The organism is Arthrobacter agilis (genome assembly GCF_006494655.1).
GTDB classification, from domain to species: Bacteria; Actinomycetota; Actinomycetes; order Actinomycetales; family Micrococcaceae; genus Arthrobacter_D; species Arthrobacter_D agilis.
Genome location: NZ_VHIM01000002.1, coordinates 55548 through 169656, shown reverse-complemented (window position 1 = coordinate 169656; position 114109 = coordinate 55548). Strand labels below are relative to the sequence as shown.

The window sequence follows — 114109 nt, the reverse complement described above, 5'->3', positions numbered from 1 at the left end:
GTTCGGGGTCGACGGCGTGACGGTGGCGCGCCCGCTGGACCGGTCGAGGACCATGGCTGCAGTGGCGGTGACATCGTCGCGATAATCCTAACCAGAGGAACCCGACTCGTGGTGAGTATTTTCCGGGGGAGCCCGGGAGCGTGACACGCCCGGTTAGGATGAGTCCAGCGGGTCGCCGGCAACGTGCGATCGTGGTCCAGCAGAGGGCCCGTGGCGCCAGGATCAAGCCTGGCATGACGTTCGAGGCAACTGATGGATCCTTCCCCCCTCTCCAGCGAACTGGGCACGACCCTCGGCCGCATCCGCGGGCTGGTGCTCACTCAGGAGACCGCCCAGCACGCCGTGGACCTCCTGGCCCAGGTGGCGCAGGACACCACGCCCAACGCCTCCGGCGCCGGCGTCTCGCTCATCCACGGGGGCCACCGGGTGAGTGTCGGTGCCACCGACGACCTCGTCCGCAGTGCCGACGACCTCCAGTACACGCTGGGTGAAGGACCGTGCCTTGCCGCCTGGTCCACCCGCGAGGCCGTCATGCTCGAGGACACATCCTCCGACCAGCGCTTTCCCGCATGGAGCAGCGCCGCGTCCGCGGAGGGCGTCAGATCCTGTTTCAGCGTGCCCCTCCTGCGGGGACGCGACGCGATCGGTGCCATGAAGGTCTACTCTGCTGTTCCTGCCGCCTTCGACGAAGCCGACAAGACCCGGCTCCGCAGCCTTTCGGTGGCAGCCTCCGCGCTCCTCGGCCATGTGCAGACGAGCGCCACCTCGACACGCATCAGCAGCGAACTCCGCGCGTCCCTGCGCTCCCGCGATCTCGTCGGCATGGCTAAGGGGATCCTGATGCAGCGCGAGGGCCTGACCGAGGCCGAGGCGCTGGCCGACCTGACCGCCAGGGCGCGCAGCAGCGGCGTCCCGTTCCGGCAGCTCACCGCGGACATCGTCAACGGCTTCGGTGCCTCGGAGGAGAAGGAGACGCGGTGACGCCTTTTCCCTATGCGGAGGAGCAGCGGTCACTGATCGATGCGGCAGTCGTCGAGTCCGGCCTGTCCGTCGGCGACGTGTGGCTGCGCTACTTCTCCCTCAGCGGTGACGTCGACGAGTACGAGGTCGAGGCCTACCTCACCGGCATCATGCCGCTGCCCCCGCTCGAGTGTGATCTGCTCGCACTCGCCGTGAACGAGCTCATCGACGACCTTCCACCGAGAAAGCGTGCTCCCTTCAGCGACGACCTCGCCCGGGCACGCGCCGGATCCGGGGACACGACGCAGCAGTAGCTCCGCCGCATCGGGCTCCGGGTTACTACGCGTCACTACTGCAGGTGATGACGACGCGTACGCTGTCGGTCGCGCGTCGTACCCTCGTCGCATGGCTGAACGACCGGGATGGCACGGCATCCCACCCAGTGCTGACAGATACATTCCTCCGCTCCAGCTCGACGCTCCGAGGGAAGCCATCACCGCGCCGGAGAAGTCCCCGGCCCTGTGGATCGACCTTGACTACGCGGACGGCTCCGCGCGCACGGTGCGCGGCTTCGCCATGGCGTGGACCGGGACCGCCGTCCTCGCCCAGTGGATCGAGTTCTCGCGCGCGCGGGAGGCGTGGGTCGAGGCGGCCCGCTGCCGTCGGCGGTCGAGGGTCCCGCGGTCCGGCTGAGCCATCTACCCCTCCGGCCTCCCCCGCCCCCTCGTAGAGTGGTGGCATGGACAGGACGACGTCGAGCACCGCGCCCCCGCCGTTTCCCGTGCCGGCGCGCGCCGGGTGCGGTGCGGCGGAGCGCGTACATCATGCCTGACGCTGCAGGGTGGCACGGGCTGCCCCCGACGACGCATCAGTACCTGCCGCCCGTCCAGCTCGACGCTCCGACCGAGGGCATCACGGAGTCCGTCTCCCCCGCACCTGCCCTGTGGGTGGACCTCGAGTACCCGAACGGATCGGTCCAGACCGTCCGCGGCTTCGCGATGGCCTGGACGCCGTCCGCGGTCCTGGCCCAATGGGTCGAATTCTCGATCGCACGGGAGGCGTGGGTCCGGCCCGATCAGTGCACGCGCCGCCGGATCCCGCAGCGGTCCGACGCGGAACAGTAGGCGGGCACCTCACGATATTGCCCCCGACTTCTTCTTCCCTTACACTCGCGGTAAGCGTTTTCCGAAGCGCCAGAATCGCACGCCACGGCCGGGAACAAGGAGCAACAATGTCAACGAGGACAATCGGGATCATCATGAACGGCGTCTCCGGACGCATGGGGTACCGCCAGCATCTGGTGCGCTCCATCCTCGCGATCCGCGACCAGGGCGGAGTCCTGCTGTCGGACGGCACGCGCGTGCAGGTGGAGCCGATCCTCGTGGGCCGCAATGAAGCGAAGCTCGCCGAGCTGGCGGCGAAGCACGGCATCGAGCACTACTCCACGGATCTCGACAGTGTCCTGGCAGACCCCACCTGGGAGATCTACGCCGACTTCCTCGTCACCAAGGCGCGCTCCGCGGCCATCCGCAAGGCCATCGCCGCCGGCAAGGCCATCTACACGGAGAAGCCGACGGCGGAGACGGCCGAGGATGCCCTCGAACTCGCCAACCTCGCCGAAGCCGCCGGGATCAAGAACGGCGTCGTGCACGACAAGCTGTACCTGCCCGGCATGCAGAAACTGAAGCGCCTGATCGACTCCGGTTTCTTCGGCCGCATCCTCTCCGTGCGCGGGGAGTTCGGCTACTGGGTGTTCGAGGGCGACTGGCAGGACGCCCAGCGGCCCAGCTGGAACTACCGCGCCGAGGACGGCGGCGGGATCGTGGTCGACATGTTCCCGCACTGGAGCTACGTCCTGGAGAACCTCTTCGGCAAGGTGGAGTCCGTCTACGCCCGCGCCGTGACGCACATCGGCGAGCGCGTCGACGAGCAGGGCCATCCCTACCCGGCCACGGCCGACGACGCCGCATACGCGGTGTTCGAGCTCGAGGGTGGCATCATCGCCCAGCTCAACTCGAGCTGGGCCGTTCGGGTGGACCGCGACGAGCTGGTGCAGTTCCAGGTGGACGGCACCCACGGCTCCGCCGTCGTCGGGCTCTTCGGCTGCAAGATCCAGCCACGCAACGCCAGCCCGAAGCCCGTGTGGAACCCGGATCTTGAGGACAGTCACGACTACGACGCCGACTGGATGGGTGTGCCCACCAACGAGGTCTTCGAGAACGGCTTCAAGACGCAGTGGGAGGACTTCCTCCGTCACGTCCTCGAGGATGCGCCGCATCCCTACGACTTCCTCGCCGGAGCACGCGGGATGTACCTCGCGGAGCAGGGCCTCGAGAGTTCGCGGTCGGGGCGCCGCCTCGACATGGAGGACGTGCGCACCACATCGCTCCCCCGCGAAGACGCGGTCGCGTCGGCATGATCACCCTCGTCGACGCGACGGGAGCCACTTCCGTCACCGAGCTGAACCCCTCCCCCTCCTTCTCGAAGCCGACGGCACCACTCACCAGCCGCACGGTGTATGCGGCCGCGCACGTGGTGCCACGGACGACGGCGGACAACGTGCCGGGTGCTCCCGCGGATCTCGACTGGGACGCGACCCTCGCCTTCCGCCATCACCTGTGGTCCTGGGGGCTGGGTGTCGCGGATGCCATGGACACCGCGCAGCGGAACATGGGGCTCGATGCTGCCGCCACGCGGGAGCTCATCACACGCAGCGCCGCGGAGGCACGCTCGGTCGGCGGCGCACTGGTCGTCGGGGTGAACACCGATCACATCGAGGACAGGGTCATCTCCCTCGAGGCGGTGATCGACGCGTACAAGCACCAGCTGCATCTCACCGAGGACGCCGGCGCTTCCGTGGTGCTGATGGCGAGCCGTCACCTCGCGCGGGCTGCGCAGTCGGCGGAGGACTACGAGCGCGTGTACTCCGAGGTGCTGGCCGCCGCGGGCGCACCCGTGATCCTGCACTGGCTCGGCAGCGCCTTCGACCCCGAACTCGGTTCCTACTTCGGCTCGTCCGCGACGGACGCGGCGTCGTCGACCCTGCTCAAGATCATCGCGAATACGCCGGACAGGGTGGCGGGCGTGAAGATGAGCCTGTTGGACGCCGCCGCCGAGCGGGCGGTCAGGGCCCAGCTGAACGAGCCCGCGCGCATGTTCACCGGTGACGACTTCAACTACGTCTCCCTGATGGGCGGGGACTCCTCGGGGTACTCCGACGCCCTCCTCGGTGCGTTCGCGGCGCTCGGCCCGCACGCGTCGGCAGCCGTGCAGGCGCTCGACGCCGGCGACACCGCCGCCTACCAGAGCATCCTCGGCCCCACCGAGGCGCTGTCCCGCCAGATCTTCGCGGCTCCGACCTTCTACTACAAGACGGGCGTGGCGTTCCTCAGCTGGCTCAACGGGCACCAGCCCGGCGTGGGAATGGTGGGCGGGCTGCATGCCGCCCGCAGCCTCCCGCACCTCTCGGAGATCGTCCGGCTCGCGAACGACTGCGGTGCACTCGAGCAGCCGGAGCTCGCGCGTGAGCGCTGGCACGCCCTCCTGGCCGTCAGCGGGGTTCCGGCATGAGCACCGCACCCCACGACCGGCTGTCCATCAACCAGGCCACCATCAAGTACGCGCCGCTCGCCGAGGCGCTGGCGGTGACCGCGGACGCCGGGATCGGCAGTATCGGGCTCTGGCGGGACTCCGTCCAGGCCGTCTCGCTGCCGGAGGCCGCCCGGCTGCTCACCCGCTCGGGGCTCCGGTTCTCGAGCCTCTGCCGTGGGGGCTTCTTCACGGTGCCGGAGGGTCCGGCCAGGCGGTCGGCGATGGAGGACAACCGCAGGGCCATCGAGGAGACAGCCCGGCTTGCCGACGCGGGAGCCCCGGGTTCGGCCGCCGTCCTCGTCATGGTCGCGGGAGGCCTGCCGCAGGGTTCCCGGGACATCGCCGGCGCGCGATCGATGGTCGAGGATGCCCTCGCCGAGCTCGCGCCGGTCGCCGCGGCCGCCGGCGTGCGACTGGCGCTCGAGCCGCTGCACCCCATGTACGCGGCGGATCGCGCCGTCATCTCGACCCTGGGCCAGGCACTCGACCTCGCGGCACCGTTCGACCCGGCCGTGGTGGGCGTCGTCGTGGACACCTTCCACGTGTGGTGGGACCCGGACCTCGATGCGCAGATCGCGAGGGCGGGGCGTGAGGACCGCATCGCGAGCTATCAGGTCTGCGACTGGCGGACGCCCCTGGAGGCGGATGTGTTGCTCTCCCGCCACTATCCCGGCGCCGGCATCGTCGATTTCGCCTCGATCACCACCGCGGTGGAGCGCGTGGGCTACCGCGGCGACGTCGAAGTGGAGATCTTCAACCAGGAGATCTGGGACACCGCCCCTGCCACTGCCGTCGCGCGGACGATCGACGGGTTCCAGTCGGCCGTCGCCCCCCACCTGGCCGCGCGATACGCGGGTGCGCGCCGGTAGCATCGGCCTATGGAATCTACCGAGGTTGTCCGGCAGTACTGGTCGTCCGTCTGGAGCAGGGACTGGCACGCGGTGGGCCTGACCCTGGCGGAGGACGTGGAGGTCTTCTGGCCCGTGACGCGGGAGATCATCCGCGGCCGCGAGAACATGGTCGCCGTGAACCGGGAGCACCCGAACGGCTGGAGCATCGACGTGCTCAATGTGTACGACGCAGGTGATGTCGTGGTCTCGGAGGTCCAGGTACCCCAGGAGGACGTCGGCATCTTCCGCGTGGTCTCCTTCTGGACCGTCGCCGGGGGCGTCATCACCTCCGGCCGCGAGTACTGGACCAGGTACGGCGGGGAGGAGGGCCGTGACTGGCGCCTCAAGTACGCGTCCGTCGGGGATCTCGCGCCGTGAACAGGTGCTGGCACGTACAGAGCACCATCCCATAAGCTAAGCATGCTGATGAATTGGTCAGCGACCGTATGCAGAGCCAGGGAGGCATGATGAGCACGAAGGTCGAAGAAACTGTTGTAGTGAATCTTCCGGTGACAACCGTGTACAACCAGTGGACCCAGTTCGAGGAGTTCCCGCACTTCATGGGCGGCGTCAAGCAGATCACGCAGCTCGGCGACGACCGCATGGAGTGGGTTGCCGAGATCGGTGGGGTCCGGCGCCAGTGGGAGGCCCGCATCGTCGAACAGGTGCCTGACCGGAAGGTCTCCTGGGCTGCGACGGAAGGCGCCACCAACGCGGGGTCCGTGTCCTTCGACGACCTCGGCGGGACCACGCGCGTCAACCTCGTCCTCGAGTACGAGCCCGAGGGCCTCGTGGAGAAGGTGGGCGACAAGCTGAACGTCGTCGAGAACCAGGCGAAGAAGGATCTCGAGAACTTCAAGGAGTTCATCGAATCGGAGACCTACGCCACCGGCGCATGGCGCGGGTCCGTGCCCGGCGTCGGAGGAACCCCGACCGTCGAGGACGCCGCGGGCACCCAGGGCGACAGCGGCAAGGCCGGCGTGTCCGGGAAGGTCGCCGCCGGAGTGGGCATCGCGGCTGCTGCTGCCGTGGCCGGGGCCGCCGCAGCGGCCGCGGGCAAGAAGGAGGACGAGGACGACGTCGTGGTGGAAGCCGTACCTGCGACGGACTCGACACCCACGGCGCCCGAGACCACTCCGGTGGTCGCGGACGACGACGTCCTCGACGCCGAGCCCGTGCCCGCCGTGGACGGCGTGCCGGGCACCGGGGTTCCCTCGGAAGCCGTGGGCTCCCGGGACGAGGCGTTCCTCGCGGGTGACACGACGGACCGCAGGGGCACGCTCTAGGAACCCTCTTGCGACGAGAGCGGACCGGAACCCTCGGGGATCCGGTCCGCTCTCGTCGTCACCCGCCGAGGAGTACGCGGTACTGCGGGTTCCCGGCGAGGAAGGCCTGCACCTCGCTGCAGTACGGAAGGGCGGACAGGCGCCGCTTGTGGGCGTTCAGCAGGACGCTGCGGATCAGCACCTGCTCCAGGCCGGCCCCCTCGAAGGCCGCTGCGATCACCGTGCGGTGCAGCCTGACCGTGCCCGCGCGCATCGAGTAGGAGACGTAGCCGGCGAGCACGCCGTCCCGGAACAGCTCGAACCGGTGGTTCATCGGATTGTCGCGGAACGTCCCGCGGGGTGCCGCGCCCCCAGATTCGCGCGCCTCCCCCTCACGCCGCTCCAGCTCGTCTATCACGCGCTCGAAGTCGTCCGCCGCGCCGTAGGGAGGCGCCTCGGTGTCGAGCGCACGATAGAGCTGGTTGCTCCACCGCCGAAGCTGCCGGTTGGTGGCATCGGCGAGGGACCAGGGCAGGGCCGCCGGCTCGTCGTCCGACGGCACGACCTCCAGCTCGCCGAACGATGTCAGGCCGGGCAAGCCCCGGGCGGCGTCGTCGCCGTACGTGAGGGTCGAGGGGAGCTCGGCGTCCGCGGTGGAGCGGGCAGGGGCGGAGAAAGGGACAGTTACGGTCATGACGTCACCAGGGGTAAAAGGGGGCAGGCCGTCTTCTTGACCTGGTTCCCAACCTAGCTGTTACTTCGGTTTCTGTACAGCTAGTTTGCCTAGCTTTATGCCGGCTGACGGTCCGTCGGCCTCTCGCGCCGCATCAGGAGCGGGGCAGTGCGATGGTCGTGACGGGAAGCGACGGATCGGTGCCGAAGGCGATGCCACTGGGCTGCGCACCGCGCATAACGATCTGCGCACCGAGGGCGGCGACCATGGCTCCGTTGTCAGTGCACAATGCCGGCGCGGGGACGGTCAGGGTGATGCCGGCCGCAGCACACCGCTCGGCCGTCAGCTCGCGCAACCGCCGGTTGGCCGCGACCCCTCCCCCGAGCAGGAGATTCGTGATGCCGTGCTCGCGGCAGGCGAGGACCGCTTTCGAGGTGATGATGTCCACCACGGCCTCCTGGAAGGACGCGGCGATGTCGGCGACGGGAAGCTCGAGCCCGGCGGTCTCGTACTGCTCCACGCTCCGGGCGACGGCGGTCTTGAGTCCGCTGAAGGACCAGTCGTAGCGGTGCGGGCCTGGCGCCTCGGCAGTTCCCATGTACTTGGGTTGCGACAGTCCGCGCGGAAACCGGATGGCCGTGGGGTCGCCGTCGCGCGCCAGCCGGTCGATCGCGGGACCACCCGGATAGCCGAGCCCGAGGATGCGCGCCGTCTTGTCGTACGCCTCGCCGGCGGCGTCGTCGATCGTGGACCCGAGCAGTTCGACGTCGTGCGCGAGGTCTCCGACACGCAGGATCTCCGTGTGCCCGCCGGAGACGAGGAGGGCGCCGAGATTCGATGGCAGGCCGTCGGGGAACGTCCCGCCGAGGATGCCCACACCGACGTGCGCGACGAGATGGTTGATCGCGTACAGCGGCGTGCCCGTGGCGACGGCGAGCGCCTTCGCGGCGGACACGCCGACCATGAGGGCGCCGGAGAGACCGGGCCCGGCCGTGACCGCGATGGCGTCGAGGTCCGCGAGGGTCACGCCGGCGTCGTCGAGCGCGGCCTGCAACGTGGGCACGAAGGCCTCGAGGTGCGCCCGCGAGGCGATCTCCGGGATGACGCCGCCGAAGCGCACGTGCTCGTCCATGGAGGAGGACACCGTGTTGGTCAGCAATTCGGTGCCCCGGACGATCCCGACGCCGGTCTCGTCGCAGGAGGACTCGATGCCGAGGACGAGTGGTTGCGTGATCACGGGGTGGTCCCTTCCGTGGCAGGCAGGACGAGCTGCATGACCCAGGCGTCCACGCCGTCCCTGTAGTACTTCTTCCGCGTGTGGATCCGCGCGAACCCGAAGCGCGTGTAGAGGTGCTGGGCGCGGGGATTGTCCGCGCGGACCTCGAGCATCACCGTGTCGGCGCCACGTCGGCGGGCCTCGCCGAGCAGTTCGGTGAGCATGGCCCTGCCTATCCCCTGACCTTCAACGCGGGGCAGCACGCCGATGGTCTGGATGTCCGCCGTCGTGTCGATGACCATGACCCCGGCGTAGCCCACGGGAACGCCGTCCGCCTCCGCCACGATGTAGCGCCGCGTGTCCGGCTGGAAGAATTCCGTGTAGAACATCTCGAGCGGCCAGGCGTCGGTGGGGAACAGCTCGTTCTCCAGCCGGCCGATGGCCTCGATGTCCTCGAAGGCGAGGTCGCGCAGGGTGAAGTTCACGCCGTCGCCCGCTTCCGGGGTCCCGGCACCCTGGCGTCGGACTCGCGCAGGTAGAGCGGCGTGGTGTCCAGCAGCGGCTGACGTGCGACGAGGCGGGCGTGGGCGGCGCGGCCGAGCGAGACAGCATCGGGGTCCGCCGTGGCGAAGGCCGGGACGGCGACGACGTCGGCCGGATAGAGACTCGCGGCACGCCCGACGAGGGGCAGCCCCCGCGGAAGGGTGCCGGCCGCGCCGACGTGCGGCCCCTCCAGCAGCTCCGGAACGGCAGCCCCCGATGACCGGTAGGAGGCCCAGTACACCTCGCCCCGGCGGGCGTCCGTGCCGACGAGGAAATCCGTCCCGCCGACCGCCCCGGCGGCGACGGCCTCGAAGGCCAGCGCGTCGAGACTCATGACACCGTGCAGCGGCACGCCCCACACGAAGCTCAGCGTGCGCGCCGTGACCAGTCCGGCCCGCAGACCGGTGAACGGCCCCGGTCCCACCCCGGCGATGACGGCGTCGAGGTCCGATCCGGACACGTCGGCGTCGGCGAGCACCCGTTGCACGGCAGGTGCGAGCACCTCGGCATGGGAGCGCGTGTCGCCGCTGCCGAACCGGCCGACGACGTCGTCGTCGAGGAGGAGAGCGACGGTCGCCGCGGCGGAGGTATCGAGGGCGAGGAGAAGCACCCGACCAGCCTAGTCGAGCGTCAGCGCGGGCGGCCCTGCCCGCCACCGTGGACCGAAGCCCGCAAGGGTGATGCTGCGCACCTCGTCCTCGGCGTCGTCGTCGAACCTGGTGGCCGGGGCGGCCGGCGGGCCACCGGGAGCACCGGGATCACCGCCCGGTTCCCCGCCTCCACGCGGGCGGATGATGTCGATGTGCAGCCGGCTGTCGCTGAGATGCTCCACGCGGCCCGCTCCCCACTCGATCACCGTGACGTTGCGGGCGAGAGTGGCCTCGAGGTCGAGGTCGTCGATGGCGGCAGCGCTCTCGAGGCGGTAGGCGTCGACGTGGATCAGGCCGGGTCCGGCCGTCGTCGAGCCGTGCTCACGCACGAGCACGAAGGTGGGCGAGATGATGCGGTCCTCGACCGCGAGCCCGCGCCCCAGGCCCTGGGTGAAGGTGGTCTTCCCGGCACCCAGCTCCCCGGACAGGACCAGCAGATCTCCGGGCGCCAGGTGCTCGGCAAGCCGCTCGGCCAGGCCCTGCAGCTCGCCCGCCGAGCCGACGTCGAACGCCAGCTGCCAGTCAGGCTCCGCCATGGTTCTCCTGCACCACGTTCAGGTAGACGCGTTCCACGCGGTCGCTGATGCGCGTGACGACCTCGTAGTTGATGGTCTGCGCCGCCGCCGCCCAGTCCTCGACGGCGGGCGCGCCCACTCCCCCGAACAGCACGGCACGTGCGCCGAGCGGGCTGTCCGGAGAATCAGCGAGGCCCGTGGTGCCGAAGTCGATAACGAGCTGATCCATCGCGATCCGCCCGATCACGGGGTACATCCGGCCGTTGACGAGGACGGGCGCGCCGGTGGCGATGCGGGGCACGCCGTCTCCGTAGCCCACCGGGATCAGCCCGAGCGTCGTCGGCTTGGCTGTGCGGTGGGTGTAGCCGTAGGAGACGCCGTGCCCGGCGGGCACCTCCTTGCAGGAGGAGACGATCGTGCTGAGAGTCATGACGGGCTTCAGCCCGAGATCGGCCGAGCCCTGGTCGGAGAACGGCGACAGCCCGTAGATGCCGAGCCCCACCCGCACCAGGTCGAAGTGGCAGTCCGGCCGGGAGAAGGTGGCGGGGGTATTGGCGAGGTGCCGCACCTCGACGTCGATCCCCGCGTTCTCGGCCGCTGCCACCGCCTCGCGGAACGCCTGCACCTGTGCGTCCGTTTCGGGCCGCGCCGGCTCGTCGGCCACCGCGAGGTGCGAGAAGATCCCGACGACACGGATGAGGCCCTCTTCCTGGTACTCGACGGCGCGGCTCAGCAGGGCCTCCCACTTGTCCGGTGGGCAGCCGTTCCGCCCCAGGCCTGTATCGATCTTGAGGTGCACGATGGCCGGGCGTTCCAGCTCACGTGCGGAGGCCACCACGTGGTCGAGCTCCCAGCCCGAGATGCCGAGATCCAGGCCGTGTTCCACGCCCGCCGTGAAATCCGTGCCGGCGGTGTGGAGCCACGCGAGAATCGGCGCTTCGATGCCGGCCTTCCTCAACGCCACGCCCTCGCTGACGTGGGCGACGCCGAGCCAGGCGGCGCCGGCTTCGAGGGCCGCCCGCGCGACGGGAAGGGCACCGTGGCCGTAGGCGTCCGCCTTGACGACGGCCATGATGCGGGCGGGATGCGCGACGTCGCGCACCTGCCGTACGTTGTGCCGCAGTGCGTCGAGATCGATCTCTGCGGCACGCTCGGGGAAAGTCACGCGCCCTATTCTGCCAGCTTGCGGACCTGCTCCGCCGATGATCTCCGGCACTGGTGTGCCGAGCGCGCGGCTTGCCGTTCGCCGCGTCTGCCTCATCCCTTCCCACCCCCCGGCTCCGGGGTTGCGTGGCGGGAGGCGAGCCGGAAGGATCGAAGGTGTGTTCGAATCACCCTCCTGCTGCGTGCTACCCGTCGACGATGCCCACCCCTGCGGTGCTGCCGTGGGCGACGCACCCTTCCCCCTGTGCCCGGCACACGTGGCCCTGGTTGCCGAATGGTCGAGTACCGAGTGGGGCAGCCAGGACCTGCTACCGGAGGCATGCCGCGCCTGCGGCTCCCGGCTCGGGGTGCGGTATCCGTCCGGCTGGATCTGCGCGGCGTGCGAGTGGCGCGTGGGCGACGTCCTCGATGACGGTCTTCCGCCGCCGCGGGTCGACGTCGTCTACTACCTCCGCTTCCGCGACCGCATCAAGATCGGTACGACGGCGAACCCTCGCCAGCGCCTCGGCAGGATCCGGCATGACGAACTCCTGGCGTTCGAACGCGGTGACCGTCTCATCGAACACCGCCGGCACGAGCAGTTCGCGGATCTGCGGCGGGGCCGGTCCGAGTGGTTCACGGCGGCGGACGAGCTCGAGGCGCACGTGCGCGGGCTGTCCGCCGGCGTCGTCGACCCGTGGTCCCTCTACGCGCGGTGGCTCGGTGAGGCAGCGGCGCTGCGTGGGTGAGCAGCAGGGCGATCCGCTCCCTGCAGCGTTCGGGTCGTCACCATGACGCGGGAGTTTCAGGCTCCGAGGTGCTATCGGTCATGATGGTGGCAGCCTTTCCTGTCGGTGCTCGACCTCGTGGTCGTGGAGAGGGCGTGCCTGACGTCGCCGGTGGTTTCGGACCCCTGAGCCACACCATCCAGAGCAGCTGAGAGACCTGCCTCCGTGACGCTGCAGCTTCCCCCGGATTCCTTGTCCGGAAGGGTGCTAATGGCAGGAACGATGGAAAGGAACCAGCATCATGACCAGTGATCGTATCCACACCACCCACGCCGGGTCGCTGCCTCGCACCCCGGAGCTGATCGCTGCCAATGCGGCGAGGACATTCGCTCCGGACGGCTTCACGCTGGAGCGCACACCGGAGTTCGAGGGTCTCCTCACCGATGCGGTGGTGGACCTCGTACAACGGCAGAAAACCCTCGGGATCACGATCCCCGGGGATGGGGAGTACGGGAAGGCCATGTCCAACGCCGTGGACTACGGAGCGTGGTGGACCTACAGCTTCCAGCGCACCTCGGGGCTCGAGCTCACGGAGTACAATCCCATCCTCGCCGAACCGGTGCGCAGCGAGCCCGGGCGGGTGAGGCTCACCTCGTTCGCGGATCGGCGGGACTGGACCCGTTTCGCCACCGCTTACCAGGACCCCGAGGGTGGGATCCAGCTGGGCAGGAACGCGACCGGGTTCCCGTCAGCGACGGGCCCGATGTCCTACACGGGTCACACGGCTCTCGCCTCCGACATCGCCAACCTGAAGGCAGGCCTCGGTGCCGCGGACGTGCCGAGCGGCTTCATCACGGCCCTTTCCCCCGGGTCGGCCAGCCGTATCGGGAACGACTACTACGGCAGTGAAGAGGAGTTCATCTACGCGTGGGCCGACGTCCTCCGGGAGGAGTACACGGCGATCGTCGACGCCGGGTTGATCGTGCAGATCGACGATCCCTCGATCGCGGAGAACTGGGACCAGATCAATCCTGAACCGAGCATCGAGGACTACCAGGCCTTCACCCGGATCCGTGTCGATGCCCTGAACTACGCGTTGCGTGGATTGCCGGAGGAGCAGGTCAGGGTGCACGTGTGCTGGGGATCCTGGCACGGACCGCACACCACCGACATCGAGTTCCGGCACATCGTGGAGCTCGTGCTGGGCATCAATGCGGGCTCGTACTCGTTCGAGGCCGCCAACGCACGCCACGAGCACGAGTGGGCGCTGTGGCAGGACACGCGGCTCCCGGACGGCAAGGTCCTGGTCCCGGGTGTGGTGTCCCACGCGACGAACGTCGTCGAGCACCCCGAGCTGGTGGCACAGCGTATCGAGCGCTTCGCTGCGTTGGTGGGACGGGAGAACGTCGTCGCGTCGACCGACTGCGGGCTGGGCGGCCGCCTGCACCCCCAGATCGCCGGTGCGAAACTCGACGCCCTCGCACGCGGCGCGCAGCTCGCCTCGGACAGGCTGTTCGCCCGATCGGCCACGCTGATCTGACTCCTCGGACTCCGCCATGCTGCATGGCGGGGTCCGGGACGTCGGGGTCCCGCAGCCGTCAGCCGAGGTCCCCCAGCCCGCTCCGCTTCACCTCGGAATCCCACGACGACGGCGAGGCGTCCGAGTGTCGCGCGATGGTCGCCGTCGCCCGGCGTACCGCTTCCGTGGGGACATCCGACACGAGATCCTCGAGGAAGGCGTAGCGCCGCAGCCACTGCTTCCGCACGCCGTCACGCCCGGCGTTGACCCGGTGCCACCAGTCGGCGATGTCCCCCCACCCCGGTGCGGCGAGCGATCCCCCGACGTGCTGGACCGAGAGGGATGCGCAGAGATTGGCGAAGCTGAGCCGGTCCGCGAGCGGGAATCCCGCGAGGTCACCCATGACGAAGGCCGCTCCGAAGCAGTCCCCCGCGCCCGTCGGATCATAGGCCGAGACAGGGAGTGCCGGAATCCATTCCTCCTCGCCCGTGAGTGAATCGATGGCCATGGCGCCCTGCTGACCCACGGTGACGACGGCAACCGGCACGCGGTCCGCGAGGGCGTACAGGGCCGACCAGGGATCCTCCGTCCGCGTGTAGGCCATGGCCTCGACGGCGTTGGGCATGAACGCGTAGAAGTGCTCGAGCGTTGCGAGCGTCTCCGGAGCCCACTCCCCCGCCGGGTCCCATCCCACGTCGCCGAAGAGCTTGGTACCGCCTGCCGCGGCAGCCTGCGCCCAGGGTTCGACCGTCTGCTCCACCCCGACGACGGCGGCGCGGCAGGTGGGCGGCGTGCCGATCAGTTCGGAGGCACGCAGTGGCGACGGATGGCCGTGCGTGACCATCGAGCGGTCCTGGTGGACGGACAGGGAGACGGTCACGGGCGAGTGCCACTCGCCGAACACGCGTGAGCGGGAGAGGTCCACGTGTTCCTGGTCCTGCAGCACGTCCCAGTTGAACTGGCCGTAGCCATCATCGCCGAAGGCGGCCGCGAGGGTGGTGCGGAGGCCCAGCCTGCTGGCCGCGATGGCCTGGTTCGCGATACCGCCGGGCCCGGACCCCATGCCATCGGTCCACACCTCCGTGCCCGGGGTGGGCAACTGCTCCAGGCCCGTGAAGATGATGTCGAAGAACACCTGCCCGGTGAGCAGGAGATCGAATTCCGGCCCACCCGGACCCCGCGCGGCCGACAGCGGATCGAAGCGGTGCTCTGCAGACATGTACGGCACAATAGCAACACCCGGACCGGGTGCCCGAGGGACTGTGCCGATCATGATCGGCACCGACGACGGAAGCGAGCCTGCTGTGCCATCGACGGGAAACGGCGCCACCCTGGTGATCGTGGGCGGCGGCGGGTTCCGCGTACCCCTGGTCTATCGCGCCCTCGCCGCGGGTCCCTTCGCGGGGCTGGTGTCCGACGTCGTCCTGCTCGACGCGCTGCCTGCGCGGGCGCATGCGATGGCGCGTGTCCTGGCGGCCATGCCGGGAACAGCGAAGCCGTCCCTGCGGGTGGAGTCCCGGCTGGAGGATGCGCTTCCCGGCGCCCACATCGTCTTCGCGGCGGTCCGCAGCGGTGGTGCCGACGGGCGTGTGCTCGACGAACGGGTGGCGCTCGCAGCCGGGCTCCTGGGCCAGGAGACCGTCGGCGCCGGCGGTATCTCCTACGCGCTCCGATCCATCCCGGACATGATGCGCGTGGCCGAGGGGATGCGGGCCCTGGCCCCGGAGGCGTGGCTCATCAACTTCACCAACCCGGCGGGCATGGTCACCGAGGCCGTCTCGGCCGTCCTGGGGCAGCGCGTGATCGGCATCTGCGACTCCGCCTCGGGGCTCGTGACCCGGGCGGCACGCGCCGCAGGGCTCCACCTCGGGGCATCCCTCGAGGGCGTGGACTACGTGGGCCTGAACCACCTGGGCTGGCTCCGTGGACTCCAGGAGCCGGGTGGCGGCCCCGACCACCTCCCCGCCCTGCTCTCCGACCCGCAGCGACTCGGCGCCTTCGAGGAAGGGCGGCTCTTCGGTCCGGATCTCCTGCGCACGCTCGGCGCCCTGCCGAACGAATACCTCTTCTACTACTACTTCCACCGCGAGGCGCTGCGCTCCATCCGGACGGCGGACCGGACGCGCGGCGAGATCCTCCGCGACCAGCAGGGAGACCTGTACCCGCGGCTCACCGCAGCGGCGGATCCGCTGGCCGTGTGGGAGGATGCGCGGCGCGAACGGGAATCGGGATACCTGGCGGAGGCCCGTGCCGCCGACGAGGAGCGCGATGAAGCGGACCTCGCGGGGGGTGGGTACGAGCAGGTGGCGCTCCGCGTGATGCGGGCGCTCCTCACCGGGGTGCGGGCCGAGCTCATCCTGAACGTCCGTAATGGCACAACCCTCCCCGGCCTGCCGGAGGACGCTGTGGTCGAGGTCCCGGCCGGCGTCGATCAGCAGGGCGCGGTTCCCCTGCCTGCCCGGCCGCTGGCCGAACACCAGCTGGGCCTCATGGCTGCTGTGAAGGCCGTGGAGCAGGACACCATCCGCGCGGCCGTCCACCGGGACCGCGATGCAGCCCTCCGGGCCTTCGCCGGGCATCCCCTGATCGACTCGTTCCACGCGGCCTCGGCCGTCCTGAAGGGCTACGAGGCGGTGTTCCCCTCGCTCGGCTCGACCTGGTCCCGCTGACCCTGCCGGAGCAGGCCCCGCAGGGCCCCGATGCCGAGCGGCAGCAGTGCGGTGTCGGTGGTGGAGGCGATCCAGTGGAATCCGGCGCGGGCGAGGACTGCTGCGCGCTCGGGCGTGCCTGCGTAGGCACCGGACCGGATTCCTGCCGCGCTGCAGGCCCTGGTGATCCTTCGCAGTGGGGCGTCATCGTCCTCGGACGCCAGCAACTCCTCCACCTGCACACCCAGCGCCAGCGAGAGGTCGAAGGGCCCGACGAAGATCATGTCGACTCCCGGCACAGCGGCGATCGCCTCCACGGCCTCCAGCCCGGCAGCGGTCTCGATCATCACCGCGCAGAGCGGTATGGGATGGGCTCCGGCATCGGTGCCGGGCGCGTGTGCGGGGCGGCTGCCGTGCAGCGGCCCCCAGCTCCGCGCTCCGAGGGGCGGGTAGTGGCTGGCCGCGACCGCCGCCTCGGCATCGGCCACGGTGTCCACCAGCGGCACGACGACGCCGTCCGCCCCGGCGTCGAGCGCGCGTCCGATCAGCGTGGCGTCCTTCCCCGCGACCCGCACGAGCATCGGCGCCGAGCCGGTGGGGCGGTGAGCGAGGGCATCGCGCAACGCGCGGTCGTCGAAATGCCCGTGCTGCGCGTCCAGCCCCACCCATCCCGGGCCCGACGTCCCGAGTTCGCGCGTGAGGCGTGGCTCCCCGAGCGTGGCCCAGACACCGAGCAGCGGGTCGTGGATGGTCGCGTCGTCAGTCATGACTCCATTGTTGCCCGGAGGCGCCCCCGCAGTCGCCGGGAGGATCAGGAGACCGGGTCGAGGAAGCGGTGCATGATGTGAAGTCCCGTGGCACCCAGTGCGGGGTGGCGGAAGGCGCCCGGCACGGTGCCGACGATCGCGAACCCCAGCGAGGACCACAGTGCAACGGCCCTGGTGTTCGTCTCGACCACGGCGTTGAACTGCATCGCGGTGTAGCCGGAGCGAACGGCCTCCCCGAGTACATGGCCGGCCAGTGCACGGCCCACACCCCTGCCCGCTGCCTCGTCCGCCACGAGGAAGGAGGCATTGGCCACATGCGCGCCGTTGCCGCCGCGATTGGCGTGCAGCTGAGCCGTGCCGAGGATGGCGCCCGTCGAGGGATCGGCGGCCACGAAGACCACGAGGGTGGGGTCGGCGCCTGTGGCACCGGGCAGCCACTCCGCACGCGCGGATGGCTCGTCCATGCCCGTGTCCCAGCAGTAGGTCTCGCCGCCCCGCACCACGGGCTCCATGATCGACCAGATGGCCGTCCAGTCGTCCGGTCCCGCAGTGCGGAAGGACAGCATCAGCCCTGCTGCCCCTCGGTCCAGGTGGAGATGTCGGAGGTGGCTGCGAATTCGTCGATCGCGTGCAGCTCCTCGGCCGTGAAGGCGAGGTTCTGCACAGCCGCGAGGCTGTCCTCGAGCTGCCGGACACTCGAGGCGCCGATGAGCGCCGAGGTGACCGGCGTCCCCCTGGTCTGCGGACGGAGGAGCCAGGCGATCGCCATCTGCGCGAGGCTCTGCCCGCGACCCTCGGCGATACCGTTGAGGCCCCTGATGCGGCGCAGGTTCTCCTCCGACAGGGAATCCTCGGACAGCGACGTGTGCGCCGCAGCCCGGGAGTCCTCGGGCACGCCGTGCAGGTAGCGGTCGGTGAGCAGGCCCTGTGCGAGGGGGGAGAACGCGATGGAACCCGCGCCCGTCTGCTCGAGCGCCTCGGGGAGGTTCGGCGTCCCGTTCTCCACCCAGCGGTTGAGCATCGAGTAGGAGGGCTGATGGATGAGCAGCGGCGTGCCGAGATCCGCCAGGATCGCCGCAGCTTCCACCGTGCGCTGCGGCGAGTACGAGCTGATTCCCGCATACAGGGCCCGCCCGGAACGGACCGCGGTATCGAGCGCACCCATCGTCTCCTCCAGCGGCGTCCCAGGATCCGGCCGGTGACTGTAGAAGATGTCCACATAATCCAGGCCCATCCGCTCCAGCGACTGATCAAGACTCGCCAGCAGATACTTGCGGGACCCGAAATTCCCGTACGGACCCGGCCACATGTCGTACCCGGCCTTGCTGGAAATCACGAGCTCGTCACGGAACGGCCGGAAATCATCCCGCAGATGCCGACCGAAATTCGTCTCCGCACTCCCGTACGGCGGACCGTAATTATTCGCCAGATCAAAGTGCGTGACACCGAGATCGAACGCACGACGCAGGATCTCCCGCTGCACACCGAAGGATTTATCATCCCCGAAGTTGTGCCACAGACCCAGCGACACAGCAGGCAACAGCAAACCACTCCTGCCCACCCGGCGATAAGGCATCGAGTCATAACGGTCTTCTGCAGGGTGGAAGGTCATGGTGTCATCCTAGTCAGCAGCGCGGCGCACCAGTGCCCCGGGTGTGCGCCCTACTGGCTGCCGAGCCGACCGGCTTCCCGTGCTTCCGCAGCGACGGCTTCCGTGCTGCGGTCGATGCGCGGAGCCGGCACGGCGCGGTCGCGCCCCCCGGCCTTCGCGGCGTAGAGCGCGCGGTCGGCGGAGGCAATCGCCGCCATCAGATCGTAGTCCGAGGCCTCGATCGCCGTGATCCCGTAACTGACGGTGGGCATCTCGAGGCCTGGTGCGGCCCCGTAGGTGCGGAGGGCCATGCTGATACTCCGTGCGACGTCCTCGCTACGGGACACGGTTGCGCCGGGCAGGAGGAAGATGAACTCCTCGCCGCCGTAGCGGCCCACGATGTCCGTGGAGCGCACGGTCGTGGTCGCCGACTCCGCGAAGGCCTGGAGGACGGCGTCGCCCGCCGCGTGGCCGTAGGTGTCGTTCACGGCCTTGAAGAAGTCGAGGTCGGCGAGGATCAGCGTTCCCGGATGCTCCGCCCGCGCGAGCCGGTCCGTCTGCAGCCGCGCGACGTCGAGGAAACCGGACCGGTTGAGCAGGCCCGTGAGGGCGTCGCGATCGGCGCGGATCCGAAGGGCCGAGGCGACCTGTTCGGCGCTGAGTGCCGCGGCGCTGAACGCGACCACCACCAGCAGCAGCATGGTCACGAGGGTGCTGGTGGCGGAGCCGAAGTAGGTGGTGAAGACGTAGCCGTCCTGGCCGACCGCCAGGAAGACGATGCAGCGGGCGAGATAGAGGAGCGCCAGCAACCCGGATGCGACGGCGAGGGGCGCCTGCACCCGCCGGTAGCTCGCAGGCAGGTGCCACAGCTCCCAGGAGGCCAGGCCGATCGTGAGGGCCATCATCCCGAGGAAGACCGGCCCACCCGACCAGGTGTTGGTGGCTGGATCGTCCACCGCGGAGGCCAGCAGGGTGAGCAGGGGTGCCGCGGCGAGCTGGACCACCGCGGGTCTGGTGGTCCTCAACGTCCGGGCACCCGCCCAGACACTCACCGTACCGGCGACGAGGACGGCGTTGGCGAGCGGGTTCGCCCAGACCTGCTGGGGGGTCCCGTCCAGCAGGTAGCCGATCGTCCCGACGAAGATGAAGGCGATGGCCGCACACCACCACCCGCTGTAGGCGGATCGTGTCTGGCGGTAGGACACGAGGTAGAACAGGACGAAGAGTGTGACGGCGACGGCTCCGAAGGTTACTCGGAGCGTCGTGATGTCCAGGCCCACTGCGTGTCTCCCGCCTCGATCCGGAGGCGCCCAGCGCACCGTGGCGCAGTGGTCACCGGCCTCCCGTCCGGGGAGGCGTTCTCCCGCCCAGTATGCGGGACCCGGACGCCGTCCGGGTCCCGCTTGAGGAGTCCTGCCCGAACCCTTCGGAAGTCTTGAACTAGCGGGGCGCCAGACCCAGGACGAGCGACGCGTGCGCGGGCAGCTGGACGGACTCCGCGAGCAGCCCCACGCCGTCGACCGTGGACAGGAGGACCTCCGCGTCCGCGCCGCGCACGGGGACGGTGACCTGCCGCTCACCGAGATTCAGAAGTACCGCTGTCCTGCCACGGTGCAGCACGATCCAGCGGCCGTCCTCGTCGAAGTCCACGGAGATACCGGCGAAGTCGGCGTCGCGCAGCTCCGGCCGGTCCCGCCGGAGACGGATGAGATCGCGGTAGGTGGTCAGCAGTTCCGCGTGATGGCCCTGCTGCGCCTCCTCCCAGTCCAGCTTCGCGGAGGCGAAGGTGGCGGGGTCCTGCGGGTTCGGCACGTCCTCCGGACGCCACCCCATGCGCTCGAACTCCTTGAGCCGCCCCTCCGCCGTGGCTTTGCCCAACTCCGGCTCCGGGTGGGAGGTGAAGAACGGCCAGGGCGTCGACGCTCCGTACTCCTCGCCCATGAACAGCATGGGCGTGAACGGGCCGAGGATGTTCAGGACGGCCGCCTGGGCGAGTTGCGCCGGGTTCAGTGTGGCGCTGAGCCGGTCCCCCGCCGCGCGGTTGCCGATCTGATCATGGTTCTGTGTGCAGACCACGAGTTGCAGGGGCGAGACGAGTGCCGGATCGATCTCGCGACCGTGGTGCCGCTCGCGGAAGGACGAGTAGGACCCGTTGTGGTAGAACCCCTTCTCCAGGACCTTGGCCAGTGCTCCCACGGAGTCGAAGTCGAGGTAGTACCCCTCGGTCTCGCGGGTGAGGTTGACGTGGACCGCGTGGTGGAAGTCGTCGCTCCACTGACCGGCGAGCCCGTAGCCTCCGACCTCGCGAGGCTGGATGAGGCGCGGGTTGTTGAGGTCGGATTCGGCGATGAGGAACAGCGGCTTGCCGAGCTCCTCGGCGCACGCATCCGTGCGGCGGCCGAATTCCTCGAGGATGTGCACGGCCCGCTCGTCGTGCAGGGCGTGCACGGCATCGAGCCGCAGGCCGTCCACGTGGTAGTCCGTGAACCACATCAGGAGGTTCTCCACCACGTAGTCCCGCACCTCGTCCGACTGCGGCCCGTCGAGGTTCAGCGAATCGCCCCAGGTGTTGGACATCCCCTCGGTCAGGTAGGGGCCGAAGAGTCCGAGGTAGTTGCCGCTGGGCCCGAGGTGGTTGTACACCACGTCCTGGATGACGCCGAGGCCGCGCTGGTGCGCGGCGTCCACGAAACGCTGGTAGGCCGCCGGCCCCCCGTAGGTCTCCTGGACGGCATACCAGAGCACGCCGTCATAGCCCCAGTTGTGGGTCCCGTTGAAGGCGTTGACCGGTAACAGTTCCACGTACTGGACGCCGAGGTCCACGAGGTGGTCCAGCTTCCCGATGGCGGCGTCGAGCGTTCCCTCGGGCGTGAACGTCCCGAGGTGCATCTCGTAGATGACACCGCCGTTCATCCCGGGCGACTGCCAGGCCGAATCCTGCCACGCGTGCGCCGTCGGGTCGAAGGTGCGCGAGAGCTCGTGCACACCCTCGGGCTGCCTCCGGGAGCGGGGATCCGGGACGGGCGTCTCGGAGTCGTCTACGAGGTAACCGTAGGAGACGTCGTCGGCCGACGCCGGCGTCCCGGCGGGCTGCCACCAGCCGCCGTCGCCCTGTGTCATGGGAAACTGCTCACCCTCGACGACGAGGGTGAGGGTCGTGGCGCGCGGCGCCCAGACGTCGAAGGTGTTCATGCTGCGTCCTCCTGGACCAGTAGGGCTGCGGGGAAGGTGGAGAAGAGGTCTGCCGCGCGCACGGTCCCGCCGGAGACCGATGCCCCGGTGAGCGCGCAGGTGAAGCGCCCGGCCGGAAGCTCCACCGTGGTCTCGCCCCATCCCCCACGCTGGGACAGTCCGTGGGGCAGTCGCGTGATGATGGTGATCGCCCCGCCCCTGTCGAACCCGAACACGTGGTCGGCGGCCTCGCCCGAGGGCACGACGGCGGTGTAGCCCGTGTACAGCTCGGGGCGGTCCCTGCGCAGCTTGAGCGCACGGGAGACGACGAGCAGCTTGGCGTGGGCGTCCTCCCCGAGCTGCGGCAGCGCACCGAAGTTGAGGTCGGTCAGCACCTGCCGCCGCGCGTCGTAGTCGACCTCGCGACGGTTGTCCGGGTCCACGAGTGAGGTGTCCCAGAACTCTGTGCCCTGGTACACGTCCGGCACGCCCGGCATGGTCAGCTGGAGCAGCTTCAGCCCGATCGAGTTGGACCAGCCGGCCTGCCGGATCCGTTCCACGAAGGCAGTCAGGAGGGCGGAGACGGATGCGTCGTCGAACGCGGCGTCGACGGCGGCATGCAGACCACGTTCGAACTCCTCGTCGGGCGCTGTCCAGTGTGTGCTGAGATCCGCTTCGCGGGAGGCCTTCTCTGCGTAGGCGTGTGCCCGTTCTCGGGTCAGCGGCCACGCTCCGATGAGGGACTGCCAGAGCAGCGGGGCGAAGGTGGGGTCCTTGATCGGTGCCAGGTCCTCGAGCTGGGCGAGGACGCCGGCCCATTCCTCCGCGACCTCGGAGATGACCGAGATGCGCGTCCGGGTGTCCTCGCTGCGCTTGGTGTCGTGCGTGCTGAGGGTCGTCATGGCGAGCGGGGCGTCCGTCTGGCGCTCGAGCAGCCGGCGGTGCAGTTCGAGCGGATCGATCGCGAAGATCGAGGGGTCCGCCCCGACCTCGTTGAGCGACACCAGACGCGAATAGCGGTAGAACGCGGTGTCCTCCACGCCCTTCGCCATGACCATGCCCGAGGTCTGCTGGAAGCGCTGGGCGAGTTCGGTCCACTCGCCGTCGCCCTCGAGGAACGGGTTGAGCAGCGGGTGCAGGGCGGCGATGGTGTCCTCGAGATCCGGCCGCCGGACCTGGGCGTCGCGGACGGCGTCGGCGAGGTACTCGGCACCACCGGGCAGGTAGCTGCGGTAGACCGGGAAGCAGGTGAGCAGTTCGGCGATCGCGTCGGCGGCCGCTCCGGCGTCGAGCCCTGCCTCGGTCGGGACGAGCCGCGCGAGCCGCAGGACCTCGGATCGGAGGATCCCATCGGCGATACCGCGCTTGGTGCCGTGGATCATCTCGTGGAAGGGGTCCACGGGCACGGTGGCCGTGAGGGCGTACTCGCCGGCCGGGTCCGTGAAGAGCCGGTCGATGTCCGCCAGGGCGTCGTACCCGGTGGTTCCCTCGGTGGCCCAGTCGGTCGGCAGCTTCTCGCCCGGTTCGAGGATCTTCTCCACGAGGACGTACGCGCCACCGGTCAGGGACCGGAGGTCGTCGAGGTACCCCTTCGGGTCGGCGAGGCCGTCCGGGTGGTCGATGCGCAGTCCGTCCACGAGTCCCTCGTCGAACCATCGCTTCACCTCGCTGTGGCTCTCCTGGAAGACCCACGGCACCTCCACACGGAGGCCCGCAAGGCTGTTGACGCCGAAGAAGCGCCGGTAGTTCAGTTCGCTGTCCGCCCGGCGCCAGTTCACGAGCTCGTAGTGCTGGCGCTCGTGCACCTCCGCGCCGGTATCGCCCGGGTGGGCGGTGCCGTCGGCGATCGGATAGCGGTTGTCGTAGTAGTGCAGCTCGCCGTCCACGACGCTGAGCTGGTCGAGCTCGCCGGCGCCGTCGCCGAGGACCGGCACGCGGATGCGGCCGTCGTTGGCCTCCCAGTCGACGTCGAACGCCTCCGCCATGCGCGAGGTGCGGCCCTCCTTCAGGAGCTGCCACCACCAGGCGTTGTCGGTGGGGGTCTCGATCCCCATGTGGTTGGGCACGATGTCGACGAGGACACCCATACCTGCCGCCCGCGCGGCCTCGCTGAGGGCTGCGAGGCCGGCGGGCCCGCCGCGATCCGGATCGACGGCGGTGGGGTCGGTCACGTCGTAGCCGTGGCCCGATCCCTTCTCCGCCGTCAGGATGGGCGACAGGTAGACCCAGTCCACCCCCAGGTCGTGCAGGTAGGGCACCAGGGCCGCTGCCCGCTGCAGGTCGAACTCGCTCCGGATCTGCAGCCGGTAGGTCGATGTCGGTGTCAGCACGGTGGGGGTCCTCCTGGACGGGCGGTGGAGCGCTTGGAACGAGCGGGGCGGGTGCACCCGGCTGGATATCGCCCGGGTGCACCCGGTGGTGCTGGTGGTGCAGGTGCTGCTAGGGAGTGCCGGTCTTCGCAGTGACCTCGTTGGCCAGGATGGCCAGCGACGCCGCGACCGAGTGGTCGAGGTCCTCGACCTCGGTGTGTGCGCGGAGCACGACCATGGACTTGCCCTCCACCGAGATGGTCTTGCCCGCGGGGATCGCCTCACTGTCGGCGTACTTGCCGGCGGTGTCGATCACCTCGTCCCACGACGTGCCGTACTCGTCGGACGGGATGGTGAAGTCCACGGCCTCGTCGTGCGCGTTGAAGTACAGCAGGAAGTTGGCGTCGACGATCCGCTGGCCGCGGGCGTCGCGTCCCTGGATGCCCTGGCCGTTGAGGAACACCCCGATGGACCGGCCGAACCCGCTGTTCCAGTCCTCCGGAGCCATGAGCTCACCGGCGGTGTCGAGCCAGACGATGTCCGGCAGGACCTCGCCCTCGCCCCGACGTACGGGACGTCCGTCGAAGAACCGGCGACGCCGGAAGGTGGGGTGCTCCGAGCGGAGTCGGTTGACCGCTGCGGTGAATTCGAGGAGCGGCTGGTCCATCTTGTCCCAGTGCACCCAGCTCAGTTCGGAGTCCTGGCAGTAGGTGTTGTTGTTGCCGTCCTGCGTGCGGCCGAGCTCGTCGCCGTGCAGCAGCATCGGGACGCCCTGCGAGAGCAGGAGCGTCGCGATGAAGTTGCGCTGCTGCCGGACGCGGATCGCCAGCACCTCAGGATCATCCGTGGGGCCCTCGGCCCCGCCGTTCCAGGAGCGGTTGTGCGATTCGCCGTCGTTGTTGTCCTCGCCGTTGGCCTCGTTGTGCTTCTCGTTGTAGGAGACGAGGTCCCGCAGGGTGAAGCCATCGTGCGCGGTGACGAAGTTGATGGACGCCACGGGCCGGCGCATCGAGTGCTCGTAGAGATCCGCCGAACCGGTGAGGCGCGAGGCGAATTCGCCGATGCTGGAGTGCTCCCCACGCCAGAAGTCCCGGACCGTGTCCCGGTACTTGCCGTTCCACTCCGTCCACTGCGGCGGGAAGTTGCCCACCTGGTAGCCGCCGGGTCCCACATCCCACGGCTCGGCTATCAGCTTCACCTGCGAGACGATCGGATCCTGCTGCACGAGTTCGAAGAACGCCGAGAGGCGATCGACCTCGTAGAACTCGCGGGCCAGGGCCGAGGCGAGGTCGAAGCGGAAACCGTCGACATGCATCTCGGTGACCCAGTAGCGCAGCGAGTCCATGAGCAGCTGCAGGGAGTGCGGGTTACCGACGTTGAGGGAGTTACCCGTTCCCGTGGTGTCCATGTAGTACTGCTTGTCGTCCTCCACCAGGCGGTAGTAGGACGCATTGTCGATTCCGCGCATCGAGATGGTGGGGCCCATGTGGTTGCCCTCGGCCGTGTGGTTGTACACCACGTCGAGGATCACCTCGATGCCGGCGAGGTGCAGTTCGCGCACCATGGCCTTGAACTCCTGGACCTGCTCGCCCTGGTCGCCCGAGGAGTTGTACTTGTTGTGCGGCGCGAAGAAGCCGATCGTGTTGTAGCCCCAGTAGTTGGAGAGGCCCTTCTCCTGCAGCGTGCTGTCGTTGACGAACTGGTGCACGGGCATGAGCTCGATCGCCGTCACGCCGAGCTTCTGCAGGTGCGCGATGACGGACGGGTGGGCGATACCGGCGTAGGTGCCGCGCTGCTCCTCAGGAACGTCCGGGTGCAGCTGCGTGAGGCCCTTGACGTGCGCCTCGTAGATGACCGACTGGTGGTAGGGGGTCCGCGGCATGCGGTCCCCGTCCCAGTTGAAGAACGGGTTGACGACGACGCCGAGCATCATGTGCGCCGCGGAGTCCTCGTTGTTGACCGAGTCCGGGTCGCCGAAGTTGTAGCCGAACAGCGCCTGGTCCCAGTCGAGGTCGCCGGAGATGGCTTTCGCGTAGGGGTCCAGCAGGAGCTTGTTGGGGTTGCAGCGCTGCCCCTCGGCCGGGTTGTGGGGACCGTGTACCCGGTACCCGTACTTCTGTCCGGGGGTCACGTTCGGCAGGTAGCCGTGCCACACGTAGCCGTCGACCTCCTTCAGCTCGACACAGGTCTCCGTGCCGTCCTCATCGAAGAGGCAGAGCACCACGAGGTCCGCGACCTCGCTGTAGAGCGCGAAGTTCGTCCCCGTGCCGTCGTAGGTCGCTCCCAGGGGATACGCATCGCCGGGCCATAATTCCATCAGTTCTCCTTGGTGTTCTGTTCCGGGACGCCCCTCGGGCCGTCCCGGTGTTGCTCACAGGCTGCGGGGTCCTGGTGCCCCGGCCCTGTGCTCCATACATAGCGCATTCATCTGTCGACGCGGTTAACGGCGTCGAGCATCTCCTACATCGCGGCGGCTAGGCGACGCTCCTCGTAGAGGTCGGCCATGACGGCACGAATATCGGTCGGCAGGTCCGAGATCAGGATCGGCCCGCGGAGTGCGGCGCGCCGTCCTGCCCGTCCGTGGATGGCGGCGCCCGCTGCCGCGATGGCGGCCCAGATATCCTCGTCGGCCACACCGATCCTGCGCGCCGCCCCGGTGTCCTCCGCCAGGCTCGCGGCGAGTGCTCCGAGGATGCCCGAGAGCGTGTCGCCGGACCCGGCGGTGGACAACCAGGGGCTCGCGTCGGTCTGCGCGAAGAGCGTGCCCGAGGGTGCCGCGACGACGGTGGTGAAGCCCTTGAGCAGCACGGTGGCACCGGTCATCTCGGCGGCCCGGAGCGCGAAGTGCGCGGGCTCGGCCTCGATGGCGGACCGGTCGACGTCGACACCGCGCGCTGTGAGGAACTGGCTCAGCTCGCCGGCGTGCGGCGTCAGGATCACCTGTGGCCCCACGCGGTCGGGCACCTCGGGGAGTGCACCGGCATCGACGACGACGGGGAGCCCTGAGCCGATGGCGTCCGAGGCACGTCCGCGCTGGTCGTCGTCGTCCACCGCCCCCGGCCCCACCACCCACGCCTGCGAGCGCGCATCGGCGACGGAGCCGTTGGACGCCACGGCCTCGGGATTGCGCTGGTGGACGAGGGACGCGACGGTGTCGGGGCCGAGATAGCGCACCATGCCGAGTCCCGTGGCGAGCGCGGCACCGACGGCCAGCGCCGCCGCTCCGGGGTACCGGGAGGAACCGGCGGCGATCCCGAGCACCCCGCGGGAGTACTTCTGGTCCTGGGCTGTGGGAGCCCGCACCAGGGCGGCGACGTCGGCGTGGAGAAGTGTCCGCACGGCGGGCGTGGAGGCAGTCAGGTCGAGGCCGATGTCGACGACGTTCACCTCGCCGGAGGCCAGTGCACCCGCACCGAGGAGGAGCCCGGGCTTCGCGGATCCGAAGGTGACGGTGGCGTCCGCCGCGAGGACGGGCCCGTCGACCTGTCCGGTCTCGACGTCGATCCCGCTCGGGAGATCGCAGGCGACCACGAGGGCTGACCGCGTGGCGCGGGCTCCGGCGGCAGTGTTGAAGGCGTCGACGAAGGCGCGGGCGGTGCCGCGGAGGCCTCCCTGGGCCCCCGTGCCGACGATCCCGTCGATCACGACGTCGGCGTGGCCTGCGTGGAGGGCGAGCTCGCCCGGGTCGGTGCCGTCGGCGAGGGTCACACTCGTACCGCCCGCCCGGCGGAACGCCTCGAGCGACGCGGCGTGGACGTGGTCGGACAGGAGGACGGCCGTCGCTCCGGCACCACGGCGGAGGAGCCGCTCGCCGGCGTAGAGCGCATCAGCACCGTTGTTGCCGCTGCCGGCGAGTACGACGACGGTGGCGCCGTAGGCGGTGAGTCCTGCCTCCCGCAGCAGGCCGAGGACGACGCCGAACAGCCCGTGGGCCGCCCGCTGCAGCAGGGCGTCACCCTGCCCGGATTCGATGAGGGGAGCCTCCGCGGCGCGGACGTCTCCCCCGGAGAAAGCAACAAGCATATGGTCGAGCTTAGCGGTAAGCCGGGCGGTAATCAGTACGGTTACTAATCGGTTGCGGACGAGGTCCGGCCTTCCGCGACGACCATTGCCGTGGCAAGGCCCCCGTCGTGGCTGATCGACAGGTGCCAGGTCTCGACGCCGCGGGCGCGCGCGGCCTCGGCCACGGTGCCGTCGACCACCACGGAGGGCGCTCCGGCGGCGTCGACGTCGATGGTGCAGTGCTGCCAGTTCATGCCGACCGGCGCGCCGAGCGCCTTGGCGATGGCCTCCTTGGCGGCGAAGCGTGCAGCGAGCGACCGCGTGTTGAGCCCGCGTTCCGACGGCACGAAGAGCCGCTCCACGAGGGCGGGGGTGCGCTCGAGCTGCTTCCGGAAGCGCTCGATGTCCACCACGTCCACGCCGATACCGACGATCATCAGGGCGCTCCGCGATCTGCCGCCACGGTCATCCGTGGCGGCAGCCGGGTGGCTCTACTCAACCGTGACCGACTTCGCCAGGTTGCGGGGCTGGTCCACGTCGTAGCCCTTGGCACTGGCGAGGGCCAGGGCGAAGATCTGCAGCGGGACGGTGGTGAGCAGCGGCGCCAGCAGCGTCGGGGAGGCGGGGACGTAGAAGACGTGCTCCGAGTAGGCCTCCACCGAGGTGTCCCCCTCTTCCGCGATGACGATCGTCACGGCTCCGCGTGCCCTGATCTCCTGGACGTTCGAGACCACCTTGGCGTGCAGGGAATCCCGCGCGCTCGAGGAGGGCATCACGACGACGACGGGCTGGCCCTGTTCGATCAGCGCGATCGGACCGTGCTTGAGCTCCCCGGCGGCGAAGCCCTCGGCATGGATGTAGGCGAGCTCCTTGAGCTTGAGCGCGCCCTCCATGGCGACCGGGAAGCCGACGTGGCGGCCGAGGAACAGCACGGACTTCGCGTTCGCCATGTCCGCGCCGAGCTGCTTGATCTTGTCGGCGTCGTCGAGGATCGCCTGGATCTTCGCGGGGATCTCGGAGAGGTCCTTCATGACGTCGGCGATCTCGTCGCGGTACTTGTTGCCGCGCAGCTGCGCCAGGTACAGGCCCAGCAGGTACGCGGCGGTGATCTGCGCGAGGAACGCCTTGGTGGACGCGACGGCGATCTCCGGACCGGCGTGCGTGTAGAGGACGGCGTCGGATTCACGCGGGATGGTGGAGCCGTTGGTGTTGCAGATGGCCACGACCTTGGCGCCCTGCTCGCGGGCGTACCGGACGGCCATGAGCGTGTCCATGGTCTCCCCGGACTGCGAGATGGCGACCACGAGGGTCTTCTCGTTCACGATCGGGTCGCGGTACCGGAACTCGTGGGAGAGCTCCACTTCGGTCGGGATGCGGCACCAGTGCTCGATGGCGTACTTGGCCACCTGTCCTGCATAGGCGGACGTGCCGCAGGCGAGCACCACGATCTTGTCGACGGAGCGCAGGATCGACTCGTCGATGCGCAGCTCATCGAGGACCAGGTTGCCCGAGACGTCGGAGCGGCCCAGGAGGGTCTGCCCCACGGCGTCCGGCTGGTCGTGGATCTCCTTCTCCATGAAGGACGCGAATCCGCCCTTCTCCGCGGCAGCAGCGTCCCAGCTGACGTGGAACTCGGTGCCCTCGGCGGGCGCTCCGAAGAAGTCGGTGATGGTGACGTCCTCGGGCGTGATCGTGACGATCTGGTCCTGTCCGAGTTCGACGGCACGCCGGGTGAAGTCGATGAACCCCGAGACGTCGGAGCCCAGGAAGTTCTCGCCGTCGCCCAGTCCCACGACGAGGGGCGAGTTGCGGCGGCCGGCCACGACGACGCCGGGCTGGTCCTCGTGGATGGCAAGGAGCGTGAAGGCGCCCTCGAGACGCTGGCAGGCCTGCTGGAGCGCGATGGTCAGGCGGTCGCCGTCGACGCCGCTCTCGACGAGACCGCGGTAGATGGAGCCGACGAGCCCGGCGGCCACCTCGGTGTCCGTGTCGGAGAGGAAGGTCAAGCCCCCACGCGTGAGTTCCGCCTTCAGCTCGGCGTAGTTCTCGATGATGCCGTTGTGGATGAGCGCCAGCCGGCCGTCGTCGGCCAGGTGCGGGTGCGCATTCTGGTCGGTCGGTCCGCCGTGGGTCGCCCAGCGCGTGTGCCCGATCCCCGTCAGCGAGCGCGGCAGGGGGTCCGATGCCAGCTCCTCGACCAGGTTGGTGAGCTTCCCGGCCTTCTTCCGGGACTCGATCCCGGCCGGCGTGATGACCGCGACACCCGCGGAATCGTAGCCGCGGTACTCGAGGCGCCGGAGCCCCTCCATGACGACGTCGAGGGCGCCGTGCTGCGCGTCGACTGGTTCCTGACCGAACGCCGGGGCTACCGCATCGAGCGTCGTCGTTCCCTGGCCGTGGTCCCGGCCCACATATCCCACAATTCCACACATGCCCCCAAGCCTACCGGGGGCCGTGTTGGTTAATGCGCAGGCCACCGGGCAGAATCGTCGGGTGAGTGAGAGAAGCACGGGCACGCAGCAGGCCACGAGTGCCGAATCCTTCACCCCCTTCGTCGAGCTGGACCGCCAGATGTGGTCGCGGCTCTCGCACGAGATCGAGAGCCCCCTGAACGTGGAGGACGTGCAGCGTCTGCGCGGGCTCGGCGACGCGCTCAACCTCGACGAGGTGCGGGAGGTCTACCTGCCGCTCTCCCGCCTGCTGAACCTGTACACCGCCGCGGCCGGCCGGCTGCACACGGCCACCAACACGTTCCTCGGCGAGACCACCACACGGACCCCCTTCGTGATCGGCGTCGCCGGGTCGGTGGCGGTGGGCAAGTCCACGACGGCGAGGGTGCTCCGGGAACTCCTGCGGCGCTGGCCGGACACCCCCAACGTGGAGCTCATCACCACGGACGGCTTCCTCTACCCCAATGCCGAACTGGAACGGCGCGGCCTCATGCAGCGCAAGGGCTTCCCGGAGTCCTACGACCGGCGCCGGCTGCTGCGCTTCGTCAGCGAGGTCAAGAGCGGTGCCGCCGAGGTGACGGCACCCTGGTACTCGCATCTCACGTACGACATCGTCCCGGAGCGGGAGATCGTCGTGCGCCGGCCGGACGTGCTGATCGTCGAGGGCCTGAACGTCCTCGCCCCGGCGCGGCCGCGTCCCGACGGCATCACCGGACTCGCGCTGAGCGACTTCTTCGACTTCTCCATCTACGTGGACGCGAAGACCGCGAACATCAGGCAGTGGTACATCCACCGTTTCCAGTCCCTGCGCTCGAGCGCGTTCGCGGATCCCGAATCCTATTTCCACCGCTATGCGAACCTCAGCGACGAGGAGGCACGGGAGACGGCGTCCGGGATCTGGGAGCGCATCAACGAGCCGAACCTGCTGGCCAACGTGCTGCCCACCCGGGGCCGCGCGCAACTGGTCCTGACCAAGGACGCCGACCACTCCGTCCGACGCATGCTGCTCCGGAAGACCTGAGGTGCGCGTCCCGCCGTCGCTCCTTCCCGCTCTCCTGCTGGCGTCCCTCACGGTGACCTCGCTCGCAGCGTGCTCCTCTCCCGACACCCCGGCCGGCGCGACCCCGGCGGGGGACACGGCGCCGGCATCACCCGCGCCGTCGGCGGCACCCCCGGCCGCTGATCTTCCGGCCCCTGCCGGAGTGCTGCCCGCACCCCAGCAGCGGGAGCCCTCCCCCACGGCACCCCCGACGGCATCGTCGGCCGGCGCTGCGGCAGGTCCGTCACCCGCACCTCCCGACGCGAATTCTGCGGGCCGGCACCGCGATCCGGGCGCCGTCGACGTCGTCGTGAACAAGCAGCGGCCGCTCGCGCCCCTGGATTTCGCTCCTGCAGGGCTGCGCCTGCCCGATGTCGCCATCGCGACCGACAACGCCCTGCTCCGCCAGGACACGGCGGCTGCCGTGGAAGCCATGTTCGCGGCCGCGGCACAGGACGGCGTCCAGCTGGTCCTCGTGAGCGGCTACCGGTCCTTCTCGAACCAGGAGTCCACCTACGCCTACTGGGTGAACCAGTACGGGGACGCCGCGGGAGCAGACACCGTCTCCGCGAGGCCGGGCTATTCGGAGCACCAGACAGGCCTGGCATTCGACATCGGGCAGGCCGACGGCGCCTGCACCCTCGTGTCCTGCTTCGCCGAGACCGCCGCGGCCCGGTGGGCGGCCGAGCACGCGGCGGAGTACGGGATCATCCTGCGGTACCCCCTGGGCGCCAACGGTGTCACGGGGTTCTCCGCCGAGCCCTGGCACTTCCGCTTCGTGGGCCGGGAGGTCTCGCTGGCCATGGACGCCGCAGGCACCGCCACCCTCGAGGAGCACTTCGGCCTCCCGCCTGCGTCGTCCTACTGACCCTGCGCAACACGCCACGCACGGGCCGAAAGTTCTCACGGTGCGGGTCCCCGCCTGATAGGTGAACGTCACCGAGCGTTTACGCAACGCGCCAGGACCGGAAACGCGGCCTCACTAACCTCAGGGAAACGCTGGAACACCATCCCTGGAGGACTCCGTGAGCATCGACGAAGCAGCATCCCCCACCCTCGCCCCGCCGGCGAGCGCCGGACCCCTCGTCCACCGCCCCGGCCGCTGGATCGACAACTGGGACGCCGAGGACACCACGCAGTGGACGAGCGTCGGCAGGACCATCGCCAAGCGCAACCTGCAGTGGTCCATCGCCTGCGAGTTCCTCGGTTTCGTGGTCTGGCAGCTCTGGTCGATCGTCGTCGTGTATCTCCCCGCGGCAGGGTTCACGTTCAGCACGTCGCAGATCTTCTGGCTGATCTCCATGCCGTCCCTCGTGGGCGCGACACTCCGCATCCCCTACACCTTCATGGTGCCGAGGCTGGGCGGCCGCAACTGGACCATCATCTCGGCGCTGCTCCTGCTCATCCCGTCCGTGGGACTCGCCCTCTGCGTCTCGAACCCGGACACCCCGTTCGGCGTCCTGCTGGCCGTCGCGGCCCTCGCCGGCTTCGGCGGTGGCAACTTCGCCAGTTCGATGGCGAACATCACGTTCTTCTACCCGGCCCGCGAGAAGGGGTGGGCCCTCGGCCTGAACGCCGCCGGCGGCAACCTCGGTGCCGCCGTCGCCCAGTTCGTGGTCCCCGTCGCCGTCGCTCTCGGCGCCGCAGCCACCCTGAACCTCCCACTCGCCGGGTGGATCTGGGTGCCGCTGATCCTGGTCGCCGCCTTCGGCGCCTGGAAGTACATGGACAACCTGTCCAACGCGAAGAGCGACCTCGCCGGCTCCCTCGCCGCCGTCCGCGAGCCGCACCTGTGGATCATGGCCCTCCTCTACATCGGTACGTTCGGCTCGTTCATCGGCTTCGCCGGTGTGTTCCCCAAGCTCATCGTCGATTCGTTCCCCGCGTTCTCCACCTTCGCCATGGGCCCGGCCACGCTGTCCCTCGCCTTCCTCGGCCCGCTCGTCGGCTCCCTCGCCCGGCCCTTCGGCGGCCGCCTCGCCGATCGCTTCGGCGGGGCGATGATCACCGTGATCGCGTTCGCGGTCATGGCAGCCATCGCCCTCTCGGTGGTGTGGACGCTCCCGCTGTCCAACTTCTGGCTGTTCCTCGGCCTCTTCCTGATCCTGTTCGCGGCGGCCGGTGCCGGCAACGGCGCCACCTACCGTATGATCCCCGTCATCTTCGCCCGGCGGGGTGCAGCCGCAGGGACCGCCGATCTCCGCGAATCGGTGAGCACCGCCCGCATGTCCGCCGCGGCCCTCGGCCTCATCTCCGCCGTCGGCGCCTACGGCGGCTTCCTGATCCCCCAGGTGCTCAATGCCTCGAAGGGCGCGTCCGGCAGCTACGACGGCGCCTTCTACGGCTTCGTGGCCGGCTATGTCCTGATGCTCGCCGTCACCTGGTTCTTCTACCTCCGCCGCTCCTCGACGCTCGGCAAGGTCTGAGCCGTGCGGCAGCAGGCGGGAACCGCGACGCACTGCCCGTACTGCGCGCTCCAGTGCGCCATGACGGTGACACCGCTCGCGGGCCAGGACCAGGGCCACGGTGAGGGCCGGCTCCACGAGGTCACCGCACCGCACGACGGCGGCGCCACGGTCACCGGCCGTGACTTCCCGACGAACCGCGGCGGGCTCTGCCGGAAGGGGTGGTCGGCCGCCGAACTCCTCCGCCACCCGGACCGGCTGACCGCGCCGCTGCTGCGCGACCCCGACGGGATCCTCCGCGAGTCGACGTGGAGCGCGGTACTCCCACTGATCAGCGATCGCGTCCGGGGCATCCAGTCCGAGCACGGTCAGGACGCCGTCGCGGTCTTCGGCGGAGGCGGCCTCACCAATGAGAAGGCCTACACCCTCGGCAAATTCGCGCGCCTGGCCCTGCGCACCTCACGCATCGACTACAACGGCCGGTTCTGCATGTCGTCGGCGGCAGCCGCCGGGAACCGCGCCTTCGGGATGGACCGTGGCCTCCCCTTCCCGCTGGCCGATCTCGGGAACGCGTCCGTGGTCCTGCTGCTCGGCTCCAACGCCGCGGACACCATGCCACCGTTCGTCCAGCACCTCCGGGCGGCGCAGGCGGCAGGTGGGCTGATCGTCGTCGACCCCCGGCGTTCGGCGACCGCCCGCATCACCGAGCAGGGCAGGGGCATCCACCTCCAGCCCACCCCCGGCACCGACCTCGCGCTCCTGCTCGGGCTGGCGCACGTGGTGGTCGCCGAGGGCCTCGAGGACCGGGCGTTCCTGGCGTCCCGCACCCGCGGGTACGACGACGTCGCCCGGGGGCTGGCACGCTGGTGGCCCGAGCGCGTGCAGGGCATCACCGGCGTACCGGCCACGGCGATCCGGGCGACGGCGCGGCTGCTCGCCCGGGGTGCCCGGAGCGCGGCGGAGGGCGGACCGGGTGCGTACATCCTCACCGGCCGCGGAGTGGAGCAGCACGCCGACGGCACCGACACCACCACGGCGGCGATCAATCTGGCCCTGCTCCTCGGCCTGCCCGGCACGACGGCGAGCGGGTACGGCACCCTCACGGGCCAGGGCAACGGGCAGGGGGGCCGTGAGCACGGGCAGAAGGCGGACCAGCTGCCCGGCTACCGCAGGATCACCGATCCTGCCGCACGCGCCCATGTCGCAGCGGTCCGGGGCGTCCCGGAGTCCCTCATTCCCGGCCCGGGCCTCCCCGCCGTCGAGCTTCTCGCCTCACTGGGCAGGGCCGGGGGCACCCGCTGCCTCTTCGTCCACGGCGCGAATCCCGCCGTGTCGGCACCCGACGCCTCGGCGGTCATCGACGGGCTCAGGTCCCTCGACCTCCTCGTCGTCTCCGACTTCTTCCTCTCCGAGACCGCGGCCCTCGCCGACGTCGTCCTGCCCGTCCTGCAGTGGGCGGAGGAGGAGGGCACGGTGACCAACCTGGAGGGGCGCGTCCTCCGGCGCCGGCCCGCCGTCGTCCCGCCCCCGGGTGCGCGCAGTGAGCTGTGGGTCATGCGGGAACTCGCACGCCTGCTCGAGGCCCCCTCCCTGTTCAGCGACGACCCCGGGACGATGTTCGACGAACTCGCCCGCGCCAGCGCCGGCGGCCTCGCCGACTACTCGGGGCTCGATTACGCGGTGCTCGACGGCGGGCCCCCCGCCTACTGGCCGTACCCGAGCGGCAGCGCCGGCACGCCGCGCCTCTTCCTCGATGCCTTCGCCCACGCCGATGGCCGGGCCGTCCTCGTGCCGGTCTCCCCCCGGGCCGACGCTGCCGCGTCCCGGACCCCGGCACCCCTGCTGCTGGCGACGGGCCGCCTCCTCGAGCACTACCAGTCGGGGGCGCAGACGCGGCGCGTGCCGGAACTGCTCGCCGCCCGACCGGGGCCCCGCCTGCAGGTGCATCCCGCGACCGCGCAGGCCCTGGGGATCCGCCAGGACGACGCCGTCGTCATCACCAGCACGCATGGAGAGGCGCGCGCCACGGCGGACCTCAGCGGCGACATCCGTCCGGACACCGTCTTCCTCGCCTTCCACTTCGCCGGTGCGGGCACCGCGAATCTCCTGACGGGCGGTTCCACGGACCCGGTGTCGGGCATGCCGGAGTTCAAGACCACCCCGGTGCGCGTGACGACGAGCGCCGCCCGCGAGCACCGGCCCGTCGGGGAAGAGCGGGTGGCCGTCGCATGAGAGATTCTTCCGCCGCCGGGCCGGAGCGCATCGTGATCGTGGGGTTCGGGCCCGTCGCGGCCCGCCTGCTCGAGCATCTGGAACCGCTCGTCACCGCAGGCTCGGCCGCGGTGACCGTGCTTGGCCAGGAACCCGAGCCGGCGTACAACCGCGTCCTGGTCGCGGACGTCGCCGTGGGTCGCACGCCCGTCACCGCCGTCCGGCTGGCCGACGCCGCAGCGCTGGCTGCTCGGGGCATCGACGTCAGGCTCGGGGCCCGTGTCGCGCGGGTGGACAGACCGTTCCGGCGCGTCCTGCTCGACGACGGCCGGGCCGTCGACTACGACCGCCTCGTCCTCGCCACCGGATCGCGCCCCGTGCTGCCCCGTCTCACGGGCCTCGGCGCCGGCTCCCTCCCCGCGGGCGTCACGTTCCTCCGGGACCTCGCGGACGCTCGGGCCCTCTCCGCCGCGATGGCAGCGGAGCAGCACATCGTGGTGCTGGGCGGCGGCATCCTCGGCATCGAGGCCGCCCTCGCCGCCGCCGAGGAGGGCGCGCGGGTGACCCTCGTCCATACCGGCCGCGCTCCTCTGGAACGCATCCTCGGGGACGGCGCCCGAGTACTCGGAGCCGCACTCGCCCGCACCGGCATCACCGTGGTCGGAGGCGTCTCCACCGGCGTCACCCTGACGCGGGGTCGCTTCTCGGGTCTCTCCCTCGAGGGCGGCACGACCATCGAGGGCGGAGCGCTGGTCCTCGCCTGCGGTGTGCGTCCGCGCACCGAACTCGCCGACGCCTGCGACCTGAACACCGCCGCGGGGATCCTCGTGGACCACGACCTCCGGGCGCTCGACACCCTCGACATCTGGGCGATCGGCGACTGCGCCGAGGTGCGCTGCTGGGAGCCCTCCTGTGACGCCTGCGCCGGGAACACCGCGCCCCAGGGGCTGATCGGCCCGGGATGGCAGCAGGCGGACCAGCTCGGTCTGGCCTTCGCCGCCGAGCTGACCAACGAGCCCGTCTCCGCCGCCTGCCCTCCTGACCGGCGCGAGGCCCTCCTGCTCCTCAAGGCCCGCGGCGTCGATGCCGTCACCGCAGGTGAGACCGACGCGGACCCGTGGTCGGTGGAACCGGGTCTCGCTGTGGCCGTCTGGACTGATCCGGGTCACGGGCGCTACGCGAAGATGGTGACGCGCGACGGCGTCCTCACCGGCCTGGTCTGCGTGGGAATGCCGCGGACCGGCGCGGAACTGGTGCTGCTGTTCGAGCGCGGCGACGAGCTGCCGGCCGATCGCTCGAGTCTCCTCCGCCTCGACAGCGTCGACGGCGGGGCCCCGGCCGTGCCACCGGGACCCGACACCACCCTTTGCCGGTGCGCCGGCATCACCCGGGGGACGGTGGAGGACGCCGTCCATGCGGGGTGTGCGAGCGTGCGGGAGGTGTCCGCGGCGACGCGCGCCGGCACCGGGTGCGGTGGCTGCCACGACGAGGTCCGCGCGCTGATCGAGCAGCACTACGCCGTGGCGGCGGCGTCGTGAACGGAGGGCCCGCCGTACCGGCCGGATCGGTGGCTAGACGTGCAACCGGTACCCGCGCTTGACGACGGTCTCGACGAGCTGCGGATCCGGCAGGGATTTCCGCAACCGGTTCACGTTCATGTCGAGGGCATGGCCCGCCCCCGTGTGCGCGAGCAGAGAGGTCAGGGCGTCGCGGCTCAGCACGGCACCGCGGGCGGAGAGCAGGGCCTTGAACAGCACCAGCTGCGCGGGCGCGAGGTCCACCTGCACCTCGTCGACGCGCACCGACCGGCCGCGCACCTCCACGTACCCGGCACGCGTGCGCAGCTGCTCCACGTGGTGTTCGGCCAGGTGATCGCACACCAGGCGGATCAGCGCGCCCATGCGGAAGCGGTCGGGGACGATCGGCCGGATCCCTGCATCGATCAGGGGCTGGGCGGTCACGGGGCCGACGGCGGCGGCGAGCACGCTGCGCTGGAAACGCCGGACCAGTTCGTCCTGGAGCCCCTGCTCCGCGGCCGTGCTGAACAGGGCGTCGACGGCGGGCGCGCTCGTGAACGTCACGCAGTCGAGCTGTCCGGCGCAGACGGCGTCGATGAGGCGTGGCAGCCGCTCCGCCCCCTCGGGCTTGATCCACCGGTAGGGCGTGACGGTCAGGAGGGTGGCACCCGCCGCGCGCAACCGCTCCAGCTGGTGGGCGTCAGCGTAGGCGTGCAGCTGAACGCCGATGGTCAGGCCCGCCAGGTCCTGCTGCAGCAGCTGGTCCACGAGCGTCGCCGTGGTCTCGTCGGAACTGATGCCGACGTCGTCGAGCCCGGCCGCTCTCACCGCGCCCCGCGCCTTCGGGCCGCGCACGTAGATGCGGCCACTGCCCATGATCTCGAGGAGGTCGTCCCCGAGGCCGGCGGCATCCGCGGCCTCGAACCACCGCCGCATCCCGTAGGCCGTGGTGATGACGAAGAGGTCGGGCCGCGCCCCGACCATCGCAGCGGTGTCGGAGAGCAGGTCCACGTCCTCCGCGATGGGGGCGATCTTCAGCGCGGGCGCGTGGAACACCGAGGCTCCCCTGCGCTCCAGCGCGTCGATGAGGTCGCCGGAGCGCCGGTCCGAGGTGACACCGATCCGGAAGCCGGCGAGCTGGCCGTTCGCGGAGTCCAGGCGGAGGGTCTCGGTCATGACGCGAGCGATTCGGTCAGGCGCGCGAGGTGCATGGCGCCGCCCTGGAGCTCGAGGCCCACGCGCACCACCTCGCCGATCACCAGGACCGCCGGCGACTGGCAGCGTGCTGCACCGGCGGCGGTCACGATCGTGGCGAGCGTGCCTGCGGTCGTGCGCTGCGACGCGCTGTAGCCGCGCTCGACGACCGCGACCGGCATGTCCGGCCGCATCCCGGCGCGTCCCAGGCCTGCGACCAGGTGCGGGAGTGTCGAGACGCCCATGAGGACCACGATGGTCCCGCCGAGCCCCGCGAGGTGGAGGTGTTCCTCGTCCGTGAGCGGGGCATGCCCGGAGACCACCGTGAAGAGATGGCTGACGCCGCGATGCGTGACGGGGATGCCCGCGGCAGCCGGTACGGAGATCGCGGAACTCACCCCGGGGACCACCCGGCAGGGAACCCCCTCCGCGAGGCAGGCGGCGAGTTCCTCGCTGCCCCGCCCGAACACGAAGGGGTCGCCGCCCTTCAGCCGGACCACGTGCCGTCCCGCGAGCGCGTGCTGCACGAGCAGGTCGTTGATGCCGGACTGCGGGACCCGATGGTGTCCCGGCAGTTTGCCGACGTCGACCAGCTCCGCTGCGGGGGCGAGGGCTGCGAGGTCCCGGGTGGGCGCCAGCCTGTCGTACAGCACGACGTCGGCGTCCTGCAGTGCTGCCGCGGCGTCGAGCGTCAGGAGTCCGAGGGCGCCCGGGCCACCGCCGACCAGCGTCACCTGGCCCGGTCCGACGGCCCCTGCCTCGCGGCTGAACAGGACGCCCTCGCTCCGGCAGCGTTCCTGGAGAGTCTCGCCCGCCTCGATACCGTCATGCCCACCCCCGACGAGGACCACGAGGCGCGTCGCCGCCAGGTCCACGGCGTCGATCGATTCCGCCGCCACGCATTCGACATCGGCCCCTGCTGCCCGATACCGCGCCACGACCCTCCGAGAGGCCCGTGCGGCCCCGACGATCACGACGCGTTGCCCTGCCAGGTCGATCTCGAGCTGCATGGTCAGCCTTCCGTCGGTGTGGGGGTACCCGGGGCAGAGCCTGCATCGGAGCGGACGGGGATCGCCGCCCCGAGGGTTGTCCGGCGCGCCTGCGCCTCGATCTCCGCCTCGGTGGCCGGGCGCCGCTGGCCCCGCTCCTCGACGAGCACGATCGACTGGTCCGCGGCGTCGGGGGCGTTGACGAAGGACCGGAAACGGCGGAGGCGGTCCGGGTCCCTGAGCGTCGCGGCCCACTCGTCCTCGTAGTGCTCCACGTGCCGGGCCATCGCGGCTTCGAGCTCGTCCCCGATACCGAGCGAGTCCTCGATGACGACCTCGCGCACGTGCCCGAGACCGCCGTCGAGATCGTCCATCCACCGGGCCGTCCGTTGCATGCGGTCGGCGGTCCGGATGTAGTACATGAGGTAGCGGTCGATGTACCGGATGAGGGTGTCGCCGTCGAGGTCCTGGGCGAGGAGTTGGGCGTGGGCGGGCTGGAATCCGCCGTTGCCCCCCACGTAGAGATTCCAGCCCTGGTCCGTGGCGATCACGCCGACGTCCTTGCTGCGTGCCTCGGCACACTCCCGGGCGCATCCCGAGACGCCCATCTTGAACTTGTGCGGTGCGCGCAGCCCGCGGTACCGCAGCTCGAGGTCGATCGCCATGGCTACCGAGTCCTGCACCCCGAACCGGCACCACGTGGAGCCGACACATGACTTCACGTTGCGCAGGGCCTTGCCGTAGGCCTGCCCGGACTCGAACCCGGCCTCCACGAGAATCTTCCAGATCTCGGGCAGCTGCTCGAGCCGCGCGCCGAAGAGATCGATGCGCAGGGCCCCGGTCAGCTTCACGTACAGCCCGAACTGCTCGGCGACCTGCGCGATGACCGCGAGTTTCTGCGGGGTGATCTCCCCGCCGGGGATGCGCGGCACCACCGAGTAGGTGCCGTTGCGCTGCATGTTCGCGAGCGCCCGGTCGTTGGTGTCCTGCAGGGTGCCGCGGCCGCCGTCGAGCACGTACTCCCCGCGCTGCGTGGCGAGGATCGATCCGATGGCCGGTTTGCAGATGTCGCAGCCGTGGCCCGCCCGCGCCTCGTCCGTGGCGCCGAAGCGCCCGATGATGTCCTGGAACGAAGCGAGGTCGAGCGCCTGGATGGCCTCGAACAGTTCCGGTCGCGACATCCCGAAGTGTTCGCAGATGCCCCGCGAGACGGTTCGGCCCGCCTTGGTGAGTTCGCTGTCGAGCAGCTTCTTCAGCATGGGGACGCAGGATCCGCACTGGGTGCCTGCACGGGAGCAGGCCTTGAGCGACGGCATGTCGAGGGCCGGCTCCACCGCCGACCCGTCCTCGGCGACCCCGTGGACGGCGGAGCGGCAGGCACCTGCCGTGACGTTGTTGCAGGAGCAGAGCACGACGTCGTCGGGCAGCTCGGACGGCGGCGCCTCGCCGCCGCCCGCGGAGGAGAGATAGGCGCCGGGTTCGGCCGGGAGCTCGCGCCCCAGCAGCGGCCGGAGTGCCGAGTAGGGGGCGGCGTCGCCGACGAAGATCCCGCCGAGCAGGGTCTTCGCGTCGTCGGTGACCACGAGCTTCTGGTAGAGCCCGCGCGCGGGGTCGGCGTAGACGATCTCGAGGCTGTCCTCGGACTCGGCGAGCGCATCCCCGAAGCTCGCGACCTCCACGCCCGAGAGCTTGAGCTTGGTCGCCGTGTCGAAGCCGGGGAAGCTCGAGACCCCGCCGAGAATGCCGTCGGCGCAGACCTCGGCCATGGCGTTGGCCGGCGCCACGAGCCCCATGCTGACCCCTCCGTAGCTGGCCGCTTCGCCGATCGCCCAGATGCCGGCCGTCGACGTCGCGCACGAGGCGCTGATCACCACGCCGCCCCTGGGCGCCACATCCAGCCCTGCGTCGCGGGCCAGCTCGTCACGCGGTCTGATGCCGACGGCAAAGACCACGAGGTCGGCGGGCAGCTCGGCGCCGTCGCTGAGGTGGACCGCGGTGACACGGCCGGCGTCGTCCGTGTCGATCGCGGTGGGCGCGCCGCCGCAGTGGAGGCCGAGGCCCTTCGCGGCGATGAGCCGCCCGAGGGCCTGGCCTGCTCCCTGGTCGAGCTGCGCGTTCATGAGCCAGGCGGCGCGGTTGACCACCGTGGCGTCGGCGCCGAGGTGCTGCAGCCCGCCTGCGGCCTCGAGGCCGAGGAGTCCCCCGCCGATCACGACGGCGCGTGGCGAGCGCCCGAGGTCGGCGGCAAGCCGGGCGGTCTCGGTCCGCAGCCAGTGCACGTCGTCGAGGGTGCGGTAGACCGCCGCCTGCTCACCGTTGGCCAGGGGCAGGCGGACGGCGTCGGATCCCGTGGCGAGGACCGCGTCGTCGTACGCGTACGTCTCGCCCGAGGCGCCGACGACACGGCGTGCCGCGACGTCGAGCCGGACCGCCTGCTCGCCGGTGACCAGGCGGATCGCCGGTTCGCGCCACATGAGGGGTTCCCCGAGCGCGAGGTCGACGTCGCCGGTGAGGGCCGTGCTGAGTGCCACGCGATCGTACGGGGCGTGCGCCTCCTCGGTCAGGACGGTGATGTGCAGGCCGTCCAGGCCACGCCCCCACAGCGCTTCGACGAAGCGGTGGGCTGCCGGGCCGCCGCCGACGACGACGATGCGGCGCTCAGTCCCTGCCGTCCCGCCCGCTACCGGCCGTGAAGATCGCGTCTCGCTCATGGGTGCCTTCCGTCCGGACCTGGTGTCCCGTTCATGGCTCCCACAGTACGAACGGGCAATTTCTCCTGTGTGTCGCCGATGTGTCGCAACGTTAACTTCGGGTTCACGGGACCCCGCGGCGTCGGTGAGCCCCTTGTTACCCCGGTGCAACAGCCTCGGGACGCGGGCGACACGTGGGGTGCCTAGCGTGGGACCGACAGCCCGGCCCGTGCCACGACAGGAGACACCCCATGACCGAACTCATCCTGCAGCGTTTCGGCACCGCCGGGGCCGGCTGGCGTCCCGTCTGCCTCCTCGAGGATCTCGAGGAGTGCTGGGGGGAGGCTGCACTGGTGGGCGGCGAGCAGATCGCCCTGTTCCGGCTGCCCGGGAACCGGCTGCACGCGGTCGGGAACATCGATCCGCGCACGCGGGCCGCGGTCATGGCCCGCGGCATCGTGGGGTCGAGTGGCGCCGCGCCGACCATCGCCTCGCCCCTCCACAAGGAGGTGTACGACCTCGGGACAGGTACCTGTCTCTCCGGCGGTGAGGGCCTGCGGGTCTACCCGGTCCGGTGCACCGACGGGATCGTCGAGGTCGGCGGTACCCCCTGATGCCGGGCCCGATGCTTGAATGGCTCCCATGACGCTCGATCAGAACGGCCCGCCGATTCTCGTGGCGTGCTCGCACGGCACCGACAACGCGCAGGGGCGCCGGGAGATCGACGGCGTCCGGGCGGACATCGCCGCACTGCGGCCCGATCTCGATGTGCTCGAGGCCTACGTGGACGTGCAGGAGCCCGATCTGGTGGATGTGATCGCTGCGCTCCCCGACGGCCGGCCGGCCGTGATCGTGCCCCTGCTGCTCTCGGTCGGCTACCACGTGAAGGTGGACATCGCCCGCGCGGCTGCCGGCAGGCCCGGCACGGTCTCGGCCCTGCCCCTCGGCCCGGACCCGCGACTGGCCCACGTCCTGCAGCAGCGGCTCACCGCGTCGGGGGTGGCCGGGGACGACGCCGTCGTCGTCGCAGCGGCCGGATCGTCGGACGCCTGCGCCGCGGAGGACGTCGGGGAGGTGCTGTCCGTCCTCGCCGGGCTCAGGGCGGGGCAGGTGCGGGCAGGGTTCGGGTCGAAGGCGTCACCGTCGGTGCCGGACGCCGTCGCCGCCTCCCGCTCGGACGGGGGGCCGCGCGTGGCGCTCGCGTCCTACCTCCTGGCGCCCGGGTACTTCCACGACCAGCTCGCGAAGGCGGGGGCCGACGTCGTCGCCCCTCCCCTGCTGCCGACTCCGGTGATCGCGGAGATCGCGGTGGCGCGGTACGACGACGCCGTGGCGCGCCTCCTGGAGCCGCGCAGCGCGACGACCGCCTGCGCGCGGCCCTGCCGGGCGCTCGTGTCGACGTGTGTGCGGGGCTGAGCGACCCGGGCGGGAACTGGCAGGAGCCGGCTACGCGACGGGTGCGAGCGAGAGGTGCTCCTGCACCACCGCGGCGAGGTCCTCCGCGATCCGCTGGGCCGTGCCGATGTCCGCGGCCTCGACCATCACGCGCACCACGGGCTCGGTCCCCGAGGGGCGCAGCAGCACGCGGCCGGTCTCACCGAGGACGGCTTCGGCGTCGCGGACGGCCTCCTGGACCCGCTCGTCCGACGTCACCGCCGTACGATCCACATCCTTGACGTTGATGAGGACCTGCGGGAGCTTCGTCATGACAGCGGCGAGTTCCTTGAGGCTCTTGCCCGTTCCTGCCATGCGGGCCGCGATCTGGAGCCCGGTCAGCACGCCGTCGCCCGTGGTCGCGTACTCCGCGAAGATCACGTGGCCGGACTGTTCGCCGCCCAGGGTGTAGCCGCCGTCGCGCATCCCCTCGAGGACATAGCGGTCCCCCACCGCCGTCTCCCTGATGGTGATGCCGCCGTCGCGGAGTGCGAGCTTCAGCCCGAGGTTGCTCATGACGGTCGCCACGAGGGTGTCGTCGCGGAGCTTCCCCGCGTCCTTCATCGCCATCGCCATGACGGCCATGATCTGGTCGCCGTCCACGACCGTCCCCTCGTGATCGACGGCGAGGCAGCGGTCGGCGTCGCCGTCATGGGCGATTCCCAGATCGGCGCCGTGCTCGAGGACAGCGCTCTGCAGCTTCTCCAGGTGCGTGGAGCCGTAGCCGTCGTTGATGTTCACGCCGTCGGGGTCGGCCCCGATGACCACGATGTCCGCGCCGGCGTTCCGGAAGACCTCGGGAGAGCACCCGCTGGCCGCGCCATGCGCGCAATCGAGGACCACCTTCAGGCCCTCGAGGCGGTGCGGGAGCGTCTGCAGGAGGTGCACGATATAGCGATCCTCGGCGTCCGCGAACCGCTGGATACGCCCGACGTCACCGGCGACGGGCCGGCGGCTGTCGCTCGACATCTCCGCCTCGATCGCATCCTCGAGGGCGTCGCTCAGCTTCTTGCCGCCACGGGCGAGGAACTTGATGCCGTTGTCCGGTGCGGGGTTGTGGGAGGCGGAGATCATCACACCGAAGTCGGCGTCGAGGTCCGCGACGAGGAACGCGGCCGCGGGAGTGGGCAGCACGCCGGCGTCGTAGACGTCCACGCCCGAACTCGCGAGGCCGGCTTCGACGGCGGCCGCGATGAACTCACCGCTGATCCGTGGGTCGCGGGCGATGACCGCTGTGGGCCGCCGCCCGCCGTCGACCGCGTTGTGTCCGAGGACCACGGCGGCCGCCTGGGCCAGCTGCAGGGAGAGTTCCGCGGTAATCAGGCCGTTGGCCAGACCGCGCACGCCATCGGTGCCGAATAACTTGCTCATCGTTGATCATCCTAAGTGAAGAACTCGAGACCGCTCAGGTGGGCCTCCAACAGGTTAAAGCACGATGCCCGCCCGGAAGGCCCGGACGGGCATCGAAACGCTGGGCGAGCTTAGCGCTTGGAGTACTGAGGTGCCTTGCGAGCCTTCTTGAGACCGGCCTTCTTGCGCTCGATGACGCGGGCGTCACGGGTCAGGAAGCCTGCCTTCTTGAGGGCGGGGCGGTTGTTCTCGCGGTCGATCTCGTTGAGCGTGCGTGCCACGCCGAGGCGCAGGGCGCCGGCCTGGCCGGACGGGCCACCACCGTGGATACGGGCGATGACGTCGTACGCACCATCGAGCTCGAGGAGCTTGAAGGGATCGTTGACTTCCTGCTGGTGCAGCTTGTTCGGGAAGTAGTCGGCGAGCTCGCGCCCGTTGACGATCCACTTGCCCGTGCCGGGAACGAGGCGCACGCGGGCGACTGCTTCCTTGCGGCGTCCGACGGCTCCGCCGCCGACGGTCAGCGCAGGGCGCTCCTTGACGGCGGTCTCGCTGCCCTCGGTGGACTCTGAGGTGTAGCTCGTGAGCTCCTCAGTCGATTCATTCAGCTCTTCAGTGTTCTGAGCCACGGTTCTCCTTGAAGTGATTTCTTAGTGTTGGTGGCCAGGACTACTGGGCGACCTGGGTGATTTCGTACGTCGTGGGCTGCTGTGCTGCGTGGGGGTGCTCCGCGCCGCGGTAGACCTTCAGCTTGCCGATCTGCTGGGCGGCGAGCGAGTTCTTGGGAAGCATGCCGCGGATGGCCTTCTCGACTGCGCGCTCCGGGTTCTTGTCTAGGAGTTCCACGTAGCTCGTCGACTTCAGACCACCCGGGTAACCCGAGTGGCGGTAGGCGCGCTTCTGCTCGAGCTTGGCGCCGGTGAGGGCTACCTTCTCGGCGTTGATGATGATGACGAAATCGCCCATGTCCATGTGGGGGGCGAACGTCGCCTTGTGCTTTCCGCGCAGCAGGATAGCTGTCTGGCTGGCGAGGCGGCCGAGCACAACGTCGGTTGCATCGATTACGTGCCACTGGCGGGAGATATCGCCTGGCTTCGGGGTGTACGTACGCACGGTTATGGCCTTCGTTTCTATTTCGGTGTCGCCCACATCCACGGAGTGCTCCGTGCCCGAGGGCTCAGCTTATTCATGCGCTACCGGAACTTCAGGTGAGGGCTGAAATACGACCAGTCATCCCGTACAGCTCGGCTCCGCCCCCGGGCCAGGTGGTTCTGCAACTGAACCGCTCCGGAGGGCGCAGACGTATCGAGCAGGGATACGCACAACGACTACCAAGATTAGCGTGCTGCCGCACCCCAGGTCAAAGTGAGGCGAGCGGGCGGGTTTCCAGGGCTGCCTCGCCGTCGAAGCCCACGGCCCCCGCCAACCATGGCGCCACCTCCCCGGGAGGCATCGCTTCGGCCCAGAGGTAGCCCTGCGCCGCGCCGACCTCGAGTTTCTCGAGTTCCGCGAGCTGGTCCGGGGTCTCGACGCCCTCGGCGACGACGTCGAGCCCGAGTGCCGCTGCCATCACCGTGACCGCGGCGACGATCGGTTGCGCGTGGACGTCCGCGCCGCCGAGGCCTTCGACGAACGACCGGTCGATCTTGAGGGTCGTGACGGGGAACCGGCTCAGATAGCTCAGGGACGAATAGCCGGTCCCGAAGTCGTCCACCGACAACCCGACGCCGAGACTGCGGAGCCGCGTCAACGTCGCCATCGATCGATCGACGTCCTTCATGAGGGTGGATTCGGTGATCTCGAGTTCCACGGCAGCCGGGTCGATACCTGCCCGGCCGATGGCATCGGCGACGGTGTCGAAGAGGCCCGCGTCCTGGAGTTGGCGGGCGGAGAGATTCACGGCGATCCGCAGCTCCGAGGCTCCGGAAATCCGGGAACGCCATTCCTGCGCCTGGGCGAGCGCTGTGTCGAGCACCCACTGTCCGAGCGGGACGATCAGCCCGGTCTCCTCCGCGATCGGAATGAAGTGGCACGGCGACACCAGCCCGTACTTGGGATGCTTCCACCGAAGAAGCGCCTCGAAGGCTATCGGCCTGTGGCTGAGGACGTCCACGACGGGCTGGTAGTGGATCTCCATCTCGCCGCGCTCGACGGCGCGGGGCAGCTGGGACCCGAGATCCAGGCGGGTCTCGGCCCGCCGGTGCATGGACTGGTCGAACAGGATGCCCTCGGCGGTTCCGCTCTGCTTCGCCACGTACATCGCGGCGTCCGCCTCGTGGAGGAGGGACTCGGCACTGTCGCTGCCCGAGGAGAGGGCGATCCCGATGCTCACGCTGACGAACAGTTCCTGGCCCAGCAGGTCGAAAGGTGCGCGCACCGCGGTGGCGATGCGTCCCGCCAGCTCGTGGACGTCGTCCGGGCCGATGCTGCCGCAGACGATCACGAATTCGTCGCCGGCGAAGCGCGCGAGCGTATCCGTCGGCCACACGGCGCCGCGCAGCCGCGCAGCGAGCTGGACGAGCAGGCTGTCCCCCGCGGCATGCCCCAGGCCGTCGTTGACCACCTTGAACCGGTTCACGTCGAGAAAGAGGACGCCGACCCGCGTCGCGGCCTGCCCGGCCTCCTCCAGAGCGAGCTCGATGCAGTTCAGCAGGAGGGCCCGGTTCGCGAGCCCCGTCAGCGGGTCCTGGAAGGCGAGACGTTCGAGGGCCTCCTCCGCGAGCTTCCGCTCGGTGATGTCCACCACCGTCTCGAGGAGCCTGACGAGGACGCCGTCGTTGTGCTCGGCGGCCGCCCGGGTGTGCACCCAGCGAACCTCTCCGTTGGGGCGCTGGATCCGGTGCACCAGTTTCAGAGGCGGACCGCCCGCCTCGAGTTCCTGCCAGACCTGCTGGACGCGCTCGCGATCCTCGGGGTGCAGCACGGAGTGCCAGAGCTCTTCGGTCGGGTTCTCGGTGATGGCCAGGCCGTGGATCCGGAAGTACTCATCGGACCACCAGCGGTGGCCGGTGATCATGTTGACCTCCACGGAGCCGACATGGGCGATCTCCTGCGCGAAGGTCAACCGGTCCCGAGCGTGCTCGGCGGCAGCGCGTTGCCGCTGCTCCTCGGTGATGTCGCGTGCGACCGCCGAGGAACCCACGACGTCGCCCGCAGCGTCGAAGACGGGTGAGAGCGTCAGCGACACCTCGATGAGGGAGCCGTTCTTGTGCCGGGCGATCACCCGCTGACCGGCGACACCGGAGCCGCCCGCGAGCGCCTTCGTCATCGACTCGCCCGCACCCGAGGAGTGTGCCGGCGTGAGCATCTCGACGCTGCGGCCGATGGCCTCCTCGGCGCTGTACCCGTAGAGGGCCTCCGCCCCCGCGTTCCAACTGGTGATGATGCCGTCCCGGTCGGCGCCATTGATGGCGTCGGCCGAGGCCTCCACCAGAGAGGCGAGTTGCTGCAGGTACGCAGTGTCCTCAGTCTCCCCGGACTCGCTGGGCTCGCTCGGCTTCGCGGGCTCCTCGGACACCCCGGACACAGCGTGCAGCGCAGGGCTCGGCCGGTCGGGAAGAGTGGGCATGCGCACAGTGTAGGGCGAGCGCCGTCCGTGCCTGCGGGACACGCCACATTCCTGCGGGCGGCAGGTGTGAGGGGCAGTGCCAGCGCAGGTTCTGCGCAGGACGGCTGCAGCGCAGGTGCAGCATTGCGAGGGTTCGCTCAGGATCAGGGCAGAACACGGTTCCTGCCGGCTGGCGGCGCTAGTTTTCAGGCAGTGCTGGCGCTGGGCCAGCCGCACGTCCGTCCCCTCAGGAGTCCCATCATGATCAACTACCTCGCAGCCTCCCTTCACACCCTGGGCCTCACCGTCCAGTCGCGCCTCCGCCGTGAGGAAACCGGCGCGACCGCCGTCGAGTACGGCATCATGGTCGCCCTCATCGCCGTCGTCCTGATCGTCGGCGTCGGGGCTTTCGGCACCTCCCTGAACGGGTTCTTCACCGGCCTGTTCGCCAAGCTGAAGCTCTAGCTGGTCCTAAGACCACGCCGCGTGACTCGCTGGGCGGCGGCACGCATGCCGCCGCCCAGCGCTACTGAGGGAGCAACCATGGCGTCGAAGATGCACGAGCGCGGCGCCGTCGCGGTCGAACTCGCCCTGGTCCTCCCGATCCTGATCCTGCTGATGTTCGGCATCATCGAGGTGGGCCGGGCGTACAACGCGCAGGTGACCCTCACGAGTGCTGCGCGCGAGGGCGTCCGCGTCGTCGCTATCGGGAAGAACGACTCCGCCGCGGTCAACCGGGCGATCATTGCTGCCGAGGTGCTCGATCCCGACCTCAGCCCCTCAAATTTCACCATCGTGCGGTCGGCAGGCGGCGCCGTGAACACCTGCGCTGCCACCAGCACGGTCACGATGACGATCACCTACACCATGACCACCCTGACCGGAATCGCTGCACCCTTCTCCCTGCGAGGCAAAGGAGTCATGCTGTGCGGTGGCTGACGGAGTCGGACAAGCCCGCTCATCGGAGTGAGCGCGGCGCGATCAGCGTCATCGTCGCCCTGGTCATGGTCGTTTTGCTTGGCTTTGCGGCCCTGGCCGTCGACGTGGGCATGATCTACGCCGAACGGGCGCAGTTGCAGAACGGTGCCGATGCCGCCGCCCTGGCAACGGCGCAGGAGTGCGCACTGGGTGTCTCCACGGCCAGCTGTACCGCAGCTCCCGAGCTCGCTCGACGTCTTGCCGATGACAACGCGCTCGATGACCGGAGCAGCATCAAGGACCTCGTGGTCAACAGCTCCGCACGACGGGTCACCGTGGTCGCAGGGGCGTCGGAGGCCGGCCAGACCGCGAACCACGTCTCCCTCCTGTTTGCAAAGGCCCTCGGGTTCTCCTCGACAGAAGTGACGGCAACTTCCACCGCGGAGTGGGGTAGCCCCACCGCAGGACCCGCTCCGTTCCCCATCACGTTCTCCGAGTGCGAACTCCAGGACGGGCCGGGCTGGCAGGTCGTCGAGTACCGGAAGAAGTCGGATGGTATCCCTGCCTGTGCCGGCGGACCTCCCGGTGGATTCGGGAGTCTCGATCAGGTGCCGGGCAAGTGCGAGGCACTCGTCGACATCACGAAGGGGGCCTCGGGCAGCAACACCGGCAACAACGGAGCGCCGCCGAACTGTACGGACCTGTTGGCCGAATGGCGGGCCAAGATCGAAGCCGGAACACCACCCGTCGGCCTGTTCCCGATCTACGACCAGGTCACCGACAGCGGCAGCAACGGCGTGTACCACCTCATCGGTTTCGCGGCCTTCGAGGTCCACGGGTGGAAGTTCAAGCAGGAGGGCAGCTCCGTCTATCCGGACTCGTTCCGTGACAGCTACTACCCGGGCTACACGTGCAACACCGTGAAGTGCATGGGGATCATCGGGCGGTTCGTCAAAATGGTGTCCCTCGACGACGCCTACACCCTCGGCTCCTACAACCCCGCCATGGGCACCGCCGTGGTGCGGATGACCCTCGAGAAAGCAACCCCATGAAATCCCGTCTCCTCGCAGGTGTCGCCGCCGTCGCCCTGGCTCTCATCGGGGCCCTGATGCTGTTCGGTTATGCCCAGGGTGCCGAGGCCCGCGCGGTCGCGAGCCTCGATCCCGTGGAGGTTCTCGTGGTGAACGCCGCGGTCCCCGCTGGCACGCCCGCCGAGGACCTGATGCCGTTCCTCTCCACTGAGACCCTACCGGCCACAGCTGTCGGCACCACGGCGCTCAGTGACCTCGCCTCCTCCGGCGGCAAGATCACGGCGGTCGACCTCGTAGCCGGCGAACAGCTCATGGCCGAACGCCTCGTCGAGCCCGAGAGCGCAGAACTTTCCGGACGCTCACCCGTCCCCGAAGGTCTTCAGGAGGTCTCCTTCGCGCTTGACCCGGGACGAGCCGTCGGCGGCAACATCAGGCCCGAGGACACCGTCGGTGTCTTCATCTCGATGGAGGCCGAGTCGGTCGAGAATGGCCTCGCGGCACGGACGACGCAACTGGTCCTGCACAAGATCCTCGTGACCTCCGTGCAGCGGGCTCCGTTACCGACGGAGGTGGATCCGTCCGCGACGCCTGAAGAGCAGGCGCGCGCACAAGCAGAAGCCCTCCCGTCCGACGCGTTGATGGTGACGGTCGCCGTGACCGAGGAGCAGGCCACCAGGATCGTCTTCGGCAATGAGTTCGGCACGATCTGGCTCAGCAAGGAGACGGAGTCCGCCACGGAAAGTCCGAACCCGATCACCATCAGGACCGAGGAACTGTACCGATGAGTAGATTCGTCCTGATCACCCCGAGCTCGGATTTCGAGCAGAAGGTCCGCCTCGCCGTCGCGGGTGGCCTGCAGGGCCATGTGAAGAGCCTGCCGGCGAGCACCCTGTCCGGGGATTCTGATGCAGTACTCGATCAGCTCGCCCTCGAGCGGCCTGAAGTCCTGATCTTCGGGCCCGGAATCGCCATCGAGGAAGCCCTCCGCCTCGCCATCGTCGTGGACGTGAAGTTCCCGGAGATCAGCGTGGTCCTGGTACACGAGGACCACCCTGACCTCGCTCTCCAGGCCATGCGGGCCGGTGTGCGGGACATCCTCAGCCCGCTCGCCGACATCGCGAGCGTCCGCGCACAGCTCGAGCGCGCATGCCAGGCCTTCGCGACCCGCCGGCGCTCCGACGAGCAGACTCCGCGCGAGCAGCAGAACGGTCTGGTGATCGGTGTCTTCTCCCCGAAAGGCGGTGTGGGCAAGACCACGATCGCCACGAACCTTGCAGTGGGGCTCGGCAAGATCGCTCCGTTGAGCGTCGTCATCGTCGATCTGGACCTGCAGTTCGGTGATGTGGGCACGGGTCTCTATCTGAATCCCGAGTACTCGGTGCTCGACGCTGTCTCGGGTGCCGCGACACAGGACTCGATGGTGCTCAAGGCTTTCCTGACCGCGCACCCGTCGGGTATCTACGCCCTGTGTGGACCACGCAATCCGGCGGATGCCGATCGCATCTCCTCCGAACAGGTGACCCGCCTGATCCAGCAGCTCGCGCTGGAGTTCCGTTATGTCGTCGTGGATACAGGACCCGGACTCACCGAACCGAGTCTCGCGGCCCTCGAACAGTGCACGGACGCCGTCTGGGTCACCGGCATGGATGTGCCCAGTGTGCGCGGCCTGAGAACAGGGCTTGATGTCCTGAATCAGCTCAATCTCTTGCCCGAGACGCGGCATGTGGTGCTGAACTTCGCCGATACGAAGACGGGCCTCTCGGTGCAGGACATCGAGGCGACGCTCGCAGCGCCGGTCGACGTATCGATCCCACGCTCGCGCGCGCTCACACTCGCCACGAATCGCGGAGTCCCCCTGCTCCAGGACAAGATCCGGGACCCCGCGACGAAGAGCCTCACCGATCTCGTGCAGCGCTTCGACCACGCCTGGCGGGCGAAGGCGCAGCGTAAACTCCACCGCCGCGTGGTGGTCCGGTGAGACTGGCCGATCGCATCCAGGCGGCCGGACTCTCCCCGGCACCCGCCGCCGTCGAGACCGCGGCGGTACCTGCGGCGCCGGCTCCTCCGCGTCCGGCGACCCTCGCCCCTGCGACAGCCCGCGACGTGCCCGAGTCACCCGGAACGGCGAAAGTGGATGTCTTTGCCGGCCTGAAGCAGCGTGCCGCCTCAGCCCTCTTCGAGCGCATGGGTGCACGTGCCAGCGACACCTCGATCAGCGAGGACGATCTCAAGACAGTCGCTCGCGACGAGCTCAGCCAGCTCATCGACGCCGAGCAGGTTCCGTTGAGTCCGGACGAGCGCCGCCGCCTCATCCGGGACGTGGCGGATGACGTCCTGGGGTTCGGTCCGCTCCAGCGGCTCCTCGACGACCCGTCCGTCACGGAGATCATGGTCAACCGCATGGACCAGATCTACGTGGAGCAGAATGGCCGGCTGACGCTGAGTGATTCGCGCTTCAGCTCGGAGGAGCACCTGCGGCGCGTCATCGAACGCATCGTGTCGAAGGTGGGCCGACGCATCGACGAGTCCTCGCCCTTCGTGGACGCGCGGCTCGAGGACGGCTCGCGCGTCAATGCTGTCATCCCGCCGCTGGCGGTCAACGGATCCTCCCTGACCATCCGAAAGTTCAGCAAGGTACCCCTCACCGTTCAGAACCTCATCGACTTCGGAACCCTGACGCCCGAGATGGCGGAACTCCTCGATGCCTGCGTCAAGGCGAAGCTCAACATCATCGTCTCCGGCGGAACAGGGACAGGGAAGACGACGCTCCTCAACGTGCTGTCCTCCTTCCTGCCCGGCGACGAGCGCATCGTCACGATCGAGGACGCCGTGGAGCTCCAGATCCAGCAGCAGCATGTGGTGCGCCTCGAAAGCCGCCCCCCCAACACCGAGGGCAAGGGCGCCGTGACCATCCGTGACCTCGTCCGGAACTCGCTGCGCATGCGACCCGACCGCATCGTCATCGGCGAGGTGCGCGGCGGCGAGTCGCTCGACATGCTGCAGGCCATGAACACCGGCCATGACGGCTCGCTGTCGACGGTCCATGCCAACTCCCCGCGGGATGCCGTCGCCCGCTTGGAGACCCTCGTGCTCATGGCCGGGATGGATCTGCCGCTACGCGCCATCCGCGAACAATTGGCGTCCGCCGTCAACCTCGTGGTCCAGATCTCGCGCCTGCGCGACGGAAGCCGGCGCATCACTCACGTCACCGAGGTGCAGGGCATGGAGGGGGATGTCGTCACCCTCCAGGACGCCTTCGTCTTCGACTACTCGGCGGGCGTGGACAGCAAGGGACGTTTTCTCGGGAAGCCTGTGCCCACCGGCATCCGCCCACGCTTCATGGAGCGCTTCGAAGACATGGGCATCACGGTCTCCCCAGCCGTCTTCGGGTCCGCGATGGGGCGCGGCAGGTGACATCATGACAGCCCTTCTCCTTGCGGGCTCCGCGCTGATCGTCGGAGCCGTCGTGCTCGCGATCGTCGCCGCACAGCCGCGTCAGTCATCCGTGCCGTTGGATCGACGACGCCCTGCCGTCTCCCTTCCCGATTCGCAGCTTTCCCGCTTTGCCGGAGCAGCGGGCCGCGCGGTGGACGCCTACCTGCGCCGCAACCCGAAGCGGTTCCTCGACCAGACAGTCCTGGAGACAGCCGGTGTGCGGTTGAGCCAGGCGGAGCTCTACCTGCTGATCCTCCTTGCAGGCATCTCCGGCCTTCTCATCGGGTGGGCGCTGCTGGCGCCCATCGCAGGCGTCCTCTTTCTCCTGCTGTCCCCCGTCGGTGCCTATCAGGCTGTTTCCTTCCGGACCGCACGGCGCAGACGCCGCTTCGACGCACAGCTCGGCGACACCCTCCAGCTACTGACGGGAGGGCTCCGGGCAGGTCACAGCATCCTGCGCGCCATCGATGCAGCGGCGACCGAAGCCGACAGTCCCACATCGGAGGAGATGCGCCGCATCGTCGCCGAGACAGGGCTCGGCAAGGACCTGCTGGCCTCACTGGTCGATACGGCACACCGTATGCAGAGCGAGGATTTCGAATGGATCGCGCAGGCAATCCAGATCAATCGCGAGGTGGGCGGGGACCTTGCAGAGGTCCTCGATCAGGTAGGTCACACCATTCGCGAGCGAGCCGAAATCAAAGGCCAGATCAAGTCCTTGGCGGCAGAGGGCAAGTTCTCGGCCTACATTCTCGGAGCACTACCGCTGGGAATTGCGCTCATCCTCACGGTCATCAGCCCGGGGTACATCAATGCGCTGTTCACCGAACCTCTGGGTTGGGCCATGCTCGGCGTCGCCGCAGTCATGATGGCCATCGGTGGGCTCTGGCTGCGCAAGATCATCGACCTGAAGTTCTGAGGACTGCGCCGTGGACCTGACCCTACTCGCCTCCCTCCTGCTCACCTCGGTACCAATCGCCTACTTCACGTGGTCTGCGCTCACCTCGGATGCGAAGGTTCGCCGGACGGTGCAGCGAAACCTGACCCAGGGCGTGGGCCTCGCCTCCGGGGCCGTCGAGAGACCGAACCGGCTGCTTCACCTCGGGCGGCGGCTCACACCTGAGGCCTACGTGGCGAAACTCGACCACCTGCTGGCTCTGGCCGGACGCCCGGCGGCCCTTCCCCTGGCAAAACTCCTCACGGCCAAGCCGCTCCTCGGAGTTGCGGGAGGCCTCGCCGGGATCCTGCTCCTCCAGACCAACAGCAGCAAGACCTTCGTCCTCCTGGCCGTCTTTGTCACGGTCCTCGGCTACTTCATCCCCGACCTCCTGCTGTACAGCAGGGGGCAGGAACGCCAGAAGGCCATGGCCCTTGAACTGGCAAACACCCTCGACCAGATGCTGATCTCCGTCGAAGCCGGCCTCGGGTTCGAGAGCGCGATGCAGCGGGCCGGACAGACGGGCAAGGGCCCCCTCGCAGACGAACTCGTGCGCACGCTGCAGGACATGCAGGTGGGCCGCAGTAGGCGCGAGGCCTACCTCGCCCTGGCAAACCGCAGCTCCATTCCCGAGCTGCGGAGCTTCGTGAAGGCCATCGTGCAGGCGGATGCCTACGGGATCGCGCTGTCCGGCGTCCTACGCACCCAGGCGAAGGTGATGCGCGTCAAGCGCCGTCAGCGGGCCGAGGAGAAGGCCATGAAGCTGCCGGTGGCAGTGCTCTTCCCGCTGCTCCTGTTCATCTTCCCGGTGCTGTTCATCGTCATCCTGGGGCCCGCGGCGCTCAACGTCATCGACACGTTCGCCGGCCAGTGACGCGTCCTGAGCACGGCACTCGGCAACCCACCCTGGTGGATCTCGGTGTCCTCGCGACCCTGGAGAGCCACCTCGACGATGCCCGCGCTGCGCACGCCTTCGTCCTCGACTACATTGCGGGTTTCGCCGAACGCTTCCTGCGCCTGAACGTGGCGCTCGGGGACCGCGACCTCCCGGCTGCCCACGATGCTGCGCTGAGCCTCCGCAGTTCGTCCAGCATGGCGGGCGCACCGCGGCTCGCGGCCCACGCAGCGCGCCTCGAGGATGCGATCACCCATGGTGACCTCCAGGCGTCGCAGCAGGCCCTGGCATTGATCGGGCCGTGCGGACTCGAGACGGTCAGCGAACTCCGGTCCCTGTACCTGGACCGCGTCCTGCAGGGCTCAGTCTGACGCGGCTGCGCGGACGGGCGTCAACCGATATCCGACACCGCGGACCGTCTGCATCCAGCGGGGGTTCCTCGGATCCTCCTCCAGTTTCCTGCGGAGATTACCCACGTGCACCTCGATAGCGCGTTCGTCGGAGTCGCTGATGTAGGTGTCCTCGTCGTAGTAGTCCCCCCGCACCACGCGCACCAGGTCGGCCTTGGTCCTGACGGCACCGCGGCTCTTGAGCATCTCGTGCAGCAGATCGAACTCGCTCCGGGTCAGGAGCAGGTCACGGCCGTCCACGACGACGGTGCGCGCCGAGGCGTTGACGAGCAGCCCGTTGTGCTCGAGCACACTCGCGGCCTCCGGGGTGGGCACACTGACGATAGCTGGGCGCGCCGGCGCGACACTCGGACTCGCGTCCTCCTCCGAGTCGGAGCGCGGCCGCCGGAGCATGGCCGCGATCCGCGCCCGAAGCTCCCTCGGCCGGAACGGCTTGGTGAGGTAGTCGTCGGCGCCCGACTGCAGGGCCGTCAACGTGTCCAGCTCATCACCGCGCGAGGTCAGCATGACCACGTAGCAGGTGCTGAATGCTCGGATGCGGCGCAGCACCTCGTACCCGTCGATATCCGGCAGTCCGACATCCAGGGTTACCACCGTGGCGGCCTGGGATCGCACGAGGTCGACGCCGGTCTTGCCGTCCGGCGCCACGTGGACCTCGAACCCCGACTGACGCAGGACCGCACCCACCAGATTCCGCACGTCGGCGTCGTCCTCGATGACGACCGCCACTCCTGGATCACTCATTCGATGTCCCCCCAGCCTGATGCATCACGAGCCTTGTCGATCCCGACATAATTCTCCTATTGTGCCCGTCCTTGAGACCGAATTGAGACTGCCTTCGAGTGAATCCGCGGGTCGACGCCCTAATGTTAGTCACTACGTAGGTCTCAGCGTCGAAAGTCTCCCCACAATGCGGTCTTCCATCCTGCCCCGGTCAGTGCATGACTAGCGATACAACTGCTGTCCGCCTGCGCGCCCTCGCCTCCAGGGTCACCCTCGACCGGTCGGTGATCCTCTGCCAGATACCGCTGGCCCTGATCGTCGTCGTGATCGGTGTGACCTCGCCCGTTTTCCGCCCCGGCATGATGGCGAGCACCGTCTTCGACGTGGGCTTCTCGATGACCCTCCTGCTGACGGCGCTGTGCGTCGTCGTGCCGTGGCGCGAGCTCCCGCGCGGCTGCCTGCTGGTGGTGCCCGTCCTGGACTTCGTGGCGATCGCGCTCGTCAGGGCCGGCGCCCTCGAGACCCAGCCGGCGCTGGGGGTCCTCGTGATCTTCCCGGTGGTCTGGCTGATGCGCTCCTCCCTCCCCACCTGGGCGGCCCTCGGCATCACACTCGTGGGCTCCTTCCTCGTGCCTGCCTGGCCCCTGCTGGGGTCCCTCGAACCGGAGCTCCTGCGGACCCAGCTCGGGATCCTGCTGCTGCCCACCGTCATGGGGTGCATCGCCGTCGTGGTGCGCATGATGAGCCTCCTGGCTCGAGCACGGGAGATCGAGATCGAGCAGAAGGACCAGGAACTCAACGAGCTCCTCCGCGCGGCCATCGATCGCGAGCGGGTGCTCACCGCCATCCTGAACACCGTGGACGTGGGCCTCACCGCCGTCGACGCCCACGGCGGGACCACGCTCACCAACCGGCAGCAGGAACTGTTCAACAGGCTCGCCGGCAGGGACGACGACGGCGGAACGGCGCCGCTCGTCTTCGGAGCCGATCGCACCACCCCGCTGCCGGCCGACCGCAGGCCACAGCACCGCGCGCTCACCGGGGAGACGTTCGCCGATCAGCTCATCTGGGTGGGCGACGGCGACGCCCAGCGCGCCCTCTCCACGGCGGCCCGGCCCATCAAGGGCGCCGACGGCTCCATCACCGGCGCCCTGATCGTGTGCAGCGACGTCACCGAGCTCGTGGAGGCCGTGTCCGCGAAGGACGCCTTCATCTCCAACATCTCCCACGAGTTCCACGCCCCCCTCACCTCGGTCCTCGGCTACCTCGAACTCGTGCTGGAGGACGAGCATCCGCTGCCGGAGCACCTTCGCGGGTACGTGGACGTCGCGGGACGTAATGCGCAGCGCGTCCTCGAGCTCGTCGCCGACCTCCTCTCGACCGCCGGGGACCGCGTTCGCGTCCATCCGCGACCCGTGGACCTCGCTGCCCTGATCGAGATGAGCGTGCGCTCCAACCAGCTGCGCGCCCAGCGGAACGGTGTGATGCTGAGGACCACCACCCACACTCCCCTGTGGACGCTCATCGACCCGCTGCGCATCTCGCAGGTCCTCGACAACCTCCTGTCGAATGCCATCAAGTACTCGCCCGGCGGCGGCGTGGTCAGCGTCCGTGCGGCCGAGTCGGAAGCGGCCATCGACCTGTGGGTCGAGGACCACGGCATGGGCATGACGGAGCAGGAGGCAAGCCAGGTCTTCTCCCGGTTCTACCGCACCCCCGGAGCACGGCGGGCCCAGATCGAGGGAGCCGGCCTCGGGCTGTCGATCACCAAGTCGATCGTCGAGAGCCACGGAGGCACCATTCGCTGCACGAGTACGCCGGGCGCTGGCAGCAGGTTCACGGTGACGCTGCCGGCGAATGGCGAGGTCCACCGGGTGGCGCCGGATTCCATCGAGGAGTCCGTCTAGGTGCTCCTGCCCCTCGCCGCCGCCCTCGGTGCGGCCGGCATCGCGCTTGTGGTGTTCGCCCGTGCCCGGAAGGACCCCCGGGACCTGGTGCCGATGGCCTGGCGCTGGCCGCTGGTCCTCGCGGCGGCGCTGCTGACGGGTGTCGGTAGCATCGGCACCCCCGAGTGGTGGAACGCCGCATTGACAGCACTCCTGGCCGCCTTCGGCGTGGTCCTCGGAGCCGTCGACCTGCGGACCAAGCTCCTGCCCAATGCGTTGCTGGGTTGGTGGGCGGCGACGGCGGCCCCGCTGCTCGTGATCGCGGCCGCCGCGAGCGGGTCGTGGGGCGGTCTCATCGGTGCTCTGGCCGGCGGTTCCGTCCTGTTCTCGGTGTACTTCCTGTTGGCCCTCATCTCGCCCGCCGGCATGGGGATGGGCGACGTGAAGCTGGCGGCCGTCCTCGGCCTGTTCGGTGGCTGGGCCGGGTCCGCGGCCTGGCTCGGCACGCTGCTCGGAGGCTTCCTCCTGGGGGGCGTCGCGGGTATCGCCGTCCTGGTCCTGCGGCGGGCCTCGCGCGGGTCTACTTTTCCCTTCGGTCCGGGGATGCTGCTGGCGGCCTTTGCGAGCTTCGTGTTTCTGGGCTAGCCCAGCTGCTCGTTGGACGCGGCCGTCAGGGTACCCCTGAGGATGCTTACGCCGGAGTGGACCGGGTCGCCGTCGAGCGGTTCGTCCGAGATGTCGACGACCGGGAATTCCGCCAGGTCCACGCTGTCCGGGATGGTCAGGGAACCTGTCCCGTTCCACAGGACGCCGAGGCTGTACATGCGGTCGAGGCCGGGCGCGATCAGCCAGACCTCCTCGTACCCGTCCGCGCCGGTGGTCGTAGACCGGACGTCGAGCAGCCGGTTGCCGTCCTCGCCGGACACCACTCTGGCGGTGCCCTCACCCGTGAAGCCATCAAGCGGCTCGAGCACTGTTTCCGCCAGGACGTCCTGCGAGGCGGGAGACGTAAAGGCCTGGACCGCCCAAAGGGCTGCTCCTCCGATGAGCACGCCCGCTGCCGCAGCCGCTACGAGGTACATTCCGGACGGACGTCGGGGACGTGACCGGGGACGAAGGTCCACGACGCCGGGCCCGGGCCGGGTGCCGGCCCCAACCCATCGGTCGACGGGCGGATCGGACCGCGTCAGCGGGTCCTCGAGCTGGGACTGCTGCAGGTCGAGGTCGGCGTGGATCGCCGCCCAGACCTCCGGGCCGGGCGCCTCGAGCAGCCCGGGCGCTCCCCCGCGCGCGGCACCCACCACGTGTTGCAGGGACTGGAGTTCCGTCGTGCAGATGTCGCATGCGGTCAGGTGGGCCTGCCCCGGCTCGTCGAGCTGTTCGCCGATTGCGGCCAGGCTGATGGCTTCCGGATCAAGGTGCTGCATGCCAGGCCTCCAATCGGCTGCGTAGGTGGGTGAGACTTCGACGGATGTGACTCTTGACCGTCCCGAGGGGCATATGGAGCCGCTTGGCTATTTCCTGGTGTGTCAGGTCTTCGTAGAAGGCGAGCTCCAGGATTGATTTCTGCGGTTCGCCGAGCATTCTCAGCTCAGCGTCCAGGACCACGCGATCCGCGAGCGCCTCGATGGCTTCATTGCCGGGCCCTGCCGCTCGGTGGTCGCCCAGCGCGACCGCCAGATGGTCTAGGCGATCCCGTCGGAGTCGCGCCGAGAGAGCGTCCGACACCACGTTGCGGGTGATGCCCAGGAGCCATCCGGGCAGGCTCCCGGCCGCCGGGTCGTACCCTGATCTGAACCGCCACGCGCGGATGAACACCTCCTGCGTCGCATCGGAGGCGGCCTGGCGGTCGTGCAGCGCACGCAGAGCCACGGTGAAGACGAGCGGTGCATAGTTGCGGTAGGCCTGCGCCAGCCCTTCCTCGCCGTCGGTCGAGAACCCGGCATCGGGACGACCGACCAGCCCTCGACCTGGGGAAGCCACGCTGCTCTCCTTCGGGCGGGAACGTCGGACAACGGCTTCCCGCACCGACCCGTCGGTGCCCGTCCTCATCGCGATGGCAGGGCGTTTCAGAGCGGAGATGCCGTGAGGACAACATTATCCTCATAGTCCGCACGGTCCGCGAGCCAGTCGCCACCGCACGTCACGATGACCAGCTGGTGGTCGCCGTCGCGCCGGAAGATCCCCTCCGTGTCCAGGGCCGCCTTCGGCTCGTTCCGCACCTCCGTGACCTCGTAGCGGACCGGCTCGGCACTCTCCCGCCCCACGGTGATGATCGTTCCGAGCTGTACGTCCTTCAACTGCGCGAAAGGCATCTCCTCGGTGCCGATGTCGATGTGTGCTGCCAGGACGGCGTTGCCTGACGATGCACCGGGCGCTGGCCCGTACCGGTACCACCCCGCCTCGTAGAAACTGGTCGGGATCTCCATCTCGTCGTCATCGGCGATCCCGACGTCGATCACGCCCACCTGGATGTCCGTGCCCTCGATGTCGAGCGAGACCGGGGGTGGGACGATCTCCACCTGCGCGGCGGTCGCCGGACGGAGAGCGACGGCGCCGGGCGCGCCATCAGGGGTTTCCGCAGCAGAGCCGGGCGCTTTCGGGGCAGGGACAGGGGCTTCCGCGGCGGGTGCCGGGGCTCCGTCCGCCGGGGCCGGGCTCGGGGGGAGGTTCACGAGGACCCGGGGTTCCGGTGCCGCGCTCGGCTGGGCACACCCGGCCGGGAGCAGGCCGATGGAGAGGCCGAGCAGCAGGACCGCTGCGCGGCGGGGAGTGAGCTTCACGACCATCGCTTTCCGTGGCTGGACGGGAGGTTGGTTGGACAGGACGGGTGGACCGGACAGGGCGGGAGGCTGGAGGGGGCCTCCCGCCCCGTCGGCCGGCTCAGGCGGCCGTGCGGGACCCGCGCAGGCGCGCTGCCACGGCTGCACCGGAGAGGAGCACCAGTCCGACCGCGCCGGCTCCGATGAGCAGGCCCGTGCTGTCCGTGGTGGACGTCGCGGCCTGCGCGCCGGGAACCGCGGCGGGATCGGAGTGGAGGCCCTCGATGACCTGCGTGGCCAGGGCGAGGTTCCCGTCCTCCAGGCTTCCCCAGGCGTACACGATGGTCGCGGTGCCCTCTGCAAGGTTCAGATCGGCCGGGCCGATGACGGGCTCGGTGGTCCCTGTCGCGGCGACCGCGGCCGAGATGGTCCCGGCGTCGGTGGTGAGCGTCGCTTCCTCGGGATTGCTCAGGTTCTCCACCACCGGGGTGCCACCGACCAGGACGTCGACGGCGGGCGCAGCAGCGGTGTGCCGGACCGTCAGCCGTGACTTCCCGGCTTCGACCGTCGAGACGTCGTTGGTGTAGAAGTTCGCAGTCGGGGCGCCCTCTGCATCGAGGTTCGCGGTCGCGGTGTAGTTGCCACCGCCTTCGAGGGTCACGGGCACCGGACCGATGACGGGTGAACTGGCGTCCGCCGCGTCGGAGGCGGTGATCGCCAGCTCGTAGTCGCCCGCGGGGAGTTCGAGCGGCCCGGCGAGGGTTCCCGGCGTGAAGTCGTCGAGGGTCAGGTCGCCGTTGACGTAGACGTCGACGGTGAGATCGGGAACGGCATGAAGGACGGACAGCTGTGCCATCTCGCCGGTTTCGGCGGCAACCGCGGGTGTGGCGACGCCGGCCACACCGAGTGCCGCGACTGCACCGACTGCGTAGAATTTCGAGCGCATTGTGTTTCTCCTCGTTCTGGCCCCGGAGAGCCTCCGATTGATCCTGACACCCCGTACTACCGGCGGACGTCGTCGTTCGGATGCAGGATGACGAGAATTTTTCCGGAGCGGCCTCCGGTGCATGCGCGTCGTCGACCGGTCAGCCGGCCGCGCGGTCCTGGTGAGCGGACGCTTCCGGCCTGAGGTGCCCAGGGTTCCGGCGAGCCCGCGTCAGTTCTGCACGGCCTGCGACGTCGTCATCACCCGGGTAGGCGATCTCCTCGAGTACCAGCGGATGCGGTGCGGCAAGGACCGAGCGGGCATCCTTGATGCGGGCCGCGAGCCGCTCCGCGAGCCAGCCCGGCGGCATCTCACCCGACCCGACACGCAGCGTGGAACCGATGAGCGCCCGCACCATGTTGTGACAGAACGCGTCGGCCTGCACGGTCGCGGTGATCGTGCCGTCCTGCCCGCGGACGAACTCGTAGCGTTGGAGCTCGCGGATGGTCGTGGACCCCTCGCGTGGCTTGCAGAAGGCGGCGAAGTCCTGCATCCCGAGGAAGTGGGACGCACCCTCGTTGAGCAGTGCGACGTCGAGCGGTGCGGGATGCCAGAGCGTCGTGTGCCGGCGCAGGGGGTCCTGACCGGTCGCGGTGTCCGCGATGGCGTACCCGTAGCGCCGCCAGAGCGCCGAGAATCGGGCGTCGAAGCCGACCGGCGCCGGCCTTGCGGACAGCAGGACGACGGCGGGCACCGAGTTCCGCACGGACCGGCCGCGGCCACTGATCCCGTCCGTCAGCTCACGATTGACGGTGCCGGTCAGACGCCTCAGGAACGCGGTGGCGGGATCGACGTCGCGCCCCCTCCCCATGGCGTTCCACTCGGCGGCTGTGAGATCAACGTGGGCTACCTGCCCGCGGGCGTGGACGCCGGCGTCGGTCCGCCCGCCCACGGTGAGCCGGGCCGGTCGTTGCAGGAGGGTGCGGAGTGCTCCCTCGAGGACACCCTGGACACTCGGCAGGCCTGGTTGGAGCGCCCAGCCTGCAAAGGGCGCTCCGTCGTAGGCGATGTCCAGCCGGATACGCAGAAGCCCGCCGTCCCTCTCGGGAGCGGCGGGCTTCTGCAGTGTCATGGCGCGTCAGGCGGGAAGAATTACTTCTTCTCGTCCTCGACGGTGCCCTCGACGACGACGACCTCGTCGGCGGAGCCGGCTTCGGCGTCCACCGTCGTGTCCTCGGCTGCTACCTCGTCGGCAGACGCTGCGGACTCTGCGGAATCGACCGAGTCGACCGAATCTGCGGACTCGGGCGAGTCGACGGACTCGGCGGCCGGTGCTGCGGCAGCTGCGGGAGCCTTGGCCTGCTCGGCCTCGGCGACGACGGACTGCTTCGCCGACATGGGCTCCAGCACCAGTTCGATGACGGCCATGGGGGCGTTGTCGCCCTTGCGGTTGCCGATCTTGGTGATGCGGGTGTAGCCACCCTCGCGGTTGGCGACGGCGGGAGCGATGTCCGTGAACAGCTCGTGGACGATGCTCTTGCTGCTGATGACACCGAGGACGCGACGGCGCGACGCGAGGTCACCCTTCTTCGCGAACGTGATGAGACGCTCGGCGTAGGGGCGAAGGCGCTTGGCCTTGGTCACCGTGGTGGTGATGCGCTTGTGCTCGAACAGTGAGGCGGCCAGGTTGGCGAGCATCAGGCGTTCGTGCGCCGGACCGCCTCCGAGGCGTGGGCCCTTTGTGGGTGTGGGCATGGTGATTTCTCCTCATTAGGTGCCCGTCCCGCCACTACGGTGAGCGGCGGGCGGGCAGATAGCGTTTTAGAGCTCTTCGTCGCCGTAGGCGGCGTCGTCCTCTTCGATGGCGGCAGCGCGGGCGGCGAGGTCGAACCCGGGAGGGGAATCCTTCAGGGACAGACCCAGCTCGACGAGCTTCGCCTTGACCTCGTCGATGGACTTCGCGCCGAAGTTGCGGATGTCCATGAGATCGGCTTCGGAGCGTGCAACGAGTTCACCCACGGAGTGGATGCCCTCACGCTTGAGGCAGTTGTACGAGCGGACCGTCAGTTCGAGGTCCTCGATCGGCAGCGCCATGTCGGCTGCGAGAGCTGCGTCCGTCGGTGACGGGCCGATCTCGATGCCTTCCGCGGCGACATTGAGCTCGCGGGCGAGCCCGAAGAGCTCCACCAGGGTGGTGCCGGCCGATGCGACGGCGTCGCGCGGAGCGATGGCGTCCTTCGTCTCGACGTCGACGATCAGCTTGTCGAAGTCGGTGCGCTGCTCCACACGGGTCGCCTCCACACGGAAGGTGACCTTCAGGACCGGCGAGTAGATGGAGTCGACCGGGATGCGGCCGATCTCCGAGTCGCCGGACTTGTTCTGGGAGGCCGAGACGTACCCGCGTCCACGCTCGATGGTCAGTTCGAGCTCGAACTTGCCCTTCGAGTTGAGGGTCGCGATGTGCAGGTCCGGGTTGTGGAACTCGACACCCGCGGGGGGCGCGATGTCAGCAGCGGTGACCACGCCGGGCCCCTGCTTGCGCAGGTAGGCGACAACGGGCTCGTCGTGCTCCGAGGAGACGGCCAGGTTCTTGATGTTGAGGATGATCTCGGTGACGTCCTCCTTCACCCCGGGAACCGTGGTGAATTCGTGCAGCACGCCGTCGATGCGGATGCTGGTGACCGCTGCGCCCGGGATCGAGGACAGCAGGGTGCGGCGGAGGGAGTTGCCGAGGGTGTAGCCGAAACCGGGCTCGAGCGGCTCGATGACGAACCGTGAGCGGTTGTCGGCGACGACTTCTTCAGTCAGGGTGGGGCGCTGTGCAATGAGCACTTACATTTCCTTTCAGGAAGCATCCGCTATATGACGCTTCTAAATGGGCGGGACTGCTGGTCGACCGGCTGTGAAGCTGCTGAACGGCACCGAACCGCCCTGCCGGAACGTCCGTTCCTGCAGGGCGGCGCGGTCACCGGTGCATCTGGTTAGACGCGGCGGCGCTTCGGCGGGCGGCAGCCGTTGTGTGCGCTCGGGGTGACGTCCTGGATCGATCCGACCTCGAGGCCCGTGGCCTGGAGCGAACGGATGGCGGTCTCGCGTCCGGATCCGGGACCCTTCACGAAGACGTCGACCTTCTTGACGCCGTGCTCCTGCGCGCGCTTCGCGGCAGCCTCGGCGGCCATCTGCGCGGCGAACGGGGTGGACTTGCGCGAACCCTTGAAGCCGACCTCACCGGCGGAGGCCCAGGAGATGACTGCTCCACTGGGGTCCGTGATCGAGACGATGGTGTTGTTGAAGGTGCTCTTGATGTGCGCCTGGCCGAGCGCGATGTTCTTCTTGTCCTTGCGACGCGGCTTACGCACCGCTCCACGAGTCTTGGGGGGCATTACTTCTCCTACGAAGGTATTGGGTAAAGCATTGAGTCGGATCGAGTCCTGCCGGAGGCCGCCGGAACAGGGGCCTCCGCCGGCGAGGGTCCCCTGGCGTGACGAGCGCTAGCGAGTCACGTGAGGGAGCCGGTGGGGATCTAGCGTCCGACCTTCTTCTTGCCTGCGACCGTGCGCTTCGGGCCCTTGCGGGTGCGAGCGTTGGTCTTCGTGCGCTGTCCGCGCACGGGAAGGCCGCGGCGGTGCCGAATGCCTTCGTAGCTGCCGATCTCGACCTTGCGGCGGATGTCGGCTGCAACTTCGCGGCGAAGATCGCCCTCGACCTTGAAGTTGCCCTCGATGTAGTCGCGGAGCTGGACCAGCTCTGCGTCGGAGAGATCCTTGACGCGCGTGTTCGGGGAGATCCCCGTGTCGACGACCGTCTTCTCTGCACGGGTCTTGCCCACGCCGTAGATATAGGTAAGCGCGATGACTACCCGCTTTTCGCGGGGGATGTCTACGCCAGCGAGACGTGCCATGGTGGCGGTGCTCCTTTGGAGTTGCCGGAGGTGTGGAGCAGAACGTTCCCGGAGTCAGGTGCCCCGGTCCCCGGCCTCCGAGCCGGGGGTGTACGCCCCCTGGGGGGCGCTGTTCTGCCGTTGAGTGTACTTCTACGCGTGGGGTGGAACCTCGGAGGAGGTTCTCAGCCCTGGCGCTGCTTGTGGCGCGGGTTCTCGCAGATGACGAGAACGTTGCCCTTGCGGCGAACCACCTGGCACTTCTCGCAGATCCGCTTCACGCTCGGGTTGACCTTCATGGTTTTCCTTCGAGTTGATTCTTATTTGTAGCGGTAGACGATACGGCCCCGGGTGAGGTCGTACGGGCTGAGTTCCACTACAACCCGGTCCTCAGGAAGGATTCGGATGTAGTGCTGGCGCATCTTTCCCGAGATGTGGGCGAGAACAATGTGTCCGTTGGCCAGCTCAACGCGGAACATCGCGTTGGGCAGCGCCTCGTTCACAGTGCCTTCAATCTCAATGACACCGTCTTTCTTGGCCATATCCTCCGCTAACGTCTATGCCCACCACTTGCGTGACGGACGGATTGGGGGTTTTGATCGTCTGAACCGGCGGGAACCGAGGCTCACCATGCGGATCGGCTTCCGATGTCCAATTGGGCATGAGAAGCAGAGACAACCAACAGACAATACTACGCTACGGACCGGGGATCGCTAAATCCCGCAGTTCCGCCCCGCATACGGTTCAGCCCGCGAGGGGTACGGGCGTCACGCCCAGTGGCTCGAGCCGCGATGCGCCGCCGTCGTGCGCGGTGAGCACCCAGATGCCGCCGTCGTGGACCGCGACGCTGTGCTCCCACTGGGAGGCGCGCCGTCCGTCCGTGGTCACCACGGTCCAGTCGTCGTCGAGCACTGATGTGGCGAGCCCGCCCTGGACGAGCATCGGTTCGATGGCGAGGCACAAGCCGGGACGGACCTTGGGCCCGCGGTTCGAACTCCGGTAGTTGAGCACGTCCGGTGCCTGGTGCATCTGCGTGCCGATGCCGTGCCCCACGTAGTCCTCCAGGATTCCCAGGGCCGGCCCCGGCACCGACGAGACGTAGTCGTCGATCGCCGCGCCGATGTCGCCGACGAACCGTGCCGACGCGAGCGCTGCTATCCCCCGCCACATTGCTTCCTCGGTCACCTCGGAGAGCCGGACGTCCTCTTCCCTCGGGGTACCGACGATGACGGTCCGCGCGGAATCGGAGTGCCAGCCCCGGACGACGGCGCCGCCGTCGATCGAGATGATGTCGCCGTCGCGCAGCACGTACTCCCCCGGGATGCCGTGGACGACCTCGTGATTCACCGACGTGCAGATACTCGCCGGGAACCCGTGGTAGCCCAGGAAGTTCGACGTGGCGCCGGCCTCCCGGAGTACCGCGGCGAAGACGTCGTCGAGCTGTGCCGTCGTCACGCCCACCTGGGCGGCCGCGACGGCCTGGTCGAGGGCTCCGGCCAGCACCAGGCCCGCCTCGCGCATGACGAGCATCTGAGGGGTGGTCTTGTACTCGACCTTCGGCTGGCGGAACACGGCCGTCCTAGCTCGCGACCTTGAGTGCCGCCATCACACGCTCGGTGACCTCGTCGATGGAACCGAGCCCGTCGACCTTCGTCACGATCCCCCGCTCGTCGTAGCGGGACACCACGACCTCGGTCTGGTCGTGGTACAGGCCGAGGCGGTGACGGATCACCTGCTCGTTGTCGTCCGACCTCCCGTCCAGCTTCGCCCGGCCGAGAAGGCGCTTCACGAGCTCCTCGTCGTCGGCCGTCAGCTGGAGCACGACGTCGAGGTCGAGATCGTTCTCCCGCAGGATGTCGTCGAGCTCGCTCACCTGGGCCGCGGTGCGCGGGTATCCGTCGAGCAGGAACCCATCGCGCACGTCCTCGCCGGCGAGGCGGTCACGCACCATGCTGTTGGTCACGCTGTCGGGCACGAAGTCCCCCGCGTCCATGAACTTCTTCGCCTCGACGCCGAGAGGGGTCTCGCGCTTCACGTTGTCGCGGAAGATGTCGCCCGTGGAGATGGCCACGACACCGAGGCGCTCGGAGATACGAGCGGCCTGCGTGCCCTTGCCGGAGCCGGGGGGGCCGATGATCAGCATTCTGGTCAACGCAACAACCCTTCGTAGTGACGCTGCTGGAGCTGCGCGTCGATCTGCTTGACGGTCTCCAGGCCCACACCGACCATGATGAGGATCGAGGTGCCACCGAACGGGAAGTTCTGGTTGGCGCCGATGGCCACCAGGGCGATCAGCGGGATCAGCGCCACGAGACCGAGATAGATGGCGCCGGGCAGGGTGATGCGGGACAACACGTACTGGAGGTACTCCGCCGTCGGGCGGCCGGCACGGATGCCCGGGATGAACCCGCCGTACTTCTTCATGTTCTCGGACACCTCGTCCGGGTTGAAGGTGATCGCCACGTAGAAGTACGTGAAGAAGACGATCAGGAGGAAGTACATGGCCATGTAGAGCGGATGGTCACCGCTGGTCAGGTACGTCGTGATCCAGTTGACCCACTCGGGCGGCGGGGTGGTGCCGTCCTGCGGGGTGTTGAACTGGGCGATCAGGCTGGGCAGGTAGAGCATCGAGGACGCGAAGATCACGGGGATGACCCCGGCCATGTTGACCTTGATCGGAATGTACGTGCTGCTCCCGCCGAGCGTGCGGCGTCCCACCATGCGCTTGGCGTACTGGACGGGGATGCGACGCTGCGACTGTTCCACGAAGATCACGAGGGCGACGACGACGACACCCATGAGCAGGACGAAGGCGAAGACGGTGGCGCCCTGGGTGCGGAAGATCTCGCCGAGCGAGCTGGGGAAGCCAGCGGCGATGGCGGTGAAGATGAGGAGCGACATGCCGTTGCCGACGCCGCGCTCGGTGATGAGCTCACCCATCCACATGATGAGGCCCGTTCCGGCCGTCAGCGTGATGATCAGCAGGATGATGGTGATCAGGGAGTCGTCCGGGATGAGCGGGACGGGGCAGTTGCCGAGCAGCGCACCGGACCGCGCAAGGGATACCAGCGTGGTGGCGTTGAGCAGGCCGAGCGCGATGGTCAGGTAGCGCGTGTACTGCGTCAGCTTCGACTGACCCTGCGCGCCTTCCTGGTGCAGCTCCTGGAACCGGGGAATGACCACCCGGAGGAGCTGCGTGATGATGCTCGCCGTGATGTACGGCATGATCCCGAGGGCGAAGATGGAGACCTGGAGAAGGGCACCGCCGCTGAAGAGGTTCACGAACTGGTAGAGACCGCCGTCGGTGTTGCCCAGTGCGAGGCACTGCTGCACGTTCCCGTAGTCGACGCCCGGAGCGGGGATGAAGGCCCCGAGACGGAAGATGGTGATGATTCCCAGCGTGAACAACAGCTTGCGCCGCAAGTCTGGCGTCCGGAATGCCCGGCCAATAGCGCTAAGCAAGCGTCCTCCTGAAGGTCTGTTGGTCCTGTGGCGGACCGTACACAACAACCGAGTCTAACGGTTGGTCATCGGCGCGAGAGACCGCACCGATCCTGGGGTGGCCAGAGCCGAAAAAAGACTCCTGGTGGGCTGATCCAGCCCTGCCCACCAGAAGTCTAGTTCCTAAGTGCTGTCGATCACAGCCGCCCCTCCCCCGGCATCACCGGGGTCGGGGCGGTCAGCGGACTACAGCTCAGTGACGGTACCGCCTGCGGCGACGATCTTCTCGGCAGCGGATGCCGAGAAGGCGTCGGCCGAGACGTTGACGGCCACGGTGATCTCGCCCGTTCCCAGCACCTTGACGGGCTGGTTCTTGCGGACCGCGCCGTTGGCCACGAGATTCTCCACCGTGACGTCACCGCCCGCCGGGTAGAGCTCCGACAGCTTGTCCAGGTTCACGACCTGGAACTCGACGCGGAACGGGTTCTTGAACCCGCGCAGCTTGGGAAGGCGCATGTGCAGCGGCAGCTGACCACCTGCGAAGCCTGCCTTCACCTGGTAGCGGGCAGCCGTTCCCTTGGTGCCTCGACCTGCGGTCTTACCCTTCGAACCCTCACCACGGCCGACACGGGTCTTCGCCGTCTTGGCACCCGGTGCGGGACGCAGGTGGTGGACCTTGAGGGCGTGGACGCGCTCTTCGGTCGCTTCTGTCGCGGCGACGGCCGCGGTGTTCTTCTCTGCCATTAGTTGGCCTCCTCAACCTTCAAGAGGTGCGGAACCGTGTTGACCATGCCGACGGTGACGGCGTCGGCTTCACGGACCACGGTGTGGCCGATCCGCTTGAGGCCGAGCGACCGCAGCGTGTCGCGCTGGTTCTGCTTGCCGCCGATGGCGGACTTGATCTGCGTGATCGAGAGCTTCGTCGAGCTCACGGCCACACGCTTCGGAGTGATCGCAGTCATCACGCACCTGCCTTCTGAGCTGCGATCGCGCGCAGCATCTGGTGGGATGCGACCTCGTCGAGAGGCAGGCCACGGCGTGCCGCGACTGCCTGGGGCTCTTCGAGGCGCTTCAGCGCATCAACGGTCGCGTGGACGATGTTGATGGCGTTGGCGGAACCGAGCGACTTCGAGAGGACGTCGTGGATGCCGACGCACTCGAGGACCGCACGGACCGGGCCGCCGGCGATAACACCGGTACCCGGGGATGCCGGACGCAGGAGCACGACGCCGGCTGCGGCCTCGCCCTGCACCAGGTGCGGGACGGTGCCACCGATGCGCGGAACGCGGAACATGGTCTTCTTGGCTTCCTCGACGGCCTTCTGGATGGCGGAGGGAACTTCCTTCGCCTTTCCGTAGCCGACACCGACCATGCCGTTGCCGTCGCCGACCACCACGAGGGCGGTGAAGCTGAAGCGACGACCACCCTTCACGACCTTCGAGACGCGGTTGATGGTGACGACACGCTCGATGAACTTGTCCTTGTCATCGTTGCGACCGCCGTCACGGCCGCCGCGCCCTCCACGCTCGCCACCGCGTGCGTTGCCGCCGCGCTGGTCGCCACCGCGCGAGTTGCCACGCGCGTTGGAGCGGTTGGTGTCAGCCGAAGCGGTGTCGGTTGCTGCTGCGGCCGGTGCTTCAGCCGCGGGCTGCTCTGTAGCCGTATTCAATGGGGCTTCCTTTGCCTTGTTTTCCTCGGTCACAGTGACAGCCCACCTTCACGTGCGCCGTCTGCGATTGCTGCAACGCGGCCGTGGTACTTGTTGCCACCACGGTCGAACACGACAGCCTCGACGCCTGCAGCCTTGGCACGCTCGGCTACGAGCTCACCGACGCGCTTGGCCTTGGCGGTCTTGTCACCGTCGAACGCGCGAAGATCCGCTTCGAGGGTGGAGGCCGATGCAACGGTCATTCCCTTGGTGTCGTCGACGACCTGCACGAAGACGTGGCGGGCCGAACGGTTGACGACCAGACGGGGACGGACCGCCGTGCCCGAAACGCGCTTGCGTACACGGAGGTGGCGGCGTCCGCGCGAGGCGGACTTGCTCTTCGAGCTGCGCTTCTTGTTGATGCTCAGACCCATGGTTACTTACCAGCCTTTCCGACCTTGCGGCGGATGATCTCGCCTGCGTAGCGGATGCCCTTGCCCTTGTAGGGGTCTGGCTTTCGCAGCTTGCGGATGGTTGCAGCGACCTCGCCGACCTGCTGCTTGTTGATGCCTGCGACCGAGAGCTTGGTGGGGCTGTCGACGGTCAGGGTGATGCCCTCGGGTGCCTTGACGGCAACCGGGTGGCTGTAACCCAGAGCGAATTCCAGGTCGCTGCCCTTGGCCTGGACACGGTAACCCGTACCCACGATCTCAAGGTTCTTCTTGTAGCCCTCGGTGACTCCGACGATCATGTTGGAGATCAGCGTGCGGGTGAGGCCGTGCAGCGAACGCGACTCGCGCTCGTCGTTCGGCCGCGAGACGGTGAGGGTGCCCTCGGAGAGGGAGACCTCGATGGGGCTGGGAACCGAGTGGCTCAGCTCGCCCTTCGCGCCCTTGACGGAGACGGCGTTGCCGTCGACCTTGACCTCGACACCGGCGGGAACGGTGATGGGGAGACGTCCAATACGTGACATGTTCTTTTCCCTTTCCCGTTACCAGACGTAGGCGAGGACTTCCCCACCTACACCCTTCTTGGATGCCTGGCGGTCCGTCAGCAGACCGGAGGACGTGGACAGGATGGCGATGCCGAGGCCGCCGAGCACGTGCGGCAGGTTCGTGGACTTGGCGTACACGCGGAGGCCCGGCTTGGAGATGCGGCGGATGCCGGCGATGGAGCGCTGGCGGTCAGGACCGAACTTGAGATCGATGGTCAGCTTCTTGCCGACCTCCGCTTCCTCTTCCTTCCAGCCGGCGATGTAGCCCTCGGCCTTCAGGATGTCGGCAACGCGTGCCTTCAGCTTGCTGTACGGCATGGACACGGAGTCGTGGTAAGCCGAATTTGCATTGCGCAGACGCGTGAGCATGTCTGCGACAGGATCTGTCATTGTCATGTGGGCTCTTGCCCTTCCTCGAAACGGTTTCCGGGTTCCGACCGGCACACGAGGTGCCGGCTGGAGTGGACCTGCAACGTAGTTAGATTAATCTTCGGATTTGAAGGGGAAGCCAAGCGCCTTGAGGAGCGCGCGGCCCTCGGCGTCGGTCTTGGCGGTGGTGACGACGGTGATGTCCATGCCACGTACGCGGTCGATACGGTCCTGGTCGATCTCATGGAACATGGACTGCTCCGTGAGGCCGAAGGTGTAGTTGCCGTTGCCGTCGAACTGCTTGCCGTTGAGACCGCGGAAGTCGCGGATACGGGGCAGGGCGAGGGAGATCAGGCGGTCCGTGAACTCCCACATGCGGTCGCCACGCAGGGTTGCGTGCGCACCGATGGGCATTCCTTCACGGAGCTTGAACTGCGCGATGGACTTGCGGGCCTTCGTCACCTGGGGCTTCTGGCCGGTGATTGCGGTGAGGTCCTTGACGGCGCCGTCGATCAGCTTCGAGTCCTTGGCGGCGTCACCGACACCCATGTTCACGACGACCTTCACGAGGCGCGGGACCTGGTTGACGTTGGAGTAGTTGAACTGCTCCTGCAGGGTCGCCTTGATCTCGGCCGCGTAGCGGGCCTTGAGACGGGGAAGAACCGTGGCTTCTGTGGTACCTGTGGTTTCGACAGTCATTACAGATCCTTCCCTGATGACTTGGCGATGCGGACGCGGACAACGCGCTCCCGGCCGTCACGCTCGACGGTCTCGGTGCGGTATCCGACGCGCGTCGGCTTCTTGGTCTCGGGATCGACGACGGCGACGTTGCTGATGTGCACCGATGCCTCCACGACCTCGATGCCACCGGTCTTGGTGCCGCGCTGCGACTGCCCGACCTTGGTGTGCTTGGTGATCCGGTTGATGCCTTCCACGAGGACGCGGTTGGTCTCGGGGAACACCTTGAGCACCTTGCCCTGCTTGCCGCGGTCGCCGCCGCGCTCCTGCTTGGCTCCGGTGATGACCTGGACGAGGTCACCCTTCTTGATCTTGAGCTTTGTCTTCTGTGCCATGGACTACAGCACCTCCGGCGCCAGCGAGATGATCTTCATGAAACGCTTGTCGCGGAGCTCGCGACCGACAGGGCCGAAGATACGGGTACCGCGGGGGTCGCCGTCGTTCTTCAGGATCACTGCTGCGTTCTCGTCGAACTTGATGTAGGAACCGTCCGCGCGGCGGCGTTCCTTCTTGGTGCGGACGATGACCGCCTTGACGACGTCGCCCTTCTTGACGTTTCCGCCGGGGATCGCGTCCTTCACGGTGGCGACGATGACGTCGCCGATGCCTGCGTAGCGGCGCCCGGATCCTCCGAGAACACGGATGGTCAAGATTTCCTTGGCCCCCGTGTTGTCGGCGACCTTTAGCCGCGACTCCTGCTGAATCACTGATTACTCCTGTCGTCGCGCCGGTTCTCTCATCGAGCCTTGCGGAACGGATATGGGTGGGCCCCGAGATACTGGTCCTCACCACGCGAACGCCTGGGCGCACGATAATGCAGAATATTTGCCTGGGTGGTGAACAAGATCATCGGGCTTTTGCCTATTTGCCCGGTGTGAAGGTAACCCCGGAGGAAACCTCGTGAGGGCATGCGCCAACCCACCAGACAGACAAGATTCTTATCCTATCGCGAGAATGCCCCGGACACGAAATCGTGTCCGGGGCATTCTCGTGCGAGACCCGGCGTGCCGGTCCCTGGATGGAACGGGTGTTACTTGGCCTTCTCGACGATCTCCACCAGACGCCACCGCTTGGTGGCGGAGAGCGGGCGGGTCTCGCTGATGAGCACCATGTCGCCGATGCCGGCGGTGTTGTTCTCGTCGTGCGCCTTGACCTTGGAGCTGCGGCGAAGCACCTTGCCGTACAGGGGGTGCTTCACGCGGTCCTCGACCTCGACGACGATGGTCTTCTCCATCTTGTCGGAGACGACGTAGCCACGGCGTACCTTGCGGTATCCACGGGAGTTGGCGTCGTGCACGGCCTTCTCGGTCCCTACGGTCGTCTCACTCTGCTGCTCACTCATTTGGCGTCCTCCTCAGAAGCCTCGGTGTCCACGGAAGGTTCGTCCTTCGTGGAGGCCTTCTTGGCTTTCTTGGGCTTCTCCGCCTTCGCGGGCTTGGCTTCCTCGACGGGAGCCACGACCTCGGGGCGAATCCCCAGTTCACGCTCACGCAGCACCGTGTAGATGCGGGCGATGTCGCGCTTCACCGAACGAAGGCGACCGTGGCTTTCCAGCTGGCCGGTGGCCGACTGGAAACGGAGGTTGAACAGCTCCTCCTTGGCCTTGCGCAGTTCTTCCACCAGGCGGTCCTTATCGAAGCCGTCCAGCTGGTCTGTTGCCAGTTCCTTTGAACCCAGAGCCATAACTATTCACCACCCTCACGACGCACGATGCGTGCCTTCAACGGCAGCTTGTGGATCGCGAGGCGCAGGGCTTCGCGGGCTACCTCTTCGGTTACCCCGGACAGTTCGAAGAGAACCCGTCCCGGCTTGACGTTGGCCACCCACCACTCGGGTGAACCCTTACCGGAACCCATGCGGGTCTCGGCGGGCTTCTTGGTCAACGGGCGGTCCGGATAGATGTTGATCCAGACCTTGCCGCCACGCTTGATGTGGCGGGTCATGGCGATACGAGCGGACTCGATCTGCCGGTTGGTGACGTATGCCGGGCTCAGAGCCTGGATACCCCACTCGCCGAAGCTGACCTCGGTGCCGCCGGTAGCGGCGCCGGAGCGGCCCGGGTGGTGCTGCTTACGGAACTTGACTCGACGTGGGATAAGCATTTAAGCCTGTCCTCCTTCAGTCGCAGCGGGGGCTGCGGCGGTCTCGGCGGGTGCTGACGCGCCCTGGCCCTCGGAGCGCTCGGGAGCACGACGACGACGCTCGCCTCCACGGTCGCCACCGCGATCGGCACCGGCGGGGCCACGGCCCGGACGGTCTCCACCACGGCCGCGGGAAGGTGCTGCGGCAGCCTGGGCTGCGAGCTCCTTGGCCGTGACGTCACCCTTGTAGATCCAGACCTTCACGCCGATACGGCCGAAGGTGGTCTTCGCCTCGAAGAAGCCGTAGTCGATGTTCGCGCGCAGGGTGTGCAGGGGAACGCGTCCCTCGCGGTAGAACTCCGAGCGGCTCATCTCGGCGCCGCCCAGACGGCCGGAGCACTGGACACGAATGCCCTTGGCGCCGGCACGCTGTGCGGACTGCATGGCCTTCTTCATCGCGCGGCGGAACGCCACGCGGGAAGAGAGCTGCTCGGCGACACCCTGGGCTACGAGCTGTGCCTCGATCTCGGGGTTCTTGACCTCGAGGATGTTCAGCTGGACCTGCTTGCCGGTGAGCTTCTCGAGCTCGCCGCGGATGCGGTCCGCTTCTGCTCCACGACGGCCGATCACGATACCGGGGCGTGCCGTGTGGATGTCCACGCGGACACGGTCACGGGTGCGCTCGATCTCGACCTTGGCGATGCCGGCGCGGTCCATGCCGGTCGACATCAGCTGACGGATCTTGATGTCTTCGCGGACGAAGTCACGGTAACGCTGGCCCGGCTTGTTGCTGTCGGCGAACCAGTGCGACCTGTGGTCCGTGGTGATGCCGAGTCGGAACCCGTGCGGGTTTACTTTCTGTCCCACTTAGCGGACCTCCACTTTCTCAGGGGTAGCGACGACAACCGTGATGTGGCTGGTCCGCTTGTTGATGCGGAACGCACGGCCCTGGGCGCGCGGCCGGAACCGCTTCATCGTGGGGCCTTCATCAACAAACGCCTCGCTGATGATGAGGTTGTCCTCGTCGAAGGCAACGCCGTCACGGTCCGCGCGGACGCGGGCGTTGGCGACTGCCGACTGGACCACCTTGAAAACCGGCTCTGAAGCAACCTGTGGGGCAAACTTCAGAATAGCCAGAGCCTCATTCGCCTGCTTACCACGAACAAGGTTGACGACGCGCCGGGCCTTCATAGGCGTTACGCGGATATGACGCGCAATAGCCTTGGCTTCCATTGCTTTCCTTCTCTCGTCTTAGCCGTAAGAGCAGCGCCTAGCGGCGCTTGCCCTTGCGGTCGTCCTTAACATGGCCGCGGAAAGTCCGCGTGGGAGCGAATTCGCCGAGCTTGTGCCCGACCATCGACTCGGTGACAAACACCGGGATGTGCTTGCGCCCGTCGTGTACCGCGATCGTGTGCCCGAGCATGTCGGGGACGATCATGGAGCGGCGGGACCACGTCTTGATGACGTTCTTCGTACCCGATTCGTTCTCGCGAGCGACCTTGACGTACAGGTGCTGATCGACGAAGGGGCCTTTCTTCAGGCTGCGTGGCATGTCTCCAGGCTCCTATCGCTTGTTCTTGCCGGAACGACGGCGACGCACGATGAGTGAATCGCTCTCTTTGTTGGGGCGGCGGGTTCGACCCTCACGCTTACCGTTCGGGTTGACCGGGTGGCGTCCACCCGAGGTCTTGCCTTCGCCACCACCGTGCGGGTGGTCGACCGGGTTCATGGCCACACCACGGACGGTCGGGCGGATGCCCTTCCAGCGGTTACGGCCTGCCTTGCCCCAGTTGATGTTCGACTGCTCGGCGTTGCCGACCTCGCCGATGGTCGCGCGGCAGCGGACGTCGACGTTGCGGATCTCGCCCGAGGGCAGTCGCAGCTGGGCGAAGCGCCCTTCCTTGGCGACGAGCTGGACCGATGCACCGGCGGACCGGCCCATCTTCGCGCCGCCACCGGGGCGGAGCTCGACGGCGTGGATGACGGTACCCACGGGGATGTTGCGCAGCGGCAGGTTGTTGCCGGGCTTGATGTCTGCCCCGGCTCCGGCCTCGACGAAGTCGCCCTGCTTGAGCTTGTTCGGCGCGACGATGTAGCGCTTGGTGCCGTCCACATAGTGCAGGAGGGCGATGCGCGCGGTGCGGTTCGGATCGTATTCGATCTCCGCGACGCGGGCGTCGACACCGTCCTTGTCGTGGCGGCGGAAGTCGATCAGTCGGTACTGACGCTTGTGTCCACCGCCCTTGTGGCGGGTCGTGATCTTGCCGGAGTTGTTGCGTCCACCCTTTTTGGGAAGCGGACGGACCAACGACTTCTCCGGCGTCGACCGGGTGATTTCTGCGAAGTCGGCAACGCTCGAGCCGCGACGGCCCGGGGTTGTCGGCTTGTATTTACGGATTCCCATAACTCAATTCCTCGTTAAAGTGGTCTCCGCTCTCAGGAGAGCGGACCGCCGAAGATGTCGATCGAGCCCTCTTTGAGGGACACGATGGCACGCTTGGTGCCCTTGCGCTGGCCCCAGCCGAACTTGGTGCGCTTGCGCTTGCCAACCCGGTTGATGGTGTTGATGGAGTCGACCTTCACGGAGAAGATCTTCTCGACCGCCAGTTTGATTTCTTCCTTGTTCGAGCGGGGGTCGACCAGGAAGGTGTACTTACCCTCGTCGATCAGGCCGTAGCTCTTCTCCGACACGACGGGTGCAATGACGACGTCGCGCGGGTCCTTTGCGATGCTGCCGCTCACTTGGCATCCTCCTCGGTGATGACATCAGCCGAACCGACGAACTGGTCGTAGGCGGCCTTGGTGAAGATCACGTCGTCGGACACCAGCACGTCGTACGTGTTGAGCTGGTCCACATAGAGGACGTGCACCTCGGGGACGTTGCGCACGGAGAGTGCGGCGACGTCGTTGGCGCGCTCGATCACGACGAGCAGGCGGGGCCGCTCGGAGATCGCTCGCAGGGTCTCGATGGCACCCTTGGTGGAGGGCTTGCCGCCCGTGACCAGGGACTCGAGAACGTGGATACGGCCGTTGCGTGCCCGGTCCGAGAGGGCACCGCGGAGGGCGGCGGCCTTCATCTTCTTGGGGGTGCGCTGGCTGTAGTCGCGGGGCGTGGGCCCGTGGACGACGCCACCACCGGTCATGTGGGGGGCGCGGATCGAACCCTGACGGGCACGACCGGTTCCCTTCTGCTTGAACGGCTTGCGGCCTGCGCCACTGACCTCGGCGCGCGTCTTCGTCTTGTGCGTACCCTGGCGGGCCGCAGCAAGCTGAGCGACGACGACCTGGTGCAGCAGCGGCACGTTGGTCTGTGCGTCGAAGATCTCCGCGGGGAGATCGACCTGAACTGTATTCGCAGCCATGTGGCTATGCTCCCTTCACGGCGGTGCGTACGAGGACGACCTGGCCGCGGGCGCCCGGAACGGCGCCCTTGATCAGCAGCAGCGACTTCTCGGCGTCGACTGCGTGAACCTTGAGGTTCAGCGTGGTCTGACGAACGGCACCCATGCGGCCTGCCATTTTCATTCCACGGAAGACGCGGCTGGGTGTGGATGCTCCACCGATGGAACCGGGCTTACGGTGGTTCTTGTGGGCACCGTGCGAGGCGCCGACACCGTGGAAACCGTGGCGCTTCATGACGCCTGCGAAGCCCTTGCCCTTGGTGGTGCCGATGACGTCGACCGTCTGGCCGGCCTCGAACATCTCGACGGAGAGTTCCTGGCCGAGCGAGTAGGAGTCGGCATCGGAGGTCCGCAGTTCGACGACGTGACGGCGGGGCGTGACGCCTGCCTTCTCGAAGTGGCCGGCAAGCGGCTTCGTGACCTTGCGGGGATCGATCTGGCCGAAGCCGATCTGCACGGCCGTGTAGCCGTCCTTCTCCTGCTCGAGGAGCTGCGTGATGACGTTGGAGTCGGCCTGGACGACGGTGACGGGGATGAGGATGTTGTTCTCGTCCCAGACCTGGGTCATGCCGAGCTTGATGCCCAGCAGGCCCTTGACCTGGCGTGTAAGTGAAGTAGACATGTGTATCCGCTCTCCCTTACAGCTTGATTTCGATGTTCACGTCCGCGGGCAGATCGAGACGCATCAGCGAATCGACGGCCTTGGGCGTGGGATCAATGATGTCGATCAGACGCTTGTGAGTACGCATTTCGAAGTGCTCACGGCTGTCCTTGTACTTGTGCGGGGACCGGATGACAACGAAAACGTTCTTCTCCGTGGGCAGGGGCACGGGGCCCACTACCGTTGCGCCTGCGCGCGTCACCGTCTCAACGATCTTCCGCGCTGAAACATCAATGACCTCGTGGTCATATGACTTCAGCCGGATGCGGATTTTTTGTCCCGCCATGGCGTCTCGACTCTCTCTCTACATAACTGCCTGGGCAGTTCCGGTACGTACGTACATTTCCTGCGCCCGTTGTACGGCGCTTCCCGAACAGACTGAATCCGGATGACTCCGGGTTCCTCACCCTGCCGGGACTCCGACCCCCGCGCTCGGGCGTGTCGCATTTCTCAGACACACGCGGCCCGCTGATTTCGGCCGAGCCGAACGGGGTGGACTCTACTTTGGGCTGAACTCCGCGACGGGTCCGGTCCCTGCATCAGGCATTATCCTGACCGGGACGAGACCGCTGATCGCGTGCGTCAGCGCTTGAACAACTTATCTAGTGTCGCAGATCGCCGCGGTGAATGCGAACCGGGCCGCGGTGCGGGTCTGCGCCGGCGCGCGCCCAGGGCCAACCATGCGTGCCGATCCACCTGCCGAACGCAGAGGAGCCCCCGCTGCGGACAGCGGGAGCTCCTTGCTGCTCACCGGCTCACGCCGGTGAAGGGTGCTGCAGGACTACTTGTTGATCTTGGTGACACGTCCCGAACCGACGGTGCGGCCGCCTTCACGGATGGCGAAGCCGAGGCCCTCTTCCATCGCGATCGGCTGGATGAGCTCGACGCTCATTTCCGTGTTGTCGCCGGGCATGACCATCTCAGTGCCCTCGGGGAGGGTGATGACGCCGGTCACGTCGGTGGTGCGGAAGTAGAACTGCGGGCGGTAGTTCGAGTAGAACGGGTTGTGACGCCCGCCCTCGTCCTTCGCCAGGATGTAGACGTTGGCCTCGAAATCGGTGTGCGGGGTGATGGAACCCGGCTTCACGATGACCTGGCCGCGCTCGACATCCTCGCGCTTGATGCCGCGGAGCAGCAGTCCACAGTTCTCGCCGGCCCATGCCTCGTCGAGCTGCTTGTGGAACATCTCGATACCGGTGACCGTGGTCTTCTGGCCCGGACGGATACCGACGATCTCGACCTCGGAGTTGATGGCGAGGGTTCCACGCTCGGCGCGGCCGGTGACGACCGTTCCACGACCCGTGATGGTGAAGACGTCCTCGACGGGCATGAGGAACGGCTTGTCCTTGTCGCGGATGGGGTCCGGGACGTTGTCGTCGACGGCCTCCATGAGGTCCTCGACGGACTTGACCCACTCGGCGTCGCCTTCCAGGGCCTTCAGGCCGGAAACGCGGACGACGGGAGCGTCATCACCATCGAAGCCCTGCGAGCTGAGCAGCTCACGCACCTCCATCTCGACGAGATCGAGGAGTTCCTCGTCGTCGACCATGTCGGACTTGTTCAGCGCGACCAGCAGGTAGGGAACGCCCACCTGGCGGGCGAGCAGGACGTGCTCGCGAGTCTGGGCCATGGGGCCGTCGGTCGCGGCGACCACGAGGATCGCGCCGTCCATCTGCGCTGCACCGGTGATCATGTTCTTGATGTAGTCGGCGTGGCCGGGAGCGTCTACGTGGGCGTAGTGGCGCTTCTCGGTCTGGTACTCGACGTGCGAGATGTTGATCGTGATGCCGCGCTGCTTCTCCTCGGGAGCCGAGTCGATCGACGCGAAGTCACGCTGCTCGTTGAGAGTGGGGTACTTGTCGTACAGCACCTTGGAAATGGCAGCCGTCAACGTGGTCTTTCCATGGTCGACGTGACCGATGGTGCCGATGTTAACGTGCGGCTTAGTCCGCTCGAACTTTGCCTTCGCCACGGGTTCCTCCTAGAACGTTTGAGAAGAATTGCTTCCCAGCCGCGCTTTTCGCGGCTGAAACTCATGCAAGTCTACTGGGGGCTTTTGGTTTTGTTGAAATTGCTGTTCGCCACCGGACCTCGTGGTCCGGCGCCTGGAGGACGGGGTGGCCTGCCCTCGGACAGGCCACCCCTCCCCCTTCGAATCCCGTTTCCGGGAGGGGCTACTCGCCGCGCGTCTTCTGGATGATCTCGTCGGCTACTGCCTTCGGGACCTCGGAGTAGCTGTCGAACTTCATCGAGTACACGGCGCGGCCCTGGGTCTTCGACCGGAGGTCACCGATGTATCCGAACATGCCCGAGAGGGGCACGTGGGCCGTGATGACCTTCACGCCGCTCGCGTCCTCCATCGACTGCATCTGGCCGCGGCGGGAGTTGAGGTCACCGATCACTTCACCCATGTATTCCTCAGGGGTGCGCACCTCGACCTCCATCAGCGGCTCGAGCAGCACGGGCTTGGCCATGCGTGCGGCTTCCTTGAACGCCATGCGACCGGCGATCTTGAAGGCCATCTCCGAGGAGTCGACGTCGTGGTAGGCGCCGTCGAGCAGTGTCGCCTTGATGCCGACCACGGGGTAACCGGCGAGCACGCCGTCGTTGAGGGCATCCTGGATGCCCGCGTCGACGCTGGGGATGTACTCGCGGGGCACGCGGCCGCCTGTCACCTTGTTGTCGAAGGCGTACATGACGCCCTCCTCGACCTCCATGGGCTCGATCGCGATCTGGATCTTCGCGAACTGCCCGGAGCCACCCGTCTGCTTCTTGTGGGTGTAGTCGTGCTTGGCGACCTTGCTGCGGATGGTCTCGCGGTAGGCGACCTGGGGCTTGCCCACGTTGGCCTCGACGCGGAACTCGCGGCGCATGCGATCCACCAGGATGTCCAGGTGGAGCTCGCCCATACCGGCGATGATCGTCTGCCCGGTGTCCTCGTTGAGCGACACCTGGAACGTGGGATCCTCGGCCGAGAGCTTCTGGATGGCCGTGGACAGCTTCTCCTGGTCGCCCTTCGTCTTCGGCTCGATGGCCACCGAGATCACCGGCGCCGGAAAGCTCATCGACTCGAGCACGATCTGGTTCCCCGAATCGGACAGGGTGTCACCGGTGGTGGTGTCCTTCAGGCCGATGGCTGCGTAGATGTGCCCTGCCGAGGCCTCCTCGACGGGGATCTCCTTGTTGGCGTGCATCTGGAAGAGCTTCCCGATGCGCTCCTTCTTGCTCTTGGTCGAGTTCACCAGCTGGGTACCGGCCGTGACGTGACCGGAGTACACGCGGATGAAGGTCAGCTGTCCGAAGAACGGGTGCGTCGCGACCTTGAACGCGAGGGCCGAGAACGGCTCCTCGGTGCTCGGCTTGCGGGTCAGCTCGACCTCTTCGTCCCGGGGATCGTGACCGATCATCGGGGGGACGTCGAGGGGCGAGGGCAGGTAGTCGATGACGGCATCGAGCATCGGCTGCACGCCGCGGTTCTTGAACGCGGAGCCACACAGGATGGGGTAGAGCTCGGAGTTGATCGTCATCTTGCGGATGCCGGCCTTGAGCTCCTCGACGGAGATCTCTTCACCTTCGAGGTATTTGTTCATGAGCTCGTCCGAGGACTCGGCGACGGTCTCGACGAGAGCCGCACGGTACTCCTCGGCCTTCTCCTTGAGATCCTCGGGGATCTCCTGGATCTCGTACTTCGCACCCATCGTCACGTCACCCTTGGAGTCACCGGGCCACACGAGAGCGCGCATGTAGAGCAGGTCGACGACGCCGATGAAGTCGTTCTCCGCTCCGATGGGGAGCTGGAGCACGAGCGGCTTGGCGCCGAGACGGCTGATGATCGTGTCCACCGTGAAGTAGAAGTCGGCGCCCAGCTTGTCCATCTTGTTGACGAAGCAGATGCGGGGCACTTCGTACTTGTCGGCCTGGCGCCAGACGGTCTCAGACTGGGGCTCGACGCCCTCCTTGCCGTCGAACACTGCGACGGCGCCGTCGAGGACGCGCAGCGAGCGCTCCACCTCGACGGTGAAGTCGACGTGCCCGGGGGTGTCGATGATGTTGATCTGGTTGTTCTCCCAGAAGCAGGTCACGGCGGCAGACGTGATGGTGATGCCGCGCTCCTTCTCCTGTTCCATCCAGTCGGTGGTGGAGGCGCCATCGTGCGTCTCACCGATCTTGTGGTTGACACCCGTGTAGAACAGGATGCGCTCGGTAGTAGTGGTCTTGCCGGCATCGATGTGGGCCATGATGCCGATGTTGCGGACCTTGTTGAGGTCGGTAAGCACGTCCTGTGCCACGGTGTCTCCCTTATGACGAAAATGGAGTTCTGCTGGACCGCCGGCCGGTCGGGACCCTGCTGGGTCCGGACCCTGCCGGCAGATCTGCTACCAGCGGTAGTGTGCGAAGGCCTTGTTGGACTCGGCCATCTTGTGCGTGTCCTCGCGGCGCTTGACTGCGGCACCGAGACCGTTGGAGGCGTCGAGGATCTCGTTCTGGAGGCGCTCGGTCATCGTCTTCTCGCGGCGGGCCTTCGAGTATCCGACGAGCCAGCGCAGCGCCAGGGCCGTCGACCGGCCCGGCTTGACCTCGACGGGCACCTGGTAGGTGGCACCGCCGACGCGGCGCGAGCGGACCTCGAGGGTCGGCTTCACGTTGTCCATGGCCTTCTTCAGAGCTGCGACGGGATCGCCACCGGACTTGGCACGTGCACCTTCGAGTGCGCCGTACACGATGCGCTCTGCGGTGGACTTCTTGCCGTCGACGAGCACCTTGTTGATCAGCTGAGTGACCAGGGGTGAACCGTAGACGGGATCTACAACGAGCGGCCGCTTCGGGGCCGGGCCCTTACGTGGCATATTACTTCTTCTCCATCTTTGCGCCGTAGCGGCTACGAGCCTGCTTGCGGTTCTTAACGCCCTGGGTATCCAGTGCGCCACGGACGATCTTGTACCGGACACCGGGAAGGTCCTTCACACGACCGCCGCGCACCAGCACGATGGAGTGTTCCTGAAGGTTGTGACCGACGCCGGGGATGTAGGCGGTGACTTCGATGCCGCCATTGAGGCGGACACGGGCGACCTTGCGGAGAGCCGAGTTCGGCTTCTTCGGGGTGGTCGTGTAGACGCGGGTGCAAACGCCGCGCTTCATGGGGCTGCCCTTCAGTGCGGGAGCCTTGGTCTTGGAGACCTTAGGTGTCCGGCCCTTACGGACCAGCTGGTTAATCGTAGGCACTTTCGTGTTCTCCGTAATGTCTGAAGATGAGATCTCTGTCGCCCTACCCCGCAGTGACGGCGACTTCGAGAAGCCGCACCATCCAGAGGTCGGGATGATCAGTCGTTTGGCGCGACGCCGACCATCAAGCTGCCGCAGAACGACTGTAGGCGTGCAAAAATGTGGCATTCGCTGTACAACTTACGTACAACACGGAGATACGTTTCTCAACGCCGATCCACTGCCACACAAACAATTGCACCCAGTCTACCAGAGATCAGGTAGGGGCCCGCTTCGGCAGTCCCCTCCGCGCTCCTGTGCAGAGCCCGCCCGCAACAGGGAAGGCCCCGGACCGTGTGGTCCGGGGCCTTCCCACCAGGAACCGCCGGCGATGTGCCGACGGTTCTTTGGGCGGCGTCGTCCTAGCGGAAGTCGCTGTTGCCCATGTCGTAGTCGTCCAGCGGGATCGCGTGGAACTCGGGGCTGAGGCCGCCCTCGACACCGGCGTAGTCGAAGTCGCTGAACGCGCTGGGACCGGTGAAGAGATTCGCCTTGGCTTCCTCGGTGGGTTCGACCGTGACCTTCGTGTAGCGGTCCAGGCCGGTACCGGCCGGGATGAGCTTACCGATGATGACGTTCTCCTTGAGACCCAGCAGCGGATCGCTCTTGCCTTCCATGGCGGCCTGCGTGAGGACACGCGTGGTCTCCTGGAAGGAAGCGGCCGACAGCCACGACTCGGTGGCGAGCGACGCCTTGGTGATACCCATGAGCTCCGGACGGCCCGAGGCCGGCTTCTTGCCCTCGGACACCACGCGACGGTTCTCGTCCTCGAAGCGGCGACGCTCGGCAAGCTCACCGGGGAGCAGGTCCGACTCGCCGGACTCGATCACGGTGACGCGGCGCAGCATCTGCCGGACGATGACTTCCACGTGCTTGTCGTGGATGCCCACACCCTGGCTGCGGTACACGCGCTGGACCTCGTCCACCAGGAATTCCTGGGCCTTGCGGGGGCCGAGGATCCGGAGGATCTGCTTCGGGTCGACCGCACCGAAGACGAGCTGCTGCCCGACCTCGACGTGGTCGCCGTCGGACACCAGGAGGCGTGCACGGCGCAGGACCGGGTACGCGATCTCCTCGGACCCGTCGTCGGGCGTGACGACCAGGCGAAGCTGCTTCTCGGCATCCTCGATGGTGACGCGTCCGGCGACCTCGGAGATCGGGGCGACACCCTTCGGTGTACGCGCCTCGAACAGCTCCTGGATACGGGGCAGACCCTGGGTGATGTCCTCCGCCGATGCGACACCACCGGTGTGGAAGGTACGCATGGTCAGCTGCGTGCCGGGCTCACCGATCGACTGCGCGGCGATGATGCCGACGGCCTCTCCGATGTCCACGGTCTTGCCGGTCGCGAGCGAACGGCCGTAGCAGAGGGCACAGGTGCCGACGCTGGACTCACAGGTGAGGACCGAGCGGACCTTGATCTCGGAGATACCCGCCTCGAACAGCTCACCGATGACGACGTCGCCCAGATCGGATCCCGCGGGAGCCAGCACAGCGCCCTTGGAGTCGACGACGTCGGTCGCCAGCGTACGGGCGTACGCCGAGTTCTCGACCTCCTCGTGCAGCACCAGCTCACCGTCGGCGTTCGGCACGGCAATCGTGACCTTGAGGCCACGCTCCGTCCCGCAATCGTCCTCGCGGACGATGACGTCCTGTGAGACGTCGACCAGGCGACGGGTGAGGTAGCCCGAGTTGGCGGTACGCAGCGCGGTGTCGGCAAGACCCTTACGGGCACCGTGGGTCGCGATGAAGTACTCCAGGACCGACAGGCCCTCGCGGTACGAGGACTTGATCGGGCGCGGGATGATCTCGCCCTTCGGGTTGGCCACGAGGCCACGGATACCGGCGATCTGACGGACCTGCAGCCAGTTACCACGGGCACCGGAGGACACCATGCGGTTGATGGTGTTGTCCTTCGGCATCGCGGCACGCATCGAGGCGGCAACCTCGTTGGTGGCCTTGTTCCAGATGTCGATGAGCTCCTGGCGGCGCTCCTCGTCGGCGATGAGGCCCTTGTCGAACTGCGACTGGACCTTGGCGGCCTGCGTCTCGTAGCCCTCCATGATCCCGGCCTTGTTGATCGGCGCGGAGATGTCCGAGATGGCGACGGTGACGCCCGAGCGCGTGGCCCAGTAGAAACCGGCGTCCTTCAGGTTGTCCAGCGTCGCCGCCGTGACGACCTTCGGGTACCGCTCGGCGAGATCGTTGACGATCGTCGAGAGCTGGCCCTTGTCGGCGACCTTCTCCACCCACGGGTAGTCCAGGGGAAGGGTCTCGTTGAACAGGACCTGCCCGAGCGACGTCTCGATGAGCGCAGGTGTCCCCGACTCCCAGCCCTCGGGAGCTGCGATGTCCGCACTCGGCACGAAGTTGTCGACGCGGATCCGGACCACCGAGTTGAGGTGGAGCGAGCCCATGTCGAACGCCATGATGGCCTCGGCGACGCTGGTGAAGACGCGGCCTTCGCCGGCACTTCCCTCACGCTTGGTGGTGAGGTGGTGCAGACCGATGATCATGTCCTGCGAGGGCAGGGTGACCGGACGGCCGTCGGACGGCTTCAGGATGTTGTTCGAGGAGAGCATCAGGATGCGCGCCTCGGCCTGGGCCTCGGGGCTCAGCGGCAGGTGCACTGCCATCTGGTCGCCGTCGAAGTCCGCGTTGAAGGCGCCGCAGACCAGCGGGTGGAGCTGGAGTGCCTTGCCCTCGACGAGCTGCGGCTCGAACGCCTGGATGCCGAGACGGTGCAGGGTGGGTGCACGGTTCAGCAGCACGGGGTGCTCGGTGATGATCTCTTCGAGCACGTCCCACACCTGGGGGCGGTAACGCTCGACCATGCGCTTGGCGCTCTTGATGTTCTGCGCGTGGTTGAGGTCCACCAGGCGCTTCATCACGAACGGCTTGAAGAGCTCCAGCGCCATCTGCTTGGGCAGACCGCACTGGTGCAGCTTCAGCTGCGGGCCGACGACGATGACCGAACGGCCCGAGTAGTCGACACGCTTGCCGAGGAGGTTCTGGCGGAAACGACCCTGCTTGCCCTTCAGCATGTCCGAGAGGGACTTCAGGGGACGGTTGCCCGGTCCGGTGACCGGACGGCCACGACGGCCGTTGTCGAACAGGGAGTCGACCGCTTCCTGCAGCATGCGCTTCTCGTTGTTCACGATGATCTCGGGGGCTCCGAGATCCAGCAGGCGCTTGAGACGGTTGTTCCTGTTGATGACGCGGCGGTACAGGTCGTTGAGGTCGGACGTCGCGAAGCGGCCACCGTCGAGCTGGACCATCGGGCGCAGCTCCGGCGGGATCACCGGAACGGCGTCGAGGACCATGCCCAGGGGGCTGTTCGTCGTCGTCAGGAAGGCGTTGACCACCTTGAGGCGCTTCAGGGCGCGCGTCTTCCGCTGGCCCTTGCCGTTCTGGATGATGTCGCGCAGCATCTCTGCTTCGGCGGGCATGTCGAAGTTCTCGAGGCGCTTCTTGATCGCCTCGGCACCCATGGAGCCCTCGAAGTACAGGCCGTAGCGGTCGCGCAGCTCGCGGTACAGGCCTTCGTCGCCCTCGAGGTCGGCGACCTTGAGGGTCTTGAAGCGCTCCCATACCTGGACGAGACGCTCGATGTCAGCGTCCGCACGCTTGCGGACGTTCGCCATCTGGCGGTCGGCCGAGTCGCGGGCCTTCTTCTTGTCCGCGGCCTTGGCGCCTTCGCCCTCGAGGCGGGCGAGTTCGTCCTCGAGGTCCTTGGCGATCGCGGCGATGTCGGAGTCACGCTGGTCCGTCATCTGCTTCTTCTCGAGGTCGTGCTCGGCCTGGAGGTTCGGCAGTTCGGCGTGGCGGTTCTCCTCGTCCACCGAGGTGATCATGTAGGCGGCGAAGTAGATGACCTTCTCGAGGTCCTTCGGCGCCAGGTCGAGCAGGTAGCCCAGGCGTGAGGGAACGCCCTTGAAGTACCAGATGTGGGTGACGGGAGCGGCGAGCTCGATGTGGCCCATGCGCTCACGGCGCACCTTGGCACGGGTGACCTCGACGCCGCAGCGCTCGCAGATGATGCCCTTGAAGCGCACGCGCTTGTACTTGCCGCAGTAGCACTCCCAGTCTCGGGAAGGGCCGAAGATCTTCTCGCAGAAGAGGCCGTCCTTCTCGGGCTTGAGCGTGCGGTAGTTGATGGTTTCCGGCTTCTTGACCTCGCCGTAGGACCAACCGCGGATTTCGTCCGCGGTGGCAAGGCCGATTCGCATGAGGCCGAAGGAGGATTCGCTGGACATAGGGTCCCTGTTCTCTCTTTGTTCTCTAAATTCTTGAAGTCTTGTGGGGTGCGGCGAGCGTCCAGGCCCTGCACCGGACCGGTGTTCGAGGAAGCGGCCTTTGATATTTCAAGGCCGTCCGCGGCCGCCGAAATTTCGTTGGCCGCGTTCGAACACCGGTTCGGGGCGGAGAACCTAGACTTCTTCGACAGAACTCGGCTCGGCCCGTGAGAGGTCGATGCCCAGTTCCTCCGCGGCCCGGAAGACTTCTTCATCCGAGTCACGCATTTCAATCGTGGTGCCGTCGGTGGAGAGTACTTCCACGTTCAGGCAGAGCGACTGCATTTCCTTGATGAGCACCTTGAAGGACTCGGGGACACCCGGCTCGGGGATGTTCTCGCCCTTGACGATGGCCTCGTACACCTTGACGCGTCCGTGGATGTCGTCCGACTTGATGGTCAGGAGTTCCTGCAGCGTGTAGGCCGCACCGTAAGCCTCGAGGGCCCAGACTTCCATCTCACCGAAGCGCTGGCCACCGAACTGCGCCTTACCACCCAGCGGCTGCTGCGTGATCATGGAGTACGGTCCCGTGGAGCGGGCGTGGATCTTGTCGTCCACCAGGTGGTGGAGCTTCAGGATGTACATGTAGCCCACGGAGATCGGGTCCGGGAACGGCTCGCCGGAGCGGCCATCGAACAGCCGCGCCTTGCCGGACTCGCCTATGAGGCGCTGTCCGTCACGCGTGACGTTCGTGGAGCCTAGCAGGCCGACGATCTCGTCCTCGGTGGCGCCGTCGAGCACGGGGGTCGCGACGGTGGTGGAGGAGATCTCCCGGGGGATGTTCGGGAGGTTCTTCATCCACTCGGGCTCACCCTCGATCTTCCAGCCCTGCTTGGCTGCCCAGCCGAGGTGGATCTCGAGGACCTGGCCCACGTTCATGCGGCCCGGCACACCCAGCGGGTTCAGGACGATGTCGACAGGGGTGCCGTCCTCCATGAACGGCATGTCCTCGATCGGCAGGATCTTGGAGATGACACCTTTGTTGCCGTGGCGTCCGGCGAGCTTGTCGCCGTCCGTGATCTTGCGCTTCTGAGCCACGTAGACGCGGACCAGCTGGTTGACGCCCGGGGGCAGCTCGTCGTCGTTGTCGCGGTCGAAGATGCGCACGCCGATGACCGTGCCCGACTCACCGTGGGGCACCTTCAGCGAGGTGTCGCGGACTTCGCGGCTCTTCTCGCCGAAGATGGCGCGCAGCAGGCGCTCCTCGGGGGTCAGCTCCGTCTCACCCTTCGGCGTGACGCGACCGACGAGGATGTCGCCGGCCTCGACCTCGGCACCGATGTGGATGATGCCGCGCTCGTCGAGTGCTCCGAGTACCTCTTCGGAGACGTTCGGGATGTCACGCGTGATCTCCTCGGCACCGAGCTTGGTGTCGCGGGCATCGACTTCGTGCTCCTCGATGTGGATCGACGTCAGGACATCGTCGGAGACGATGCGCTGCGACAGGATGATCGCGTCCTCGAAGTTGTGACCCTCCCAGGACATGAACGCGACGAGCATGTTCTTGCCCAGCGCGAGCTCACCCTGGTCGGTCGACGGTCCGTCGGCGATGATCGTGTTGTACTCGACGCGGTCACCCTCGGCGACCAGGACGCGCTGGTTGTACGCGTTGCCCTGGTTGGAGCGGGCGAACTTCATGATCGGGTAGTTGGTCTCGGTGCCGTCGTCGTTGAGGATGCTGACCAGATCGGCCGACACCTCCTTGACCACGCCTGCCTTTACAGCGGTGACGGCGTCTCCGGCGTCCACGGCCGCGTTCTTCTCCATGCCGGTGCCCACGAGGGGGCGCTCGGAACGGAGCAGGGGAACAGCCTGGCGCTGCATGTTCGCGCCCATGAGGGCGCGGTTGGCGTCGTCGTGCTCCAGGAACGGGATCATCGCGGTCGCGACGGACACCATCTGGCGCGGGGAGACGTCCATGTACTCGACCTCGTCGGGCGTGACGAGCACGGCCTCGCCGGAACCACCACGCGTACGTACCAGGACCATGTCCTCGGTGAACGTGCTCTTGGCGTCGAGGGGCGCGTTCGCCTGGGCGATGAGGCGCTCAACCTCGTCGTCCGCGGTGAGGTAGTCGATCTGGTCGGTGACGATGCCGTCGACCACCTTGCGGTACGGGGTCTCGATGAACCCGAACGCGTTGATGCGGCCGTAGGAGGCGAGCGAACCGATGAGGCCGATGTTCGGGCCTTCAGGGGTCTCGATGGGGCACATACGTCCGTAGTGCGAGGGGTGGACGTCGCGGACCTCCATGCCGGCACGGTCGCGGGACAGACCACCCGGGCCCAGCGCGGACAGGCGACGCTTGTGCGTCAGGCCGGCGAGGGGGTTGTTCTGGTCCATGAACTGCGACAGCTGGGAGGTCCCGAAGAACTCCTTGATCGCGGCCACGACGGGACGGATGTTGATCAGGGTCTGCGGGGTGATCGCCTCGACGTCCTGGGTCGTCATGCGTTCGCGGACGACACGCTCCATGCGGGACAGGCCGGTGCGGACCTGGTTCTCGATGAGCTCGCCGACGGCGCGGATGCGACGGTTGCCGAAGTGGTCGATGTCGTCGACCTCGACGCGCAGTTCGACGTCGCCGCCGTCGCGCTTGCCGCCAAGGGTCTTGTCACCCGCGTGCAGCGCGACCAGGAACTTGATCATCGCGACGATGTCGTCGATGTTCAGGACCGAGGCGTCGCTGTCCGTGAGGTCCTTGTCGATCCCGAGCTTGCGGTTGATCTTGTACCGGCCGACCTTCGCGAGGTCGTAGCGCTTCGGGTTGAAGTACAGGTTGTCCAGGAGCGTCTGGGCAGCCTCGACCGTGGGGGGCTCGCCCGGGCGCAGCTTGCGGTAGATGTCGAGGAGGGCGTCCTCGCGGGTCTCCGTGGCGTCCTTCTCCATGGTGGCGCGGATGGAGTCGTACTGGCCGAACTCCTCGAGGATCTGGCCTTCGGTCCAGCCGAGCGCCTTGAGCAGCACGGTGACGGACTGCTTGCGCTTGCGGTCGAGGCGGACGCCGACCTGGTCGCGCTTGTCGATCTCGAGCTCGAACCAGGCACCACGCGAGGGGATGATCTTCGCGCTGAAGATGTCCTTGTCGCTGGTCTTGTCGGCGGTGCGCTCGAAGTAGGCGCCCGGCGAACGGACGAGCTGCGACACGACGACGCGCTCGGTGCCGTTGATGACGAAGGTGCCCTTATCGGTCATGAGGGGGAAGTCACCCATGAACACGGTCTGCTGCTTGATCTCGCCCGTGTTGTTGTTCATGAACTCGGCCTTGACGTACAGGGGGGCGGAGTAGGTCGCGTCGCGATCCTTGCACTCGGCCATCGTGTACTTGGGATCGGCGAACTCCGGCTCCGAGAAGCTCAGGGACATGGTGCCCTGGAAGTCCTCGATCGGGGAGATCTCCTCGAAGATATCGGCGAGGCCGGAGCTCGTGGCTATCCCCTGCAGCCCCTTCTCCAGGGCCTCCTCGACACGGGCCTTCCAGCGCTCGTTGCCGACGAGCCAGTCGAAGCTGTCCGTCTGGAGGGCGAGAAGATTGGGAACGTCAAGCGGTTCGTGAATCTTTGCGAATGAGAGCCGGGGTGCGGCGCCGTCGGCGTCGACCTGGCTGGTAGCGGTTGCATTATTTGAGGTGCTCGAGGCGACCAAGAGGGATCCTTCCACAGACCGTCAGGCTTGTCAGCGCCCTCGCCTCGGCACCGCCACCGCAGTCTGCTGCGGGGATCTCAGTGCTCACCGGAGTCTGCCCGCGTCAACCCCAACCATGTGGCCAGGCTAGACGACGAGAGCAGAGCAAAGCCCACCGCTATATGAAGGCTGAGGTTTAGAGGGAAGACGCAAAGACCTACACTACGGCACGCGCAGCGTTAAGTCCACTAGCCCCTCTCCCCCTTCAGCGTCAAGCCCGCCGCGCCCGCCGGTGACCACCGACTGCCGCAGCGATCCGCCGCAACCGTGGCCCCCGCCGCCGGCGCTGCCTGCGCTGCCGGCACTGCCGGCACTGCCGGTGCTGCCGCCATGGCCCTGCCTCTCCTGCTCCGCCTGGCCCCGCCTTGCCTACCTCTATCAGGCAGCGGGTTCCGCGAGGGGACCGGTGCTCGTGTCGCCGCGCAGGCGTTTGACGATCAGTTCGGCGCTGATCAGGCACATCGGGATGCCGATGCCGGGAACCGTGGAGCTGCCCGCGTAGAAGAGATTGGCCACCTTCCCGCTCCGGTTCGACCCGCGGAAGAACGCGCTCTGCTTGAGGATGTGCGCCGGCCCGAGGCTCGTTCCGCGCCAGGCGTTGAGATCGGTGGCGAAGTCCTGCGGACCGTAGCTGCGCCGCACGACGATCCGCTCGTCGAGATCGGGAATGCCCGCCCACTCCGAGATCTGTGCGATCACGGCGTCCGCCAGCTCCTCGACGCGGGCGTCTCCCCCGCGATTCAGCCCGCCCTTGCCGAGGGTCACGTCCGCGGGGATCGGGACGAGCACGAAGACGTTCTCGTGGCCGTCCGGCGCCACCGAGTCGTCGGTCGCGCTGGGCCGGCACACGTAGAGCGACGCCGGCGAGGGGACGGAGGTCTCCTTGCCGAAGATACGGCCGAAGTTGTCCCGCCAGTCCGTGGTGAACAGCAGCGTGTGGTGCTCGAGCTGCGGCAGGCTCCCCCGGACACCCAGGTAGAGGAGCAGGGCGCTCGGCCCCGGGACGCGCTTGTCCCAGTACTTCTCGGGGTAGGTCTGCAGCTGAGTGGGCAGGAGGGTGGTCTCGGTGTGGTGGAGATCAGCAGCGGAGACCACGATGTCGGCGTCGAGCGTCGTCGTCGTACCGGCCGCCCGGTAGGTGACCGATCGCACCGCCGCCGCCCTGCGGTCGAGCGGCGACCGGCCGGGTGTGCGGGCCTCGGTGTCGATCGACTCGACGTCCGCGCCCGTGCGGATCTCGACACCGGCCGCGACGGCCACACGCTGCATGGCCTCCACGAGTGTCGTGAGGCCGCCCATCGGGTAGAGCACGCCGTCATCGAGGTCGAGGTGGCTCATCAGGTGGTACATGCTCGGGGCATCGAACGGCGAGCTGCCGAGGAAGACCGCGGGGTAGCCGAGGATCTGCTGGATGCGGGGATCCTTGAACCGCTTCTCCACGAAGGACTGCAGGGGCTGCAGCAGCAGGGATCCGATCCGCGGCAGGCGCTTCAGGACGTCCGGACGGAAGAACGGCAGGAAGGACTGGAAGGTCGAGTAGAGGAACCGCTTCTTCGCGATCTCGTACGCGTCCTCCGCGGAGTCGAGGTAGGCGGAGAGCTGCTCCCCCGCTCCGGCCTCCATCGACTCGAACAGCTTGGTGACGGCCTCGCGGTCGGCCGGTACGTCCACGGTGTCGAAGCCGTTCTCGAAGACCACGCGGTAGCCGGGGTCGAGGAGGCGCAGGTCGAGCTGCTCCGATGCGCTCGTGCCCATCATCTTGAAGAAGTGGTCGATGACCTCCGGCATGAGGTACCAGGACGGGCCAGTGTCGAAGCGGAAGCCGTCCTGCTCCCAGGTCCCGGCGCGCCCGCCCACCTGGTCCCGCTTCTCGAGCAGCGTGACCCGATGGCCTTCCCGGGCGAGGAGCGCCGACGTCGCGAGCCCGCCGATCCCGCCGCCGATCACGACGACGTCCTGTCCGCCCACACGTACGCGACCGCTCTGCTTGGGTGTCATGCCGTCCTCTCGTGCGCGGCGAGGTCCGGTACCGCGCGACCGGTGAAGGCTTGCGCCATGATGCGGAACTTCACGGGGTTGGGTACCCGGATCCGCGCCCTGAGGAGTTCCTCGGCCGGAGTGCGCCTGAGCCTCACGGCGAGTTCGGTGAACAGACCCTGGGCGAGGGCGACGGCGCGGCGGGGTGTCGGCGGCAGGCCGGGAAGGGCTGCTGCGGAGATGCGCAGGTCCTCGTCGATGTCCTCGAGGAGGCGGAGCTTGTCGGCCTCCGTGAAGTTCCCCGGGCGGACCCCTGGGAAGTAGCTGCGCCCGAGCGTCGAGAAATCCTCCGCCAGGTCGCGCAGGAAGTTGATCTTCTGGAACGCCGCACCGAGGTGGCGTGCGCCGTCCACGAGGACGGCGTCCTCGCCCGGCGTCACGGACCTCCCGACGAGGAAGGCACGCAGGCACATCAACCCGACAACCTCCGCCGACCCGTAGACGTAGAGGTCGAAGGACGCCTGGTCGTGCTCGCTCCGGGTGATGTCGGCACGCATGGAGGCGAAGAAGGGCCGGGTGAGTTCGGTGCCGATGCCGGTGGTCCGCGCCGTCACGGCGAAGGCATGCACCACCAGGTTGGCGCTGTAGCCCGTGACCATGGCCGACTCCGTGTCACGCTCGAGGGCGTCGAGCACGTGTTCCACCTCTTCCGCCGTCAGCCCGGCTCCGGCGGCGGCGCCGTCCACGATCTCGTCGGCGACCCGCACCAGCGCGTACACCGCCTCGATGTGGCTCCGGGTGGTGCGGTCGAGTATCCGCGATGCCATGCCGAACGACGTCGAGTAGCAGCGGATGACCTCGGCGGAGGTTCTGAGGGCTGCCGCGGTGTAGCGGGCCAGCGAATCGTCGACGCCCACTCAGCGGACCCGGTCCACGACGGCCGAGACCACGGGTTCGAGGGCGGCGCGGAGCGCGGCGGGCACGACGTCGGACTCGAGGTGTGTGCGGGCGCGCGAGGCGTAGTCGGCGGCGAGGTCCGCCGAATAGTCCCGGGCACCGCTGTCGACGAGGATGCGGCGCACCTGATCGGCCTCGGCGGCGGACATGCCCGGGCTTCCCACCAGGGAGGAGATGCTGTCCCACTCGGGGCGGGCCGACACGTAGGACATGAGGGCCGTGCGCTTGCCCTCGCGCAGGTCTCCCCAGTTCGTCTTGCCCGTCCGGGTCTCGTTCCCGAAGACTCCGAGCAGGTCGTCCGCTATCTGGTAGGCGATCCCCGCGTCGCGGCCGAACTCGCCGAGCCGGACGACGACCTCTTCCTGCGCGTCCGCGAGCACGGCCCCGGCCTGCAGGGGTCCCTCGAAGGAATACACGGACGTCTTGAGGCGGGCCATGTGCACGATATCCTCGAGCGGGGGCATCGCAGGGTTCAGCGAGGTCTCGATGTCGAGGAACTCGCCGGCCGCGGACGCGAACACGGCCTCGTCCAGGATCTCGCCGAGCCTGCGCCGGACGGCGGCCGAGGCCTCCACGCGCTCCAGCAGCCGGTAGGCGTTGGACAGCGCGAGATCTCCGGCGATGACCCCCGCCGAGAATCCGACGTGGCGGGCGCCCTCGGCGGACATGCCCGCTGCCTCGGCGATACTGCGGTAGCGCCCGGAGACATTCGGTATCCCGCGGCGGATGAAGTCCCGGTCGATCACGTCGTCATGCACGATCAGGGCCGTGTGCAGCAGCTCGAAGGCCGCACCGACCTCGGCGGCGTTCTCGAGGTCGCGACCGCCGAGCATCTGGTAGGCGGACATGACCAGGCGCGGGCGGAAGCGCTTGCCGCCGGCCGTGCACCGCTCGAGCGTCTCCCACAGGCCGTGGTACCCGGGACCGATCTTCGCCGCGCGGACCTTCGACTCCTCGAAGAACCGCCCGAGAGCACCCTCGACCTGCTCGAGCCCGATGGGCTCGACCAGCAGAGTGTCCATGTCCATAGGTAAAGTAAACAACGAGAAGGGCGCCCCTGACGAAACGGCGGGCTGATCCGGCCGGCCCGGGCGCCCCTGAAGGATCCGGCGTCGGTGCCACGCGGCCGGAGAGCAGACGATGCGCCGGTGATCGGCGGACGACCAGCGGAAATGAGAGCCACGATGGCGAGCGGAGCAGGGACGATGGAGCAGCAACCGGCCAACGGGAGCGACGGGGTTCCGGCGACGGAGGTCGTGGTGTTGCTCGCCGAGGACGGCACCGCGATCGGCACGCAGGCGAAGGCCACCGTCCATACCCTCGAGACCCCGTTGCACCTCGCCTTCTCCACCCACGTGTTCGACGACGCCGGGCGGATCCTCGTCACACGGCGCGCCCTCGGCAAGAAGGCCTGGCCGGGCGTCTGGACGAACTCCTTCTGCGGGCATCCCGCGCCCGGCGAGGCCTTCGAGGACGCCGTGTCACGCCGCGCCGCGCAGGAGCTCGGGTTCACGGTGCGGGACATCCGCGCCGCACTCCCCGACTTCCGGTACCGCGCGGTGGACGCATCGGGCATCGTCGAGAACGAGATCTGCCCCGTCTACACGGCGATCGCGGACAGCTCGCCCGCGCCCGTGCCCGAGGAGGTCATGGACGTCCGGTGGGCCGAGCCCGCTGCGCTGGTCCGCGCCGTGACGGAGACCCCCTGGGCCTTCTCCCCCTGGCTCACTCTGCAGCTGCCGCTGCTCTACCCCCAGGGCGCCGACGGAGCGGGGCCCCGCGACGCCTCCTGATCGTCGGAGTCCCCCCTAAGGTTGGAGCGGCACCATTTCAACGACGAAAGAGAGTTTCGCCATGGCGACACCCACGCCAACCCCCGACGACGTCGTCATCGTCGGCGGCGCCCGCACACCCCTCGGACGCCTCAACGGTCAACTCGCATCCTTCACCGCCGTCGAGCTCGGCGCCCTCGCCATCACGTCCGCGCTGGAGCGCTCCGGCGTGGAGCCCGCCTCGGTGGACGCAGTGATCATGGGACACGTGGTTCAGGCAGGATGTGGCCAGAACCCGGCCCGACAGGCTGCGGTCCACGCCGGCATCCCCTGGAACGTCCCCGCCGTGACGCTCAACAAGGTCTGCCTCTCGGGCCTGACCGCCGTCATCGATGCGGCACGGCTCATCCGCAGCGGCGAGGCGGGAGTCGTCGTCGCCGGTGGACAGGAATCCATGACGCGCGGGCCGCACCTCCTCCCGGGCTCCCGCCAGGGGTGGAACTACGGCTCCATCCAGGCGCTCGACTCGGTGGCCCACGACGGCCTGACCGACGCCTTCGACAACGACTCGATGGGCGCCTCGACGGAACGCGGCAACGTCCGCCTCGAGATCGACCGCGCAGCCCAGGACTCCGTGGCCGCCGCATCCCATCGACGCGCCGCGGCTGCGACGGACGGCGGTGTCCTCGCCGAGGAGATCGTTCCGGTGACGGTCCGGCAGCGCAAGGGCGACGACGTCGTCCTCACCACCGACGAGGGCATCAGGCCGTCGACCACCGTCGAGTCGCTGGCGAAGCTGCGGCCCGCGTTCAACCCGGACGGGGCGATCACGGCCGGCAATTCCTCCCCGCTGTCCGACGGCGCCGCGGCCGTCGTCGTCACGACGCGCGCCCACGCGGAGGAGGCGGCACTCACGGTCCTCGCCGTCGTCGGCGCCCCGGGTCAGGTCGCGGGACCCGACAACACCCTGCACTCCCAACCCGCGGCCGCCATCCTGCAGGCTCTCGGACGGGCAGGCTGGACGAGCTCGGACCTGGACTTCATCGAGATCAACGAGGCGTTCGGTTCCGTCGCGGTGCAATCCCTGAAGGACCTCGACTACCCGCTGGACCAGTGCAACATCCATGGGGGCGCCATCGCCCTCGGCCACCCGATCGGGGCCTCGGGGGCACGGCTGGCGCTGCACGCCGCCCTCGAGCTCGCCCGGCGCGGATCGGGCCGCTCGGCCGTGAGCCTCTGCGGTGGCGGCGGCCAGGGCGAGGCCGTCCTCCTCTGGCGCTAGGCCCCCTGAACGACGAAAGAGCCCCGCTTCGGACGAAGCGGGGCTCTTTCGGTCCTGCGGCGGGTCCGGCGGAAGCCGGCCCCGTCGAGCAGGAGGAACTACTTGAGGGTGACGGTGGCGCCGGCAGCCTCGAGGGACTCCTTGGCCTTCTCTGCAGCTTCCTTGGTGGCGCCTTCGAGGACGGCCTTGGGCGCGCTGTCGACGACATCCTTGGCTTCCTTGAGGCCCAGCGAGGTGAGCGCGCGGACTTCCTTGATCACTGCGATCTTCTTGTCGCCTGCAGCTTCGAGGATGACGTCGAAGGCGGTCTGCTCCTCGGCCTCGGCCTCGGCTCCGCCACCGGCGGGGCCTGCAACTGCAACAGCAGCGGCGGTGACATCGAAGGTCTCCTCGAACAGCTTTACGAAGTCCGAGAGTTCAATGATGGACAGTTCCTTGAAAGCTTCAATGAGCTCTTCGTTGGTGAGCTTCGCCATGGTGAGGCGTCCTTCCTTTAGTGGTGCACGGCACCTTCAGTGTGTGGACGAAGGGAAACTAGTTCGCTTCGGTTGCTGCGGCTTCCTCGGCGGGAGCCTCCGCGGCAGCCTCTGCTGGCGCAGCGGCTTCCTCGGCAGCAGAGGAATCGGCATCGGCTGCCGGAGCAGCCCCGCTTCCCTCTTCGAGCTTGACGCGCAGTGCATCGACGGTGCGAGCCAGGGCGGACATCGGTGCCTTGAGGACACCTGCCACCCGGGCGAGCTGGAGTTCACGCGATTCGAGGGCCGCCAGGGCGATGACCTCGGATGCGTCGAGGGCCTTGCCCTCGAAGATTCCGGTCTTGATGACGAGCTTCGGGTTGGCTTTCGCGAAATCCGTGAGGCTCTTGGCGGCAGCTACGGCGTCGCCCTTGATGAAGGCGATCGCGGTGGGTCCGGACAGCTGGCCTTCGAACGCGTCGATGCCTGCTTCCTTTGCCGCGATGCCCGTCAGGGTGTTCTTGACGACCGAGAACTTGGTGTCCGCACCCAGGGCGCGACGCAGTTCCTTGAGCTGAGCAACAGTGAGCCCGCGGTATTCGGTCAGGACAGCGGCGGTGGAATCCTTGAAATCGGTGGTGATCTCATCCACTGCAGAAACCTTTGTTGGCGTTGCCATAACCCTCCTTCCGGGGAATATGCGACGGCTTTCCAGCTCCAATAAAAAACGCCCCGCGCAGATGCACGGGGCTTGGCTCGACACGGACCGAATCCGTGGAGAGGAGCTTCGTTCACCTACGTAGGCCGTCCCTCACGGGAACTTTCGGATCTGCGTCCTTCTTCCCACTGCACACGGATGCGCTGCGAGGAAGCGGAAGGAGATCGACCGACGGTCTTTGGTTCCCCAAGACTACGTGACGCGGACCGGCCGGTCCAAATCGACCGCGGGCGAGACCCGCTGCCAGCCGGCGGTCCGGCCCGACGGGCGGAATCCGAGCGCCTCGTTCACCTCCAGCATGAAGCTGTTCTCCTCGGCGTTCCACGTGTAGATGCGGTCCGCGTTGCCCCAGACGTCGGCAGCGAGCAGGAGATTCGTCGCCTTCAACCACATGCCGAGCCTGTGGCCACGATGGTTGTCGAGCACCAGCGTGTCCTCCTGATAGACGACGGCGGGTCTCGCATCGAAGCGCTGGGATCGTGTGGCCGACAAGCTGCCCGGACGCGCGATGGCGCACCGCCTGAACGAGCGTGGAGGTGCCCGCCGCCAGGGACCGCGCCTCCTCGCGCCGGACGCGGCCTTCGTCCCACAGCTCCTCCTGCTGCACGAACCCCCCGAGGGGAGGGTCCGTACTCATCCGTCGCCGCAGGAGGGAGTAGTCCTCCACGAGACCCTCGGGGCAGCGATCCGCCCACTGGACCAGCTCGTAGGCACCCGCCGCCTTCGCCCGCGCTGCGGACTCCTGCCCGCGGAGGGCTGCCCGCCCACCTCCCGATCGGACCGCCGCCAGGTGGAGGACGCTCTGCCGATCGACCTGCACGAGCTCGAACCCGTGGCCGAGGGCGAACCGCGCCACGGCGTCGGCGGCCGGATATCCACCCGCGCCCGTAGGGGGTACGAGATCCGGGACGCCGCCCACCCCGGCCCCCAGCCCGCCGGCGTCGGCGCGGGCGTCGCTCCACGACATGATGGTCGACCTGGCCCTCGCGCGGAGGTGCCCCTCGACGAACCGCAGCAGTGCCGTCGCGATGCCCCGCCGCCGGTGTTCCGGCAGGACATCGATCTGGAGGTACGCGGTCTCCACGTTGTCGCGCAGCGGCAGACTGGCGCGCGCGGTGGCGACGATCCGGCCTCCGCTCCGCGCCACGGAGAGAAGGTGTTCGCGGTCCGGGGACGGCTGGACCATCACGATGCGCTCCGCCGCTTCCAGAGTGAAGTCCTCATGCCCCCACAGATGCCCCTCGACGGCATTCCCGACCTTCACGCTCTGCTCGAAATCGGAGGCACCGGCGGCGTCCAGGGTCGCAGGGATCGGTAGGAGCTCGACCGTGACATCATCCATGTCCACAGACTAGTCCCAGTGATTGAGATACCTCAACCACTACTCTGTCCAGGACACGAAAGAGCCCCGCAGCACAGGCTGCGGGGCTCTTCGAGGCTCGACCTAGACGGCGAAGACCTTGGTGACGCTCGGGTCCACGGAGATACCGGGGCCGAAGGTCGTGGAGACCGTGGCCTTCTGGATGTAGCGACCCTTGGAAGCGGACGGCTTCAGTCGCAGGATCTCCTCCAGGGCTGCGGCGTAGTTCTCGCCGAGCTTCTGGTCGTCGAAGGACACCTTGCCGATGATGAAGTGGAGGTTGGAGTGCTTGTCCACGCGGAAGTCGATCTTGCCGCCCTTGATGTCGGTGACGGCCTTCGCGACATCCGCGGTGACCGTTCCCGTCTTCGGGTTCGGCATCAGGTTACGCGGGCCGAGGATCTTGCCGAGGCGTCCCACCTTGCCCATGAGGTCGGGCGTGGCGACCGCCGCATCGAAATCGGTCCAACCGCCGGACACCTTCTCGATCATGTCGTCCGAACCGACGAAGTCGGCGCCGGCAGCGATGGCTGCCTCTGCCTTCTCACCCGTCGCGAACACCAGGACGCGGGCGGTCTTGCCCGTGCCGTGGGGAAGGTTCACGGTGCCACGGACCATCTGGTCCGCCTTGCGGGGGTCCACTCCGAGACGGAAGGCGACCTCGACCGTCGCATCGAACGTCGACGGGTTCGTCTCCTTGGCGAGGACTACCGCTTCGAGGGGGGCGTAGTGCTTGTCCGCCTCGATCTTCGCGGCAGCTCCCTTGTATGCTTTGCTGCGCTGTGCCATCTGCTTGTTCTCCTTATGCAGTCGTGGTCGTCGGACCGCGCTGGGCCCTGCCACTCACCGTGCGGCCGCGCTGCGGCCGCTGGTGCTGTGAAATTGGTGGTGTGCTCGCCACGGCAGGGCCGTGGCAGGCGGAGGGGGCTGTCAGCCCTCGACCGTGATGCCCATCGAGCGGGCGGTTCCGGCGATGATCTTCGCGGCAGCCTGGACGTCGTTGGCGTTGAGGTCTTCCATCTTCATGGTGGCGATCTCTTCGACCTGCGCGTTCGTCAGCTTGGCGACCTTGACGGTGTGGGGGGTACCCGAACCCTTGGCGACACCGGCAGCCTTCTTGATCAGCTCGGCGGCCGGAGGTGTCTTGGTGATGAAGGTGAACGAGCGGTCCTCGTACACCGTGATCTCCACAGGGATGACATTTCCACGCTGGGATTCGGTGGCGGCGTTGTACGCCTTGCAGAATTCCATGATGTTGACACCGTGCTGGCCAAGCGCGGGACCGATGGGAGGAGCCGGGTTGGCGGCGCCTGCATTGATCTGCAGCTTGATGAGGCCGGTGACCTTTTTCTTGGGGGCCATGAAAGGGTCCTTCTCTTGCATTGCGTTCCCGCGGGACAGGAGCGTCCTGCGGGGTGGTGGCCATCATGGCGTGATGGCCTGACGGCGAATCCCGGCCAAGCACGCCGGGAAGCGCCGAAGCTTTACTGGATCTTGGTGACCTGGCTGTACGAGAGCGTGACCGGGGTCTCGCGCTCGAAGATCGACACGAGTACCACCAGCTGCTGCGACTCGTGCTTGATCTCGGAGATGGACGCCGGCAGGGTCTCGAAGGGCCCCTCGTTGACGGTGACCGATTCGCCGATCTCGAAGTTGACCGTGGCAGGGGTGAACTGCGGCTGGACGGGCTTGCCCGACTCGGCGTCCGTGTGGACGATGGTGTGCTCGAGCATCGAGAACACCTCGGACAGGCTCAGGGGCACCGGGTTGTGGGCGTTGCCCACGAAGCCCGTGACGCCGGGAGTGTGCCGTACGGCGCCCCACGACTCGTCGGTGAGATCCAAGCGGACCAGCACGTAGCCGGGGATGCGGACGCGGTTGACGATCTTCCGCGTCGTGTTCTTGATCTCCACGACCTCTTCCATCGGCACCTGGATCTCGAAGATGAAATCTTCCATGTCCAGCGTCTGGATGCGGGTCTCGAGGTTCGCCTTCACACGGTTCTCGTACCCGGCGTAGGAGTGGATGACGTACCAGTCACCCTCCTGGCGGCGGAGTTTGGCCTTGAACGCCACGACGGGATCCTCGGCGGGCGCGTCCTCGGCGTCGTCACCGTCTGCTTCACCGTCCGCAGCGTCGTCACCGTCCACGGGATCGTCTGCGGAGCCCTCACTGCCTGAGGTCTCGACGTCATCGGCATCAGCATCGGAGGAGGCTGCGGCGTCGACGGCATCCGTGGCGATCTCCTCGATCTCCTCGGCGTCGTCCGCGAGGAGCCCGTCCTCCGCGGCGACGTCGGTATCCGTCGGATCGGTCTCGGAGCCGTCAGCAGGCGCGTCGGTACCGGAGGTCTCTACCTCGGCCTCCACCCCGTACTCCTCGTTCTCCAGACCATCTTCGGGAGTGATCTGCCGTTCGAGTTCTTGCTCGGACACCTAGCCGCCTGCTTTCTGACATTCTTCACATGGTCTTGCTTGCCTGTACTCAATCCGCCCCGTCGACGGGGTGCGGGACGTGCCTGCCCTCCGGCTGTGGTCAGCTGTCGCCGAACACCCACACCGCACTGCGCCCGAACACGAGGTCCAGGGCCGTGACGAGAAGCATCATGATGATCACGAAGATGAGGACGGTGATGGTGAACCGGACCAGTTCGCGGCGGGTCGGGGTGACGACTTTCCCGAGCTCCGCGAGAACCTGACGGATGAACAGCATGATGCGGCCGAAGAAGCCGCGCTTGGGCGTCTTCTCGGCGGGGCTCCCCTTGGAGCTACTCGCAGCCGTATCGGTCACCGTCAACCTCATCAATCTGTGTGGTGTCCCAGCCGGACCACCAGTGGCGCCCCCAGCTGATCATGTGTACCGCCGCGCGGGACCTGTGCCTGCGCCGGGGCTTCGTGATCTTCTTCTGCCGCGTCCTCGCCGTCATCCGGCGAGGGCCACGCGCAGGGCAGACAGGACTCGAACCTGCAACCTGCGGTTTTGGAGACCGCTGCGCTACCAATTGCGCCACTACCCTTTGGTCTGAACTCTTGCTGCATCCAATCCGACCGTGCCCCGCGAGGGCACGAACCATCATCGTGTTTCAACACCGAGGAACAAGTCTACGCATTACCCGGCGGAACGTCGAACCGGGCCCGCCCCCAGGCGCAGCGCGAGTCCGCGCCCGGTCGGCGTCCGCCTTCCCCGCACCCGGTGCCTGCGCCTGCCGTCGCCCACGGCCTAAGCTGGGAGCCACTGAAACCTCACGGAACGGGACCCGATGAACGCGACGAGCGACGACGACATCCGCGCAGCACTCCCCCGGGTCTCCCGGCGGATCGACTCCATCGCCGAGTCGGCCACGCTGGCCGTCGACGCCAAGGCCAAGGCGCTCAAGGCCGCAGGGCGGCCCGTGATCGGGTTCGGTGCGGGGGAGCCCGACTTCCCGACGCCCGACTACATCGTCGAGGCTGCCATCGCCGCCGCGCGCCAGCCGAGGTTCCACCGGTACTCCCCCGCCGGGGGCCTCCCCGAACTGAAGCAGGCGATCGCCGAGAAGACCCTGCGTGACTCGGGCTACACGGTGGACCCTGCGCAGGTCCTCGTGACCAATGGCGGCAAGCAGGCCGTCTACGAGTCCTTCGCCGCCCTCCTCGATCCCGGGGACGAGGTCCTGGTGCCCACGCCGTTCTGGACCACCTACCCCGAGGCCATCCGGCTCGCCGGGGGCGTGCCGGTCGAGGTGTTCGCCGGCCCTGAGCAGGGCTACCTGGTGACCCTCGACCAGCTCGAGGCCGCGCTGACCCCGCGCACCAAGGTGCTGCTGTTCGTCTCGCCGTCGAACCCCACGGGCGCCGTGTACGGCGCGGACGCCGTGCGCGAGATCGGCGAGTGGGCGGCCGCGCGCGGCCTGTGGGTGGTCACGGACGAGATCTACGAGCACCTGACCTACGACGGCGTGCCGTTCACCTCGATCGCGACCGCCGCTCCGTCCCTCGGAGACAGGGTGGTCATCCTCAACGGCGTCGCGAAGACCTACGCGATGACCGGTTGGCGCGTGGGCTGGATGGTCGGCCCCAAGGACCTCGTCAAGGCCGCGACGAATCTGCAGTCCCACGCGACCTCGAACGTCTCGAACGTGCCGCAGATGGCGGCGCTGGCAGCGGTCTCGGGCCCTCTCACGGCCGTGGAGGAGATGAAGACGGCCTTCGACCGCCGTCGTCGCGCGATGGTGTCGGCCCTGAACGCGATCGACGGCGTGGAATGCCCGACGCCGCACGGCGCGTTCTACGCCTATGCCGACGTGCGCGCACTGCTCGGCCGTTCCTTCGACGGCGTCGCGCCGACCACGTCCGCGGAGCTCGCCGCGCTGATCCTCGAGAAGGTGGAGGTGGCCGTCGTGCCCGGGGAGGCCTTCGGTCCCAGCGGCTACCTGCGGCTCTCCTACGCGCTCGGCGACGACGACCTCGCGGTAGGGGTGGCACGCCTGCAGGAGTTCCTCGGGACCGCTCGCTCGTCCTGACCGGTCCCGGACCGGCTCGCCGGGGTTGCCTCGCTCCCACCCGCTCGTGGTCGGCCGGTGGCGGACTCAGAGGAGCCTGCGCTCCGTGGCCCAGCGTGTGAGCTCGTGGCGGGAGGACAGCTGGAGCTTCCGCAGCACAGCCGAGACATGGGTCTCGATGGTCTTCACCGAGATGAAGAGTTCCTTGGCCGTCTCCTTGTAGCTGTAGCCGCGGGCGATCAGTCGCATCACCTCGAGTTCCCGCGCGGAGAGGCGGTCGAGCTCGTCGTCGACCGCGACGGACGACGTCCCGAAGGCGTCGAGGACGAAGCCGGCGAGCCTCGGCGAGAACACCGCGTCGCCGGACGCGATGCGCTGCACGGCGTCGGTGATCTCCGGACCGGAGATGGTCTTCGTCACGTACCCGCGGGCTCCCGCCCGGATCACGGCGACCACGTCCTCGGCCGAATCGGAGACACTCAGGGCGAGGAATCTGGCGGACGTCCCGTGCCGTACGCAGCGGTGGATGACCTCTGCGCCGCCGCCGCCCGATCCGCCCGGCAGGTGGACGTCGAGGAGCACGACGTCGGGCTGCACCTCGGCGATGACGGCCTCGGCCTCCTCGACCGTGGCCGCCTCCCCGAGAACGCGGATGGCGGGCCCGAGGGCGGCCCGGAGGCCCGAACGGAAGATGCCGTGGTCGTCGACGATCACCACCGATACGGTGGCGGGCTCCGCCACCCCTGTTCCTGCGTCTCCGGTGTCCACGTGTCTCCTTCGCTCGGTCGATGCTGATGGTCCGGCCGATACCGTCCGGGCGGTTCTGCTGTGGGGAGTGACCCCGGCGGTCGTGATGCCGGCATCAGCCCGGGCGTCACGTCTCGCGGTCCTCCGCGGTCCTCGGCAGTCGGAGCCGGACCTCGGTCCCGTCACCGTCGCTGCGCAGCTCCGAGGTGCCGCCGTGCCGCGCCATCCTGCTGTGAATCGATTCCCGGATCCCCGCCCTGTCCGCGGGCACCGCTGCCGGGTCGAAGCCGGCGCCCCGGTCCCGGACGAACACCTCCACAGTCTCGGGCCCGACCTCCAGGTAGACCGAGACGGCGACGCCGGCGTGTTTCGCCGCGTTGAGCATCGCTTCCCGGGCGGCCTGGGCCAGGGCGTCTTCGGCCACCCCGAGCGAGGCGTCCCCGACCGCGACGACGGCGACGGGGTGGCCGTAGCGGTCCTCGATCTCACCGGCCATCAGGCGCAATCGGTCGGCGAGCTTGCCGGGCTCCCGCGCCGGGTCGGCGAAGAGCCACTGGCGCAGTTCGCGCTCCTGCGCCCGGGCGAGGCGCAGCACGTCCTTCTCGGAATCCGCCCTGTTCTGGATGAGCGCGAGGGTCTGCAGGACGCTGTCGTGCAGATGGGCGGCGATCTCGGCGCGCTCCGTCTCCCGCACGCGACCTGCGCGCTCGGACTCCAGGTCGCGCCAGAACTTCAGGGCCCACGGTGCCAGCACGAGACCGACGCCTGCGAGGACGGCAAGCACCGCGACGAGGGTTGCCATGGTGAGGGTCCAGGACCCGCTGCTGGACAGTGCCACGAGGACACCGGCCACGACGAGGACCACTCCGGCCAGCAAGCGCACCGTGCCCCCTGCCCGCCCGACACCGGCCCTGTTCATGACCCTGGCGCGGCGGACCTCGTCGAGCTGCGACCAGGCGAGCGCGGCACCGGTGGCCACGACGGCGATCGGGACGAAGAACCCCCAGTCGATCCGGACCCCGAGCAACTGCACCACGAGCACCGCAGCGGCCAGCAGGAGTGCCGTGCCGAACAGGACCTCCCGTCGGCCGGCGCGCAGGGTGCGCTCGCGCCACACCTCGGTGTCGAACGGGCCGGGGACGGCGGATCGCGCGGTCCCCGCACCATGGTCCGGCAGGGCGGTCGGGGCCGGCGGGACCGGTAGGGGCAGTGTGTAGCGCGGTACCGGCGGCGTCGTGACGCCGTGCGGCGCCCGGGCTGCCCGGTCCCTCGCGGGAGCCACGCCGGGCGCGGAAGTCCCGCCGACGTCGTCCATGAAGGCTGCGGGTCCCGGCTGGCGTCGCACCTCGGCGTCCCGGTCCGCGGCCGTCGGGACGAAGATCCAGAGCCAGGCGTACAGCAGGAGGCCCGCCCCCGATGCGAGCGTGAGCAGGCTCATTCCCACGCGCACCCATGAGCGGTCGATCCCGAGGTGTTCGGCCAACCCGGCGCAGACCCCGGCGATCACGCCGTCGGATCTGCGCAGCAGCGGTGGTCTCATGCCCTCATGAAATCATGCGGTCCGTCTCCCGGGGCAGCTCCCGGACGAGAATCAGGGCGCTCTCAGGGTTCAGTCAGGGTAGGCCCCGATGGTGGGCACTCGCTCCGTTCGGAAGGATGGAGGCATGACCTCAGCATCGACTCCAGGCGGGCCGCCCTGGCAATCCGAACCGGCCGCAGACACGACGGGGCAACCCCCAACCTCCACCTCCTTCTTCCGCTGGGTTCGCGGCCTGGACATCACCAGGACCCCGGATCGCTGGGTCGGCGGTGTCGCCGGCGGAGTCGCCCGGAGGACGGGGCTGGACCTCGCCCTGGTCCGGGGACTCATCGTGGTCCTCGCCGTCTTCGGCGGGATCGGCGTGCTGCTGTACGGCCTGGCGTGGGCCCTCCTGCCCGAGCCGGACGGGCGCATCCACGTGGAGCAGGCCGGCCGCGGCTCCTGGACCTCCGGGCTCACCGGAGCGGCCGCCCTCGTGGCGGTGGGTCTCTGGCGCCCCAACTTCCCCTTCCTCGGCGACGGCGGGGGCGGGGGCCTCCTCTGGACCCTGTTCTGGATCGGCGCCGTGGTCCTCTTCGTGTACTGGATCGTCAATCGGTCGACGCGGGACGGCGGAGAGGGCCGGCCGGGACAGCCCGGCGCCGGACCCCAGGGGCCCGCGAGCGGGCCGGGATTCGGCAGCGGTCCCGCGGATGGGCAGCCGCCCGTGGACCCTCCCGCGACGGACCGGTCGGAGGCCGGCGACCCGGCGCCGGGCACCTCGACGGCTACCGGTACCCCGAGGACGCCGAGCACCCCGGAGGAGGGACGCGGCCTCGCGCCCGACCCGTCCGGTACCGTTGGGGCCGCGCCGACCACCGACGTCGGGAGCGAGACGTCTCGCACCGTGCCCCTGCCCTACCAGCCCGGCGCCACGCTTCCCCTTCCCGGGGCGCGTGCCCTGCCCTACCAGCCCGGCCCGGCGGGCTGGACCGCTGCGTCGGACTGGCCTGCACCCGGACCGTATGGGACGGGGAAGACCTCCGTGACACCGCGCGTGCATCCGAAGCGGCCCTCCGGCGCAACCACGGCACTCGTCCTGGGCGGGGCCACAGTCGTCGCCGCTGCAGTCCTGGCACTCGATCATCTCGGCGTCGTCGCCCTCAGCAGCCCTGGCGTGGTGGCCTTCGCGGGCGCCGCCGTCATCCTGGCCCTCGGCATCATCATCCTCGGCATCCGGGGGCGCTCGTCCGGCCCGATCGGCTTCACAGCCGCGGTCAGCATCGTCGGAGCGCTCATCGCCTCCTTCGGCGTGGTGGGAGGCACGTGGGTCGTGGCCCGGGAGGCGACGGCGAAGCCCGCGTCCCTGGCCACCGCAGCTGAGGGGTACAGCGTCCTGGCCGCGGATACGACGATCGACCTGACGGACCTGCCACCCCTGCGGCAGGAGCTCGTGGTCCCTGTCAGTGTGCTGGCCGGCGACCTCACGGTGATCGTGCCCGACGACGTACCGGTGGAGGTGCGGACACGCATAGCACTCGGTGCTGCGAACGCTGACGACCCCGGGGCAGGGGCGATCGTCGATCTGCAGGCCGACAGCGGCGTCCTCAGCGTGGGCAGCACAAGCCTGAATCCCGACGCGCGTGGACCGGCCCTGCGCCTCGACGTCCGCGGCGCCGTCAGCGACATCACCTTCACCACCCCGACGGGAGACACCCCATGAGCACGTCAGTCACCAGGGCGAAGAACCGTCCACGCATCGTCACGATCGTCTGGGGCGCCACGATCCTCGCCCTCGCGACACTCCTGCTCCTCGGTCAGCTGGTGTCCCTGGCGATCGACCCCGTGGTCGTGGCACTCGGGCTGCTCATCGGCGTCGGACTGTCGCTCGTTGCCGGCGGCCTCCTCTCGCTCCGTTCGCGTCCGACGACGGACGACGCCGGAGGGCCCGACCTCGGGGCAGATCGACGGACATCCGACGATCCCGACGGTCCGACGCGCTTCGATGATCCCGCATACTGAGCGCAGCATCCGCCGCCGCTCGTCCGATCGTTCACAGAAAGGCATCACCATGCAGTCCTTCTACCGCATCCTCCGTTCCTCGCCCATCAAGCGCGCTCCCGGGGGCATTCTCGGAGGAATCGCCTCGGGCATCGCCCGGCAGTACGGCTGGCGCGTCAGCTACGTGCGCATCGCGATGCTGCTGAGCTTCCTCCTCCCGTTCATCGGCCTCCCGCTCTACGGCGTGCTGTGGCTCCTGCTGCCCCTGACGGACGGCACTATCGCCCTGGAGAAGGTACTCGCCCGCTAGCTCCGCCACCTGTACCGCGGCTCGCGACGGGGCATCCACCCTTCCGGTGGATGCCCCGTCGTCGTGTGTGACCTGCGAGGATGGGTGCCGTGCCGAAGACCACCGCTGCCCGCAGCTTCCCCACCCTGCTCGCCGTCGCCTGCGCGTTCCTCTTCGTCTCGGGGTACTTCGTGGTTCGCTTTCCGGACGTCGAGGGCGCCGAGTACGCGTCCTATGGCTTCAATCTCCTGATCGCACTGCCTGCATTCGTGGCCCTGGTGCGCCAGTTCGGGGCCGGTCGCGGCCTCCTCGCCCTGGTCGCGGTCTCGGTGTTCGGCTACCTGATCGAGGGCTTCGGGGTCGCCACGGGGGTGCCGTACGGCGAGTTCTACTACGGGGACGCCATGGGTCCCACTATCCTCGGGCTCGTCCCCTACCTCCTGCCGCTGTCCTACGCCCCCCTCGTGATCGGAGCTGTGGCCATGGTGTCGGGGAGCGGGTCGGCGCTGCGCAGGATCCTGCTCGGGGGTGTGCTCCTCGTGGTGATCGACGGCGTGCTCGACCCCGGCGCGGTGGCACTCGGCTTCTGGATCTGGCCCGGTGGCGGACCGTACTACGGCGTGCCGGTCTCGAACTACGGCGGCTGGCTCATCTCCGGCGTCATCGCGGCCGCCCTCGTGACCCTGATCGGAGGACCTCGTCTCACCCGGCAGCCCCTGCGGCCCGGACTGCTCGACAGCCTGCTCGTCTCGATGTTCCTCTGGCTCGGGGTGTGCCTCTTCTCGGGACTCGCGTTCCCCGCCGTCCTCGCGGCGGTCCTGATCATCGCCCTGGTGCGGCGCCGGCGCCGGTTGGTCCGCACCGCCGCCCTGCCTGCGGAACCCACGGACGCGCTCGAGTCCACGTCCCGCTGACCGGCGACGGATCGGCGACCGCAGCCCTCCAGCCGGCCCGGAGGGGTCGGGGCGCTGCCGGGCGGGTCGACTCAGACGGGTCCCAGGCGCGCGAGGAGCTTCTGCGTGGACATCATGGCCCCGCCGAGCACCGCGGGGAGTCCCCCGCCGGGATGGACGGAGGCGCCCACCCGCCACAGCCAGGGGCGCAACGGGTCCGAATACGGTGGTACGTGGAACGGGCCGCTCATCCATGCCGGATGCACGGCTCCGTACAGGGCCCCGCCGGCGGACCCGCGCTCGCCGAAGTACCCGGGATCGAGGATCGTCGCGGACGCGAAGTACTGACCGATCGGTTCGGGGAGACCGAGCACGCGGGTGGTCCGGTCCAGTTCCCGGCGCACGAACGGATCGGTGAGCGAGTACGTCTTGCCGTTCGCAGGGGCGGTGAGCAGCAGGGCGAGGGTCGCCGAGGCATTCGGGTAGACGCCCTCCGCCGGGTAGTAGTTGGCAAAGGCCATGGTCTGGTCCGGTTCGGTGCCGGCCTCGAGACTCGCGTACAGTGCGGCCGGATCATCCGGCATGACGACCCCGTGCCGCGCCGTGCCCTCGGGCAGGGGCCGGGCGAGTACGGCGTAGATGCCCACCGCGGAGCACGTCAGCTTCCGGGGCGTGCGTGCCCGGCGTCCTGCCAGGAGCCCTGCGAGGCGGTGTGCGTCGAGTCCGCTGACGACGGCGTCGGCCGGGTACGTGCCGGCGGACGTCACCACGCGCCGGCGGCCGATCCGCTCGGCGGCCTCGGAAGTCCGGATCTCGACGCCGGCATCCACCGCGAGCCGCTCGAGGGCGAGGACCAGCTCGTACACGCCGCCGCGGGGGATCCACACACCGTCGTGCGCCATGATGGCGGGCATGCTCGCGTACAGCGCGGGAGTCCGGGTGGGGCTGACGCCGGCATTGAGGGTGTGGATCGCGATGACCTCGCGGAGACCGTCGGGGAGCCAGTCAAGGCTGTCGAGGTAGCTCCGCGTCGTGAGCCGCGGACCGTACAGACCGCCGAGTCTCGCGAGCGCCGGGTAGGAGGCCTTCTCGAGCGGACCCGTGGTGAGCAGCCGGGACACGTCCCCGCCCAGGACTCCGTGGTCGGCGGCGAACCGCTCCCACGCCGCATGCCACGGGTGGCCCTCCGGCACGGGCAGCGTGCTCTCCTGGCCGCGGAAGTAGTAGGTACCCACGTCGGGAAGCCGCTCGAGACGGAGATCGGCGACGCCCGCGGCGGGCTCCCCCTCCGACGGACCGACGGCGTCGAGCAGGGTGAGCAGTTCCTGCCACACGCCGGGAAAGGTGAACAGCGACGGGCCTGTGTCCATGCGCTGGCCGTCCACCTGGATGCGCCGGCTCTTGCCCCCCACCGTGTCCGATGCTTCGAGGAGGGTGACGCTGTGGCCCGCGCGGCCCAGCAGCGCCGCGGCGGTGAGTCCACCGATACCGCCGCCGACGACGACCACCCGGCTCATCGGTACAGGCCCAGTGTGAGTGCGACGACGAGCTGGACGCCCGCGACCGTCCCCGCCACATAGGGGAAGGCGATCGAATAGCGGTAGAGCCGGTGGCCCGTCTCCGGCCGTGGGTCACGCCACAGCCCCCACAGGAGCCACCCGGCGATGAGCGCGTTCACGACGGCGACCGGGATGTTCACGAGGGCGAAGCAGAGGGTGGACAGGGCCCACCAGGCACCGCTCCACGCGACGACACCGCGCGGGCCCAGCCGCACCGCCGTCGTCGTGATCCCCACGCCCCTGTCCTCGTCGATGTCCTGCACGGCGTCATAGGTGTGCTTGGCCGCGCTCCAGGCCATCAGGCCGATCGCCGCAGCCCACACCGGGTCGGCGCCGAGCGCGTAGGGCACGATGACGAGCGGGAAGGCGTACGCCGCGTTGCTGATCGAGTCGAGGTAGGGCCGCGCCTTGAACCGCAGCGGCGGCGCGGAATAGAACACGAAGACGGCGGCATAGGCCGCGATCCAGCCAAGCGCCGCGGGCGGGAGCGTCACCGCGAACCACACGAGGAAGGGGACGTTCGTCAGGAGCACCGAGATCCAGATGGCGCGCACCTCGGACGCCCTGATCCGGGCGCCCTCCAGCGATCCCTTCCGGGGATTGAGGGCGTCGGTGTCCTGGTCGAAGATGTCGTTGACGCCGTAGATGAGCAGGTTGAACGGCAGCGTCAGCCAGAGCAGGAGTGCCAGGGCGTCCCACTGCCAGAAGGCGCCCGTG

Annotated in this window: 116 protein-coding genes, 1 tRNA gene and 1 pseudogene (1 of these 118 running past the window's edge); 37 read left to right on the top strand and 81 right to left on the bottom strand. The window is 68.3% G+C overall.

The window, feature by feature from the left end:
• The first annotated feature begins 252 nt into the window (after positions 1-252).
• The 9 genes from FJV46_RS03635 to FJV46_RS03595 all read left to right on the top strand — a co-directional run bounded on the left by FJV46_RS03635 (position 253) and on the right by FJV46_RS03595 (position 6727).
• A complete protein-coding gene (locus tag FJV46_RS03635) occupies positions 253-981 on the top strand; it encodes a GAF and ANTAR domain-containing protein (RefSeq protein ID WP_087029893.1) in 729 nt (242 codons plus the stop codon).
• Positions 978-1274 (top strand): hypothetical protein, encoded by a 297-nt coding sequence (locus tag FJV46_RS03630; protein WP_087029895.1) that lies wholly within the window; start codon positions 978-980, stop codon positions 1272-1274. Before FJV46_RS03635 ends, FJV46_RS03630 begins: the two co-directional genes overlap by 4 nt.
• Positions 1275-1365: 91 nt before the next feature.
• Positions 1366-1653, top strand: coding sequence for a hypothetical protein (locus FJV46_RS03625; RefSeq protein WP_087029898.1), 288 nt, complete (start codon positions 1366-1368; stop codon positions 1651-1653).
• A gap of 131 nt (positions 1654-1784) precedes the next feature.
• On the top strand, positions 1785-2084 hold the full coding sequence (locus FJV46_RS03620) for a hypothetical protein (protein ID WP_087029901.1): 300 nt from the start codon (positions 1785-1787) through the stop codon (positions 2082-2084).
• A 107-nt stretch (positions 2085-2191) separates the two neighbouring features.
• Entirely contained in the window at positions 2192-3379 is a 1188-nt protein-coding gene (locus tag FJV46_RS03615; protein ID WP_087029904.1) for a Gfo/Idh/MocA family protein, read from the top strand.
• On the top strand, positions 3376-4530 hold the full coding sequence (locus tag FJV46_RS03610) for a dihydrodipicolinate synthase family protein (RefSeq protein ID WP_087029906.1): 1155 nt from the start codon (positions 3376-3378) through the stop codon (positions 4528-4530). Before FJV46_RS03615 ends, FJV46_RS03610 begins: the two co-directional genes overlap by 4 nt.
• The gene (locus FJV46_RS03605) at positions 4527-5420 is read left to right on the top strand and encodes a sugar phosphate isomerase/epimerase family protein (RefSeq protein WP_087029909.1); all 894 of its coding nucleotides are present in this window, start codon (positions 4527-4529) and stop codon (positions 5418-5420) included. Before FJV46_RS03610 ends, FJV46_RS03605 begins: the two co-directional genes overlap by 4 nt.
• Positions 5421-5429: 9 nt before the next feature.
• Positions 5430-5819, top strand: a complete 390-nt coding sequence (locus tag FJV46_RS03600; RefSeq protein ID WP_087029912.1) for a nuclear transport factor 2 family protein — start codon at positions 5430-5432, stop codon at positions 5817-5819.
• A 119-nt stretch (positions 5820-5938) separates the two neighbouring features.
• A complete protein-coding gene (locus FJV46_RS03595) occupies positions 5939-6727 on the top strand; it encodes an SRPBCC family protein (RefSeq protein ID WP_377004414.1) in 789 nt (262 codons plus the stop codon).
• 58 nt (positions 6728-6785) lie between these two features.
• Here FJV46_RS03595 and FJV46_RS03590 read toward each other — a convergent pair whose 3' ends face one another.
• The 6 genes from FJV46_RS03590 to alr all read right to left on the bottom strand — a co-directional run bounded on the left by FJV46_RS03590 (position 6786) and on the right by alr (position 11477).
• Positions 6786-7400, bottom strand: coding sequence for a GNAT family N-acetyltransferase (locus FJV46_RS03590; protein WP_104150516.1), 615 nt, complete (start codon positions 7398-7400; stop codon positions 6786-6788).
• Positions 7401-7533: 133 nt separating this feature from the next.
• A complete protein-coding gene (gene tsaD, locus FJV46_RS03585) occupies positions 7534-8616 on the bottom strand; it encodes a tRNA (adenosine(37)-N6)-threonylcarbamoyltransferase complex transferase subunit TsaD (protein WP_087029915.1) in 1083 nt (360 codons plus the stop codon).
• Positions 8613-9080 (bottom strand): ribosomal protein S18-alanine N-acetyltransferase, encoded by a 468-nt coding sequence (rimI, locus tag FJV46_RS03580; protein WP_087029918.1) that lies wholly within the window; start codon positions 9078-9080, stop codon positions 8613-8615. The genes tsaD and rimI overlap by 4 nt, the downstream gene beginning before the upstream one ends.
• On the bottom strand, positions 9077-9748 hold the full coding sequence (tsaB, locus tag FJV46_RS03575) for a tRNA (adenosine(37)-N6)-threonylcarbamoyltransferase complex dimerization subunit type 1 TsaB (RefSeq protein ID WP_087029921.1): 672 nt from the start codon (positions 9746-9748) through the stop codon (positions 9077-9079). The genes rimI and tsaB overlap by 4 nt, the downstream gene beginning before the upstream one ends.
• A 9-nt stretch (positions 9749-9757) precedes the next feature.
• Positions 9758-10324: a tRNA (adenosine(37)-N6)-threonylcarbamoyltransferase complex ATPase subunit type 1 TsaE gene (gene tsaE, locus FJV46_RS03570; protein ID WP_087029924.1), complete on the bottom strand. Its 567-nt coding sequence runs from the start codon at positions 10322-10324 to the stop codon at positions 9758-9760.
• Entirely contained in the window at positions 10311-11477 is a 1167-nt protein-coding gene (alr, locus tag FJV46_RS03565; protein WP_232008704.1) for an alanine racemase, read from the bottom strand. The genes tsaE and alr overlap by 14 nt, the downstream gene beginning before the upstream one ends.
• 148 nt (positions 11478-11625) lie before the next feature.
• Here alr and FJV46_RS03560 point away from each other — a divergent pair, with 148 nt between their 5' ends.
• Both FJV46_RS03560 and FJV46_RS03555 read left to right on the top strand, forming a co-directional pair.
• A complete protein-coding gene (locus tag FJV46_RS03560; protein ID WP_370684692.1) occupies positions 11626-12195 on the top strand; it encodes a GIY-YIG nuclease family protein in 570 nt (189 codons plus the stop codon).
• A 280-nt stretch (positions 12196-12475) separates the two neighbouring features.
• Complete coding sequence (locus FJV46_RS03555; RefSeq protein ID WP_087029930.1) at positions 12476-13714, top strand: cobalamin-independent methionine synthase II family protein; 1239 nt, start codon at positions 12476-12478, stop codon at positions 13712-13714.
• Between the two features lie 58 nt (positions 13715-13772).
• Here FJV46_RS03555 and FJV46_RS03550 read toward each other — a convergent pair whose 3' ends face one another.
• Positions 13773-14912, bottom strand: coding sequence for a carbohydrate kinase family protein (locus FJV46_RS03550; protein ID WP_087029933.1), 1140 nt, complete (start codon positions 14910-14912; stop codon positions 13773-13775).
• A gap of 52 nt (positions 14913-14964) precedes the next feature.
• Here FJV46_RS03550 and FJV46_RS03545 point away from each other — a divergent pair, with 52 nt between their 5' ends.
• The gene (locus tag FJV46_RS03545) at positions 14965-16362 is read left to right on the top strand and encodes a family 4 glycosyl hydrolase (RefSeq protein ID WP_087030383.1); all 1398 of its coding nucleotides are present in this window, start codon (positions 14965-14967) and stop codon (positions 16360-16362) included.
• Here FJV46_RS03545 and FJV46_RS03540 read toward each other — a convergent pair.
• The 10 genes from FJV46_RS03540 to glmS all read right to left on the bottom strand — a co-directional run bounded on the left by FJV46_RS03540 (position 16317) and on the right by glmS (position 30613).
• Positions 16317-17108, bottom strand: a complete 792-nt coding sequence (locus FJV46_RS03540; protein ID WP_087029936.1) for an HpcH/HpaI aldolase family protein — start codon at positions 17106-17108, stop codon at positions 16317-16319. The genes FJV46_RS03545 and FJV46_RS03540 overlap by 46 nt on opposite strands.
• Positions 17109-17152: 44 nt before the next feature.
• A complete protein-coding gene (locus FJV46_RS03535; protein ID WP_087029940.1) occupies positions 17153-17674 on the bottom strand; it encodes a GNAT family N-acetyltransferase in 522 nt (173 codons plus the stop codon).
• Positions 17674-18720 carry an L-glyceraldehyde 3-phosphate reductase gene (gene mgrA, locus FJV46_RS03530; protein ID WP_087029943.1) on the bottom strand — a complete coding sequence of 349 codons (1047 nt, stop codon included), beginning with the start codon at positions 18718-18720 and terminating at the stop codon, positions 17674-17676. The genes FJV46_RS03535 and mgrA overlap by 1 nt, the downstream gene beginning before the upstream one ends.
• Before the next feature lie 50 nt (positions 18721-18770).
• A complete protein-coding gene (locus FJV46_RS03525; protein WP_087029946.1) occupies positions 18771-19979 on the bottom strand; it encodes a GGDEF domain-containing protein in 1209 nt (402 codons plus the stop codon).
• A 160-nt stretch (positions 19980-20139) separates the two neighbouring features.
• Entirely contained in the window at positions 20140-21891 is a 1752-nt protein-coding gene (gene treZ, locus FJV46_RS03520) for a malto-oligosyltrehalose trehalohydrolase (protein ID WP_087029949.1), read from the bottom strand.
• Positions 21888-24200 carry a malto-oligosyltrehalose synthase gene (treY, locus tag FJV46_RS03515; protein WP_087029951.1) on the bottom strand — a complete coding sequence of 771 codons (2313 nt, stop codon included), beginning with the start codon at positions 24198-24200 and terminating at the stop codon, positions 21888-21890. The genes treZ and treY overlap by 4 nt, the downstream gene beginning before the upstream one ends.
• A gap of 109 nt (positions 24201-24309) precedes the next feature.
• Positions 24310-26496 carry a glycogen debranching protein GlgX gene (glgX, locus tag FJV46_RS03510; protein ID WP_087029954.1) on the bottom strand — a complete coding sequence of 729 codons (2187 nt, stop codon included), beginning with the start codon at positions 26494-26496 and terminating at the stop codon, positions 24310-24312.
• A 143-nt stretch (positions 26497-26639) separates the two neighbouring features.
• Complete coding sequence (locus FJV46_RS03505; RefSeq protein WP_087029957.1) at positions 26640-28202, bottom strand: NAD(P)H-hydrate epimerase; 1563 nt, start codon at positions 28200-28202, stop codon at positions 26640-26642.
• A 44-nt stretch (positions 28203-28246) separates the two neighbouring features.
• Positions 28247-28618: a holo-ACP synthase gene (locus tag FJV46_RS03500; RefSeq protein ID WP_087029960.1), complete on the bottom strand. Its 372-nt coding sequence runs from the start codon at positions 28616-28618 to the stop codon at positions 28247-28249.
• 54 nt (positions 28619-28672) lie between these two features.
• Positions 28673-30613, bottom strand: coding sequence for a glutamine--fructose-6-phosphate transaminase (isomerizing) (gene glmS, locus FJV46_RS03495; protein WP_087029963.1), 1941 nt, complete (start codon positions 30611-30613; stop codon positions 28673-28675).
• A gap of 61 nt (positions 30614-30674) precedes the next feature.
• On the opposite strand from glmS, the gene coaA reads away from it, so the two are divergent.
• From coaA to FJV46_RS03470, 5 genes are all read left to right on the top strand, one after another.
• Positions 30675-31652 carry a type I pantothenate kinase gene (coaA, locus tag FJV46_RS03490; protein ID WP_256940821.1) on the top strand — a complete coding sequence of 326 codons (978 nt, stop codon included), beginning with the start codon at positions 30675-30677 and terminating at the stop codon, positions 31650-31652.
• Between the two features lies 1 nt (position 31653).
• Positions 31654-32538, top strand: a complete 885-nt coding sequence (locus tag FJV46_RS03485; protein ID WP_170212721.1) for a M15 family metallopeptidase — start codon at positions 31654-31656, stop codon at positions 32536-32538.
• A 157-nt stretch (positions 32539-32695) separates the two neighbouring features.
• A complete protein-coding gene (locus tag FJV46_RS03480) occupies positions 32696-34096 on the top strand; it encodes an MFS transporter (protein ID WP_087029968.1) in 1401 nt (466 codons plus the stop codon).
• Positions 34097-34099: 3 nt separating this feature from the next.
• Entirely contained in the window at positions 34100-36307 is a 2208-nt protein-coding gene (locus FJV46_RS03475; protein WP_256940822.1) for a molybdopterin oxidoreductase family protein, read from the top strand.
• Positions 36304-37824 (top strand): FAD-dependent oxidoreductase, encoded by a 1521-nt coding sequence (locus tag FJV46_RS03470; RefSeq protein WP_087029971.1) that lies wholly within the window; start codon positions 36304-36306, stop codon positions 37822-37824. Before FJV46_RS03475 ends, FJV46_RS03470 begins: the two co-directional genes overlap by 4 nt.
• 33 nt (positions 37825-37857) lie before the next feature.
• Here FJV46_RS03470 and FJV46_RS03465 read toward each other — a convergent pair whose 3' ends face one another.
• From FJV46_RS03465 to nirB, 3 genes are read right to left on the bottom strand one after another with little or no spacing between them, the layout of a single operon-like run.
• Positions 37858-38979, bottom strand: a complete 1122-nt coding sequence (locus tag FJV46_RS03465; protein ID WP_087029974.1) for a uroporphyrinogen-III synthase — start codon at positions 38977-38979, stop codon at positions 37858-37860.
• A complete protein-coding gene (cobA, locus tag FJV46_RS03460) occupies positions 38976-40007 on the bottom strand; it encodes a uroporphyrinogen-III C-methyltransferase (RefSeq protein WP_087029978.1) in 1032 nt (343 codons plus the stop codon). Before cobA ends, FJV46_RS03465 begins: the two co-directional genes overlap by 4 nt.
• Before the next feature lie 2 nt (positions 40008-40009).
• Positions 40010-42697: a nitrite reductase large subunit NirB gene (gene nirB / locus FJV46_RS03455; protein ID WP_087029981.1), complete on the bottom strand. Its 2688-nt coding sequence runs from the start codon at positions 42695-42697 to the stop codon at positions 40010-40012.
• A 230-nt stretch (positions 42698-42927) separates the two neighbouring features.
• Here nirB and nirD point away from each other — a divergent pair, with 230 nt between their 5' ends.
• Both nirD and FJV46_RS03445 read left to right on the top strand, forming a co-directional pair.
• Positions 42928-43290 carry a nitrite reductase small subunit NirD gene (nirD, locus tag FJV46_RS03450; RefSeq protein WP_087029984.1) on the top strand — a complete coding sequence of 121 codons (363 nt, stop codon included), beginning with the start codon at positions 42928-42930 and terminating at the stop codon, positions 43288-43290.
• Between the two features lie 19 nt (positions 43291-43309).
• On the top strand, positions 43310-44092 hold the full coding sequence (locus FJV46_RS03445; protein WP_370684693.1) for a sirohydrochlorin chelatase: 783 nt from the start codon (positions 43310-43312) through the stop codon (positions 44090-44092).
• Between the two features lie 30 nt (positions 44093-44122).
• On the opposite strand, the gene glmM is transcribed toward FJV46_RS03445, so the two are convergent.
• From glmM to FJV46_RS03425, 4 genes are all read right to left on the bottom strand, one after another.
• Entirely contained in the window at positions 44123-45481 is a 1359-nt protein-coding gene (gene glmM / locus FJV46_RS03440) for a phosphoglucosamine mutase (protein WP_087029990.1), read from the bottom strand.
• Positions 45482-45591: 110 nt separating this feature from the next.
• A complete protein-coding gene (gene rpsI, locus FJV46_RS03435; protein ID WP_087029993.1) occupies positions 45592-46089 on the bottom strand; it encodes a 30S ribosomal protein S9 in 498 nt (165 codons plus the stop codon).
• Positions 46090-46129: 40 nt separating this feature from the next.
• Positions 46130-46573 carry a 50S ribosomal protein L13 gene (rplM, locus tag FJV46_RS03430; RefSeq protein WP_087029996.1) on the bottom strand — a complete coding sequence of 148 codons (444 nt, stop codon included), beginning with the start codon at positions 46571-46573 and terminating at the stop codon, positions 46130-46132.
• Between the two features lie 247 nt (positions 46574-46820).
• On the bottom strand, positions 46821-49028 hold the full coding sequence (locus tag FJV46_RS03425; RefSeq protein ID WP_126130631.1) for a putative bifunctional diguanylate cyclase/phosphodiesterase: 2208 nt from the start codon (positions 49026-49028) through the stop codon (positions 46821-46823).
• Between the two features lie 240 nt (positions 49029-49268).
• Between FJV46_RS03425 and FJV46_RS03420 the strand changes: the two genes are divergently transcribed.
• The 9 genes from FJV46_RS03420 (at position 49269) to FJV46_RS03380 (ending at position 56594) form a co-directional block, all read left to right on the top strand.
• Entirely contained in the window at positions 49269-49472 is a 204-nt protein-coding gene (locus tag FJV46_RS03420; RefSeq protein ID WP_087030001.1) for a Flp family type IVb pilin, read from the top strand.
• A gap of 78 nt (positions 49473-49550) precedes the next feature.
• Complete coding sequence (locus tag FJV46_RS03415) at positions 49551-49946, top strand: TadE/TadG family type IV pilus assembly protein (protein WP_232008435.1); 396 nt, start codon at positions 49551-49553, stop codon at positions 49944-49946.
• Positions 49934-50977, top strand: a complete 1044-nt coding sequence (locus FJV46_RS03410; protein ID WP_232008437.1) for a TadE/TadG family type IV pilus assembly protein — start codon at positions 49934-49936, stop codon at positions 50975-50977. Before FJV46_RS03415 ends, FJV46_RS03410 begins: the two co-directional genes overlap by 13 nt.
• On the top strand, positions 50974-51741 hold the full coding sequence (gene cpaB, locus FJV46_RS03405; RefSeq protein ID WP_087030004.1) for a Flp pilus assembly protein CpaB: 768 nt from the start codon (positions 50974-50976) through the stop codon (positions 51739-51741). The genes FJV46_RS03410 and cpaB overlap by 4 nt, the downstream gene beginning before the upstream one ends.
• Positions 51738-52934 carry a CpaE/TadZ family protein gene (locus FJV46_RS03400; protein WP_087030007.1) on the top strand — a complete coding sequence of 399 codons (1197 nt, stop codon included), beginning with the start codon at positions 51738-51740 and terminating at the stop codon, positions 52932-52934. The genes cpaB and FJV46_RS03400 overlap by 4 nt, the downstream gene beginning before the upstream one ends.
• On the top strand, positions 52931-54370 hold the full coding sequence (locus FJV46_RS03395; RefSeq protein ID WP_087030010.1) for a TadA family conjugal transfer-associated ATPase: 1440 nt from the start codon (positions 52931-52933) through the stop codon (positions 54368-54370). Before FJV46_RS03400 ends, FJV46_RS03395 begins: the two co-directional genes overlap by 4 nt.
• Positions 54371-54422: 52 nt before the next feature.
• Positions 54423-55310: a type II secretion system F family protein gene (locus FJV46_RS03390; RefSeq protein WP_232008444.1), complete on the top strand. Its 888-nt coding sequence runs from the start codon at positions 54423-54425 to the stop codon at positions 55308-55310.
• 10 nt (positions 55311-55320) lie between these two features.
• Positions 55321-56202 carry a type II secretion system F family protein gene (locus tag FJV46_RS03385; protein WP_087030016.1) on the top strand — a complete coding sequence of 294 codons (882 nt, stop codon included), beginning with the start codon at positions 55321-55323 and terminating at the stop codon, positions 56200-56202.
• A 35-nt stretch (positions 56203-56237) separates the two neighbouring features.
• A complete protein-coding gene (locus FJV46_RS03380; RefSeq protein ID WP_087030020.1) occupies positions 56238-56594 on the top strand; it encodes an Hpt domain-containing protein in 357 nt (118 codons plus the stop codon).
• Here the strand turns inward: FJV46_RS03380 and FJV46_RS03375 are convergent.
• Positions 56586-57377, bottom strand: a complete 792-nt coding sequence (locus FJV46_RS03375) for a response regulator transcription factor (RefSeq protein WP_087030023.1) — start codon at positions 57375-57377, stop codon at positions 56586-56588. The two genes, FJV46_RS03380 and FJV46_RS03375, sit on opposite strands and share 9 nt — an antisense overlap.
• Before the next feature lie 197 nt (positions 57378-57574).
• Here FJV46_RS03375 and FJV46_RS03370 point away from each other — a divergent pair, with 197 nt between their 5' ends.
• Positions 57575-59263 (top strand): sensor histidine kinase, encoded by a 1689-nt coding sequence (locus FJV46_RS03370; protein ID WP_087030027.1) that lies wholly within the window; start codon positions 57575-57577, stop codon positions 59261-59263.
• Positions 59264-59887: a prepilin peptidase gene (locus tag FJV46_RS03365; RefSeq protein WP_087030030.1), complete on the top strand. Its 624-nt coding sequence runs from the start codon at positions 59264-59266 to the stop codon at positions 59885-59887. It abuts the gene before it with no gap.
• Here FJV46_RS03365 and FJV46_RS03360 read toward each other — a convergent pair.
• From FJV46_RS03360 to FJV46_RS03155, 43 genes are all read right to left on the bottom strand, one after another.
• Positions 59884-60669 carry an anti-sigma factor domain-containing protein gene (locus tag FJV46_RS03360; RefSeq protein WP_087030033.1) on the bottom strand — a complete coding sequence of 262 codons (786 nt, stop codon included), beginning with the start codon at positions 60667-60669 and terminating at the stop codon, positions 59884-59886. The two genes, FJV46_RS03365 and FJV46_RS03360, sit on opposite strands and share 4 nt — an antisense overlap.
• Positions 60656-61225, bottom strand: coding sequence for an RNA polymerase sigma factor (locus FJV46_RS03355; protein WP_232008448.1), 570 nt, complete (start codon positions 61223-61225; stop codon positions 60656-60658). Before FJV46_RS03355 ends, FJV46_RS03360 begins: the two co-directional genes overlap by 14 nt.
• An 86-nt stretch (positions 61226-61311) precedes the next feature.
• The gene (locus FJV46_RS03350; protein WP_232008450.1) at positions 61312-62025 is read right to left on the bottom strand and encodes a class F sortase; all 714 of its coding nucleotides are present in this window, start codon (positions 62023-62025) and stop codon (positions 61312-61314) included.
• Between the two features lie 100 nt (positions 62026-62125).
• The gene (locus tag FJV46_RS03345) at positions 62126-62950 is read right to left on the bottom strand and encodes a DUF4397 domain-containing protein (RefSeq protein WP_087030044.1); all 825 of its coding nucleotides are present in this window, start codon (positions 62948-62950) and stop codon (positions 62126-62128) included.
• Positions 62951-63089: 139 nt separating this feature from the next.
• Positions 63090-64061: a tRNA pseudouridine synthase A gene (locus FJV46_RS03340; protein ID WP_087030047.1), complete on the bottom strand. Its 972-nt coding sequence runs from the start codon at positions 64059-64061 to the stop codon at positions 63090-63092.
• Between the two features lie 20 nt (positions 64062-64081).
• Positions 64082-64684, bottom strand: coding sequence for a 50S ribosomal protein L17 (rplQ, locus tag FJV46_RS03335; protein ID WP_087030050.1), 603 nt, complete (start codon positions 64682-64684; stop codon positions 64082-64084).
• 66 nt (positions 64685-64750) lie between these two features.
• Positions 64751-65761: a DNA-directed RNA polymerase subunit alpha gene (locus tag FJV46_RS03330; protein WP_087030053.1), complete on the bottom strand. Its 1011-nt coding sequence runs from the start codon at positions 65759-65761 to the stop codon at positions 64751-64753.
• 149 nt (positions 65762-65910) lie between these two features.
• On the bottom strand, positions 65911-66312 hold the full coding sequence (rpsK, locus tag FJV46_RS03325; protein ID WP_019481517.1) for a 30S ribosomal protein S11: 402 nt from the start codon (positions 66310-66312) through the stop codon (positions 65911-65913).
• 140 nt (positions 66313-66452) lie between these two features.
• Entirely contained in the window at positions 66453-66830 is a 378-nt protein-coding gene (rpsM, locus tag FJV46_RS03320) for a 30S ribosomal protein S13 (protein ID WP_087030056.1), read from the bottom strand.
• Between the two features lie 164 nt (positions 66831-66994).
• A complete protein-coding gene (gene rpmJ, locus FJV46_RS03315) occupies positions 66995-67108 on the bottom strand; it encodes a 50S ribosomal protein L36 (protein WP_043440658.1) in 114 nt (37 codons plus the stop codon).
• Between the two features lie 21 nt (positions 67109-67129).
• Positions 67130-67351, bottom strand: a complete 222-nt coding sequence (gene infA / locus FJV46_RS03310) for a translation initiation factor IF-1 (RefSeq protein ID WP_019481515.1) — start codon at positions 67349-67351, stop codon at positions 67130-67132.
• 202 nt (positions 67352-67553) lie between these two features.
• Positions 67554-68339, bottom strand: a complete 786-nt coding sequence (map, locus tag FJV46_RS03305) for a type I methionyl aminopeptidase (protein WP_087030398.1) — start codon at positions 68337-68339, stop codon at positions 67554-67556.
• A gap of 49 nt (positions 68340-68388) precedes the next feature.
• Entirely contained in the window at positions 68389-68952 is a 564-nt protein-coding gene (locus FJV46_RS03300; RefSeq protein WP_087030059.1) for an adenylate kinase, read from the bottom strand.
• Positions 68953-68957: 5 nt separating this feature from the next.
• Positions 68958-70271: a preprotein translocase subunit SecY gene (gene secY / locus FJV46_RS03295; protein ID WP_087030061.1), complete on the bottom strand. Its 1314-nt coding sequence runs from the start codon at positions 70269-70271 to the stop codon at positions 68958-68960.
• A gap of 225 nt (positions 70272-70496) precedes the next feature.
• On the bottom strand, positions 70497-70994 hold the full coding sequence (gene rplO / locus FJV46_RS03290; protein WP_087030064.1) for a 50S ribosomal protein L15: 498 nt from the start codon (positions 70992-70994) through the stop codon (positions 70497-70499).
• The gene (rpmD, locus tag FJV46_RS03285) at positions 70994-71212 is read right to left on the bottom strand and encodes a 50S ribosomal protein L30 (RefSeq protein ID WP_087030066.1); all 219 of its coding nucleotides are present in this window, start codon (positions 71210-71212) and stop codon (positions 70994-70996) included. The genes rplO and rpmD overlap by 1 nt, the downstream gene beginning before the upstream one ends.
• Positions 71212-71919, bottom strand: a complete 708-nt coding sequence (gene rpsE / locus FJV46_RS03280; RefSeq protein WP_087030069.1) for a 30S ribosomal protein S5 — start codon at positions 71917-71919, stop codon at positions 71212-71214. Before rpsE ends, rpmD begins: the two co-directional genes overlap by 1 nt.
• 29 nt (positions 71920-71948) lie before the next feature.
• Positions 71949-72332, bottom strand: a complete 384-nt coding sequence (rplR, locus tag FJV46_RS03275) for a 50S ribosomal protein L18 (RefSeq protein WP_087030072.1) — start codon at positions 72330-72332, stop codon at positions 71949-71951.
• Between the two features lie 2 nt (positions 72333-72334).
• Positions 72335-72871, bottom strand: coding sequence for a 50S ribosomal protein L6 (gene rplF, locus FJV46_RS03270; protein ID WP_087030075.1), 537 nt, complete (start codon positions 72869-72871; stop codon positions 72335-72337).
• Between the two features lie 18 nt (positions 72872-72889).
• Entirely contained in the window at positions 72890-73288 is a 399-nt protein-coding gene (gene rpsH, locus FJV46_RS03265; RefSeq protein ID WP_043440638.1) for a 30S ribosomal protein S8, read from the bottom strand.
• Positions 73289-73375: 87 nt separating this feature from the next.
• Positions 73376-73960, bottom strand: coding sequence for a 50S ribosomal protein L5 (gene rplE / locus FJV46_RS03260; RefSeq protein WP_087030078.1), 585 nt, complete (start codon positions 73958-73960; stop codon positions 73376-73378).
• The gene (gene rplX / locus FJV46_RS03255; protein ID WP_087030081.1) at positions 73960-74334 is read right to left on the bottom strand and encodes a 50S ribosomal protein L24; all 375 of its coding nucleotides are present in this window, start codon (positions 74332-74334) and stop codon (positions 73960-73962) included. The genes rplE and rplX overlap by 1 nt, the downstream gene beginning before the upstream one ends.
• A 3-nt stretch (positions 74335-74337) precedes the next feature.
• Positions 74338-74706: a 50S ribosomal protein L14 gene (rplN, locus tag FJV46_RS03250; protein ID WP_049829173.1), complete on the bottom strand. Its 369-nt coding sequence runs from the start codon at positions 74704-74706 to the stop codon at positions 74338-74340.
• A 323-nt stretch (positions 74707-75029) separates the two neighbouring features.
• Positions 75030-75341 carry a 30S ribosomal protein S17 gene (gene rpsQ / locus FJV46_RS03245; protein ID WP_087030084.1) on the bottom strand — a complete coding sequence of 104 codons (312 nt, stop codon included), beginning with the start codon at positions 75339-75341 and terminating at the stop codon, positions 75030-75032.
• A complete protein-coding gene (rpmC, locus tag FJV46_RS03240) occupies positions 75338-75682 on the bottom strand; it encodes a 50S ribosomal protein L29 (protein WP_087030087.1) in 345 nt (114 codons plus the stop codon). The genes rpsQ and rpmC overlap by 4 nt, the downstream gene beginning before the upstream one ends.
• A gap of 2 nt (positions 75683-75684) precedes the next feature.
• A complete protein-coding gene (gene rplP, locus FJV46_RS03235) occupies positions 75685-76101 on the bottom strand; it encodes a 50S ribosomal protein L16 (protein WP_087030089.1) in 417 nt (138 codons plus the stop codon).
• Entirely contained in the window at positions 76102-76947 is an 846-nt protein-coding gene (gene rpsC, locus FJV46_RS03230; RefSeq protein ID WP_087030092.1) for a 30S ribosomal protein S3, read from the bottom strand.
• Entirely contained in the window at positions 76948-77313 is a 366-nt protein-coding gene (gene rplV, locus FJV46_RS03225; RefSeq protein WP_087030095.1) for a 50S ribosomal protein L22, read from the bottom strand.
• A 37-nt stretch (positions 77314-77350) separates the two neighbouring features.
• Positions 77351-77632 carry a 30S ribosomal protein S19 gene (rpsS, locus tag FJV46_RS03220; RefSeq protein ID WP_026549122.1) on the bottom strand — a complete coding sequence of 94 codons (282 nt, stop codon included), beginning with the start codon at positions 77630-77632 and terminating at the stop codon, positions 77351-77353.
• Positions 77633-77644: 12 nt separating this feature from the next.
• On the bottom strand, positions 77645-78484 hold the full coding sequence (gene rplB / locus FJV46_RS03215) for a 50S ribosomal protein L2 (protein ID WP_087030099.1): 840 nt from the start codon (positions 78482-78484) through the stop codon (positions 77645-77647).
• 32 nt (positions 78485-78516) lie between these two features.
• Positions 78517-78822 (bottom strand): 50S ribosomal protein L23, encoded by a 306-nt coding sequence (gene rplW, locus FJV46_RS03210; RefSeq protein WP_049829181.1) that lies wholly within the window; start codon positions 78820-78822, stop codon positions 78517-78519.
• Entirely contained in the window at positions 78819-79442 is a 624-nt protein-coding gene (rplD, locus tag FJV46_RS03205) for a 50S ribosomal protein L4 (RefSeq protein WP_087030102.1), read from the bottom strand. Before rplD ends, rplW begins: the two co-directional genes overlap by 4 nt.
• 4 nt (positions 79443-79446) lie before the next feature.
• Entirely contained in the window at positions 79447-80103 is a 657-nt protein-coding gene (gene rplC / locus FJV46_RS03200; RefSeq protein WP_087030104.1) for a 50S ribosomal protein L3, read from the bottom strand.
• A gap of 16 nt (positions 80104-80119) precedes the next feature.
• Positions 80120-80428: a 30S ribosomal protein S10 gene (gene rpsJ, locus FJV46_RS03195; protein WP_026531952.1), complete on the bottom strand. Its 309-nt coding sequence runs from the start codon at positions 80426-80428 to the stop codon at positions 80120-80122.
• A gap of 495 nt (positions 80429-80923) precedes the next feature.
• Positions 80924-82114, bottom strand: a complete 1191-nt coding sequence (gene tuf / locus FJV46_RS03190; RefSeq protein ID WP_087030107.1) for an elongation factor Tu — start codon at positions 82112-82114, stop codon at positions 80924-80926.
• A gap of 202 nt (positions 82115-82316) precedes the next feature.
• Positions 82317-84431, bottom strand: a complete 2115-nt coding sequence (gene fusA / locus FJV46_RS03185; RefSeq protein WP_087030110.1) for an elongation factor G — start codon at positions 84429-84431, stop codon at positions 82317-82319.
• Between the two features lie 87 nt (positions 84432-84518).
• A complete protein-coding gene (rpsG, locus tag FJV46_RS03180; protein ID WP_043440595.1) occupies positions 84519-84989 on the bottom strand; it encodes a 30S ribosomal protein S7 in 471 nt (156 codons plus the stop codon).
• 1 nt (position 84990) lies between these two features.
• Positions 84991-85365: a 30S ribosomal protein S12 gene (gene rpsL, locus FJV46_RS03175; RefSeq protein WP_043440593.1), complete on the bottom strand. Its 375-nt coding sequence runs from the start codon at positions 85363-85365 to the stop codon at positions 84991-84993.
• A 401-nt stretch (positions 85366-85766) separates the two neighbouring features.
• Positions 85767-89660, bottom strand: coding sequence for a DNA-directed RNA polymerase subunit beta' (locus tag FJV46_RS03170; RefSeq protein WP_087030112.1), 3894 nt, complete (start codon positions 89658-89660; stop codon positions 85767-85769).
• Between the two features lie 174 nt (positions 89661-89834).
• On the bottom strand, positions 89835-93344 hold the full coding sequence (gene rpoB, locus FJV46_RS03165) for a DNA-directed RNA polymerase subunit beta (protein ID WP_087030116.1): 3510 nt from the start codon (positions 93342-93344) through the stop codon (positions 89835-89837).
• 417 nt (positions 93345-93761) lie between these two features.
• Positions 93762-95381, bottom strand: coding sequence for a phytoene desaturase family protein (gene crtI / locus FJV46_RS03160; protein ID WP_179195224.1), 1620 nt, complete (start codon positions 95379-95381; stop codon positions 93762-93764).
• Positions 95378-96277 carry a phytoene/squalene synthase family protein gene (locus FJV46_RS15165; protein ID WP_158250107.1) on the bottom strand — a complete coding sequence of 300 codons (900 nt, stop codon included), beginning with the start codon at positions 96275-96277 and terminating at the stop codon, positions 95378-95380. The genes crtI and FJV46_RS15165 overlap by 4 nt, the downstream gene beginning before the upstream one ends.
• Positions 96278-97339 (bottom strand): polyprenyl synthetase family protein, encoded by a 1062-nt coding sequence (locus FJV46_RS03155; protein WP_232008452.1) that lies wholly within the window; start codon positions 97337-97339, stop codon positions 96278-96280. It abuts the gene before it with no gap.
• Positions 97340-97522: 183 nt separating this feature from the next.
• Between FJV46_RS03155 and idi the strand changes: the two genes are divergently transcribed.
• Both idi and FJV46_RS03145 read left to right on the top strand, forming a co-directional pair.
• Positions 97523-98110 (top strand): isopentenyl-diphosphate Delta-isomerase, encoded by a 588-nt coding sequence (gene idi, locus FJV46_RS03150; RefSeq protein WP_087030401.1) that lies wholly within the window; start codon positions 97523-97525, stop codon positions 98108-98110.
• Positions 98111-98171: 61 nt separating this feature from the next.
• Positions 98172-99371 (top strand): acetyl-CoA C-acetyltransferase, encoded by a 1200-nt coding sequence (locus FJV46_RS03145; protein WP_087030121.1) that lies wholly within the window; start codon positions 98172-98174, stop codon positions 99369-99371.
• A 98-nt stretch (positions 99372-99469) separates the two neighbouring features.
• Here the strand turns inward: FJV46_RS03145 and rplL are convergent, their stop codons facing one another.
• The 9 genes and pseudogenes from rplL to FJV46_RS03105 all read right to left on the bottom strand — a co-directional run bounded on the left by rplL (position 99470) and on the right by FJV46_RS03105 (position 104920).
• Positions 99470-99847 carry a 50S ribosomal protein L7/L12 gene (gene rplL / locus FJV46_RS03140; protein ID WP_055768032.1) on the bottom strand — a complete coding sequence of 126 codons (378 nt, stop codon included), beginning with the start codon at positions 99845-99847 and terminating at the stop codon, positions 99470-99472.
• Between the two features lie 58 nt (positions 99848-99905).
• Positions 99906-100505: a 50S ribosomal protein L10 gene (gene rplJ, locus FJV46_RS03135; protein WP_087030124.1), complete on the bottom strand. Its 600-nt coding sequence runs from the start codon at positions 100503-100505 to the stop codon at positions 99906-99908.
• A 231-nt stretch (positions 100506-100736) separates the two neighbouring features.
• Positions 100737-100970, bottom strand: coding sequence for a hypothetical protein (locus FJV46_RS15495; protein WP_232008454.1), 234 nt, complete (start codon positions 100968-100970; stop codon positions 100737-100739).
• A gap of 604 nt (positions 100971-101574) precedes the next feature.
• A pseudogene (locus tag FJV46_RS15760) lies at positions 101575-101730 on the bottom strand (GNAT family N-acetyltransferase); the annotation flags it as partial.
• Positions 101731-101988: 258 nt separating this feature from the next.
• A complete protein-coding gene (rplA, locus tag FJV46_RS03125; RefSeq protein WP_087030129.1) occupies positions 101989-102693 on the bottom strand; it encodes a 50S ribosomal protein L1 in 705 nt (234 codons plus the stop codon).
• 141 nt (positions 102694-102834) lie between these two features.
• Entirely contained in the window at positions 102835-103266 is a 432-nt protein-coding gene (rplK, locus tag FJV46_RS03120; protein WP_087030133.1) for a 50S ribosomal protein L11, read from the bottom strand.
• A 122-nt stretch (positions 103267-103388) separates the two neighbouring features.
• Complete coding sequence (gene nusG / locus FJV46_RS03115; protein ID WP_370684694.1) at positions 103389-104339, bottom strand: transcription termination/antitermination protein NusG; 951 nt, start codon at positions 104337-104339, stop codon at positions 103389-103391.
• A 100-nt stretch (positions 104340-104439) separates the two neighbouring features.
• On the bottom strand, positions 104440-104694 hold the full coding sequence (gene secE / locus FJV46_RS03110; protein ID WP_232008457.1) for a preprotein translocase subunit SecE: 255 nt from the start codon (positions 104692-104694) through the stop codon (positions 104440-104442).
• Positions 104695-104847: 153 nt separating this feature from the next.
• A tRNA-Trp gene (locus tag FJV46_RS03105) sits at positions 104848-104920 on the bottom strand.
• A gap of 243 nt (positions 104921-105163) precedes the next feature.
• On the opposite strand from FJV46_RS03105, the gene FJV46_RS03100 reads away from it, so the two are divergent.
• Positions 105164-106405: a pyridoxal phosphate-dependent aminotransferase gene (locus FJV46_RS03100; RefSeq protein ID WP_087030139.1), complete on the top strand. Its 1242-nt coding sequence runs from the start codon at positions 105164-105166 to the stop codon at positions 106403-106405.
• 66 nt (positions 106406-106471) lie between these two features.
• Here the strand turns inward: FJV46_RS03100 and FJV46_RS03095 are convergent, their stop codons facing one another.
• Complete coding sequence (locus tag FJV46_RS03095; protein WP_087030141.1) at positions 106472-107152, bottom strand: LuxR C-terminal-related transcriptional regulator; 681 nt, start codon at positions 107150-107152, stop codon at positions 106472-106474.
• Positions 107153-107258: 106 nt separating this feature from the next.
• On the bottom strand, positions 107259-108671 hold the full coding sequence (locus tag FJV46_RS03090) for an ATP-binding protein (RefSeq protein WP_087030144.1): 1413 nt from the start codon (positions 108669-108671) through the stop codon (positions 107259-107261).
• A 124-nt stretch (positions 108672-108795) separates the two neighbouring features.
• Between FJV46_RS03090 and FJV46_RS03085 the strand changes: the two genes are divergently transcribed.
• The 4 genes from FJV46_RS03085 (at position 108796) to FJV46_RS03070 (ending at position 111854) form a co-directional block, all read left to right on the top strand.
• Positions 108796-110373, top strand: a complete 1578-nt coding sequence (locus FJV46_RS03085; RefSeq protein WP_232008458.1) for a PspC domain-containing protein — start codon at positions 108796-108798, stop codon at positions 110371-110373.
• A complete protein-coding gene (locus FJV46_RS03080; RefSeq protein ID WP_179195225.1) occupies positions 110370-110672 on the top strand; it encodes a hypothetical protein in 303 nt (100 codons plus the stop codon). The genes FJV46_RS03085 and FJV46_RS03080 overlap by 4 nt, the downstream gene beginning before the upstream one ends.
• A gap of 49 nt (positions 110673-110721) precedes the next feature.
• Positions 110722-110961 carry a PspC domain-containing protein gene (locus FJV46_RS03075; RefSeq protein WP_087030407.1) on the top strand — a complete coding sequence of 80 codons (240 nt, stop codon included), beginning with the start codon at positions 110722-110724 and terminating at the stop codon, positions 110959-110961.
• 89 nt (positions 110962-111050) lie between these two features.
• Complete coding sequence (locus tag FJV46_RS03070; protein WP_158250106.1) at positions 111051-111854, top strand: carotenoid biosynthesis protein; 804 nt, start codon at positions 111051-111053, stop codon at positions 111852-111854.
• Between the two features lie 71 nt (positions 111855-111925).
• On the opposite strand, the gene FJV46_RS03065 is transcribed toward FJV46_RS03070, so the two are convergent.
• Together FJV46_RS03065 and FJV46_RS03060 are read right to left on the bottom strand one after the other, a co-directional pair.
• Positions 111926-113350: a phytoene desaturase family protein gene (locus tag FJV46_RS03065; protein WP_087030149.1), complete on the bottom strand. Its 1425-nt coding sequence runs from the start codon at positions 113348-113350 to the stop codon at positions 111926-111928.
• Positions 113347-114109: the 3' portion of a UbiA family prenyltransferase gene (locus FJV46_RS03060; RefSeq protein ID WP_232008460.1), read on the bottom strand. The gene runs 104 nt beyond the window's last position; only the last 763 of its 867 coding nucleotides appear in the window; its start codon lies off the right edge, out of view; its stop codon occupies positions 113347-113349. The genes FJV46_RS03065 and FJV46_RS03060 overlap by 4 nt, the downstream gene beginning before the upstream one ends.

Bases quoted from the DNA above. Each gene is read 5' to 3' on its own strand.
- FJV46_RS03635 (WP_087029893.1), top strand. From the start codon at position 253: ATGGATCCTTCCCCCCTCTCCAGCGAACTGGGCACGACCCTCGGCCGC.
- FJV46_RS03625 (WP_087029898.1), top strand. From the start codon at position 1,366: ATGGCTGAACGACCGGGATGGCACGGCATCCCACCCAGTGCTGACAGA.
- FJV46_RS03620 (WP_087029901.1), top strand. From the start codon at position 1,785: ATGCCTGACGCTGCAGGGTGGCACGGGCTGCCCCCGACGACGCATCAG.
- FJV46_RS03615 (WP_087029904.1), top strand. From the start codon at position 2,192: ATGTCAACGAGGACAATCGGGATCATCATGAACGGCGTCTCCGGACGC.
- FJV46_RS03610 (WP_087029906.1), top strand. From the start codon at position 3,376: ATGATCACCCTCGTCGACGCGACGGGAGCCACTTCCGTCACCGAGCTG.
- FJV46_RS03605 (WP_087029909.1), top strand. From the start codon at position 4,527: ATGAGCACCGCACCCCACGACCGGCTGTCCATCAACCAGGCCACCATC.
- FJV46_RS03600 (WP_087029912.1), top strand. From the start codon at position 5,430: ATGGAATCTACCGAGGTTGTCCGGCAGTACTGGTCGTCCGTCTGGAGC.
- FJV46_RS03590 (WP_104150516.1), bottom strand. From the start codon at position 7,400: ATGACCGTAACTGTCCCTTTCTCCGCCCCTGCCCGCTCCACCGCGGAC.
- tsaE (WP_087029924.1), bottom strand. From the start codon at position 10,324: ATGGCGGAGCCTGACTGGCAGCTGGCGTTCGACGTCGGCTCGGCGGGC.
- FJV46_RS03555 (WP_087029930.1), top strand. From the start codon at position 12,476: ATGACCAGTGATCGTATCCACACCACCCACGCCGGGTCGCTGCCTCGC.
- FJV46_RS03550 (WP_087029933.1), bottom strand. From the start codon at position 14,912: ATGTCTGCAGAGCACCGCTTCGATCCGCTGTCGGCCGCGCGGGGTCCG.
- FJV46_RS03545 (WP_087030383.1), top strand. From the start codon at position 14,965: ATGATCGGCACCGACGACGGAAGCGAGCCTGCTGTGCCATCGACGGGA.
- FJV46_RS03540 (WP_087029936.1), bottom strand. From the start codon at position 17,108: ATGACTGACGACGCGACCATCCACGACCCGCTGCTCGGTGTCTGGGCC.
- FJV46_RS03535 (WP_087029940.1), bottom strand. From the start codon at position 17,674: ATGCTGTCCTTCCGCACTGCGGGACCGGACGACTGGACGGCCATCTGG.
- mgrA (WP_087029943.1), bottom strand. From the start codon at position 18,720: ATGACCTTCCACCCTGCAGAAGACCGTTATGACTCGATGCCTTATCGC.
- treZ (WP_087029949.1), bottom strand. From the start codon at position 21,891: ATGAACACCTTCGACGTCTGGGCGCCGCGCGCCACGACCCTCACCCTC.
- glgX (WP_087029954.1), bottom strand. From the start codon at position 26,496: ATGGAATTATGGCCCGGCGATGCGTATCCCCTGGGAGCGACCTACGAC.
- FJV46_RS03505 (WP_087029957.1), bottom strand. From the start codon at position 28,202: ATGCTTGTTGCTTTCTCCGGGGGAGACGTCCGCGCCGCGGAGGCTCCC.
- FJV46_RS03500 (WP_087029960.1), bottom strand. From the start codon at position 28,618: ATGATCGTCGGTATCGGCGTGGACGTGGTGGACATCGAGCGCTTCCGG.
- glmS (WP_087029963.1), bottom strand. From the start codon at position 30,613: ATGTGTGGAATTGTGGGATATGTGGGCCGGGACCACGGCCAGGGAACG.
- FJV46_RS03470 (WP_087029971.1), top strand. From the start codon at position 36,304: ATGAGAGATTCTTCCGCCGCCGGGCCGGAGCGCATCGTGATCGTGGGG.
- FJV46_RS03465 (WP_087029974.1), bottom strand. From the start codon at position 38,979: ATGACCGAGACCCTCCGCCTGGACTCCGCGAACGGCCAGCTCGCCGGC.
- cobA (WP_087029978.1), bottom strand. From the start codon at position 40,007: ATGCAGCTCGAGATCGACCTGGCAGGGCAACGCGTCGTGATCGTCGGG.
- nirB (WP_087029981.1), bottom strand. From the start codon at position 42,697: ATGAGCGAGACGCGATCTTCACGGCCGGTAGCGGGCGGGACGGCAGGG.
- nirD (WP_087029984.1), top strand. From the start codon at position 42,928: ATGACCGAACTCATCCTGCAGCGTTTCGGCACCGCCGGGGCCGGCTGG.
- FJV46_RS03445 (WP_370684693.1), top strand. From the start codon at position 43,310: ATGGCTCCCATGACGCTCGATCAGAACGGCCCGCCGATTCTCGTGGCG.
- glmM (WP_087029990.1), bottom strand. From the start codon at position 45,481: ATGAGCAAGTTATTCGGCACCGATGGCGTGCGCGGTCTGGCCAACGGC.
- FJV46_RS03425 (WP_126130631.1), bottom strand. From the start codon at position 49,028: ATGCCCACTCTTCCCGACCGGCCGAGCCCTGCGCTGCACGCTGTGTCC.
- FJV46_RS03420 (WP_087030001.1), top strand. From the start codon at position 49,269: ATGATCAACTACCTCGCAGCCTCCCTTCACACCCTGGGCCTCACCGTC.
- FJV46_RS03415 (WP_232008435.1), top strand. From the start codon at position 49,551: ATGGCGTCGAAGATGCACGAGCGCGGCGCCGTCGCGGTCGAACTCGCC.
- cpaB (WP_087030004.1), top strand. From the start codon at position 50,974: ATGAAATCCCGTCTCCTCGCAGGTGTCGCCGCCGTCGCCCTGGCTCTC.
- FJV46_RS03400 (WP_087030007.1), top strand. From the start codon at position 51,738: ATGAGTAGATTCGTCCTGATCACCCCGAGCTCGGATTTCGAGCAGAAG.
- FJV46_RS03375 (WP_087030023.1), bottom strand. From the start codon at position 57,377: ATGAGTGATCCAGGAGTGGCGGTCGTCATCGAGGACGACGCCGACGTG.
- FJV46_RS03370 (WP_087030027.1), top strand. From the start codon at position 57,575: ATGACTAGCGATACAACTGCTGTCCGCCTGCGCGCCCTCGCCTCCAGG.
- FJV46_RS03360 (WP_087030033.1), bottom strand. From the start codon at position 60,669: ATGCAGCACCTTGATCCGGAAGCCATCAGCCTGGCCGCAATCGGCGAA.
- FJV46_RS03345 (WP_087030044.1), bottom strand. From the start codon at position 62,950: ATGCGCTCGAAATTCTACGCAGTCGGTGCAGTCGCGGCACTCGGTGTG.
- FJV46_RS03340 (WP_087030047.1), bottom strand. From the start codon at position 64,061: ATGACACTGCAGAAGCCCGCCGCTCCCGAGAGGGACGGCGGGCTTCTG.
- rplQ (WP_087030050.1), bottom strand. From the start codon at position 64,684: ATGCCCACACCCACAAAGGGCCCACGCCTCGGAGGCGGTCCGGCGCAC.
- rpsK (WP_019481517.1), bottom strand. From the start codon at position 66,312: ATGCCCCCCAAGACTCGTGGAGCGGTGCGTAAGCCGCGTCGCAAGGAC.
- rpsM (WP_087030056.1), bottom strand. From the start codon at position 66,830: ATGGCACGTCTCGCTGGCGTAGACATCCCCCGCGAAAAGCGGGTAGTC.
- rpmJ (WP_043440658.1), bottom strand. From the start codon at position 67,108: ATGAAGGTCAACCCGAGCGTGAAGCGGATCTGCGAGAAGTGCCAGGTG.
- infA (WP_019481515.1), bottom strand. From the start codon at position 67,351: ATGGCCAAGAAAGACGGTGTCATTGAGATTGAAGGCACTGTGAACGAG.
- map (WP_087030398.1), bottom strand. From the start codon at position 68,339: ATGCTCGTCATGCGCGAGGCGGGCCTGGTGCTGGCCGGAGCCCTCGAC.
- FJV46_RS03300 (WP_087030059.1), bottom strand. From the start codon at position 68,952: ATGCTGATCATCGGCCCCCCCGGCTCCGGCAAGGGCACGCAGGCCGCT.
- rplO (WP_087030064.1), bottom strand. From the start codon at position 70,994: ATGGCAGAGAAGAACACCGCGGCCGTCGCCGCGACAGAAGCGACCGAA.
- rpmD (WP_087030066.1), bottom strand. From the start codon at position 71,212: ATGACTGCGATCACTCCGAAGCGTGTGGCCGTGAGCTCGACGAAGCTC.
- rplR (WP_087030072.1), bottom strand. From the start codon at position 72,332: ATGGGTCTGAGCATCAACAAGAAGCGCAGCTCGAAGAGCAAGTCCGCC.
- rplF (WP_087030075.1), bottom strand. From the start codon at position 72,871: ATGTCACGTATTGGACGTCTCCCCATCACCGTTCCCGCCGGTGTCGAG.
- rpsH (WP_043440638.1), bottom strand. From the start codon at position 73,288: ATGACAATGACAGATCCTGTCGCAGACATGCTCACGCGTCTGCGCAAT.
- rplE (WP_087030078.1), bottom strand. From the start codon at position 73,960: ATGACTGTCGAAACCACAGGTACCACAGAAGCCACGGTTCTTCCCCGT.
- rplX (WP_087030081.1), bottom strand. From the start codon at position 74,334: ATGGCACAGAAGACAAAGCTCAAGATCAAGAAGGGTGACCTCGTCCAG.
- rpsQ (WP_087030084.1), bottom strand. From the start codon at position 75,341: ATGAGTGAGCAGCAGAGTGAGACGACCGTAGGGACCGAGAAGGCCGTG.
- rpmC (WP_087030087.1), bottom strand. From the start codon at position 75,682: ATGGCTCTGGGTTCAAAGGAACTGGCAACAGACCAGCTGGACGGCTTC.
- rplP (WP_087030089.1), bottom strand. From the start codon at position 76,101: ATGCTTATCCCACGTCGAGTCAAGTTCCGTAAGCAGCACCACCCGGGC.
- rplV (WP_087030095.1), bottom strand. From the start codon at position 77,313: ATGGAAGCCAAGGCTATTGCGCGTCATATCCGCGTAACGCCTATGAAG.
- rpsS (WP_026549122.1), bottom strand. From the start codon at position 77,632: ATGCCACGCAGCCTGAAGAAAGGCCCCTTCGTCGATCAGCACCTGTAC.
- rplB (WP_087030099.1), bottom strand. From the start codon at position 78,484: ATGGGAATCCGTAAATACAAGCCGACAACCCCGGGCCGTCGCGGCTCG.
- rplD (WP_087030102.1), bottom strand. From the start codon at position 79,442: ATGGCTGCGAATACAGTTCAGGTCGATCTCCCCGCGGAGATCTTCGAC.
- rplC (WP_087030104.1), bottom strand. From the start codon at position 80,103: ATGTCTACTTCACTTACACGCCAGGTCAAGGGCCTGCTGGGCATCAAG.
- rpsJ (WP_026531952.1), bottom strand. From the start codon at position 80,428: ATGGCGGGACAAAAAATCCGCATCCGGCTGAAGTCATATGACCACGAG.
- rpsG (WP_043440595.1), bottom strand. From the start codon at position 84,989: ATGCCACGTAAGGGCCCGGCCCCGAAGCGGCCGCTCGTTGTAGATCCC.
- FJV46_RS03170 (WP_087030112.1), bottom strand. From the start codon at position 89,660: ATGTCCAGCGAATCCTCCTTCGGCCTCATGCGAATCGGCCTTGCCACC.
- crtI (WP_179195224.1), bottom strand. From the start codon at position 95,381: ATGACACCCAAGCAGAGCGGTCGCGTACGTGTGGGCGGACAGGACGTC.
- FJV46_RS03155 (WP_232008452.1), bottom strand. From the start codon at position 97,339: ATGGACACTCTGCTGGTCGAGCCCATCGGGCTCGAGCAGGTCGAGGGT.
- idi (WP_087030401.1), top strand. From the start codon at position 97,523: ATGGAGCAGCAACCGGCCAACGGGAGCGACGGGGTTCCGGCGACGGAG.
- FJV46_RS03145 (WP_087030121.1), top strand. From the start codon at position 98,172: ATGGCGACACCCACGCCAACCCCCGACGACGTCGTCATCGTCGGCGGC.
- rplL (WP_055768032.1), bottom strand. From the start codon at position 99,847: ATGGCGAAGCTCACCAACGAAGAGCTCATTGAAGCTTTCAAGGAACTG.
- rplJ (WP_087030124.1), bottom strand. From the start codon at position 100,505: ATGGCAACGCCAACAAAGGTTTCTGCAGTGGATGAGATCACCACCGAT.
- rplA (WP_087030129.1), bottom strand. From the start codon at position 102,693: ATGGCACAGCGCAGCAAAGCATACAAGGGAGCTGCCGCGAAGATCGAG.
- rplK (WP_087030133.1), bottom strand. From the start codon at position 103,266: ATGGCCCCCAAGAAAAAGGTCACCGGCCTCATCAAGCTGCAGATCAAT.
- FJV46_RS03100 (WP_087030139.1), top strand. From the start codon at position 105,164: ATGAACGCGACGAGCGACGACGACATCCGCGCAGCACTCCCCCGGGTC.
- FJV46_RS03090 (WP_087030144.1), bottom strand. From the start codon at position 108,671: ATGAGACCACCGCTGCTGCGCAGATCCGACGGCGTGATCGCCGGGGTC.
- FJV46_RS03085 (WP_232008458.1), top strand. From the start codon at position 108,796: ATGACCTCAGCATCGACTCCAGGCGGGCCGCCCTGGCAATCCGAACCG.
- FJV46_RS03080 (WP_179195225.1), top strand. From the start codon at position 110,370: ATGAGCACGTCAGTCACCAGGGCGAAGAACCGTCCACGCATCGTCACG.
- FJV46_RS03075 (WP_087030407.1), top strand. From the start codon at position 110,722: ATGCAGTCCTTCTACCGCATCCTCCGTTCCTCGCCCATCAAGCGCGCT.
- FJV46_RS03065 (WP_087030149.1), bottom strand. From the start codon at position 113,350: ATGAGCCGGGTGGTCGTCGTCGGCGGCGGTATCGGTGGACTCACCGCC.